Source organism: Acidovorax sp. GW821-FHT10E03, assembly GCF_059415205.1.
This window is the reverse complement of sequence record NZ_JBWKMU010000002.1, coordinates 452,623-565,091: the sequence shown is the minus strand read 5'-3', so window position 1 is coordinate 565,091 and position 112,469 is coordinate 452,623. Positions and strand designations below refer to the sequence as shown.

Annotated in this window: 105 protein-coding genes and 1 tRNA gene (2 of these 106 only partly in view); 66 read left to right on the top strand and 40 right to left on the bottom strand. The window is 67.3% G+C overall.

Annotated elements, in window-relative coordinates; genetic code table 11:
- Positions 1-922, top strand: the 3' portion of a protein-coding gene (locus AC07OD_RS05735) for a methyl-accepting chemotaxis protein (protein ID WP_494595568.1). Its footprint begins 860 nt before the window's first position; only the last 922 of its 1,782 coding nucleotides appear in the window; its start codon lies beyond the left edge, outside the window; it ends in the stop codon at positions 920-922.
- A 185-nt stretch (positions 923-1,107) separates the two neighbouring features.
- The gene (locus AC07OD_RS05730) at positions 1,108-1,317 is read left to right on the top strand and encodes a tautomerase family protein (protein WP_218295774.1); all 210 of its coding nucleotides are present in this window, start codon (positions 1,108-1,110) and stop codon (positions 1,315-1,317) included.
- Positions 1,318-1,333: 16 nt separating this feature from the next.
- Here the strand turns inward: AC07OD_RS05730 and recJ are convergent, their stop codons facing one another.
- Complete coding sequence (gene recJ / locus AC07OD_RS05725) at positions 1,334-3,136, bottom strand: single-stranded-DNA-specific exonuclease RecJ (protein WP_369643116.1); 1,803 nt, start codon at positions 3,134-3,136, stop codon at positions 1,334-1,336.
- Complete coding sequence (locus AC07OD_RS05720) at positions 3,133-4,089, bottom strand: phosphoglycerate mutase (protein WP_369643115.1); 957 nt, start codon at positions 4,087-4,089, stop codon at positions 3,133-3,135. The genes recJ and AC07OD_RS05720 overlap by 4 nt, the downstream gene beginning before the upstream one ends.
- Positions 4,090-4,169: 80 nt before the next feature.
- Here AC07OD_RS05720 and AC07OD_RS05715 point away from each other — a divergent pair, with 80 nt between their 5' ends.
- Positions 4,170-5,423: a lipoprotein-releasing ABC transporter permease subunit gene (locus tag AC07OD_RS05715; RefSeq protein ID WP_492808893.1), complete on the top strand. Its 1,254-nt coding sequence runs from the start codon at positions 4,170-4,172 to the stop codon at positions 5,421-5,423.
- 82 nt (positions 5,424-5,505) lie between these two features.
- On the top strand, positions 5,506-6,171 hold the full coding sequence (gene lolD / locus AC07OD_RS05710) for a lipoprotein-releasing ABC transporter ATP-binding protein LolD (RefSeq protein WP_494595600.1): 666 nt from the start codon (positions 5,506-5,508) through the stop codon (positions 6,169-6,171).
- Between the two features lie 82 nt (positions 6,172-6,253).
- Here lolD and AC07OD_RS05705 read toward each other — a convergent pair whose 3' ends face one another.
- From AC07OD_RS05705 to AC07OD_RS05685, 5 genes are all read right to left on the bottom strand, one after another.
- Positions 6,254-6,502 (bottom strand): PA2433 domain-containing protein, encoded by a 249-nt coding sequence (locus tag AC07OD_RS05705; protein ID WP_218295770.1) that lies wholly within the window; start codon positions 6,500-6,502, stop codon positions 6,254-6,256.
- Between the two features lie 115 nt (positions 6,503-6,617).
- Positions 6,618-7,664 (bottom strand): VWA domain-containing protein, encoded by a 1,047-nt coding sequence (locus AC07OD_RS05700; protein ID WP_218295769.1) that lies wholly within the window; start codon positions 7,662-7,664, stop codon positions 6,618-6,620.
- A 26-nt stretch (positions 7,665-7,690) separates the two neighbouring features.
- Complete coding sequence (locus tag AC07OD_RS05695) at positions 7,691-8,728, bottom strand: DUF58 domain-containing protein (RefSeq protein ID WP_494595565.1); 1,038 nt, start codon at positions 8,726-8,728, stop codon at positions 7,691-7,693.
- Entirely contained in the window at positions 8,709-9,704 is a 996-nt protein-coding gene (locus tag AC07OD_RS05690; RefSeq protein WP_218295767.1) for an AAA family ATPase, read from the bottom strand. The genes AC07OD_RS05695 and AC07OD_RS05690 overlap by 20 nt, the downstream gene beginning before the upstream one ends.
- Positions 9,705-9,825: 121 nt before the next feature.
- Positions 9,826-10,770, bottom strand: a complete 945-nt coding sequence (locus AC07OD_RS05685) for a S1C family serine protease (protein WP_492253722.1) — start codon at positions 10,768-10,770, stop codon at positions 9,826-9,828.
- A gap of 104 nt (positions 10,771-10,874) precedes the next feature.
- On the opposite strand from AC07OD_RS05685, the gene AC07OD_RS05680 reads away from it, so the two are divergent.
- From AC07OD_RS05680 to AC07OD_RS05640, 9 genes are all read left to right on the top strand, one after another.
- Positions 10,875-11,720: a TatD family hydrolase gene (locus tag AC07OD_RS05680; protein ID WP_494595562.1), complete on the top strand. Its 846-nt coding sequence runs from the start codon at positions 10,875-10,877 to the stop codon at positions 11,718-11,720.
- Between the two features lie 95 nt (positions 11,721-11,815).
- A complete protein-coding gene (locus AC07OD_RS05675; protein WP_494595560.1) occupies positions 11,816-12,388 on the top strand; it encodes a DNA-deoxyinosine glycosylase in 573 nt (190 codons plus the stop codon).
- A 9-nt stretch (positions 12,389-12,397) separates the two neighbouring features.
- The gene (locus AC07OD_RS05670) at positions 12,398-13,165 is read left to right on the top strand and encodes a class I SAM-dependent methyltransferase (RefSeq protein WP_494595558.1); all 768 of its coding nucleotides are present in this window, start codon (positions 12,398-12,400) and stop codon (positions 13,163-13,165) included.
- Positions 13,166-13,204: 39 nt separating this feature from the next.
- Positions 13,205-14,998, top strand: a complete 1,794-nt coding sequence (gene tfpB / locus AC07OD_RS05665; protein ID WP_218295763.1) for a type IV pilus assembly ATPase TfpB — start codon at positions 13,205-13,207, stop codon at positions 14,996-14,998.
- Between the two features lie 124 nt (positions 14,999-15,122).
- The gene (locus tag AC07OD_RS05660; protein WP_218339992.1) at positions 15,123-15,611 is read left to right on the top strand and encodes a tripartite tricarboxylate transporter TctB family protein; all 489 of its coding nucleotides are present in this window, start codon (positions 15,123-15,125) and stop codon (positions 15,609-15,611) included.
- A 15-nt stretch (positions 15,612-15,626) separates the two neighbouring features.
- Positions 15,627-17,138, top strand: coding sequence for a tripartite tricarboxylate transporter permease (locus AC07OD_RS05655; protein WP_218339994.1), 1,512 nt, complete (start codon positions 15,627-15,629; stop codon positions 17,136-17,138).
- A 120-nt stretch (positions 17,139-17,258) separates the two neighbouring features.
- Entirely contained in the window at positions 17,259-18,557 is a 1,299-nt protein-coding gene (locus tag AC07OD_RS05650; RefSeq protein WP_218295760.1) for a DUF3422 family protein, read from the top strand.
- 51 nt (positions 18,558-18,608) lie between these two features.
- Positions 18,609-20,231: a gamma-glutamyltransferase family protein gene (locus tag AC07OD_RS05645; protein ID WP_494595554.1), complete on the top strand. Its 1,623-nt coding sequence runs from the start codon at positions 18,609-18,611 to the stop codon at positions 20,229-20,231.
- Positions 20,231-21,178, top strand: a complete 948-nt coding sequence (locus AC07OD_RS05640) for a DMT family transporter (protein ID WP_218295758.1) — start codon at positions 20,231-20,233, stop codon at positions 21,176-21,178. The genes AC07OD_RS05645 and AC07OD_RS05640 overlap by 1 nt, the downstream gene beginning before the upstream one ends.
- A gap of 152 nt (positions 21,179-21,330) precedes the next feature.
- Here AC07OD_RS05640 and AC07OD_RS05635 read toward each other — a convergent pair whose 3' ends face one another.
- Together AC07OD_RS05635 and AC07OD_RS05630 are read right to left on the bottom strand one after the other, a co-directional pair.
- A complete protein-coding gene (locus AC07OD_RS05635; RefSeq protein ID WP_494595552.1) occupies positions 21,331-22,377 on the bottom strand; it encodes a M48 family metalloprotease in 1,047 nt (348 codons plus the stop codon).
- A gap of 11 nt (positions 22,378-22,388) precedes the next feature.
- Positions 22,389-23,000, bottom strand: a complete 612-nt coding sequence (locus AC07OD_RS05630; protein WP_218295756.1) for an SH3 domain-containing protein — start codon at positions 22,998-23,000, stop codon at positions 22,389-22,391.
- Between the two features lie 68 nt (positions 23,001-23,068).
- Here AC07OD_RS05630 and AC07OD_RS05625 point away from each other — a divergent pair, with 68 nt between their 5' ends.
- The 4 genes from AC07OD_RS05625 (at position 23,069) to AC07OD_RS05610 (ending at position 28,784) form a co-directional block, all read left to right on the top strand.
- Positions 23,069-23,899 carry an SDR family oxidoreductase gene (locus AC07OD_RS05625; protein ID WP_494595550.1) on the top strand — a complete coding sequence of 277 codons (831 nt, stop codon included), beginning with the start codon at positions 23,069-23,071 and terminating at the stop codon, positions 23,897-23,899.
- 397 nt (positions 23,900-24,296) lie between these two features.
- Complete coding sequence (locus AC07OD_RS05620) at positions 24,297-25,412, top strand: TRAP transporter substrate-binding protein (RefSeq protein WP_492910537.1); 1,116 nt, start codon at positions 24,297-24,299, stop codon at positions 25,410-25,412.
- Complete coding sequence (locus AC07OD_RS05615; RefSeq protein ID WP_255591084.1) at positions 25,409-28,120, top strand: bifunctional diguanylate cyclase/phosphodiesterase; 2,712 nt, start codon at positions 25,409-25,411, stop codon at positions 28,118-28,120. Before AC07OD_RS05620 ends, AC07OD_RS05615 begins: the two co-directional genes overlap by 4 nt.
- 70 nt (positions 28,121-28,190) lie before the next feature.
- Positions 28,191-28,784: a hypothetical protein gene (locus tag AC07OD_RS05610; protein WP_492245902.1), complete on the top strand. Its 594-nt coding sequence runs from the start codon at positions 28,191-28,193 to the stop codon at positions 28,782-28,784.
- Positions 28,785-28,800: 16 nt separating this feature from the next.
- Here AC07OD_RS05610 and AC07OD_RS05605 read toward each other — a convergent pair whose 3' ends face one another.
- On the bottom strand, positions 28,801-29,700 hold the full coding sequence (locus AC07OD_RS05605; RefSeq protein ID WP_218295753.1) for a DMT family transporter: 900 nt from the start codon (positions 29,698-29,700) through the stop codon (positions 28,801-28,803).
- Positions 29,701-29,914: 214 nt separating this feature from the next.
- Between AC07OD_RS05605 and AC07OD_RS05600 the strand changes: the two genes are divergently transcribed.
- Positions 29,915-30,898 (top strand): quinone oxidoreductase family protein, encoded by a 984-nt coding sequence (locus AC07OD_RS05600; protein WP_218295752.1) that lies wholly within the window; start codon positions 29,915-29,917, stop codon positions 30,896-30,898.
- The gene (locus tag AC07OD_RS05595; protein ID WP_218295751.1) at positions 30,895-31,728 is read left to right on the top strand and encodes an NUDIX hydrolase; all 834 of its coding nucleotides are present in this window, start codon (positions 30,895-30,897) and stop codon (positions 31,726-31,728) included. The genes AC07OD_RS05600 and AC07OD_RS05595 overlap by 4 nt, the downstream gene beginning before the upstream one ends.
- A 69-nt stretch (positions 31,729-31,797) precedes the next feature.
- Here AC07OD_RS05595 and AC07OD_RS05590 read toward each other — a convergent pair whose 3' ends face one another.
- From AC07OD_RS05590 to AC07OD_RS05575, 4 genes are all read right to left on the bottom strand, one after another.
- Complete coding sequence (locus AC07OD_RS05590) at positions 31,798-33,453, bottom strand: Na/Pi cotransporter family protein (RefSeq protein WP_218295750.1); 1,656 nt, start codon at positions 33,451-33,453, stop codon at positions 31,798-31,800.
- 408 nt (positions 33,454-33,861) lie between these two features.
- The gene (gene lspA / locus AC07OD_RS05585) at positions 33,862-34,389 is read right to left on the bottom strand and encodes a signal peptidase II (RefSeq protein WP_218340276.1); all 528 of its coding nucleotides are present in this window, start codon (positions 34,387-34,389) and stop codon (positions 33,862-33,864) included.
- Positions 34,389-37,262: an isoleucine--tRNA ligase gene (gene ileS / locus AC07OD_RS05580; protein WP_494595545.1), complete on the bottom strand. Its 2,874-nt coding sequence runs from the start codon at positions 37,260-37,262 to the stop codon at positions 34,389-34,391. Before ileS ends, lspA begins: the two co-directional genes overlap by 1 nt.
- Before the next feature lie 109 nt (positions 37,263-37,371).
- A complete protein-coding gene (locus AC07OD_RS05575; protein ID WP_492808864.1) occupies positions 37,372-38,430 on the bottom strand; it encodes a bifunctional riboflavin kinase/FAD synthetase in 1,059 nt (352 codons plus the stop codon).
- A gap of 168 nt (positions 38,431-38,598) precedes the next feature.
- Here AC07OD_RS05575 and AC07OD_RS05570 point away from each other — a divergent pair, with 168 nt between their 5' ends.
- The gene (locus AC07OD_RS05570; RefSeq protein ID WP_218295747.1) at positions 38,599-39,156 is read left to right on the top strand and encodes an HNH endonuclease; all 558 of its coding nucleotides are present in this window, start codon (positions 38,599-38,601) and stop codon (positions 39,154-39,156) included.
- Positions 39,157-39,210: 54 nt separating this feature from the next.
- Here AC07OD_RS05570 and AC07OD_RS05565 read toward each other — a convergent pair whose 3' ends face one another.
- The gene (locus AC07OD_RS05565; RefSeq protein WP_218340006.1) at positions 39,211-41,151 is read right to left on the bottom strand and encodes a sensor histidine kinase; all 1,941 of its coding nucleotides are present in this window, start codon (positions 41,149-41,151) and stop codon (positions 39,211-39,213) included.
- A gap of 234 nt (positions 41,152-41,385) precedes the next feature.
- Between AC07OD_RS05565 and AC07OD_RS05560 the strand changes: the two genes are divergently transcribed.
- From AC07OD_RS05560 to AC07OD_RS05550, 3 genes are all read left to right on the top strand, one after another.
- Entirely contained in the window at positions 41,386-42,069 is a 684-nt protein-coding gene (locus AC07OD_RS05560) for a response regulator transcription factor (protein ID WP_494595542.1), read from the top strand.
- 166 nt (positions 42,070-42,235) lie between these two features.
- Entirely contained in the window at positions 42,236-45,334 is a 3,099-nt protein-coding gene (locus tag AC07OD_RS05555; RefSeq protein ID WP_494595541.1) for an IPTL-CTERM sorting domain-containing protein, read from the top strand.
- Between the two features lie 86 nt (positions 45,335-45,420).
- Positions 45,421-45,954, top strand: a complete 534-nt coding sequence (locus AC07OD_RS05550; RefSeq protein WP_492253709.1) for a DUF3617 domain-containing protein — start codon at positions 45,421-45,423, stop codon at positions 45,952-45,954.
- A gap of 97 nt (positions 45,955-46,051) precedes the next feature.
- Here the strand turns inward: AC07OD_RS05550 and AC07OD_RS05545 are convergent, their stop codons facing one another.
- The 4 genes from AC07OD_RS05545 to AC07OD_RS05530 form a co-directional block, all read right to left on the bottom strand.
- Entirely contained in the window at positions 46,052-47,446 is a 1,395-nt protein-coding gene (locus AC07OD_RS05545) for an alpha/beta fold hydrolase (protein ID WP_369643094.1), read from the bottom strand.
- Between the two features lie 76 nt (positions 47,447-47,522).
- On the bottom strand, positions 47,523-48,638 hold the full coding sequence (locus AC07OD_RS05540; protein WP_494595539.1) for an acyl-CoA dehydrogenase family protein: 1,116 nt from the start codon (positions 48,636-48,638) through the stop codon (positions 47,523-47,525).
- 24 nt (positions 48,639-48,662) lie between these two features.
- A complete protein-coding gene (locus AC07OD_RS05535; protein ID WP_218295740.1) occupies positions 48,663-49,844 on the bottom strand; it encodes an acyl-CoA dehydrogenase family protein in 1,182 nt (393 codons plus the stop codon).
- A 46-nt stretch (positions 49,845-49,890) separates the two neighbouring features.
- Entirely contained in the window at positions 49,891-50,595 is a 705-nt protein-coding gene (locus AC07OD_RS05530; RefSeq protein ID WP_218295739.1) for a YceH family protein, read from the bottom strand.
- 39 nt (positions 50,596-50,634) lie between these two features.
- On the opposite strand from AC07OD_RS05530, the gene purN reads away from it, so the two are divergent.
- Positions 50,635-51,216 (top strand): phosphoribosylglycinamide formyltransferase, encoded by a 582-nt coding sequence (purN, locus tag AC07OD_RS05525; protein WP_218295738.1) that lies wholly within the window; start codon positions 50,635-50,637, stop codon positions 51,214-51,216.
- A gap of 40 nt (positions 51,217-51,256) precedes the next feature.
- Here purN and AC07OD_RS05520 read toward each other — a convergent pair whose 3' ends face one another.
- The 3 genes from AC07OD_RS05520 to AC07OD_RS05510 form a co-directional block, all read right to left on the bottom strand.
- On the bottom strand, positions 51,257-51,499 hold the full coding sequence (locus tag AC07OD_RS05520; protein WP_494595536.1) for a hypothetical protein: 243 nt from the start codon (positions 51,497-51,499) through the stop codon (positions 51,257-51,259).
- Positions 51,496-51,810: a hypothetical protein gene (locus AC07OD_RS05515; RefSeq protein ID WP_494595534.1), complete on the bottom strand. Its 315-nt coding sequence runs from the start codon at positions 51,808-51,810 to the stop codon at positions 51,496-51,498. The genes AC07OD_RS05520 and AC07OD_RS05515 overlap by 4 nt, the downstream gene beginning before the upstream one ends.
- Positions 51,811-52,101: 291 nt before the next feature.
- Positions 52,102-52,356 carry a DUF1653 domain-containing protein gene (locus tag AC07OD_RS05510; protein ID WP_218295736.1) on the bottom strand — a complete coding sequence of 85 codons (255 nt, stop codon included), beginning with the start codon at positions 52,354-52,356 and terminating at the stop codon, positions 52,102-52,104.
- A 45-nt stretch (positions 52,357-52,401) separates the two neighbouring features.
- Between AC07OD_RS05510 and AC07OD_RS05505 the strand changes: the two genes are divergently transcribed.
- The 3 genes from AC07OD_RS05505 (at position 52,402) to AC07OD_RS05495 (ending at position 56,981) form a co-directional block, all read left to right on the top strand.
- On the top strand, positions 52,402-54,255 hold the full coding sequence (locus AC07OD_RS05505) for a M48 family metallopeptidase (protein ID WP_494595532.1): 1,854 nt from the start codon (positions 52,402-52,404) through the stop codon (positions 54,253-54,255).
- Between the two features lie 105 nt (positions 54,256-54,360).
- On the top strand, positions 54,361-55,635 hold the full coding sequence (locus AC07OD_RS05500; RefSeq protein WP_494595530.1) for an RsmB/NOP family class I SAM-dependent RNA methyltransferase: 1,275 nt from the start codon (positions 54,361-54,363) through the stop codon (positions 55,633-55,635).
- A gap of 131 nt (positions 55,636-55,766) precedes the next feature.
- Positions 55,767-56,981 carry a DesA family fatty acid desaturase gene (locus tag AC07OD_RS05495; protein WP_494595528.1) on the top strand — a complete coding sequence of 405 codons (1,215 nt, stop codon included), beginning with the start codon at positions 55,767-55,769 and terminating at the stop codon, positions 56,979-56,981.
- Between the two features lie 92 nt (positions 56,982-57,073).
- On the opposite strand, the gene AC07OD_RS05490 is transcribed toward AC07OD_RS05495, so the two are convergent.
- Positions 57,074-57,484, bottom strand: coding sequence for a hypothetical protein (locus AC07OD_RS05490; RefSeq protein ID WP_494595526.1), 411 nt, complete (start codon positions 57,482-57,484; stop codon positions 57,074-57,076).
- A 239-nt stretch (positions 57,485-57,723) separates the two neighbouring features.
- On the opposite strand from AC07OD_RS05490, the gene AC07OD_RS05485 reads away from it, so the two are divergent.
- Positions 57,724-59,232, top strand: coding sequence for an aminotransferase-like domain-containing protein (locus AC07OD_RS05485; protein WP_369643087.1), 1,509 nt, complete (start codon positions 57,724-57,726; stop codon positions 59,230-59,232).
- A gap of 113 nt (positions 59,233-59,345) precedes the next feature.
- On the opposite strand, the gene rpmG is transcribed toward AC07OD_RS05485, so the two are convergent.
- The 3 genes from rpmG to trxB all read right to left on the bottom strand — a co-directional run bounded on the left by rpmG (position 59,346) and on the right by trxB (position 60,900).
- Positions 59,346-59,516 (bottom strand): 50S ribosomal protein L33, encoded by a 171-nt coding sequence (gene rpmG / locus AC07OD_RS05480; RefSeq protein WP_008904999.1) that lies wholly within the window; start codon positions 59,514-59,516, stop codon positions 59,346-59,348.
- A gap of 11 nt (positions 59,517-59,527) precedes the next feature.
- Positions 59,528-59,761: a 50S ribosomal protein L28 gene (gene rpmB, locus AC07OD_RS05475; RefSeq protein WP_007859763.1), complete on the bottom strand. Its 234-nt coding sequence runs from the start codon at positions 59,759-59,761 to the stop codon at positions 59,528-59,530.
- Positions 59,762-59,946: 185 nt separating this feature from the next.
- Entirely contained in the window at positions 59,947-60,900 is a 954-nt protein-coding gene (trxB, locus tag AC07OD_RS05470) for a thioredoxin-disulfide reductase (RefSeq protein ID WP_492808840.1), read from the bottom strand.
- Positions 60,901-61,085: 185 nt separating this feature from the next.
- On the opposite strand from trxB, the gene AC07OD_RS05465 reads away from it, so the two are divergent.
- The 3 genes from AC07OD_RS05465 to lolA all read left to right on the top strand — a co-directional run bounded on the left by AC07OD_RS05465 (position 61,086) and on the right by lolA (position 64,850).
- Complete coding sequence (locus AC07OD_RS05465) at positions 61,086-61,763, top strand: Crp/Fnr family transcriptional regulator (protein WP_369643086.1); 678 nt, start codon at positions 61,086-61,088, stop codon at positions 61,761-61,763.
- Positions 61,764-61,835: 72 nt separating this feature from the next.
- On the top strand, positions 61,836-64,169 hold the full coding sequence (locus AC07OD_RS05460; protein WP_218340019.1) for a DNA translocase FtsK: 2,334 nt from the start codon (positions 61,836-61,838) through the stop codon (positions 64,167-64,169).
- Positions 64,170-64,217: 48 nt separating this feature from the next.
- Positions 64,218-64,850, top strand: coding sequence for an outer membrane lipoprotein periplasmic chaperone LolA (gene lolA / locus AC07OD_RS05455; protein ID WP_492245888.1), 633 nt, complete (start codon positions 64,218-64,220; stop codon positions 64,848-64,850).
- Positions 64,851-64,982: 132 nt separating this feature from the next.
- Here lolA and AC07OD_RS05450 read toward each other — a convergent pair whose 3' ends face one another.
- Positions 64,983-65,339, bottom strand: a complete 357-nt coding sequence (locus tag AC07OD_RS05450) for a DUF1304 domain-containing protein (RefSeq protein ID WP_218295726.1) — start codon at positions 65,337-65,339, stop codon at positions 64,983-64,985.
- A 386-nt stretch (positions 65,340-65,725) separates the two neighbouring features.
- On the opposite strand from AC07OD_RS05450, the gene AC07OD_RS05445 reads away from it, so the two are divergent.
- From AC07OD_RS05445 to AC07OD_RS05410, 8 genes are all read left to right on the top strand, one after another.
- Positions 65,726-67,066, top strand: coding sequence for a replication-associated recombination protein A (locus AC07OD_RS05445; protein ID WP_218340021.1), 1,341 nt, complete (start codon positions 65,726-65,728; stop codon positions 67,064-67,066).
- Positions 67,067-67,380: 314 nt separating this feature from the next.
- The gene (locus AC07OD_RS05440) at positions 67,381-68,310 is read left to right on the top strand and encodes a branched-chain amino acid ABC transporter permease (protein ID WP_218295724.1); all 930 of its coding nucleotides are present in this window, start codon (positions 67,381-67,383) and stop codon (positions 68,308-68,310) included.
- A gap of 13 nt (positions 68,311-68,323) precedes the next feature.
- Positions 68,324-69,400, top strand: coding sequence for an ABC transporter permease subunit (locus AC07OD_RS05435; RefSeq protein WP_369643083.1), 1,077 nt, complete (start codon positions 68,324-68,326; stop codon positions 69,398-69,400).
- Between the two features lie 25 nt (positions 69,401-69,425).
- Positions 69,426-70,208: an ABC transporter ATP-binding protein gene (locus AC07OD_RS05430; RefSeq protein WP_218295722.1), complete on the top strand. Its 783-nt coding sequence runs from the start codon at positions 69,426-69,428 to the stop codon at positions 70,206-70,208.
- A 2-nt stretch (positions 70,209-70,210) separates the two neighbouring features.
- Positions 70,211-70,939: an ABC transporter ATP-binding protein gene (locus AC07OD_RS05425; RefSeq protein ID WP_218295721.1), complete on the top strand. Its 729-nt coding sequence runs from the start codon at positions 70,211-70,213 to the stop codon at positions 70,937-70,939.
- A gap of 225 nt (positions 70,940-71,164) precedes the next feature.
- On the top strand, positions 71,165-71,527 hold the full coding sequence (locus AC07OD_RS05420) for a DMT family protein (protein WP_218295720.1): 363 nt from the start codon (positions 71,165-71,167) through the stop codon (positions 71,525-71,527).
- A 116-nt stretch (positions 71,528-71,643) separates the two neighbouring features.
- Entirely contained in the window at positions 71,644-72,291 is a 648-nt protein-coding gene (locus tag AC07OD_RS05415; RefSeq protein WP_010463500.1) for a DUF47 domain-containing protein, read from the top strand.
- 19 nt (positions 72,292-72,310) lie between these two features.
- The gene (locus AC07OD_RS05410; RefSeq protein ID WP_218295719.1) at positions 72,311-73,321 is read left to right on the top strand and encodes an inorganic phosphate transporter; all 1,011 of its coding nucleotides are present in this window, start codon (positions 72,311-72,313) and stop codon (positions 73,319-73,321) included.
- Positions 73,322-73,435: 114 nt separating this feature from the next.
- Here AC07OD_RS05410 and AC07OD_RS05405 read toward each other — a convergent pair whose 3' ends face one another.
- Entirely contained in the window at positions 73,436-73,882 is a 447-nt protein-coding gene (locus AC07OD_RS05405; protein WP_218295718.1) for a TM2 domain-containing protein, read from the bottom strand.
- A gap of 90 nt (positions 73,883-73,972) precedes the next feature.
- Entirely contained in the window at positions 73,973-74,494 is a 522-nt protein-coding gene (locus tag AC07OD_RS05400; RefSeq protein WP_218340023.1) for a GNAT family N-acetyltransferase, read from the bottom strand.
- 146 nt (positions 74,495-74,640) lie between these two features.
- On the opposite strand from AC07OD_RS05400, the gene rpsP reads away from it, so the two are divergent.
- The 6 genes from rpsP to AC07OD_RS05370 all read left to right on the top strand — a co-directional run bounded on the left by rpsP (position 74,641) and on the right by AC07OD_RS05370 (position 78,805).
- On the top strand, positions 74,641-74,892 hold the full coding sequence (gene rpsP / locus AC07OD_RS05395; protein ID WP_008904984.1) for a 30S ribosomal protein S16: 252 nt from the start codon (positions 74,641-74,643) through the stop codon (positions 74,890-74,892).
- Positions 74,893-74,966: 74 nt separating this feature from the next.
- The gene (gene rimM, locus AC07OD_RS05390; RefSeq protein WP_492245886.1) at positions 74,967-75,536 is read left to right on the top strand and encodes a ribosome maturation factor RimM; all 570 of its coding nucleotides are present in this window, start codon (positions 74,967-74,969) and stop codon (positions 75,534-75,536) included.
- 28 nt (positions 75,537-75,564) lie between these two features.
- Entirely contained in the window at positions 75,565-76,323 is a 759-nt protein-coding gene (gene trmD / locus AC07OD_RS05385; RefSeq protein ID WP_494595516.1) for a tRNA (guanosine(37)-N1)-methyltransferase TrmD, read from the top strand.
- A 128-nt stretch (positions 76,324-76,451) separates the two neighbouring features.
- Positions 76,452-76,835 (top strand): 50S ribosomal protein L19, encoded by a 384-nt coding sequence (rplS, locus tag AC07OD_RS05380; protein WP_218295714.1) that lies wholly within the window; start codon positions 76,452-76,454, stop codon positions 76,833-76,835.
- An 81-nt stretch (positions 76,836-76,916) separates the two neighbouring features.
- Entirely contained in the window at positions 76,917-77,639 is a 723-nt protein-coding gene (locus tag AC07OD_RS05375) for a CoA pyrophosphatase (RefSeq protein ID WP_494595514.1), read from the top strand.
- A gap of 179 nt (positions 77,640-77,818) precedes the next feature.
- Positions 77,819-78,805 carry a CobD/CbiB family protein gene (locus AC07OD_RS05370; RefSeq protein ID WP_218295712.1) on the top strand — a complete coding sequence of 329 codons (987 nt, stop codon included), beginning with the start codon at positions 77,819-77,821 and terminating at the stop codon, positions 78,803-78,805.
- Positions 78,806-78,997: 192 nt separating this feature from the next.
- Here the strand turns inward: AC07OD_RS05370 and rsgA are convergent, their stop codons facing one another.
- The 3 genes from rsgA to AC07OD_RS05355 are packed head-to-tail and all read right to left on the bottom strand — an operon-like array spanning position 78,998 to position 81,623.
- A complete protein-coding gene (gene rsgA, locus AC07OD_RS05365; protein ID WP_218295711.1) occupies positions 78,998-79,942 on the bottom strand; it encodes a ribosome small subunit-dependent GTPase A in 945 nt (314 codons plus the stop codon).
- 38 nt (positions 79,943-79,980) lie between these two features.
- Positions 79,981-80,316: a 4a-hydroxytetrahydrobiopterin dehydratase gene (locus AC07OD_RS05360; protein ID WP_218295710.1), complete on the bottom strand. Its 336-nt coding sequence runs from the start codon at positions 80,314-80,316 to the stop codon at positions 79,981-79,983.
- On the bottom strand, positions 80,313-81,623 hold the full coding sequence (locus tag AC07OD_RS05355; protein ID WP_494595511.1) for a M48 family metallopeptidase: 1,311 nt from the start codon (positions 81,621-81,623) through the stop codon (positions 80,313-80,315). The genes AC07OD_RS05360 and AC07OD_RS05355 overlap by 4 nt, the downstream gene beginning before the upstream one ends.
- A 78-nt stretch (positions 81,624-81,701) precedes the next feature.
- Between AC07OD_RS05355 and orn the strand changes: the two genes are divergently transcribed.
- From orn to AC07OD_RS05340, 3 genes are all read left to right on the top strand, one after another.
- Complete coding sequence (orn, locus tag AC07OD_RS05350) at positions 81,702-82,280, top strand: oligoribonuclease (protein ID WP_492253696.1); 579 nt, start codon at positions 81,702-81,704, stop codon at positions 82,278-82,280.
- Between the two features lie 354 nt (positions 82,281-82,634).
- Positions 82,635-84,500 (top strand): DEAD/DEAH box helicase, encoded by a 1,866-nt coding sequence (locus AC07OD_RS05345; protein ID WP_218295707.1) that lies wholly within the window; start codon positions 82,635-82,637, stop codon positions 84,498-84,500.
- A gap of 178 nt (positions 84,501-84,678) precedes the next feature.
- Positions 84,679-86,106 carry a sensor domain-containing diguanylate cyclase gene (locus AC07OD_RS05340; protein ID WP_218295833.1) on the top strand — a complete coding sequence of 476 codons (1,428 nt, stop codon included), beginning with the start codon at positions 84,679-84,681 and terminating at the stop codon, positions 86,104-86,106.
- A 33-nt stretch (positions 86,107-86,139) separates the two neighbouring features.
- Here the strand turns inward: AC07OD_RS05340 and AC07OD_RS05335 are convergent, their stop codons facing one another.
- From AC07OD_RS05335 to bcsZ, 3 genes are all read right to left on the bottom strand, one after another.
- The gene (locus AC07OD_RS05335) at positions 86,140-87,270 is read right to left on the bottom strand and encodes an HD-GYP domain-containing protein (protein ID WP_218295706.1); all 1,131 of its coding nucleotides are present in this window, start codon (positions 87,268-87,270) and stop codon (positions 86,140-86,142) included.
- 114 nt (positions 87,271-87,384) lie between these two features.
- A complete protein-coding gene (locus AC07OD_RS05330) occupies positions 87,385-88,617 on the bottom strand; it encodes a multidrug effflux MFS transporter (RefSeq protein ID WP_218295705.1) in 1,233 nt (410 codons plus the stop codon).
- A gap of 69 nt (positions 88,618-88,686) precedes the next feature.
- Complete coding sequence (gene bcsZ, locus AC07OD_RS05325; RefSeq protein WP_494595508.1) at positions 88,687-89,856, bottom strand: cellulose synthase complex periplasmic endoglucanase BcsZ; 1,170 nt, start codon at positions 89,854-89,856, stop codon at positions 88,687-88,689.
- A 308-nt stretch (positions 89,857-90,164) separates the two neighbouring features.
- On the opposite strand from bcsZ, the gene AC07OD_RS05320 reads away from it, so the two are divergent.
- The 7 genes from AC07OD_RS05320 (at position 90,165) to AC07OD_RS05290 (ending at position 96,141) form a co-directional block, all read left to right on the top strand.
- Positions 90,165-90,722: a dTDP-4-dehydrorhamnose 3,5-epimerase family protein gene (locus AC07OD_RS05320; RefSeq protein WP_218295703.1), complete on the top strand. Its 558-nt coding sequence runs from the start codon at positions 90,165-90,167 to the stop codon at positions 90,720-90,722.
- Entirely contained in the window at positions 90,716-91,648 is a 933-nt protein-coding gene (locus AC07OD_RS05315) for a Gfo/Idh/MocA family protein (RefSeq protein ID WP_494595506.1), read from the top strand. The genes AC07OD_RS05320 and AC07OD_RS05315 overlap by 7 nt, the downstream gene beginning before the upstream one ends.
- A complete protein-coding gene (locus AC07OD_RS05310) occupies positions 91,645-92,505 on the top strand; it encodes a glycosyltransferase family 2 protein (protein ID WP_494595504.1) in 861 nt (286 codons plus the stop codon). The genes AC07OD_RS05315 and AC07OD_RS05310 overlap by 4 nt, the downstream gene beginning before the upstream one ends.
- A 780-nt stretch (positions 92,506-93,285) precedes the next feature.
- On the top strand, positions 93,286-94,041 hold the full coding sequence (locus tag AC07OD_RS05305; RefSeq protein ID WP_494595502.1) for a hypothetical protein: 756 nt from the start codon (positions 93,286-93,288) through the stop codon (positions 94,039-94,041).
- Positions 94,042-94,515: 474 nt separating this feature from the next.
- Entirely contained in the window at positions 94,516-95,208 is a 693-nt protein-coding gene (locus tag AC07OD_RS05300; protein WP_494595501.1) for an SGNH/GDSL hydrolase family protein, read from the top strand.
- 396 nt (positions 95,209-95,604) lie between these two features.
- Complete coding sequence (locus tag AC07OD_RS05295) at positions 95,605-95,799, top strand: hypothetical protein (protein ID WP_494595499.1); 195 nt, start codon at positions 95,605-95,607, stop codon at positions 95,797-95,799.
- 12 nt (positions 95,800-95,811) lie between these two features.
- Entirely contained in the window at positions 95,812-96,141 is a 330-nt protein-coding gene (locus AC07OD_RS05290) for a hypothetical protein (RefSeq protein ID WP_494595497.1), read from the top strand.
- A gap of 43 nt (positions 96,142-96,184) precedes the next feature.
- Here AC07OD_RS05290 and AC07OD_RS05285 read toward each other — a convergent pair.
- Together AC07OD_RS05285 and AC07OD_RS05280 are read right to left on the bottom strand one after the other, a co-directional pair.
- Positions 96,185-96,260: transfer RNA gene (locus AC07OD_RS05285), tRNA-Lys, on the bottom strand.
- 81 nt (positions 96,261-96,341) lie between these two features.
- Complete coding sequence (locus AC07OD_RS05280) at positions 96,342-97,226, bottom strand: NAD(P)-dependent oxidoreductase (protein WP_494595495.1); 885 nt, start codon at positions 97,224-97,226, stop codon at positions 96,342-96,344.
- A 129-nt stretch (positions 97,227-97,355) separates the two neighbouring features.
- Here AC07OD_RS05280 and AC07OD_RS05275 point away from each other — a divergent pair, with 129 nt between their 5' ends.
- The gene (locus AC07OD_RS05275; RefSeq protein ID WP_492253690.1) at positions 97,356-98,237 is read left to right on the top strand and encodes an alpha/beta hydrolase; all 882 of its coding nucleotides are present in this window, start codon (positions 97,356-97,358) and stop codon (positions 98,235-98,237) included.
- A 143-nt stretch (positions 98,238-98,380) separates the two neighbouring features.
- Here the strand turns inward: AC07OD_RS05275 and AC07OD_RS05270 are convergent, their stop codons facing one another.
- The gene (locus tag AC07OD_RS05270) at positions 98,381-99,358 is read right to left on the bottom strand and encodes a GMP reductase (protein WP_218340031.1); all 978 of its coding nucleotides are present in this window, start codon (positions 99,356-99,358) and stop codon (positions 98,381-98,383) included.
- Between the two features lie 213 nt (positions 99,359-99,571).
- On the bottom strand, positions 99,572-100,288 hold the full coding sequence (locus AC07OD_RS05265; protein WP_492253688.1) for a hypothetical protein: 717 nt from the start codon (positions 100,286-100,288) through the stop codon (positions 99,572-99,574).
- Positions 100,289-100,330: 42 nt separating this feature from the next.
- Here AC07OD_RS05265 and AC07OD_RS05260 point away from each other — a divergent pair, with 42 nt between their 5' ends.
- Together AC07OD_RS05260 and AC07OD_RS05255 are read left to right on the top strand one after the other, a co-directional pair.
- Positions 100,331-102,781, top strand: a complete 2,451-nt coding sequence (locus AC07OD_RS05260; RefSeq protein ID WP_494595492.1) for a UvrD-helicase domain-containing protein — start codon at positions 100,331-100,333, stop codon at positions 102,779-102,781.
- Positions 102,782-103,327 (top strand): P-loop nucleotide/nucleoside kinase family protein, encoded by a 546-nt coding sequence (locus AC07OD_RS05255; RefSeq protein WP_494595490.1) that lies wholly within the window; start codon positions 102,782-102,784, stop codon positions 103,325-103,327.
- On the opposite strand, the gene AC07OD_RS05250 is transcribed toward AC07OD_RS05255, so the two are convergent.
- Positions 103,324-103,917 carry a hypothetical protein gene (locus AC07OD_RS05250; RefSeq protein ID WP_494595488.1) on the bottom strand — a complete coding sequence of 198 codons (594 nt, stop codon included), beginning with the start codon at positions 103,915-103,917 and terminating at the stop codon, positions 103,324-103,326. The two genes, AC07OD_RS05255 and AC07OD_RS05250, sit on opposite strands and share 4 nt — an antisense overlap.
- A gap of 376 nt (positions 103,918-104,293) precedes the next feature.
- On the opposite strand from AC07OD_RS05250, the gene AC07OD_RS05245 reads away from it, so the two are divergent.
- The 8 genes from AC07OD_RS05245 to AC07OD_RS05210 form a co-directional block, all read left to right on the top strand.
- The gene (locus tag AC07OD_RS05245; RefSeq protein WP_494595486.1) at positions 104,294-104,653 is read left to right on the top strand and encodes a hypothetical protein; all 360 of its coding nucleotides are present in this window, start codon (positions 104,294-104,296) and stop codon (positions 104,651-104,653) included.
- A gap of 85 nt (positions 104,654-104,738) precedes the next feature.
- Positions 104,739-108,317 carry a beta strand repeat-containing protein gene (locus AC07OD_RS05240; RefSeq protein WP_494595485.1) on the top strand — a complete coding sequence of 1,193 codons (3,579 nt, stop codon included), beginning with the start codon at positions 104,739-104,741 and terminating at the stop codon, positions 108,315-108,317.
- Positions 108,318-108,381: 64 nt separating this feature from the next.
- A complete protein-coding gene (locus AC07OD_RS05235) occupies positions 108,382-108,840 on the top strand; it encodes a hypothetical protein (protein WP_218295691.1) in 459 nt (152 codons plus the stop codon).
- 71 nt (positions 108,841-108,911) lie between these two features.
- Positions 108,912-110,072: a CsgG/HfaB family protein gene (locus AC07OD_RS05230; protein WP_255591088.1), complete on the top strand. Its 1,161-nt coding sequence runs from the start codon at positions 108,912-108,914 to the stop codon at positions 110,070-110,072.
- Positions 110,069-110,869 carry an SEL1-like repeat protein gene (locus tag AC07OD_RS05225; protein WP_494595483.1) on the top strand — a complete coding sequence of 267 codons (801 nt, stop codon included), beginning with the start codon at positions 110,069-110,071 and terminating at the stop codon, positions 110,867-110,869. The genes AC07OD_RS05230 and AC07OD_RS05225 overlap by 4 nt, the downstream gene beginning before the upstream one ends.
- 17 nt (positions 110,870-110,886) lie before the next feature.
- Positions 110,887-111,318: a hypothetical protein gene (locus AC07OD_RS05220; protein WP_494595482.1), complete on the top strand. Its 432-nt coding sequence runs from the start codon at positions 110,887-110,889 to the stop codon at positions 111,316-111,318.
- A 99-nt stretch (positions 111,319-111,417) separates the two neighbouring features.
- Positions 111,418-112,017 carry a DUF4352 domain-containing protein gene (locus AC07OD_RS05215; protein ID WP_492253680.1) on the top strand — a complete coding sequence of 200 codons (600 nt, stop codon included), beginning with the start codon at positions 111,418-111,420 and terminating at the stop codon, positions 112,015-112,017.
- Positions 112,017-112,469, top strand: partial view of an OmpA family protein gene (locus tag AC07OD_RS05210; protein WP_492253679.1) — the 5' portion only. It continues 270 nt past the right edge of the window; 453 of the gene's 723 nt are visible here — the first part of the coding sequence; it begins with the start codon at positions 112,017-112,019; the stop codon falls past the right edge of the window. The genes AC07OD_RS05215 and AC07OD_RS05210 overlap by 1 nt, the downstream gene beginning before the upstream one ends.

The following is a 112,469-nucleotide window of genomic DNA, read 5'->3' as shown; positions in this document are numbered from 1 at the left end:
GTCGGCGCGCACGGAGCAGACGGCCTCCAACCTGGAAGAGACGGCGGCGAGCATGGAAGAGCTGACGGCCACGGTGAGCCAGTCGGCGGACACCGCGCGCCAGGCCAACCAGCTGGCCGGAACGGCCGCGCAGGCGGCGGCACGCGGTGGCGAAGTGGTGGGCCAGGTGGTCACCAGCATGCAGCAGATCACCGACAGCTCGCGCAAGATCAACGACATCATCGGCGTCATCGACGGCATTGCCTTCCAGACCAACATCCTGGCGCTGAATGCTGCGGTGGAGGCGGCCCGCGCGGGCGAGCAGGGCCGGGGCTTCGCGGTGGTGGCCAGCGAAGTGCGCAGCCTGGCCGGGCGCAGCGCCGAGGCGGCCAAGGAAATCAAGACCCTGATCAGCGCCTCGGTGCAGAACGTGGAATCGGGGTCGGCCCAGGTGGCGCAGGCGGGCCAGAGCATGGAGGAAATCGTGGCGAGCGTGCAGCGGGTGAGCGACCTCATTGGAGAGATCACGGCATCCTCGACAGAGCAGCGCGACGGTATCGCCCAGGTGAACCAGGCGGTGACGCACCTCGACCAGATGACACAGCAGAACGCGGCGCTGGTGGAGGAGTCCACGGCGGCGGCGGCCTCGATGCGCGACCAGGCGCAGAGGCTGGCCGAGGTGGTGTCGGTGTTCAACGTGGGCGCGGTCGCGGTGCGCGCGCCAGCAGCACCCCGCCCGACGCCCGCTGCCGCGCCCCGGCCGGCCGCGGCCAAGGTGGCCGCCACCCACCACCCGCGCGTGGCGGGGGCCAAACCCGCCGTTGCACGGCCTCCAGCACCGGCCCCGGCCCGGCTTGCGCCGCCCGCGGCCCCGGCGGCCCGGCCCGCGCCACCGCCGGCGGCGGCTTCCCGTGGCGGCGATGACGACTGGGAGAGCTTCTGACGGCCGCCACTGGGTTGGGCTGGTTGCTACTAAATAGATAGCTTCCAGCGCTTGCCAGCCGTGCGCGGGCGGCCCATTTCATCGCGCCGTCTACCGCCTTCTCCATCAAGGCGGCCCCGCTGCCTTGGTTCCTGTGGCGCCTTGTGCGCCGTTCGTTTCCGCGCACCCCCGAAAAGGACTTGCCCATGCCCCTCGTCAACATCCGCCTCGCCCGGCGCGACCTGCCCACCACGGCCGCGCAGAAGGCGGCGCTCATCGCCGGCGTCACCCAGCTGATGCAGCAGGTGCTGGACAAGCGGCCCGAGACCGTGACGGTCATCATTGACGAAGTGGACCCCGAAAACTGGGGCCAGGGCGGGGAGCCGGTGACGGTGATCCGCCAGCGCCGCCAGTGACCCGTGCGCGCAGTCCTCAGAGCTGCGCGCCCTCGACCAGGAACTGCACCTTGCGCTCGCCCTTCCACTCGTTCACATCGAGGCGGAAGGCCAGCAGCACGCGCGCGGGCAGTTGCTCGGTGTGGCCGAACCAGATGGCATCCACCGGGTTGCCCTGGTGCATGAGCTTGATCGACAGGTGGTTCTTGGACTCGCCCACCAGTCGCTGGCTCACGATCTGCACTTCTTCGCTGAACGTGGGGGGCGCAAAGCCCTGGCCCCAGACCTCGTGGTGCAGGGTGTCCACCATGTCGGCGCGGCAGTATTCGGGGGCCAGGGGGCCGTCGGTCTCGATGCGGCGGGTGAGGGTGGAGGCATCGAGCCACTCCTGCGCCACCTGGGCCAGGGCGCGCTCAAACACATCGAACGCTTCTTCGGCCACGGTGCAGCCCGCCGCCATGGCATGGCCGCCGAACTTCAGCAGCACGCCCGGGTGGCGCTTGGCCACCAGGTCGAGCGCATCGCGCAGGTGAAAGCCGGGGATGGAGCGGCCCGAGCCCTTGAGCTCGTGCTCCTTGCCCGGCGCGCTGCTGGCCGCGAACACGAAGGTGGGACGGTGCAGCTTGTCCTTGATGCGGCTGGCCACGATGCCCACCACGCCTTCGTGGAAGTCGGGGTCGAACACGCTGATGGCCGGGGGCGGCTCCTCGTCTTCCTGGAACAGGCTCTCGGCCATCAGCATGGCCTGGTCGCGCATCCCGCCCTCGATCTCGCGGCGCTCGCGGTTGATGCCGTCGAGCAGGCCCGCCAGCTCGGCGGCGCGGCCCGCGTCGTCGGTCAGCAGGCATTCGATGCCCAGCGTCATGTCGGCCAGGCGACCCGCGGCATTGATGCGCGGGCCCAGCGCAAAGCCAAAGTCGAACGTGGTGGCCACCGGGGCCTTGCGGCCTGCGGCATGGAACAGCGCGGCGATGCCTGTGGGCATCTGGCCCGCGCGGATGCGCTTCAGGCCCTGGGCGACCAGGCGGCGGTTGTTGGCGTCGAGCTTCACCACATCGGCCACGGTGCCCAGCGCCACGAGTGTGAGCAGCGGGTCGAGCTTGGGTTGCAAGGGCTGGTGCGCCCCCACGCTCCCCACTACGTGTGGTTCGCTGCCCCCCAGGGGGGCGCTCGCGCCTTGGGGCGGCCCGGCGGCGCTCGGCGCATCAAAGATTCCGCGCGCCCGCAGCTCGGCCCGCAGCGCCAGCAGCACGTAGAACATCACGCCCACACCGGCCATGGACTTGCTCTCGAACGTGCAGCCGGGCTGGTTGGGGTTGACGATGGCGTCGGCCGCCGGCAGTTCGGGCCCGGGAAGGTGGTGGTCGGTCACGAGCACCTGCAGGCCCAGCGCCTTGGCCTCGGCCACGCCGTCCACGCTGGCGATGCCGTTGTCCACGGTGATGAGCACGTCGGCGCCGCGCTCGGCCACGCGCCGGGCGATGGGGGGCGTGAGGCCGTAGCCGTCGGTCACGCGGTCGGGCACGAGGTAGTCCACGTGCTGCGCGCCCAGCAACCGCAGGCCGCGCACGCCCACGGCGCAGGCGGTGGCGCCGTCGCAGTCGTAGTCGGCCACGATGACAAGGCGCTTGTTTTGCGCCATGGCGTCGGCCAGCAGGCGGGCGGCGGTGTCAATGCCTTTCAAACCCGAGGGAGGGAGCAGGCGGCCCAGGCCGTCGTCCAGCTCGTCCTTGGCACGCACGCCGCGCGCGGCATACAGGCGGGCCAGCAGCGGGTGCACGCCGGCTTGCTCCAGCGCCCAGGCGGCGCGGGGGGGGATGTCTCTTGCTACTATTTTCATAGCTTCTCGCGCAGTTCTGCAAAGCGCTGGGGCCTGAAAAGGCTTTGAAAACGCTGGGCCAGCGTGCGGGGCGCGCTGTGGAAGGCCAGCGCATTGCGCTCCCCACACAGTGTCAGTTGCACCGGCACGCCGTCTTCGGCCTTGCGCAGAAGGCCGGCCACGGGGCCTGCGTCCAGCGCGGTCCAGGCGGCGGCCCAGGCGCGCCAGTCTTCATTCAGCGCCGCGCCGCGCAGGGTGGTGGGTACCGTCGGCGCAGTGGCGGCGGTGGGGGCGGGCACAGGCAGGGGGCCGGTGCCATGCACCCAGAACGAGTTGATCACCGGCAGCCCGCGCGCCGTGCGCTCGTCGTTGAAGGCGTGGGTGTAGAGCAGCATCTGCATCTCGCTGTGCAGGCGGTGCAGCGTGCGGGCCTCGCGCGCATCCGGCATCCAGGCGCGCACGTCGCGCAGCAGCACGCGTTCCAGCGAGGCGGTGGCAAGCAGGGCAAACAGCGGGCTGCGGGCCAGCCAGCGCGTGGGCTGGTCGTAGTGCAGGGTGATGCCGTCTTCGGCGAACCAGGGGGACACGATGGCCAGCAGCGCGCGCGATGCGGCCTCGTCCAGTCCCAGGAGTTCAGGGTCGCGCAGCGTGACGTGGTCGGTGCTGACCTGCCACTGGCAGGGCGTGACAAAGGCCCAGGCCGCTCCATCGGCGGGCTGGCCCTGCTGGTGGCGGTGCCACGCGGCCCAGGGGATGCGGCCGTCCTGCGCAGGCAGGCCCAGGGCGCGCGCCAGGGCGCGTTCGTGGGGGGCGGAGAAGGTTGTTTCCTCGCCGCTGTCACTCTGGGCGGGATGGGGGCTGAGCCGGGCCAGAAGCCGGTCCAGGTGGGGCAGGGCCAGGCGCTGCAGGGCTTGCTGGCATCCCGGGGAGGCGCTGGCGGCGTAGGGAATGAGCAAATGGGTGGTGTCCGACATGGGCCTATTGTCCGGGATGCCACAATCTGGCCGGCCTGTGGCGTGCATTCCGCACCCTGCAGTGCCTTCTTTCCTTATTCATGCAAATCCCCTACGAACTGGCCCTGGGCTGGCGCTACACGCGCGCGGGCCGCGCCACGCGGCGCAATGGCTTCATCTCGTTCATCTCGGGCGTGTCCATGCTGGGCATCGCGCTTGGGGTGGCGGCGCTCATCATCGTGCTGTCGGTGATGAACGGCTTTCAGAAGGAAGTGCGCGACCGCATGCTCAGCGTGGTCTCGCACATCGAGATTTTTGCGCCCCAGGGCGCGGCGCTGCCCGACCCGGCGCGCACGCTGGCCGAGGCCAGGCAGAACCCCAACGTGGTGGGCGCTGCGCCGTTCGTGGCGGCGCAGGCGCTGCTGGCGCGCGGCGAGGATATGAAGGGCGCGCTGGTGCGCGGCATCGACCCGGCGCTGGAAGGCGCGGTGACGGACCTGGCCGCCACCAACGAAAAAACGCTCAATCTGCTGGTGCCCGGCGAATTCCGCGTGGTGCTGGGCGGCGAGCTGGCCCGCGCTTTGGGCGTGCGCGCCGGCGATGTGGTCACCCTGATCGCCCCCGCGGGCCAGGTGACCCCGGCGGGCGTGGTGCCACGCCTCAAGCAGATGACGGTGGCGGGCACGTTTGATTCCGGCCACTACGAATACGACTCGGCGCTGGTGCTGCTGCACCATGAGGACGCCCAGCGCATCTTCCGCCTGGAAGGCCCCACGGGCGTGCGCCTGAAGCTCAAGGACCTGCACCAGGCGCGCGACGTGGCCCAGCAGCTGGCGGGGTCCTTAAGCGGCCAGCTGCTCATCCGCGACTGGACGCAGCAGAACCGCACCTGGTTCGCGGCCGTGCAGCTTGAAAAGCGCATGATGTTCATCATCCTCACGCTCATCGTGGCGGTGGCGGCGTTCAATCTGGTGTCCACCCTGGTGATGACGGTGACCGACAAGCGCGCCGACATCGCCATCCTGCGCACGCTGGGCGCCAGCCCGAAAAGCATCATGGGCATCTTCGTGGTGCAGGGCGCCATGGTGGGCGTGATCGGCACGGCCGTGGGCCTGCTGCTGGGGCTCTCCATCGCCTTCAACATCGACGTGATCGTGCCGGCCATCGAGAGGGCGCTGAACGCGAGTTTCCTGCCCAAGGACATTTACCTGATCAGCAAGATGCCCAGCGAGCCGCAGAGCAGCGACATCCTGCCCATCGGCATCATCTCGCTCGTGCTGGCCTTCGTGGCCACGCTCTACCCCAGCTGGCGTGCCAGCCGTGTGAATCCTGCCGAGGCCCTGCGCTATGAGTAATACGACCCCCACGCTCGGCACCGGCGTGTCCCCGCGGCCCTTCGAGGCGGCGCCCGCCGCCCACGCGGGCTTGAATGGCCCGATGGTTCTGGAGGCGCACGGCCTGACCAAGCGCTTCACCGAAGGGCGCCTGGACGTGACCGTGCTGCAGGGCGTGGACCTGCGGGTCCACGCGGGCGAGACGCTGGCCATCGTCGGCGCCTCGGGCTCGGGCAAGAGCACCTTGCTGCACCTGCTGGGCGGGCTGGATGCGCCCACCTCGGGCACCGTGCGCCTGAAGGGGGAGGCCATGTCGTCCCTCTCCGCCGAACGGCAGGGCCAGCTGCGCAACCAGCACCTGGGCTTCATCTATCAGTTCCACCACCTGCTGCCCGAGTTCAGCGCGCTGGACAATGTGGCCATGCCGCTGCGCATCCGCCGCATGCCGTACGAGCAGTGCCAGCACGAGGCCGCGAAGGTGCTGGCCGCCGTCGGGCTGAAGGAGCGCCTGCACCACCGTCCGGCCGAGCTGTCGGGGGGGGAGCGCCAGCGCGTGGCCATCGCCCGGGCGCTGGTCACCCGTCCGGCCTGCGTGCTGGCCGACGAGCCCACGGGCAATCTCGACCGCACCACGGCCGACGGCGTGTTTGAACTGATGATGCAGCTGGCGCGGGACCAGGGCACGGCGTTCGTGATGGTCACGCACGACGAATCCCTGGCCGTGCGCTGCAGCCGCGTGGTGAGGCTGGTGCTCGGCCACCTGACCTGATATCTGGCCCGGGCCCGGCGTTCTTCGCCTCGCCAGCCGGTGGCCGGCGGCCTGCGCGGGGTGCGAGGATGGCGGGGCGGGTCTAGATGCCGAGGATCTTCTTGGCTTGCGCCAGGGATTTCATCGAGTCGTCATGTTTGCCGGCCTTGTGCTGGGCCTCGCCCTCCGCGCGCAGCTGTTTGACCTTGGCGGCGTTGTCAGCCGTCAGCGCCGGATGGGTCGCCAGCTTGGCGTCGATGGCCTTCATCTCGTTGGGGCAGTTGTGGGCCAGCGCGGAGCCGGCGGCCATGGCGAGCAGCGCCACGGCTGCGATCTGGATCAGGAAGCGCATGAAATGTCTCCTCAGGTTCGAGCCATGATCCCCGGCACGGCGGCCATGGGCCGCTATCCGTGCATGCCCGCGGGCGTGGCTGCCTGCCTGCGGGCTCGCGCGTGGCGCCGGGGGCCTACATCACCCTCCCGTACCACCAGACCGAGAGTGCTGCTGCCAGCAGGGCCAGCACGGCGCCCGCCAGTGCCAGCAGGGCAGAGATCTCGGTTTCCTTCTTCTCCACCGTCAATCGCGAACTGAGCGTTTCGTAGACCTTCTTGAGGTCGGCCGCCGTGGCCGCGTGGAAGTACTCGGCGTTCGTGCGCGTGGCCACGGCCTTCAGGGTTTCTTCGTCGAGCCGCACGCGCATCGACCACCCTTCGAACCCTATCGTCTCGCCCTGCACGGTGCCCACGCCCACGGTGTACACGCGCACGCCGCGGTCCGCCGCCCACTTGGCGGCTTCAAGCGGGTCCACGCCCGTGGTGCGCTGCCCGTCGGTCAGCATGATGATGGCCGCCGAGGTGTAGGAGCCCGGCGCCACCGGGGTGAAGGGCTTGGCGGGGTCCTGCTTGTTGCCGATCTCGTCGATGGGCTTGGGACGCATCGCCTGGCGGCCCCCCAGCGCCGCGATGTCGATACCCGCATCCGGAAAAATGGTGGCCAGCGACAGCATGATGCCGTTGCCCGTGGCCGTGCCGCGCTGCAGCTGGAAGCTGTCGATGGCCTTGACCAGGTCTTCACGGCTTTGCGTGGGCAGCTGGGCCAGCTGCGCGCTGCCCGCGAACGCCACGATGCCCACGCGCACGTGGCGCGGCAGCTCGGCGATGAAGGCCTTGGCGGCATTCTGGGCGGCGGTGATCCGGTCGGGCTCCACGTCGGCGGCGCGCATGCTGCCCGACACGTCCATGGCCAGCATGATGGTCTGGTCCTGCGAGGGCAGGGTGATCACGGCCAGCGGGCGCGCGGCCGCCAGCAGCAGGGCGATCAGCGCCAGCAGGAAGAGGGCGGGCGGGATGTGGCGCCGCAGGCGCTGGCCGGGGCCCATGGCCTCGCGCACCAGCGACAGGCTGGAGTAGCTGAGCGCCGTCTTCTTGCGCCGGTGCAGCAGCCACCAGTACAGCAGCACCAGCAAGGGCGCGACCAGCAGCAGCCAGAGCAGGGTGGGCCAGAGAAAAACCATGGTGCGGTCCTTGGTGGCGTGGTGGTTCAGGCGGCGGTGGGCAGGGCCGCTTCCGAGGGCGCGGGGGCGGAGGGGGCGCGCGGCGCCCGCACGCGGCGCTGGCGCAGGTCCATGAAGCGCAGCAGTGCATCGACCAGGTCGTCGTCGGTGCACAGTTCCAGCGTGTCGGCGCCGGCGCGGGCCAGGCCCTCGCGCAGCGCGGCCTCGCGCTCGGCGGCCAGGCGGGCGAAGCGGCGGCGAAAGGCCGCGTCGTGCGTGTCCACCTGCAGCTGCTCGCCGCTTTCGGCGTCGCGCAGCGTGATGAGGCCGACGTCCGGCAGCGCGAGCTCCAGCGGGTCCAGCAGGCGCACGGCCACCACGTCGTGCCGCTGCGCCAGCTGGGCCAGGGGTTTCTCCCAGCCGGGCGCGCTGATGAAGTCCGACACCACGAACACGGTGGCGCGGCGGCGCAGGTTGGCAAGCCCCGCCTGCAGCAGCCGGTGCAGTTCGGTGGCGGCGCCGACGCCCTTCGCGCGTGTGGGCGTGGCCGCCTTTTCAGGGGCCAGCAGGCGGTGCACCAGGTGCAGCACATGGGCGCGGCTGCTGCGCGGCGGCAGCACGGCGTCCACCGCGCGTTCGGCCTGGCCGCTGGCGCCGCCGTACAGCATGGCGCCCACGCGGTTGCCGTGGCGGGTGAGCAGGCGCGAGAGCACGGCCACGAAACCCGTGAGGATGTCTCGCTTGGTATGGCCTTCGGGGCCGAAGCTGATGGAGGGGCTCAGATCCAGCAGGAACCAGGCGGTCATTTCGCGGTCTTCGGTGAACACGCGCACGTGCGGCGTGTTCAGCCGCGCGGTCACGTTCCAGTCGATGTGGCGCACGTCGTCGTGCGGCTGGTATTCGCGCAGGTCGGCCAGGTCCAGCCCGGTGCCGCGCATCAGGGTGCGGTAGTCACCCTGCAGCAGGCCGTCGAGCCGGCGGATGACCTTCCACTCCAGCTCGCGCAGCAGGCGGTCGGCCTGCCCCGGCAGGGTGGGCAGGACGTGGACCGTGGCGCCGGGGGGGTCAGGCGGCTTTTTGCTCATGGTGCAGCGGGCGCGCGGGCGCCGGTATCTTGGCCATGATGCGCTGGATGAGCGCGTCGGCGTCCAGGCCTTCGGAGAGCGCCTCGTACGACAGGGCGACGCGGTGGCGCAGCACGTCGGCCGCCAGGGCGGTCATGTCCTCGGGCAGCACGTAGTTGCGCCCGCGCAGCATGGCCAGGGCCTGGGCGCCCTCGGCCAGGGCAATGGTGGCGCGCGGGCTTGCGCCGCAGCTGATGTAGCCGGCCAGGTCCTTGAGGCCATGCCGCGCGGGCTCGCGGGTGGCGGCCACCAGCTTCACGGCATATTGCAGCATCGACGGGTCTACATACACCGTGCGGCATTCGGCCTGCAGCGCCGCCAGCTGCGCGGTGGTGGCCACGGGCAGCACCTGCACGGGCAGGTCCAGCGCGCGCTGGGCGATCACGAACTCTTCTTCCTCGGTGGGGTAGCCCAGCAGCACCTTCATCATGAAGCGGTCCACCTGGGCCTCGGGCAGCGCGTAGGTGCCCTCGGTCTCGATGGGGTTCTGCGTGGCCATCACCAGGAAGGGCTCGGGCACCTTGTGGGTCTCGCCCGCGATCGTGACCTGGCGTTCCTGCATCACCTCCAGCAGCGCGCTCTGCACCTTGGCGGGCGCGCGGTTGATCTCGTCGGCCAGCAGCAGATGGGTGAACACGGGGCCCAGCGCGGTGCTGAATTCGCCGGTCTTCTGGTTGTACATGCGTGTGCCCACCAGGTCGGCGGGCACCAGGTCGGGCGTGAACTGGATGCGCTTGAAGCTGCCCTGGATGGTGCTGGCCAGCGTCTTCACGGTGAGCGTCTTGGCCAGTCCCGGCACGCCTTCGACCAGCAGGTGGCCCTGGGCGAGCATGGCCACCATCACGCGTTCGAGAAAGCGGTCCTGGCCCACCACCACGCGCTTGACTTCGTAGAGCACCTGTTCCATCAGGGTGGCGGTGTTCGTTGTGGCTTCCATGGCTTTCCTTCCTTGTCAGGGTTCAACGATGCTGCGAGCCGTACGCGGCCTACGCCACAGGGTGCGTTCCCCTCCCGAAGGAGAGGGGGAAGGCGCGAAGCGACTCAGGGGGTATTGCATGCTAGAACGGCGGCATGCCCACGGCCGAGGCCGCGTTCTCGATGGGCACCGCGAAGCCGATGCCGATGAAGGTGCGCGCCGGGGTGGGGTTGAGGATGGCGGTGACGATGCCCACGACCTCGCCGTCGAGCGTGACCAGCGGCCCGCCGGAGTTGCCCGGGTTGGCTGCGGCGTCGAACTGGATCAGGTTGCTGAGCTGGCGCTTGCCCTCGGGCGAGGTGAATTCGCGTTTGAGGCCCGACACCACGCCGGCCGAGGCGGAGGGGCCGATGCCGAAGGGAAACCCCACGGCCACCACATGGTCGCCGGGGCGCAGGTCCTGGGTGGAGCGCAGCGGGGCGGCGAACAGGTCGTCGGGCACCTTGTGGGCCTGCAACACGGCCAGATCGTTTTCGGGCTGTGCGCCGGTGATGCTGGCCGTGGTCTCCAGGCCGTCATGGAAGGTGATGGCGATGCGGTCGGAGCCCGCCACCACGTGCAGGTTGGTCAGGATGATGCCCTTGTCGACGATGACCACGCCGGTGCCCACGCCACGCTCGACTTCCTCCTTGCCATTCTTGCCGCGGCCGTAGCCCACGACACGCACCACCGAGGGCGAAATCGCTTCCGCCGCGCGCGCAGCGGCGGAGGGCGGGGTGGTGGTCTCCAGCGTGCGCAGCACGGCGGCATCGATGTCTTCCTGGGTGATCCTGCGGGGGGCGGGGCCCTGGTGCAGCCACAGGCTGGCGATGAGCAGGGCGCCAAGCAGCGCGATCATGGTCCACAGGCCGCGCACGTGGCGCCGGGACAGCATCGTGCCGCCCGTGGTGGCGGCAGGCGCAGGAGACGGAGGCGCAAGGGGGGCGGCTCCATCGGCATCGGCCGTGGGTGCGGGGAGCGTGGCCGCCGCTTGCGCCGGGGGGCGGCGGGCAGGGCGGGAGCTGCTGTAGAGGGCGGGCCGGGGCATCCTAGTCACCTTTTCTACTGCGCCGGGGAAAAGCGCATGGTTTTCACGTTAGCACGTATCGCGGCCGGATGCACATCCAAGGTTTCGTCAGGCATCATGGCCGGATGACCGCCTGGATCGATACGCACTGCCACCTGGATGCCCCGGAGTTCGACCCCGACCGCGACGCGGTCCGCCAGGAGGCGCGTGCACGCGGCGTCGCGCATTGCGTGATCCCGGCCGTCGAGCGCGGCAACTGGGGCACCGTGCGGGAACTGGCGCACCGGCATGGGGACAGCTATGCGCTTGGCATCCACCCCCTGTGCACGGGGCGCGCCGACGACGGGGACCTGGATCTCCTGGCGCAGGAGCTGGAGCAGCACCACGCGGACCCGCGCCTTGCCGCCATCGGCGAGATCGGTCTGGACTATTTCGTGGGCGGCCTGGACCCCGTCCGGCAGGAGCGGTTCTACCGCGCGCAGCTCCAGCTGGCGCGCCGGTTCGATCTGCCCGTGATCCTGCATGTGCGGCGTTCCGCCGACAGGCTGCTCAAGGGCTTGCGGGAGCTGCCCGTGCAGGGCGGCATCGCCCATGCCTTCAACGGCAGCCTGCAGCAGGCGCAGGCCTTCATCGGGCTGGGGTTCAAGCTGGGTTTCGGCGGCGCGATGACCTACGACCGGGCGCTGCAGCTGCGCCGCCTGGCGGCCGAGCTGCCCGGGGATGCACTGGTGCTGGAGACCGATGCGCCCGACATCCCGCCCCACTGGCTGTACACCACGGCGGCGCAGCGCGCCGAAGGCCGGCCCCAGGGCCGCAACGCGCCGGCAGAGCTGCCGCGCATCGCCCAGGCGCTGGCGCAGCTGCGGGGCCAGTCCGCGCGGATGCTCGCGCGGGCCACCACCGCGAATGCCAGCGCGGCGCTGCCCCGGATCGCGGCGCTGGTGCCGCTGGAAGCTCCAAATGAGGAGTAATTTTGGAGGTTTCGGCTGTGTGGTGCACGGTTTGCAGCTATCTTTTTTTGTGAACGCGCACAGGGGCTGGCGCGGTTTCAGTCCAGAATCGACGCATGCCTGACGTCCATGCACCTGGTTCCATGCCCGTGCCCGCCACCACCCGGTGGCAGGGGCTGCCGCCCGTCGCTGGCGAAGGGACGGTGGTGCTGATCCTGGGCAGCTTTCCGGGCGCGGCCTCGCTGCGGGCGCGCCAGTACTATGCCCATCCGCAGAACCATTTCTGGAAGATTCTGCAGGCCCTCTGGCCAGGGCACCCCCTGCCGCCCGCAGGGAGCGGCGATCCCTACGCGCAGCGCTGCGAATGGCTGCTGGCGCGGGGGCTGGGGCTGTGGGATGTCTATGAAAGCTGCGAGCGGGAAGGCAGCCTGGACACCAGCATCCGCAACGCGAAGGTCAACGACTTTGCGCGCCTGCACGGGCGCTGCCCCCGGCTGGCGGCCGTGGCCCACAACGGTGCCGAAAGCTACCGGCATGCCCCGGCGGTGCTGCGAAGCCTGGGGCCGATGCGCCTGCCGCCGGTCGATGCCGTGCGCCTGCCCTCCACCAGCCCGGCCAACGCCTCCTGGAGCTTTGAACGTAAATTGGCCGCCTGGGCGGAGCTGATGGCCGCCCACGGACTGCTTTGACTGCCTGGAATGACCCGAAAAAAGAACACCACCCCCCGCGAACTGCCCGAAGTCAGCGTCTCCGACGATGGCGAGGTGCGGCACCTGCACCTGGGCACGCCCTGGATCCAGGGCTCCATGCGCGTGGCCGAGCCCTTCGAGCTGGAGCTGGAATACGTGCAGCGCATGATGGCCTGGCTGCTGTTCGCCGAGCCCTCCCAGGTGTCCAAGGGGCATGCCATGCAGCTGGGGCTGGGGGCGGGCGCCATCACCAAGTTCTGCCACAAGAAGCTGCGCATCTGCACCACGGCCATCGAGCTCAACCCCCAGGTGCTGGCGGTGTGCCGGCAGTGGTTCAAGCTGCCGCCCGACGGGCCCAAGCTGCGCGTGGTGCTGGCCGATGCCGCGCAGGAGATCAGGAACCCCATGTGGCTGGGCACGGTGGATGCGCTGGCCGTGGACCTGTATGACCACGAGGCGGCCGCGCCCGTGCTCGACAGCCCGGATTTCTACGCGGACTGCCGCGCGCTGCTGACCGATACCGGCAGCATGACCGTCAACCTGTTTGGCCGGGCCTCGAGCTACGGCCGCAGCCTGCAGAGCATGGCGACCGCTTTCGGCGAAGAGGCGCTCTGGTCGTTCAAGCCCACGCGCGAGGGCAACACCGTGGTGCTCGCGCAGCGCACGCCCACCCGCCCCAAGCGCACCGAACTGGCCGCGCGGGCCGAGGCCATCCAGGCCCGCTGGGATCTGCCCACCGCCAAGTGGCTGCGGGCCTTCAAGCCGGTGGTGGCCTGACCACCGCCGGCCCATGGCTTCATTCTGGAAAGGTTCTCGATGAAAACATCCCTTGTTTCTCCGGATGGCGTGGCGGTCCGGCCCTATGCGGGGCCGGTGGACTGGCGCCGGGTGGTGCAGTGGCTCAGCGATGACCAGGTGATCTCCCCGGAAGAGGCGCAGCGCACCATCGCGCGCTGCTCGCAGGCCGAAAGCTCGCAGCATGCGCTGGTGCGCCTGGCCAACGTGGCCATGGAGCGCGCCAGCGATGGCAAGCCGCTGGACATCGAGACCCTGTCCGAGTACCTGGCCAAGCGGGCAGGACTGCCCTACCTGCGCATCGATCCGCTCAAGGTGGACGTGGGGCGCGTGGCCGACACCATGAGCGCCACCTATGCCGAGCGCCACAAGGTGCTGCCCGTGCAGGTGACCCCCAAGGAAGTGGTGGTGGCCACCTCGGAGCCCTTCATTGACGACTGGGTCGCGGAGGTGGAGCGGCAGTCGCGGCGGACCGTGCGCCGCGTGGTGGCCAGCCCGCTGGACATCCATCGGTTCACGGCGGAGTTCTTCGCGCTGGCCAAGTCGGTGCGCGCCGCCCAGAAGGCGGGGGGCAATTCCGGGGGCAGCAGCTTCGAGCAGCTGGTCGAGCTGGGCAAGAGCAACAAGCAGCTCGACGCCAATGACCAGGGCGTGGTCAAGGTCGTGGACTGGCTCTGGCAGTACGCGTTCGACCAGCGCGCCAGCGACATCCACCTGGAGCCGCGGCGCGACCAGGGGGTGATCCGTTTTCGCATCGACGGCGTGCTGCACCCCGTCTACCAGATGCCCATGGGGGTGCACAACGCCATGGTCTCGCGCATCAAGCTGCTCGGGCGCATCGACGTGGTGGAAAAGCGCCGCCCGCAGGACGGCCGCATCAAGACGCGCAACCAGCGCGGCGACGAGGTGGAAATGCGGCTGTCCACCCTGCCCACGGCGTTCGGCGAGAAGATGGTCATGCGGATCTTCGACCCGGACAACGCCGTCAAGGACCTCGATGCCCTGGGTTTTGCCCAGCACGACGCCGCCCGCTGGGAAGGGCTGGTCAAGCGCCCGCACGGCATCATCCTGGTGACCGGGCCCACCGGCTCGGGCAAGACCACCACGCTGTATTCCACGCTCAAGCGGGTGGCGACCGAGGAGGTCAACGTCAGCACGGTGGAAGACCCCATCGAAATGATCGAGCCCAGCTTCAACCAGACGCAGGTGCAGCCGCAGCTCGACTTCAACTTCGCCGAAGGCCTGCGCGCCCTGATGCGCCAGGACCCGGACATCATCATGGTGGGTGAAATCCGCGACCTGGAGACGGCCGAGATGGCCATCCAGGCGGCGCTCACGGGCCACCTGGTGTTCTCGACCCTGCACACCAACGATGCCCCGTCCGCCATCACCCGGATGATGGAGCTGGGCGTGCCGCCCTACCTCCTGAACGCCACCCTGCTCGGGGTGCTGGCGCAGCGCTTGGTGCGCACCCTGTGCAGGCAGTGCAAGCAGAAGGACGATGCGGCGGACCGCGAGACCCTGATGGCGGTGGTCAAGCCCTGGAAGCTCAGCGGCGGCTACCAGCCGTACAAGCCCGTGGGCTGCGTGGACTGCCGCATGAGCGGCTTTCGCGGCCGCATGGGCCTGTATGAGCTGCTCACGGTGAGCGAGGCGCTCAAGGAAAAGATCAACCAGGCACCCTCCATCGACATGCTGCGCCGCCAGGCCGTGCAGGACGGCATGCGGCCGTTGCGCCTGGCGGGCGCCTTGCGGGTGGCCGAAGGCCTGACCACGCTGGACGAGGTGATCACCGCGACGCCACCCCTGGAGTGAAGTCCGCCGCGCGGGCGGGGTCTGGGCGGCCAGTCGTTACCGGATGTAGGTGGAATCCACATCCGCGCGCGCTCTGGTTGCCCCCACAATCGCGCAGTCGAGATTTCCGCCAAGGAGACAATTCGTGAAAATCAAAAGTCAAAAAGACTTCTTTGCCGGCCTCATGTTCATGGGTGTCGGTGTGGCGTTCGCGTGGGGTGCAACCACGTACAACGTCGGTAACGGTGCCCGCATGGGCCCGGGCTACTTCCCGCTGCTGCTGGGGATCCTGCTGGCCATCATCGGCAGCGCGATCACCTTCAAGGCCACCACGGTGGAAACCCAGGATGGCGACAAGATCGGAAAGTGGGCCTGGAAGCCGCTGTTCTTCATCCTGGCCGCCAACTTCGCGTTCGGCATCCTGCTGGGCGGCCTGCCGAGCCTGGGCATTCCGGCCATGGGCCTCATCGTGGGCATCTACGCGCTGACCTTCATCTCCAGCCTGGCTGGCAATGAGTTCAACGCCAAGGCGGTGTTCGTGCTGGCCACGGTCTTGGCTGTCGGCAGTTACGTGGCATTCGTCTGGGCGCTCAAGCTGCAGTTCCCTGTGTGGCCGAGTTTCATCACAGGTTGAGCAGGAGCACCGACCATGGATTTGATTAACAACCTCTCGCTCGGTTTTGGCGTGGCCTTCACGTTCCAGAACCTGATCTACTGTTTCATCGGCTGCCTGCTGGGCACGCTGATCGGCGTGCTGCCCGGCATCGGCCCCGTGGCCACCATTGCCATGCTGCTGCCCGCCACCTATGCACTGCCTCCCGTGGCTGCGCTGATCATGCTGGCCGGCATCTACTACGGCGCCCAGTACGGCGGCTCCACCACCGCCATCCTGGTGAACCTGCCGGGTGAATCGTCCTCGGTGGTGACCGTGATCGATGGCTACCAGATGGCGCGCAAGGGCCGAGCGGGGCCGGCGCTTGCGGCGGCCGGGCTGGGCTCGTTCTTCGCCGGCTGCGTGGGCACGCTTATCCTGGCGGCCTTCGCGCCCCCGCTGACCGAAGTGGCCTTCAAGTTCGGCCCCGCCGAATACTTCTCGCTGATGGTGCTGGGCCTGATCGGTGCCGTGGTGCTGGCCTCGGGTTCGCTGCTCAAGGCCGTGGCCATGATCGTGCTGGGCCTGCTGATGGGCCTGGTGGGTACCGACGTGAACTCGGGCGTGGCCCGCTTCAGCTTCGACATCCCTGAACTGACCGACGGCATCGGCTTCGTGACCATCGCCATGGGCGTGTTCGGCTACGGCGAAATCATTGCCAACCTCTCGCGCCCCGATGACGAGCGCGAAGTGTTCACTGCCAAGGTCGAGGGCCTGTTCCCCACCAAGGAAGACTTCAAGCGCATGATTCCTGCCGTGCTGCGCGGCACGGCACTGGGCGCGGCGCTGGGCATCCTGCCCGGTGGCGGTGCGCTGCTGGCGGCGTTTGCGGCCTACACGGTCGAGAAGAAGACCAAGCTCAAGCCCGGTGAAGTCCCCTTCGGCCAAGGCAACATCCGTGGCGTGGCGGCTCCCGAGTCGGCCAACAACGCCGGTTCGCAGACCTCCTTCATCCCGCTGCTGACGCTCGGTATCCCTCCCAACGCCGTGATGGCGCTGATGGTGGGCGCGATGACCATCCACAACATCCAGCCTGGTCCCCAGGTGATGACCAGCAACCCCGAACTGTTCTGGGGCCTGATCGCTTCGATGTGGATCGGCAACGCCATGCTGGTGATCCTGAACCTGCCCCTGATCGGCATCTGGATCAAGCTGCTGACCGTGCCGTACCGCTGGCTGTACCCCTCCATCGTGCTGTTCTGCGCGGTGGGCGTGTATTCCACCAACAACAACACCTTCGACATCTGGATGGTGGGTGCATTCGGCCTGATCGGCTACATCTTCCACAAGCTGGGCACGGAACCCGCACCCTTGCTGCTCGGGTTCATCCTGGGCCCGATGATGGAAGAGAACCTGCGCCGTGCGCTGCTGCTGTCGCGTGGCGACTGGAGCGTGTTCGTCACGCGTCCGCTGTCGGCCGGCCTGCTCGCTGCCGCTGCGCTGCTGCTCGTCATCGTGCTGCTGCCTTCGGTGAAGAACAAGCGCGAGGAAGCGTTCGTGGAAGACTGATCGCACCTCTTTTTCCATCCGACTCCAGAACAGCGGCACCTTCGGGTGCCGTTGTTTTTTGGAGAGCCCGGGGGCCTGCGCATCCTCGGCGCCAGTGGACAATCGCGGGCAGAGGTCCGCATGTCCACTCCATTCCATCTGCCGCAGCATCCTCACCGGGCGATGCTGCACAACGAAATCCACGCCCGCCCGCCCGAGGCCATGACGGCCCCCCTGGCCATCGCGCACATCGTGATGCTGGCCGATGCGGCCGGGCGCGAAGCGAGCCGGGCCCATGTCGCCGCCCTCCTGCGCGACCACCACATGGCCCTGCCCGATGCGCACACCACCCACCTGCGCATGGACCTGGGCGCCTACCGCATGCGGTGGGAGCTGCACACCGAGTTCGTCTCCTGGACTTTCATGGTGCCCGCGACGGCGGATGCCTTCGGCGAGCGGGAGCCCGCCAGCGCGGTGGATGCCGTGCCCCGCGAGTGGCTGGCGGCCCTGCCCGGGCAATGCCTGTGCAGCCTGAATCTCTGGGTGCTGCCCACGCACACCTTTGGCTCGGGCTCGCTGGTCAAGCACGTGCTGCACGAGGACACGCTGGTGGCCTCCACCGTGGCCGACGGGCATGGCGAGGTCTACACCGACTTCGCCATCCATGCCGACGGTTTCTCGCGCATGGTGCTGCTCGCGGGGGGCATGACGCAGCGCCGCCTGGGGCGGCTGGTGCAGCGCCTGCTCGAAATCGAGACCTACCGCATGGCGGCCCTGCTGGGCCTGCCCGCGGCGCGCGAGGCGGCCAGCGTGCTGGCGTTCGCCGAGCGTGAGCTGGCCGAGCTGGCCGACGCCATCCGCACCGCCAACCGCGATGCCGAGCCCGTGCTGCTGGACCGCCTGACCCGGCTGGCCGGGCAGGTGGAAAGCCAGTACGCCGCCACGCACTCGCGTTTCTCGGCCAGCAGCGCCTACTTCGAGCTGCTGGACCGCCGCATCGAGGACATCGCCGAATCGCGCCTGGCGGGCATGCAGACCATCCGCGAGTTCATGGACCGGCGCCTCACGCCCGCGCGCAGCACCTGCGAGTGGGCGACCCGCCGGCAGGATGCGCTGTCGCAGCGCGTCTCGCGCATGAGCAACCTTCTGCGCACCCGGGTGGAGATCGAGCAGCAGCAAAGCAGCCAGGCGCTGCTGACCACCATGAACCACCGCCAGGACCTGCAGCTCCAGATGCAGTCCACGGTGGAAGGCCTCTCGGTGGCGGCGATCACGTACTACATCGTTGGCCTGGTGAGCTACCTGGCCAAGGGAGCGCAGAAGCTGGGCTGGCCGCTTTCCCCCGAGACGACGGCCGCCATTGCGATTCCGGTGGTGGCCGTGGGCGTCTGGTGGTCTCTGCGAAGGCTGCACCACAAGGTGTTCCGCAAGCGCCATTGAAGCCGCGTAAGGGGCGGGGCGCAGCCGCCGGCAGCGGCAGATAATGGCCCGATGCCGTTCAGCTACACCTCTTCCTATGCCAGCACCCGCCTGCCGGTGTTTGCGCGCAATGTCGTTTCCACGTCCCACCCGCTGGCTGCCCAGGCGGGCTTGCGCATGCTGCAGCAGGGCGGCAATGCCGTCGATGCGGCCGTGGCGGCGGCCGCTGCCATGACGATCTGCGAGCCCGTGAGCAATGGCCTGGGCAGCGATGCGTTCTGCATCCTCTGGGACGGGCAGGCCTTGCAGGGGCTCAACGCCTCGGGCCGCGCGCCCGCTGCCTGGACGCCCGGGTACTTTCACAGCCGCTATGGCAGGGGGCAGGCGACGCCGCCCCGGCGCGGCATGGATGCCGTCACCGTGCCGGGCGCCGTCAGCGCCTGGGTGGCCCTGTCCGAGCGCTTTGGCAAGCTGCCTTTTGCCGACCTGATGGAGCCCGCCGCCGAGATCGCCGAGCGCGGCTACCTGGTGCCGGTGGTGGTGCAGCAGAAATGGGCCGCCGCCGTGCCCGAGCTGCAGTCGCAGCCAGGGTTTGCGCGGAGCTTCATGCCCTGGGGGCGCGCGCCGCGGGTGGGTGAGCTGTTCCAGTTCGCGGCGGCTGCGCGTGCCTTGCGCGCCATCGGCGCCACGCGGGGGCAGGCGTTCTACACGGGCGAAATCGCCCAGGCGCTGGTGGCCTTCTCGCAGGCCCAGGGCGGCAGCCTGGCGCTGGCGGATCTGGAGGCGCACCGGCCCGAATGGGTCACCCCCATGGCCCGCAACTACCGGGGCCACACGCTGCACGAGATTCCGCCCAACGGGCAGGGCATCGCCGCCCTCATCGCGCTGGGCATCCTCGACCAGTTCGATCTGGCGGGCCTGCCCGTGGATGGCACTGCGTCCCAGCACCTGCAGATCGAGGCGATGAAACTCGCGTTCGCCGATGTGTACCGCTACGTGGCCGAGCCATCGTCCATGGAGGTGACACCCGCCCAAATGCTCGATGACGCGTACCTGGCATCCCGTGCCAAACTGATCGACATGAACCAGGCGCAGGATTTCGGGGCGGGCAATCCGGCCAAGGGCGGCACGATCTACCTGACCGCGGCCGACGAGAACGGCATGATGGTGAGCTTCATCCAGAGCAACTACATGGGCTTTGGCTCGGGTTGCGTGGAGCCCACGTTCGGCATCAGTCTGCAGAACCGGGGCCAGGCGTTCAGCACCGACCCCGATGGCCCCAATTCCGCCAATCTGGTGGCGCCGGGCAAGCGGCCGTTTCATACCATCATCCCCGCCTTCCTGACACAAAACGGCCAGCCCGTGATGAGCTACGGCGTGATGGGGGCCAACATGCAGCCCCAGGGCCACCTGCAGACCCTGGTGCGCATGCTGGACTATGGCCAGAACCCGCAGGCGGCCTGTGATGCGCCGCGCTGGCGCTTCAACGAAGGGCTGTCGATCAACGTCGAGGCCGCCATGCCCGCCGCCACGGTGCAGGGGCTGCTCGGCCTGGGGCACCAGATGGAGGTGCTGCAGGACTCCTACCAGGACTTCGGTGCCGGCCAGTTCATCTGGCGCATGGGCGACCCCAAGGTGCAGGGCTACCTGGCCGCCAGCGATCCGCGCCGCGATGGCCAGGTGGCCGGCTATTGATGAGATTTGAGAAAAAAGTGCCTCCAGCCCAATCAGTACAAGCGCTAGCAGCTAGAAAAAATGTAGCAACCGGCCTGTTGCTCGCCCTGCTGGGCTCCATCGCCTTCAGCGGCAAGGCCATCATCGTCAAGCTCGCGTACCGCTACGGAGTGGACGCGGTCACGCTCATCATGTACCGCATGCTGTTTGCGCTGCCCATCTTCGCCGTGATGGCCTGGTGGGCCAGCCGGGGCAAGCCGCCCCTGTCGCGCAAGGACTGGCTGGGCGTGCTGGGCCTGGGGCTCACGGGCTACTACCTGGCGAGCTTTCTGGACTTCGCGGGGCTGGCCTACATCAGCGCCAGCCTGGAGCGCCTCATCCTGTACCTGAACCCCACGCTGGTGGTGATGCTCGGCTGGGTGCTGTACCGGCGCGGCATCCACTGGGGCCAGGCCGTGGGCATGCTGATCAGCTACTGCGGCGTGGTGCTGGTGTTCGGCCACGAGGCCAACCTGCAGGGCGCCGATGCGGCCTGGGGCACCCTGCTGGTGTTCCTGAGCGCGGTGAGCTATGCCATCTACCTGGTCTACAGCGGCGAGCTGGTGCGGCGCCTGGGGTCGTTGCGGCTGGTGGGGCTGGCCACCACGGTGGCGTGCCTGTGCTGCCTGCTGCAGTTCGTGGTGCTGCGGCCCTTCAGCGCGGCCGTGGTGGCGCCCGAGGTGATCTGGCTGTCGGTGCTCAACGCCACGCTGTGCACGGCCGCGCCCGTGCTCATGGTGATGATGGCGATCGAGCGCGTGGGCGCCGGCATGACCGCGCAGACCGGCATGGTGGGGCCGCTGTCCACCATCCTCATGGGTGTCTGGATCCTGGGCGAACCCTTCACGGTGTGGGTGGCCGCGGGCACGGCGCTGGTCATCGCCGGCATTTTCGTGTTCACGCAGCTCGCGCGCCGCCAGCAGGCCTGATGAAGGCCCTTGCCGTGGTGCTCCGAATGCCACGCCATACGGCCGGGGGGGAGGGGCGCTGTCGGGCATGAAAAAGGGCAGCGCGCGCTGCCCTTTTTTCTTGTTGTCCCGCCGCGCGGGCACACCTTTTGGGCGCCCCGGACCTCGCTCCGCTACGAGGTCTTTTTCCGCGCAGGCGGCGCGGGCTTGCGGGCGGGCGCCGCCGCCGGATTCACCGCGCCTGGCGCCGCGGCGGCGGGGCCAGAGGCCGCCGAAGGCTGGGGGTTGAGGCGCTGCGCCACCGTGACGGGCGCCACGCCCATGAAGCCATCCAGGTTCTTGCCCATGGCCAGCTCCAGCTGCTCCAGCCGTGCCTGGGCGGGCGGATGGGTGGCCAGGGCCAGCGTGAACATGGGGTTGTCGGGCGCGGCCGTGCGCAGCTGCTGCAGCACCGCCACCAGCCCATACGGATCGAAGCCCGCGCGCGTGGCCAGGGCCACGCCGGTGCGGTCCGCGTCGTACTCGTCGGCCTGGTCCAGGCCGCGCGCATACAGGTTGCGGCCCAGCGCGAGGAACTGCGAGGCCACCAGGTTCCCCACGGCGTTGGTCTTGATCTGCGACGCCACCAGCTGCGTGAACATGCCGGACTGTGCGGTCTTGCGCATGGCGTGCAGGTGGTGCCTGGCGGTGACGTGCGTGATTTCGTGGGCGAGGATGCCCGCCAGTTCGGCCTCGTCCGCGCAGCGGTCGATCAGGCCCTTGGTCACGAACACGTAGCCCCCCGGCGCGGCGAATGCGTTGTACCCGGGATCGTCCAGCACGACGAAGGTCCAGGGAAGCTGGGGGCGCTCGGACTGCAGGCTGATCCAGCGCCCGAGGTTGTTCACATAGCGCTGCAGGGCCATGTCCGGGTGCAGCGGTTTGCTGCCCAGCAGCACGGCGGCGAGCTGGCGGCCGATTTCAATCTCTTTCGGCTCGTCGATGCTCTCCACCGAGCGCGTGAGCAGGCTGATGAGGTCGTCGCCCCGGGCGGCATTGCCGCCGCCGCCGGTGACGGCGCCCAGCAGGCCGCCACCGCTGCTGCTGGTGCCTCCACCGAGCGAGTTGAGCAGGTTCATCACGTTCTGGGCATGGCCGCAGACCGGCACCAGGGTGAGCGCCAGGGCGGCGCACGCAGCGGCCAGCGGCCGCGTGCAGGCAGGGGAAAAGGGCAGTCGCATGGCGGCTTTCCTCAGTTGGGGCTGAAGTTGGGGTCGGAAGGATTTGCCGAGGAGCCCGTCGCTCCCGGGCTGCCGCTGGACGACGGACGCTGGGGCGCCGCCAGTGGCGGCACGGCGCGTGGCTGCAGGGAGGCGGTGGTCGCGAACTGGCGTGCCTGGTCCGCATTCACCCGCAGGCCCTCCGCCTGGCCGACGGCGGCCGGGTTGGGCTGCGCGTTGGCGATGTCTTCGGCGCCCAGGCCGCGGATGCCCACGGTGGATGTGGCCGTGGTCGTGGGGCCGCTGTTGCCGCCGAACAGACCGCCCAGGCCCCGCAGGCCGCTCGTGGCCGCGTTGCTGGAAGGCGCGGCCGAGCCCGACTGCGGACCCAGGTCGAACATGTGCACCCAGCCCGTCGCGCCCTGCGGCGTGCTCACCCGGGTCCAGGGGCCCTTGCGCTCGTTGCTGCGGGTGACCACGGTGTTGGCCTCCAGGGGCGCCACGCTCGCACCAGTGTCGGCGGGGGTGTCGCGCAGTTGCGTGGCGCGCTTGACCACGGCGGACTCCTGCGCTTGCGCGCCCAGGGGCGCCAATGCGGCCAATGCCAGCCAGGCGGCAAGGGCTCCGCGGTGCAGCCAGTTCATCTTGCAACTCTCCACGTATGATGGTTTTCAAAGGCCGCAGGGTGCAGCCGTCAGAACCGGAGATTGTTATGGATTTGGGTATCGCAGGCAAATGGGCGCTGGTGTGCGGCGCGAGCAAGGGCCTGGGCTATGGCTGTGCGCTGGCCCTGGTGCGCGAGGGCGTCAATGTGGTCATCAACGCCCGCAATGCGGACGCCCTCGATCAGGCTGCTACTCAATTGATAGCTGAAGCCGCACAAAATTCTAGCGCTAGCGGGCAGAATCAGCCAAAGCCACGGGTGCTGGCCGTGGCCGCCGACATCACCACCGCCGCCGGACGGGAGGCCGTGTTCTCCGTGGCCGGCGGGCCAGGGCGTGACTTCGACATCGTGGTGACCAATGCCGGCGGCCCCCCCACGGGCGACTTCCGCGAGTGGGACCGGGACGCATGGATCAAGGCCGTGGACGCCAACATGCTCACCCCCATCGAACTGATCAAGGCCACGGTGGACGGCATGGCCGCACGGGGCTTTGGCCGCGTCGTCAATATTACTTCCAGCGCCGTGAAGGCGCCCATCGACATCCTGGGCCTGTCCAACGGCGCGCGCAGCGGGCTCACCGGCTTCGTGGCCGGCGTCTCGCGCAGCAAGATCGCCGCGCGCGGCGTGACCATCAACAACCTGCTGCCCGGCAAGTTCGACACCGACCGGCTCGCCGCCACCGTGAACGCGGCCGCCAGCAAGGCCGGCAAGAGCGTGGACGACGTGCGCAGCGCCCAGCAGGCGCAGATTCCGGCCGGGCGCTACGGCACGGCCCAGGAGTTCGGAGCCATCTGCGCGTTCTTGTGCAGCCAGCAGGCGGGCTACATGACGGGGCAGAACGTGCTGGCGGACGGCGGCGCGTACCCGGGCACTTTCTGACCTTCTGATCCGGGCGGCGGCGCAGGCGCCTGCCTGAGCCTGCGCGTCGAAAACGCTGCTGGCGCGCCCGGGGCTGCGTGCTGGGGAGGCGGCGCGGGGTGCTTTCCGGCCACCCGCGGGCGGTGGGTTCTTGTGCGCGCGGCAGGTTCTGCGGTGGTACCTCGTGGCATTTTGCCGACAGCTTTTCCTCCGGGTGGAAAAACTTGGTGAAGAATGGGGCCCCCAGTCCTCCAACCCGAAAGCACCGGAACATGACACTGCGCACTCCCCTCCCGGGCAGCGTTGCGAATCCATGCGGTATCCGCCGATACCGCTGTGGGTTTCGCCGCGCCCAGGGCGCGAAGGCGCTCCGTTCATGGCCTCGCTCCGCGTGCGGGCTGCAGTACCAGAACCCCCCATGCAGCCCATGCCCGCTCTGAGGTTTCGCCTTCGCCGCCGCGCCGCGGTGCTGCTGTGCGCGGCATGCGCGGCGCTGGGCGGCCTGCCCCAGGCCATGAGCCAGACGGCCGCGCCCCCGGCGACGGCCGCCGCAGCGCCCTACAAGTTGCGCATCGTGGGCGGCCTGGCGGGCATCAACCAGTACACCCGCCAGGAGGAGCCGTTCTGGACGAAGGAGCTGCTGCGCATGAGCGGCGGACGGTTCGACGCCGAGATCGTGCCCTTTGACCGGGCCGGCGTGCCCGGCGCCGAGATGCTGCGCCTGCTGCAGCTGGGCGTGGTGCCTTTCGGCACGACGCTCATGAGCTCATTCACGGCCCAGTACCCCGAGTACACCGCGCCCGACCTGGCCGGCCTCAATCCCGACATCGCCACGCTCAAGTCCACGCTGGCGGCATTCCGGCCCTACCTGGAGAAGGTCCTGCGCGACCAGCATGGCGTGGAGGCCCTGGCGGTGTACGTGTACCCCGCCCAGGTGGTGTTCTGCAAGAAGCCGCTGCGCGCGCTGGCCGACCTGGCGGGGCGCCGCACCCGGGTGTCCTCCTCCACGCAGGCCGATTTCGTCGGGGCGCTGGGCGGCGTGCCGGTGCTCACCGGTTTCGCGCAGATCGTGCCCAGCCTCACCGCGGGCAACACGGAATGCGCGATCACCGGCACCATGTCGGGCAACACCCTGGGCCTGCCCGCGATCACCTCGCACATGCATGCGCTGCCCGTGACCTGGGGGCTGGCCATCTTCGGCGCCAACCAGGCCGCCTGGGAGGCGCTGCCGCCCGACCTGCGTGCGCTGCTGCGGCGCGAGCTGCCCAGGCTGGAGGCCGCCATCTGGGAAGAGTCCGAGCGCGAGACCTCCGATGGCATGGCCTGCAACCGTGGCGCCCCTGCCTGCGTGGGGGGCCGCAAGGGCAGCATGGTGGTGGTGCCGGTGTCGTCGCAGGACGAGCGCAACCGGCACGAGATCCTCGCCTCCACCGTGCTGCCGCGCTGGGTGCAGCGCTGCGGGGTGCGTTGCGCCCAGGTGTGGAACCAGACGATCGGCCCCGTCCGCGGCCTGGCGGCGGCCCCCGCGAAATGAGTGAGTCCAACACCCCGCTGCGGATCAAGGCCTTCGTATGGGCCGGGGCGGCGGTGTTCATGGCGGCGGTGGTGCTGGTCTCCGCCGCGCTGGCATGGAACGCCCGCAAGGTGGCGCTGGACGACAACGAAGCCCAGGCCACGCGCTTCGTGGCGGGCGCCGAGGCGGCGCTCAACCGGTCCCTGCTGGCGGTGGATGTGCTGCTGGCCAGCATGGATGAACTGCTCGGGCTGTCCGGCGCCATGCGCGACTGGATCGATCCCGAGCTGGCCAGCCAGCGGCTGCGCAGCTCGGCGCGGCAGAACCTGATGGTGCGCTACGTGGCCCTGCTGGACGCCAACGGCAAGTCGATGGCGTCCTCCGACGCCGCCGGCAGCGCGCTGCCAGTGCAGTTGCCGCCCGGTTTCCTGGCGACGGTGCTGGAGCAGCCCGTCTCAACCCTCATGATCAGCCCGCCGGTGGTGAGCTTCGCCACGTCCGAGCGCGTGCTGTACTTCGCTCGCCACCTGCGCATGGCCGACAGCGCCCGCGTGGTCGCGGTGGCGGAGGTGCCCGTCGGCGCGCTCAGTTCGGTGCTGGTGCAGGGGGTGGACATCAGCGGCCTGCAGGTCACGCTGGAGCGCGCGGGAGGGCTGCTGCTGCTGAGCGTGCCCAACCGCGAGGAGTCCATCACGCCCACGCTCAGTCCGCCGCTCCACGAACTCGCGGAAAAGGGCCAGGAATGGAAAGCGCCGGCCCGCCTCAGCGGGGAGCCCGCGCTGGTGGTCTACCGGCCCATCCTGTACCAGGACCTGCGCATTTCCGCGAGCATCCCGCTGCGCGATGCGCTGGCGGGCTGGCGCGAGCAGCGCAACGCCATCGCGCTCACGGGGCTGCTGTTCGTCGCCATGATCGCCGCGGCCGGCAATCTGGCGCTGCGCTACCTGGACCGCATCTCCCAGGCGCGCATCGCGATCGCGCAGTCCAAGGCCACGCTGGACCAGGCGCTGGAGTCGATGGTGAGCGGCTTCCTGCTGCTCGACGGCGAGTACCGCGTGGTGCAGTGGAACAGCCGGTTCGAGGAGATATTTCCGTGGCTGCGCAGCGTGATCGCGCCGACGGTGCCGTTCCGGCGCGTGATGGAGGAAACCTCCCGCCACCACCTGCCGCGCGCCAGCGAGGACGAGCGCATGCGCTGGGTGGAGCTGCGCCTGCTCAAGCAAAAGCAGCACCAGGAGCCCCATGAACAGGTGCTGCCCAATGGCCGCACGATCCAGATCACCGAACGGCCCACGCCCGAAGGGGGGCTGGTCATCACGTACCACGATGTGACCGCCCTGCGCCGGGCCAGTGCCGAGATCGAAAGCCTGGCCTTCTACGACCCGCTCACCAACCTGCCCAACCGCCGGCTGCTCATGGACCGCATGCAGCAGGTCATCGCGGCCAGCCTGCGCAGCGGGCAGTACGGCGCGCTGCTCTTCCTGGACCTCGACCACTTCAAGACCCTGAACGACACCCTGGGCCACGAAGTGGGCGACCTGCTGCTGCGCCAGGTCGCCGAGCGGCTCAAGACCTGTGTGCGGCGGGAGGACACCGTGGCGCGCCTGGGCGGGGACGAGTTCGTCGTCATGCTGCACGAGCTGTCGCAGCACAGCGAGGAGGCGGCTGCCCATGCCCGGCGCGTGGGCGAAAAAATCCTGCGCACGCTCAACGCGCCGTACTCGCTGGGGGGGCACACCCACCACAGCACGCCCAGCATCGGCGCCACGCTGATGGGAGGAGCGCTGCAGCCCTCGGTCGATCTGCTCAAGCAGGCCGACATCGCCATGTACCAGGTCAAGTCGCAGGGGCGCAACGCGCTGTGCTTCTTCGATCCGCAGATGCAGATCGCCATCAGCGTGCGCGCCCAGCTGGAAGGGGACCTGCAGGCGGCGCTGACGGCACGGCAGTTCGTGCTGCACTACCAGCCCCAGTTCCACCTGGACGGCCGCATCGTGGGCGCCGAGGCGCTCATCCGCTGGATCCATCCCGACCGCGGGCTGATCGCCCCGGGTGATTTCATTGGCGTGGCGGAAGAAAGCGAACTCATCGTGCCGATGGGCCACTGGGTGCTGCGCACCGCCTGCGAGCAGCTGGCGGCGTGGCAGAACGATGCCCGCTACCGGCATGTGCAGCTGTCGGTCAACGTGAGCGCCCGCCAGTTCCGCCAGCGCGATTTCGTGGCCCGTGTCGTCGAGGTGCTGCGGGAAACCGGCGCGCGGCCCCACCTGCTCAAGCTGGAACTCACCGAGTCGCTGGTGCTGGACAACGTGGACGACACCGTCGCCAAGATGGGCCTGCTCAAGACCAAGGGCGTGCGCTTCTCCGTGGACGATTTCGGCACGGGCTACTCGTCGCTCGCCTACCTCACGCGCCTGCCTCTGGACCAGCTCAAGATCGACCAGTCCTTCGTGCACAACCTGGGCGTGCGGCACACCGACGACGTGATCGTGCAGACCATCATCGGCATGGCCCGCAACCTGGAGCTCGATGTGATCGCCGAAGGCGTGGAAACCCCGGCGCAGAAGACCTTGCTGGCGGACTATGGCTGCCAGCTCTTCCAGGGCTACCTGCTCGGGATGCCCGGGCCCGTGGCCGACCTGGAAGTCCTGCTGCAGAACGCCGCCGAGGCCACCCAGGCCGCCCAGGCCGCCACCTCGCCCCCGGCCGCCGGCGGCGCGGCGGACTGAGCCGCCAGTCGCCGGCCGCATGGTGTTCCTTCCGTTCGCTCTTTCCATTGTGCTGATGGCGAGGTCCGATATGCACCCTTCTCCGCACACCCGACCCGCCGCCAGCGCCACGGCGCGCGGGCGCCTGGCTGCATGGGCCACCCTGGCATGTGCCGCAGCCGCTGCCTGCACCCTGGCCGCCGCCGAGCCCGTCGCCGTCCAGACCCCCAGCGGGACGCTGCGGCTGCAGGCGCCGGCGGGCTACACCGCGCTCACCGACGAGGAGCTGCAGACCAAGTTCGGCCGGCACGGGCGCAGGCCGCTGGCCGCCTGGGGCAACGCCCGGCGCAGCAGCACCGTGGCCGTGACCTGGTCGCGCATGGCGCAAAAACCGCTCACGCCCGATGCCTTGCCCGCGTTCATGTCCGCCATGGAAACAACCTTGCCCAGGCTCACCCCGGGCCTGGTGATGCGCGACGCCTCGCTGGTCACCATTGGCGGGCGTGCCTGGGTGCGCATGGACAGCACCGCGCCGGCCGCCGATACCGACGTCCGCAACCTCATGTACCTCACGGACCTGAACGGCCACATGGTGGGCGTGAACTACAACGCCACCGTGGCGGACTTCCCGGCGCAAGAACCGGGTTTTGGGTCCTCTGCCGGCACCTTGCGGGTGCAGGAGTAGGGCCGCCGCAGCGGCGCTATCGGCGAGAGGACACCACGATCCCGCCCACGATCAGCGCGAACGCGATGCCATGAAAGAGCTGGGGCGTCTCCCCCAGGAACGCGGCCGACAGGATGCCGGCGAACAGGGGCGTCAGGTTCACGAAGAAGCCCGCCACGGCGGGCCCCGCGCGCTGCACGCCCACGCCCCAGAAGCGGTAGGCCAGCACCGCGGGCCCCACCGCGATGAATGCCAGCGCGGCCGCCAGCGGCCAGCCCCATGCGACGTGCGAGCGGCCCGAGGCCCATTCCGCCCCGGCGAAACTGCCCGACCATGCGAGCCCGAACACCATCTGCGCCATCAGGAACGCTGCCCAGTCGCCGCGGATGCGGGTGGGCTCGGTGGTGCGCGACAGCAGCCAGCTGTAGAACGCCCATGAAATCGTGGCAAGGAGCATGAACAGGTCGCCCGGCACGAGCCGGAAGGCCATCAGCTGCGCCCATTCGCCACGGCTGAGCACCAGCAGCACGCCGCAGATCGACAGCAGCGCCCCCAGCAGCTGCCGCCGCGTGACGCCTGCGCCGAAGAACAGCGCGCCCACGCCCAGCATCCACACCGGCATGCTGGAGCCCACCAGGGTCACGTTGATGGGCGTGGAGGTCTGCAGGGCCATGTACTGGAACGCGTTGTACAGCCCGATGCCCAGCAGCCCCAGCAGCGCATAGCGGCGCCAGTGCGGCCACAGCGGGCTGTCCTTGCGCAGCACACCGTGCGCGAGGGGCAGCAGGATGCCGAAGGCCAGCACCCAGCGGATGAAATTGAGGGTGAGGGGCGGGATCAGGTCGTGCACCAGCCGCCCCACCACGGCATTGCCGGCCCAGAGCATCGGCGGTACCACCAGCAACGCCGCCGTGCCGGGCGTGAGTTTTTGTGTCATGGGGCTGGACTGTAACGGCGCGCGTGCCGCCCCGCTGCGCGCGGCCACAAGGCCCCAGGGCGGCGCGGCCGTCCACACGCCCACCCGCCATCGCCCAGGGCCTTCTCATCGCGGCGTGGCGGTGCCCGCCGGCAAGTAGCCCGGCCTGCGGCAGGCTCGCGGGATTCGTGGCAGGATGGCCGCCGTTTGTCTCACCGTTACAGGAGCGTTAGCCATGAGCCTTGCCGTCCAGATCCGCCAGCACGGTGGTCCCGAAGAACTCCACATCGTTGACGTCGCCGTGGGCGAGCCCGGCCCCGGCGAGATCCGCATCCGCCACCACGCCATCGGCCTGAATTTCATCGACGTGTACCACCGCACGGGCCTGTACCCGCTCGGCATGCCCGCGGGCATCGGCATGGAGGCCGCCGGTGTGGTCGAGGCCGTGGGCGAAGGTGTCACGCACCTGAAGGTGGGCGACCGCGCGGCCTACGCGAGCCAGCCGCCCGGCAGCTACTGCGAGCAGCGCGTGATGCCCGCCAGGTGCGTGTGCCGGCTGCCCGACGCGATCAGCTTCGAAACCGGCGCGGCCATGATGCTCAAGGGCCTGACCGCGCAGTACCTGCTCAAGAAGACGCTGCCCGTGCAAGGCCTGCAGGCCGGCGACCACGTGCTGTTCCACGCCGCCGCCGGCGGGGTGGGGCTGATCGCCACGCAGTGGGCCAGGGCGCTCGGGCTCTCCCTCATCGCCACGGCGGGCTCGGACGCCAAGTGCCAGCTCGCGCTGGCCAATGGCGCGGCCCATGCGATCAACTACAACACCGAGGACTTCGCGGCCCGCGTGAAAGAGATCACCGCCGGCCAGGGCGTGAAGGTGGTGTACGACTCGGTGGGCAAGGACACGTGGGACAAGTCCCTCGACTGCCTGCGCCCCTTTGGCCTCATGGCCAGCTTTGGGAATGCATCGGGCCCCGTGCCGCCGTTCGCTCCGGGCGCGCTGGGCGCCAAGGGCTCGCTGTACGTCACGCGCCAGACACTGTTCACCCACATCGCCACGCGCGAGAGCACGCAGGCCATGGCGGACGATCTGTTCAGCGTGGTGGCCAGCGGGCAGGTCGTGATTCACATCGACCAGCGCTACCCGCTCGCGCAGGTGCAGCAGGCGCACCGCGACCTCGAGGCGCGCAAGACCACCGGCTCCACCATCCTCACGCTGTGAGCGCGGCGCACGGCAGCACGCCGTTCGGGCACTGGCTGGCGGGCGCCCGGCAGGCCGCGCGGCAGCCCGCCGCCCAGTCCCGCCAGGCCTTGCTGGCGGCCGGGCAGGTGGTGGGCTCGGTGGCCGAAGGGTTCTTGGAGCAGATTGGTGCCTCGCGCGCCATCGACAAGCGCTTCGAGCTATCAAAAACAGAGCATCAGGGGGCACCCGCCTGGCACCTGCAATCGCCCCCGGGAGGGGCCACCGAGGCGCTCAACGCCCTGGCGGCGGTGCTGCGGGGCGCCGGCCGGTGCGGCCCCTGGCGCAATGAGCAACTGGCCGTGTGTAATCCGCAGGGCGACGTGGTGGCCACCGTGGAGCGCGGCGCCGTGCGCGTGCTGGGCATCGCCACGCGGGCCGTGCACCTGGTGGGGCTGGCCCCGGACGGCCGCATGTGGGTGCAAAAGCGGGCGCTGACCAAGCCCAACAACCCGGGCCTGTGGGATACGCTGATGGGCGGCATGGTGGCGGCCGCCGACACCCTGCCGCAGGCGCTGGCGCGCGAGACCTGGGAGGAGGCCGGGCTGCGCATCGAAGCCCTGGCGGGCGTGGCGCACGGCGGCCACGTGCTGTTCAGCCGGCCCAGCCGCGAGGGCGGGGGCGTGGGCTTCATGGTGGAGCGCATCGACTGGTTCCGCGCCCAGGTGCCCGACGGCCTGGAGCCCTGCAACCAGGACGGGGAGGTCGAGCGGTTTGATCTGCTTTCCCTCGACAGCCTGCGCGAACAGGTGGCGCAAGGGGCGTTCACCCTGGAAGCCGGACTGGTGATCGCGGGCTTTCTGGGCGCCTGACGCGGCGGCCCTTGCGGGCGCTGCCCCCTGTGCCCGGGCGGCGGGCCGCCGTGGGCGCAAGCCGCCGCCTCAGGCCTGGTCCACCATGGCCCTCAGGCGGCTGGGCGCCAGCGCGCCCGCCGACTCCAGGATCGGGTAGGCCACCGAGCACAGCAGCGAGTTGATGCGCTTGAGCTCGCTGATCAGGTCGATGTGCAGCGAGCTGGTCTCGATGCTCTGCACCGTGTTGTCGGACAGGCGCGCCAGGTGGGTGGCCGAATACGCGTGCTCCAGGTCGCGGAAGCGGGCCTTCTCCTCCAGCAGCTTCTGCGCATCGCGCACGCTGCCGTTGAGGAACACGCTCATCGCCAGGCGCAGGTTGTCGATCAGGCGCGCGTGCAGCTCGTTGATCTCTTCCATGCCGGCCTCGGAGAACTGGCGGCCCTTCTTGATCTTCTTGTCCTCGATGTCGATCAGCACGCGCTCGATGATGTCGCCGATCTGCTCCATGTTGATCGTGAAGCTGATGATGTCGGCCCAGCGGCGGCCCTCGCGCTCATCCAGCGCCTCGCGCGAGATCTTGGTCATGTAGTACTTGATGGCCGAGTACAGGCCGTCCACCTCGTCGTCGAGCTTGCGCAGGTCCTGTGCGAGCTTGAGGTCGTCCGTGCGGATCACCTTGTGCAGGCCCAGCAGCATGGACTCGACCACGTCGGCCTGGTGCAGGGCCTCGCGCGCGGCGCAGGAGATGGCCAGCGAGGGCGTGGCCAGGGCGGAAGGGTCCAGGTGCTGGGGGCGCGTGCCCGCCGCGGCCTGGGTCTTCTCCTGCGGCAGCAGGCGCTGCACCGCGCGGGCCACCGTGCCGGTCAGGCCGATGCAGATGATGCCCACCACCATGTTGAACGCCAGATGGAACAGCACCACCAGCGTCGCGATTTCCGGCACGTAGGGCCGCACGTGCTGCAGCCACAGCCCCGTGAGCGGCGTCATGATGACCACGCCGATGATCTTGAAGATCAGGTTGCCCAGCGGCACCTGCCGCGTCTGCACGTCGGCCTTGAGCGTGGTCAGCACCGCCAGCACGCCGCTGCCCAGGTTGGCGCCCAGCACCAGGCCCAGCGCCACGTCGGGCGGGATGCCGCCCGAGCCCGCCAGGGCCGCGGTGAGCAGCACCGTGGCCAGGCTGGAATAGGCCACGATGGCGAGCACCGAGCCCGTGAAAATCTCGAGCAGCAGGTCGCTGGTGAGCGCGGAGAGCAGCGTGCGCACGGTGGGCGACTGGGTCAGCACGGTGGTGGACTCGGTGATCAGGCGCAGCGCCAGTAGCATCAGGCCCAGGCCGATCAGCACCCGGCCCACGCGGCCGGCCGCCGTGTCCTTGCGCGAGATGAACAGCACCACCCCCGCGAAGATGAACAGCGGCGAGAGCCAGGACAGGTCCATGGAGAACACCACGGCCATCACGCTGGTGCCCACGTCGGCGCCCAGCATCACGGCCAGCGCGGCGGGCAGGCCCACCAGGCCCTGGCCCACGAAGGACGACACGATCAGCGCCGTGGCGGTGCTCGACTGCACCACGGCGGTCACCCCGATGCCCGACAGCACGGCCGTGAACCTGTTGCTGACGCTGTGCGCGATCAGCTGGCGCAGGTTGGCGCCGAATACGCGCAGGATGCCGGTGCGCACCAGGTGGGTGCCCCAGATCAGCAGCGACACCGCTGCCAGGAGATTCAAGAGATGCTTCATGGAAAACCGTTGTTTCTTCTTCTTGTGACGTGCGCAAACGCGGCGCCTGGCCCACGGCGGACGCAGGGCACATCATGCGCCCATGGCCAGGGTGGCGTGTTCACTTTTGTGCCCGGAGGCCAGGGCAGACGGGTCTGCGGTGCCGGGCGGCGCGGCTTCCGGGGCGGGGCGGGCGCGGGCAAGGCACCCCTCCGTCATTTGTCACAAAACTGACATATAAGCATACTCCCGATTCCATAGCATGGATAGCAGTCCGGGTTTTGCCGGGCGGGGCACGGCGTGTGGCGCCTGCCGCACGGGCACTACACAGGTGGGGCAGGCCCCTGCCGGTGAACCCGCTCCCCGCCTTTCGCCTGGCAAAAGGCCCGCGCGCGGCGGGCCTGGGATGCAGGGGGCGGGGGTGTTGCTTCAGCGCGCGCGCCGCGCTCTGAGCAGCTCATCCAGGATCAGGCAGGCGGCCCCCACGCTGATGGCCGTGTCCGCCAGGTTGAAGGCCGGGAAATGGCCGCCGTGGAAGATCCCGGCGAGGAAATTCCAGTGGAAATCCAGGAAGTCCACGACGTAGCCGTGCATCAGCCGGTCCACCACGTTGCCCACCGCGCCCCCCAGGATGCTGGACAGCGCGAAGCTGAACAGCCTCTGGCCCGGGTGCGCACGCAGTTGCCACACGATGAAGATCGTGGCCGCCACGCCGATGCCGGTGAACAGCCAGCGCTGCCATCCGCCCGCATCGCGCAGGAAGGAGAACGCCGCGCCGGTGTTGTGCGCCCGCACGATGTTGAAGAAGCTGGTGATGAACGTGGCATCGCCCAGCTGGTAGTTCTGGATGATCCAGGTCTTGGTGATCTGGTCGGCCACCAGAAGCACCACGGCCCAGGCCAGCCAGGGCCACATGCCCGCGCCGGAGCGCCCCGCCAGTGCCGCGCCGCGCGCCATCACGCGTGCGCCCGGCTTTCGCCGTCCCCGTAGAGGTTGCTGGTGCAGCGGCCGCAGATGGTGGGGTGCGCGGCATCCTGCCCCACGTCGGGGCGATAGTGCCAGCAGCGCTCGCATTTGGCATCGGAACTGGGCTTGACGCTGATCTGCAGTGCGCTACCAGCTACCAATTCAATAGCAGAGGTGATGAAGATGAACTTCAGGTCGTCGCCCAGGCTGGCCAGCAGCGCATGGTCTTCGGGCGCGGCCGTGAGGGTGACCACGGCCTGCAGCGAAGAGCCCACCTGGCCGGCGGCGCGCAGCGCCTCGATCTCCTTGTTCACCGCATCGCGGATCTCGCGCAGGCGCCCCCACTTGGCCAGCAGGCCCTCGTCGGCCCCGGCGATGGAGCCATAGGTTTCCACGAAGATGGAGTCGGACTGGCCGAACACCTTCCAGGCCTCTTCGGCCGTGAAGGACAGGAACGGCGCCATCCAGCGCAGCATGGCATGCGTGATCTGGTAGAGCGCGGTCTGCGCGCTGCGGCGCGCCAGGCTCTTGGGCGCGGTGGTGTACAGGCGGTCCTTGAGCACGTCCAGATAGAACCCGCCCAGGTCTTCCGAGCAGTACAGCTGCAGCTTGGCGACCACGGGGTGGAACTCGTACACCTTGTAGTGCGCCAGCACCTCGGCCTGGAACTCGGATGCGCGGGTGAGCGCGTAACGGTCGATCTCCAGCATCTGGTCGAACGGCACGGCGTCCTTGGCCGGGTCGAAGTCGCTCACGTTGGCCAGCAGGAAGCGCAGCGTGTTGCGGATGCGGCGGTAGGCATCCACCACACGGGCCAGGATCTTTTCGTCCCCCGCGATGTCGCCGGAGTAGTCGCTGGCGGCCACCCACAGGCGAATGATCTCGGCGCCCAGCTTCTTGTTGATCTCCTGCGGATCGATGCCGTTGCCCAGCGACTTGCTCATCTTGCGGCCCTGGCTGTCCACGGTGAAGCCGTGGGTCAGCAGGCCCCGGTAGGGCGCGCGGCCTTCCAGCGCCGATGCCAAGAGCAGGGAGCTGTGGAACCAGCCGCGGTGCTGGTCGTGGCCTTCCAGGTACAGGTCGGCCTCGGGGCCCGTGTCGTGGTGCACGTCGGGGTGCGTGCCTCGCAGCACATGGCTGAACGTGGAGCCCGAGTCGAACCACACCTCCAGGATGTCGGTGCTCTTGGTGTAGCAGGCCGCGTCCTCGGCGCCCAGGATTTCCTCGGGCGTCACGCGGCTCCAGGCCTCGATGCCGCCCTTTTCCACGATGTCGGCCGCCTGGTCCATGATTTCCATGGTGCGCGGGTGCAGTTCGCCCGAATCCTTGTGCAGGAAGAACGGGATGGGCACACCCCAGCTGCGCTGGCGCGAGATGCACCAGTCGGGCCGCCCGGCGATCATGTCGTGCAGGCGGGTCTTGCCGTTCTCGGGGTAGAAGCTGGTGTGCTCGATGGCGTCCAGCGCGATCTGGCGCAGCGTCTTGGCGGGCTTCATGCCGGGCTGGGTGAAGACGCCTTCGCCTTCGTCCATGCGGATGAACCATTGCGCGGCCGCGCGGTAGATCACCGGCGTCTTGTGGCGCCAGCAGTGGGGGTAGCTGTGCGTGATCTCCTTGGTGGCCATCAGGCGGCCGGCATCGCGCAGTGCTTCGATGATGACGGGCACGGCCTTCCAGATGTGCTGGCCGCCGAACAGCGGGAAGTCCGGCGCATAGGTACCGTTGCCCTGCACGGGGTTCAGGATGTCGTCCAGCGCCAGGCCGTGGGACACGCAGGAGTTGAAATCCTCCAGCCCGTAGGCGGGCGAGGAGTGCACGATACCGGTGCCATCGTCGGCCGTGGCGTAGTCGGCCAGGTACACGGGCGACAGGCGCTGGTAGCCTTGGCTGCCGTCCTCGCTCTTCACGTCGTACAGCGGGTGCTCGAACTCCAGCCCGCCGAGATTCTTGCCCAGGGTGGTGGCCAGCACGCTGCCTGTGAGGCCATAGCGCTCCAGGCACGAGGCCACCAGCGGCTCGGCCACCAGCAGGATGCGTTCGCCGGTGTCCACCAGCGCGTAGCTGATCTCGGGGTTCAGGTTCAGCGCCTGGTTGGCGGGGATGGTCCAAGAGGTGGTGGTCCAGATCACCACGAAGGCGTCCTTCGCCAGCGCGGGCAGGCCGAAGGCAGCCGCCAGCCTGGCGGGCTCGTGCGCCTTGAACGCCACGTCCAGCGTGGTGCTCTTCTTGTCCTGATATTCGATCTCGAACTCGGCCAGCGACGAACCGCAGTCAAAACACCAGTACACGGGCTTGAGGCCCCGGTACACGAAACCACGCTCCATCACACGCTTGAACGCGCGGATTTCGCCCGCCTCGTTGGCGGGATTCATGGTCTTGTAGGGGTTGTCCCATTCGCCCAGCACACCCAGGCGCTTGAAGTCCACCATCTGCTGCGCGATCTGCTCGGTGGCAAACGCACGGCTCTTGGCCTGCATGTCGTCGCGGCTCAGGTTGCGGCCGTGTTTCTTCTCGATGGCATTCTCGATCGGCAGGCCGTGGCAGTCCCAGCCGGGCACGTACAGCGCGTCGAAGCCTTCGAGCTGGCGCGCCTTGGTGATCATGTCCTTCAGGATCTTGTTGACCGCGTGGCCCATGTGGATCTGGCCGTTGGCGTAGGGTGGGCCGTCGTGCAGGATGAACTTGGGCGAACCGCAGCGTGCGTCGCGCAGGCGCTTGTACAGGCCCTTGTCTTCCCATTCCTTCACCCAGCCCGGCTCGCGCTTGGGCAGGTCGCCGCGCATGGGGAAGGGGGTGTCGGGCAGGTTCAGGGTGCTGCGGTAGTCCGTGGCGGTGGATTCGGTGGTACTGGCGTTGTCGGACATGAGGGAGCCTTAAAACGGGGCATTCCGGGGCAGGCCCGGAGAAAACGGGAAAAGAGGAGGCGTGAAGAGGTGTCGGGCCTGCCGGGCAGGCGCTGCGCAGGCAGCCCCCTCAAATTCGGTCGCGCGTGGTCTGGCGCCGGGTCTCGGTGTGATTGGGTGCCTGGGCCGACGCGAAGTAGGCGCGCGCATCCGCACAGTCCTTGGCGATGCCCGCCGTCAGGGCAGCCAGACCGTCGTACTTGAGCTCGTCGTGCAGTTTGTGCAGCAGTTCCACGCGCACGATTTTACCGTACGCCCCTTCGGCCCCCAGCTCGGCGGGCCATTGCAGGCAATGTGTCTCCAGCAGCACCCGCCCGCCGTTGACGTCGTCGGGGTCGAGCGAAGGGCGCACGCCCAGGTTGGCCACGCCCTGCAGCGGGGCATCGCCCTCGCGCCCCAGGCCGTGCACCAGCACGGCGAAGATGCCGCTGGCGGCGGGCTTCCAGTGGGCAAAGCGCAGGTTCAGCGTGCGAAAGCCGTCGCCCGCGCCCTCGTCCGTGGCGCCCAGCTCGCGCCCGAGCTTGCGGCCGTGCACCACGTGGCCCGAGATGGTGTAGGGCCGTCCCAGCAGGCGCGCGGCCGCGTCCATGTCGCCCTGGGCCAGCGCTTGCCGCACGGCGGAGCTGGAGACGCGCAAACCGTGCACCTCGTAGCTGTTCATGCGCGCCACGTCAAAGCCTCGGGCCTGGCCGGCCGCGTCCAGCATGGCGTAGTCGCCCGCGCGCTGGCGCCCGAACCGGAAGTCATCGCCCACCAGCACGTAGCGGGCGCCCAGCCCCTGCACCAGCACCTGGTCGATGAAGGCCTCGGGCGACTGCGCGGCCAGCGCCGCGTCGAAAGGCAGCACCACCGTCTGCTGCACGCCGCAGCGCGCCAGCTCCGTGAGCTTGTCGCGCAGCGTGCCGACGCGCGCGGGCGCCAGCTCGGGCTTGTGCAGCGCCCCGGCAAAGTAGTCGCGCGGATGGGGCTCGAAGGTCAGCACGCAGCTGTCCACTTGCCGGTGGGCGGCCTCGCTGTTGAGCAGGGCGAGCATGGCCTGGTGGCCCCGGTGCACGCCATCGAAATTACCGATGGTCAGCGCGCACGAGCGGGCGATGCCAGGATGGTGGAATCCGCGAAAGATCTTCATCGGTTTGTTATCTTTTTGATAGCAGCATGCGCAGGTGCATCAAGCGCAAGACGCCAATTTGTCATGAAAACGGAGTATATTGTGACCCACGGACGGCCCGGTACGGGGCTGCCCGCGAGACATCAGCGTTCCGAATCCTTGTGTACTTACCGTTCCAGGAGGCGTGTTTTGAAGGTCTTGAAGCTGTCGGCCCAAGGGCTGCCCCAATCGTGGATTTCGCTCGAGCAGGCGGTGATTCATTACGCCGCCGGTGAGGTGCGCTGGGAATCCGGCGGCCAGATCGCCCGGTTCCGCGGCGGGCACAACGCCGTGACGGGTGAACAGTCGGTGATTGCCGTCAACAGCATCATCGGCACCAAGGGCGTGCCCACGATCAACCCGTTCGACCTCAAGCCCGGCCTGACCAACAGCAAGCTCTTCATCCGCGACCGCAATGTGTGCGCCTACTGCGGCGGGCATTTCCACGAAGACAACCTCACGCGCGAGCACATCGTGCCCTTCGCGCGCAACGGGCAGGACCACTGGATGAACGTGGTCACGGCCTGCCGTCCCTGCAACCACCGCAAGGGGCCGCGCACCCCCGAACAGGCGCATATGCCACTGCTGTACGCGCCCTACGTGCCCAGCCTGTGGGAGGACTTCATCCTGCGCAACCGGCGGATCCTGGCCGACCAGATGGAGTTCCTGATGGCGCACGTGCCCAAGTCCTCGCGCCTGCTGGCCTGAGAACCAGCTCCAGGTCTTTGCGGGGGCCGCCCGGGCGCGGCTCGCCTGCGGGGGTCAGGTTGCCCAGGATGATTCGCCCCGGGCCCGGACCTGCCGCTGGTGGTGGGCGCTGCCGGAGGCCATGGGCTGTGTGGCCAGGGTCAGCGTGAAGCAGGTCCCCTCGCCCAGCCGCGATTCCACGGTGATGTCGCCCCCGTGCAGCCGTGCGATGCGGCGGGTCACCCACAGGCCCAGGCCGAAACCCTTGCTTTGGTCGGTGCGGTCTCCGCGTTCGAAGCGCTGGAAGATGCGGTTCATGACCTCCAGCGACATGCCCGAGCCTTCGTCCGCCACGGAAATCTCCAGCAGCCCGGATTCGCCCTTGCGCGCCGCAATGAAGATTTCCCCTGCGGATGCGTACTTCACCGCGTTGTCCACGAGGTTGGACAGCGCGATGCGCACCAGTGTCCCGTCGCAGACCCACTCCGGCGGAGCGAGGTCGGTGAAGAGGCGAAGGTGATGGCGTGGAGACCAGTGGACCAGCTGCGCCGCATGCTCCAGAAGGTCGGCCGTGTTGACCGGCGACGCCTGGAGAGAGAAACCCGCCGTGTCCATCCGTTCGCTGATCAGGCAGCTGTCCACCAGCGAGGCGAGGCGCCGGCAGGCGCGCCGTATCTGCGCTGCCCGGTCCTTCTGCGCGTTGATATCCGCGGAGGGGAAGGCCTGCTGTTCCGCGGCAGCGCTGTCCACCACCGCGAGCGGGGTCCGGAACTCGTGGCTGATCATGTGGAAGAACTGCCGCTGCTCCAGCCGCAGGGCGCGTTCGTTTTCCAGGGCCTGGCCCAGGGCGTCCTGCGCCTGCGACAGCTCCGCCGTGCGCTGTCCGATGCGCTCTTCGAGCGACTGCTCGGACTGGGCCAGCCGTTCGATGGCCAGGTCCTTGGTGCGCTGGATGTCGCGGTAGCGCAGGACCATGCCCACGAAGACGGCGCACGCGATCATCGCGGTAAAGAGGATCACCTCCCATTGCCACAGTGCCGTCGCATCGATGTTCCAGTGCAGCGCGCCGGTCATGATGATGGCGATGGGCACTCCGGCCATCGCGTGCAGGCCATAGGCCGAGAGCAGCAGCGCGTGCAGGGCCCGCCGCTCGCGCGTGCGCAGGGCGAGCACGCACAGGACGATGGCGATCACGTCGCTGGCCAGCAGGGACAGCAGGTTGACCCATGCCACGGACCCGTAGAAGCCCAGCGGAACGCTGGCCATGCCCGCCAGGTTCAGGGCGGCGAGCGCCATCAGCCACCTGCCGGTGCGGCGGTGGCGGCCGGTGTTCGCCAGCTGCTCCCTGATCTGCCAGGCCAGCGTGGCCGCCAGGGCAAATGCACCGATCCCGACCGAATGGCTGGCCCACAGCGTCCACGGCGCAGGAACCCAGAGGCTGGAGTAGCCGCGCACGTTGAAGATGTGGATGACGCTGACGGAGCCCAGAACCGCGAGGGCAAAGAGCGCGCGGGTGCGAAAGATGGCCGCCGCGGCCCAGATGCCCAGCAGCAAGGCCGCCACGGCGCCAAAGTGCAGGCCCATGCCGCGTTCCGCATCCGCCAGGCTGGCGCCCAGCGCCTGCGCGCCGAGCACGCTGCCCTGGAACTGCATGGCGCTGCTGGTCTGGATGCGGATGAGCGCCATGGCACCGGGTGCCAGGCGAAACAGGTGCTGGCGGACGCCGGCTTTCCGGGGGGCCGGCACATGGTCGCCGCTCTCCTGTGCGGACCAGTCCCCCGTGGCGCTGCGCTGGTAGAGCGTGACCGTGTCGAGATAGGTGGGCTGCGCCAGCAGCCACAGTGCCCCGGGTTCGGCATCCGGGGGCAGGGACGGCACCTGGAAACGCAGCCACACCGGATGGCCGAGGTAGCCCGCATTCAACGAATGGTGCAGCCGCGACGACCCTTCGCCGACGGGTGCCGCGGCCGCATCGCCCGGCCCCATCCGGCCGAGCGGATCGTCGATCCGGTCCATGGGGATGTCCCATCCCAGCTGGAAGCGGAAATCCGGCGGCAGCTCGCCCGCGCGCGCCAGCACGCAGGAGAAAAACAGGAGAAGGCACGCGGCAAGCGCCCTGGCGTGCCACGGCACCGCCGTGCGGCGCCTGGGGCTTGTGAGTATTCGTGAGTATTCGTGCATGGCTCGGTGCAAAAGGCACTGACACAATAGTACGTATCAAACTGTTTCGCACCCCAATTGACCGTCTCAATGTCCGCTCAACCCACCATCGCAGTCGTCGAAGACGACGAGGACATCCGCAGCAATGTATGCAGCTATCTGGCGCGCTCGGGCCTGCAGTCCTGGGGGGCCGAGTCGGCGGAGGATTTCTACGTGCGCCTGCTGCGCGCGCGCGCCGATCTCGTGGTCGTGGATATCGGCCTGCCTGGCGAGGATGGGCTGAGCCTGCTCACCCGCCTGGCGGCGCAAGGGGTGCCCACCGTGCTGATGACGGCGCGCGCAGACCTGGACAGCCGGATCGAAGGGCTGGAGGCTGGCGCGCTGCAGTATTTCGTCAAGCCCGTCGACATGCAGGAGCTGGTGGCCGGCATCCGTTCGCAGCTGCGCAACAAGCGGCTGCAGGGCGGCGGGGATGCGCTGGCGGCGGTGCCGTGGCAACTGGACAGCGTGGGCGGCGCGCTGCGGGCCCCCAACCAGCAGGTCGTCTCGCTGACCACGCGAGAGCTGGAGCTGCTGTCCTGCCTGCTGGAGAACCCCGGCGTGGTCGTGAGCAAGCAGGCGCTCGCGCAGGCCGTGGGCGGACGCAATCTCGACGATGACTTCCACCGCATCGAATCGGCACTGACCCGGCTGCGCCGCAAGACGCTGGACGACACCGGCCTGGCCCTGCCGGTCAGGGCGGTCTTTGGAAAAGGGCTCGTGTTCGCACCATGAGCTGACCCCCCTGGCGCAAGCCCGCTGACCGGGTGCCCCGAGCCTCGGTCCACCACCACCCCACCCATTTCATGGTTGCGCATGCCGTCCCGGCAGGGCGCAGCCTGGGCCGAACTCGGCCCGCAGGTTTCGACGACAGAGATCTGATTCAAGAGGAGACGGCAAATTGACCACTGAGATTTTCCTGGGCGGGCTGCGCGGCAGCATGTCCCGCTTCCTGCGCCGCCTGGCGCTGCTGTGGCTGGGGGGGCTCGCCCTGCTCGCCGCCGCAGGCTCCGCGCACGCGGCGTTCGTGAATGGCGGCTTCGAGAGCGACCTGGACAGCTGGAACATCCGGCACCTGCGTGTGCCCGGTGCCGGCATTGCGCTGGCCAACTTCCCGCCCGGCTCGGAGAGTGATCTGGGGCTGACGCCCAACACCACCTCCACGCCCGCGCCGACCGATGCCGTGGGCAATGACTCCGACATCAACGTCAGTGGGCAAGTGCGTTTCCCGCTCTATGGGGCCAAGAGCGCGCGCGTCAACTACCTGGGCGCCCAGAACCGCGCCGCCGCCATCGACCAGACGGCCGTGATGACGCTGGCCGACGTGGACCCGGCGGACGGCAAGGCGCACGTGCGTTTCGCCATCGCCCCGGTGCTGCAGAACCCCGGACACTCCGGGCACGAGCAGCCCTACTTCTTTGTCGAGGTGTACAACGTCACCAAGAACAAGCAGCTGTTCTACACGTTCAACTTTTCGGGCCAGTCCGGCGTGCCCTGGCAGACCGTGGGGGGCTTCCAGTACACCAACTGGCAGACCATCGATATCGCGCCCGGGGAGGGCGTGCTGGATGTGGGCGATCAGGTCAAGGTCACCGTGATCGCGGCGGGCTGCAGCCAGAGCGGGCACTCGGGCCACATCTACGTGGATTCGGGGGCCGGCCTGACCAACCTGCCGGGCCCCGGCATCAAGGCCGATGCGCCGGAGTACGCGGCTGCCAACGGCAGCGTGGACTACACCTACTCGTACTCGAACCAGGGTGACGTACCCCTCACGAGCACCGTGGTGACCATCGTGTCCCCGCAAGACAACACGCCGGGAACACCCAGGAATCTGCGCATCGATCCGGGCTCCGTGCCCGCCGCGTGCACGACCAGCGTGTCCGGCACCGCGGGCAACGAGATCGATAGCATCTCCTGCCCCCTGGGAACCCTGAACCCGGGCAGCAGCGGCACGCTCCAGCTGTCGTTCGTGGCGCCGGCGCTCACCACCGGCCCCATCAACCACGGCAACTATTCCATCGTGGGCGATGCGATATCGCCGTTGCTCGGGCCGCTGGTCCAGAGCCAGATCACCACGGACCCCCTGGTAGACCTGAGCGTGGCCCTGTCCGACGGACAGAACGCCGTGATCTGGGGGCAGGCCCTCACCTACGCCATGACGGTGACCAACCTCGGCCCGACCGCGGTGCCGGCTGGCGCCATGGTCCAGGAGCTGGCCCCGGCATCGCTGACCGGCATCGCATGGACCTGCGCGGCATCGGGCGGGGCCGTGTGCCCGCTGGCCTCGGGCACGGGGCCCGTGAGCCAGACCCTGCCGGACCCGGTGCCGGTCGGTGGAACGCTCACCTACACCATCGCGGCCCAGGCCGACCCGTCCGCCAGCGGCGCAGGCACGATCCGGCACACGGCCACGGTGACGGCACCGGCTGGCGTGCGGGACCGTGAAAGCTCCAACAACACGGCCACCGACTCCGATCCCGTGGGGGCGGGGCTGTTCAACCTGCAGGTTCACACGATCGGCACGGGCACGGTCACTTCGGTGCCCTTGGGCATCTCCTGCGGAGCCAGCTGCGCCTCCGACCAGCCTGGCGGCGCCGAGGTCATCCTCTACGCCACGGCGCCGGCCGGCTCCATCTTCACGGGCTGGAGCGGCGGCGGCTGCTCGGGCGCGGCCACCAGCTGCACCGTGTCCATGGATGCTTCCAAGACCGTGACCGCGAGCTTCACCATCCCCCTGGATGTGACGCCCGTGGTGGGCGCCAACGGCTCCGTGACCCCTGCCGTGACGCAGCCTGTCGCACCGGGCGGCACCACCTCGTTCATGGTCATGCCGAATGCGGGCTACGCACCGGTCATCACCGACAACTGCGCCGCCGGCGGCGCACAGACTGGCGGCGCGCTGGTGGGCAGCACCTACACGACCAACGCGATTGCCCAAAACTGCGTGGTCAACTTCAGCTTCGTGAACTCCGGCGTGGCCACGGTCACGCCGTCGGTGGGCACCGGCGGCGCCATCACGCCGAATGCGCCGAAGACGGTGCTGAACGGGGGCTCCGTGTCCTACGTGGTGACGCCGACCACCGGCTACACCAGCGCCCCGCCCACGGGCTCCTGCCCCGCAGGCACCTGGTCCGGCACCACCTACACCATTGCCCCGGTGCCTGCCGACTGCACGGTGAACTTCGGTTTCCTGGCGCCCGTGGCGGTGACGGCTTCCGTGGCATCCGGAAGCGGCAGCGTCACGCCTGCGTCGCAATCGGTGGCAGTGGGGGGCACGGCCGTCGTCACGCTCACGCCGGGCGCCGGCCAGCGCGCCACCCTGGCGGCAGGCAGCACCTGCACGGGCGGCAGCTTCAATGCCGACAGCACGGTGTTCACCGTCCCGGGCGTGGCGGCAGCCTGTTCCGTGTCGTTCGCCTTCGTTCCGAACCCGGTGGTGACGGCCTCCGTGCTTTCTGGCAGCGGTACCGTCAGTCCCGGTGCGCAGTCCGTGCCACCCGGCGCCAGCGCGGTGGTCACGCTGTCTCCCGCCGCGGGTTTGCATGCGACGCTGCATGGCTCCAGCACCTGCACGGGCGGCAGCTTCAATGCCGACAGCACGGTGTACACCGTCCCCGGCGTGGCGGCCAACTGCTCCGCGGTATTTGCCTTCGTGCCGAACCCGGTGGTGGCGGCCTCCGTCCTTTCCGGCGGCGGAACCGTCAGCCCTGCGACGCAGTCCGTCATGCCGGGGGCGAACGCGGTGATCGTGCTGTCGCCTGCCAAGGGCATGCGCGCTGCATGGGATGCCTCCAGCACCTGCGGTGGCGGCAGCTTCAACGCGAACTTCACCACCTACACCATCCCGTCCGTGGCGGCGGACTGCGCGGCCGTGTTCCGGTTCGCACCCGCCCCGGTGGACGCCAATGCCATTCCCACGCTGTCGGAGTGGGGCATGGTCCTCCTGTCGGCCCTGCTCGCCGCCATGGTGTGGATGCACCGCCGCCGGCTGGGCCGCTGATGCGCTGACAGATAGACAGATACGGCAACCGGGATGCGCCAGGCCCCCCGCGGAGCCTGGCGCTCCACTGTTACCCCCCTGAATCCATGAAACCTCTCGTTGTAGCCGCCTCTTTGTCCCTCTCGCTGGGCCTGCCGCTGGCCCAGGCCGACACCCTACCGGCGCGCAAGCCGGGCCTGTGGGAGGTCTCCATCACCGCTGCCGGCCAGTCGGTGATGCGCCAGCAGAAGGTGCTGCAGTGCACGACGCCCCAGGTGGACGCGGTGACCCTGCTTGCCGTGGTTCCGGGGCAGGAGCATTGCCATGAAACACGCGTGAAGAAGGGAGAGAACGGCACCCGGTTCGACGTCCAGACGGTGTGTTTCGTGCACGACAACCGGGTCACCGCGCGCATCCAGCTGTCGGGCGACTTCCAGGAGTCCTACCAAGGGCAGTTCGAGGTGTCCTATTCCCAGCCCGTTCCCCACGGCAACGCCGGCGTGACGCAGTTCAGCGGGCGCCGCCTGGGAGACTGCAGGCCGGGCATGAAGCCCTCGGACATGGTGTTGCCCAACGGCGTGACCGTCAACATCGTCGACAGCCTCAAGCAGCGCGAAGGCCATGGGGGGCACTCGCACTGAGGCCCGTGCGTGCTTTCCCTCTCAGGACAAAAAAACAACCCCACGGGCGCTTGCCGCCCGTGGGGTTTTTTCATGCATGCCGCTGCCGGCGCCTTGCTTACTGGCTGATTTCCAGCATCACCACATGCCCTTGCGCCGCCGGCCAGGTCTGGCCCGTTACCCGTTCGCCATTGAATTCGGCCGCGATGCTGCGCACGCCGCCAGCGGGCTTGACCTTGGCGGATGCCACGCCCGCTCCGGGGGGCACGCCAGCGGGCGGGGCGCCGTCCAGCAGCATCCTGTCGCGCGCCGGGTCCAGGTAGCCGCGGGGGCGGGCCAGGGTGATGATGCTGTCCGCGCCCTTGTCCGCGTCGGCCATGCGTTCAGGGCGCAGGTGGATCAGGTCGCTGCCGCGCGGGAAGCCGCTGCGGTAGATGTGGGTGGTGGCATAGCCGGGCGCGGTGATCACGAACTCGATGGGCGAGCCGGTGGGGACGGCGAGCGGGCCCCACTGGCCATCCGCGCCCACGGCCTTGCGCAGCAAGGCGCCGCCGGTGCGGGCGCCGGTGGCGGGGTCGGTCGTGTACACCTCCAGCTGCGCCCCCGGCAGGGGCAGGTTGTTGCTGAAATTGCCGGTCCTGGGGTCGGTGGAATCCACGCCCAGGCCGGTGACCTTGCCATTCAGCACCACGGCCTTCTCAGCGGCGATCTCGGTGCGTGCCGGGGCCTTGCCGGTGATGAAGCGGTAGGTGGCCTCGAACGCGGCGGGTGAATAGGATGTCTCGCGGTGGTCGATGCGCGGGATGACCACGTTGGTGGCGCCCTTGAGCTCGGGGCCCGCGGCCGTGACGTTGGTGGCCGTGCCCTTGGCGCCGATCCACACGCCGTCGGGCTGGGCGAACTTGTCGTTGTTGTCCGAGCGGATGGTCAGCCATTTCACCGGGCCGCTCACCTCGTCCCCTGCGGCGTTCTTGGGGGCATTCAGGGCCTTGAGGAACGGGCCGGTGCCCGAGAACTCGTTGCCTTCCCGAAAGCCTGGAACCGCCCACACGCCGTGGTTGGGCGTACCGCCGAGGATGGCGTGGCTCACGGTCTGGTCGCCGCCGCCGTTGTAGACGTAGTTGCGGATGGCATTGCCGCCGCGCGAGTTGCCCACCAGCACGACCTGCCGGGCGCCGGTGGCCTGGAGCACCTTGTCCACCTCGGCCTTCAGGTAGGCCATGTGCTCCGCCGCCGAGGTGCGGCCGGGCTGGGGCTTGCCGTCCTCGTCGCGCGAGAGCGGGTAGGGCACGTCGATGGCGTGCAGGCGTTCGCGCGGCCAGCCGTTCGACTCGAACCGCCACACGGTGGTCTGCCACAGCGCGGCGGTGTCGCCGTTGCCATGCACGAAGACGATGGGCGGCGCCTCCGCCAGGCTGGGGCTGCGGGTGGCGCAGCCCGCCAGGGCCAGGCTGGCGGCGGCAGCGGCGGCCACCAGAAGGGAGCGGCGTGGCAGCAAGTGCGTGTTGTTCATGGGGGGGCTCCAGAAAGAAAAAATGCCCGTGGACCGGTGGGCCCACGAGCATTGCATGGTTGCGTGACAGTCCTCTTCAGGCAAACACGCCTGCGGTGTCCTGCATGCGGCTCGACACCTCGCCCAGGTGGTGCAGCGTGTCGCCAAAGGTCATTTCCAGCTGCGTGAGTTTCTTGAAGTAGTGGCTGCCGATGTATTCGTCGGTCACGCCGATGCCGCCGTGCAGCTGCACCGATTGCTGGCCCACGAAGCGCATCGATTGGCCCAGCTGCACCTTGGCGCGCGCCATGGCGGCGCGGCGTTCGGCGGCGGGGGCGCCCAGCTTGAGGCTGGCGTAGTAGCTCATCGAACGGGCCAGCTCCAGCTGCATCTTCATGTCGGCCACGCGGTGGCGCAGCGCCTGGAAGCTGGCGATGAACACACCGAACTGCTTGCGCTGGTTCATGTATTCGACGGTCAGCGACACCGTCTTGTCCATCACGCCCACGGCCTCGGCGCAGGTGGCGGCGATGCCGGTGTCCACGGCCAGCTCCAGCGCGGCCAGGCCGTCGGTGGTGATGAGCGTGGCGGGGGCGTTGGCCAGCTGCACTTCCGCCGCGCGGCTGCCGTCCTGCGTGACGTAGCCCCGCGTGGTCACGCCAGCGGCCGAACGTTCCACGAGGAAGAGGGCGATCTTGCCGTCCAGCTGCGCCGGCACGATGAAGGCATCGACCTGGTCGCCAGCGGCTACTATGCTTTTTGTAGCTGTTACCGCATGTCCTGATTGCGCTTGAGTGGCTTTTGCTTCACAAACGTCCAGGCGGTAGCGCGCCTTGCGCTCCTGGTAGGCCAGTACCACCATCGCCTCGCCGCTGGCCACGCGGGGCAGCCAGGCGGCTCGCACGGCGGCAGTGCCGTATTGCGACAGCACGCTGCTGGCGATGAAGGCCTGGGCGATGGGCTCGAGCACCATGCCGCGGCCCAGTTCCTCGGCCACCACCATGGCGTCGATGGCGCCCTGGCCCATGCCGTCGTGGGCTTCGGGCACGGTGAGTGCGGTCAGGCCCAGCTCGGCCAGCTCGCCCCACGCGGCGCGGTCGAAGCCGCCAGCGGCCACGGCGGCGCGGCGGCGCTCGAAGGTGTAGCCCTTGTCCACCCACTTGCGCACCGCATCGCGCAGTTGTTCCTGGTCGTCAGAAAAATCGAAATCCATGTTCTTGTCTCCTGGAACTTGGGTTCAGCCGAGGACGGTCTGAGCCACGATGTTGCGTTGGACTTCATTGCTGCCGCCGTAGATCGTGGTCTTGCGCAGGTTGAAGTAGGTGGACGCCAGCGGCGCGTTGGCGGTGACGCCGCCAGGGAAGTCGCCTTGCCAGCCCGCTTCCATCGCTTCTTCGATGAAGGGCAGGCTGAACGGGCCGGCGGCCAGCATCATCAGTTCGGCGTAGCGCTGCTGGATCTCGCTGCCCTTGATCTTGAGCAGGCCGGCGATGTCGAGCGAGTTCTTGCCCGATTTTTCCGCCGAGAGCACGCGCAGCACCAGCATTTCGAGGGCCACGACGTCCACTTCCAGCAAGGCGATCTGGTCGCGGAAGCGCTGGTCGTCCCACATGCCCTCGGTCTTGGCGATGCGCTTCAGGCGCTCCAGCTCGCGCTTGCTGCGGTTCACGTCGGCGATGTTGGTGCGCTCGTGGGAGAGCAGGTGCTTGGCGTAGGTCCAGCCCTTGTTCTCTTCGCCGATCAGGTTCTCGGCGGGCACTTCGACGTTGTCGAAGAACACCTCGTTGACCTCGCACTCGCCGTCCAGCAGCTTGATGGGGCGCACGGTCACGCCCTTGGACTTCATGTCCAGCAGCAGGAAGGAGATGCCCGTCTGGGGCTTGCCCTCGGTGCTGGTGCGCACCAGGTTGAACATCCAGTCGCCGTGCTGGCCGAGCGTGGTCCAGGTCTTCTGGCCGTTGACGATGTACTTGTCGCCCACGCGCTCGGCGCGGGTCTTGACCGAGGCCAGGTCCGAGCCCGAGCCCGGTTCGCTGTAGCCCTGGCTCCACCAGACTTCGCCGCTGGCGATGCCGGGCAAGAAGCGCTTTTGCTGCTCGGCATTGCCGAAGGCCATGATCACCGGGGCCACCATCACGGGGCCGAAGGGGATGATGCGCGGCGCGCCGGCGAGCGCGCACTCTTCTTCGAACAGGTGCTTTTGCACGGCGGTCCAGCCAGGGCCGCCGAATTCCTTGGGCCAGCCGAAGCCGAGCCAGCCCTTCTTGCCCAGAATCTTGGCCCAGCCCTGCATGTCTGCACGGGTCAGGCGCAAGGCGTTGTGGACCTTGTGGGAAATTTCCTGGGGTAGGTTGGCGTGGACCCATGCGCGAACTTCTTCGCGGAAGGCCTGTTCTTCGGGGGTGAATGCGAGATCCATGCGGCTTGTCTCCTGAGAAGTCCTGTTTGTAGCACGGTCGTTCGTTTTATTCCTGTCCGGGTGGCGACATTCCATCCGGCGCGGGGGCGATGCCCAGTTCGGCGCACAGCCGTTCCACGGTGGCGCGCAGGCCCGCCACCTGGGCTTCCAGCGCCTCCACCCGCGCCTGCAGTGCGGCCGGCGTGCCGCCACCGCCGCTGCCCGGGGCGGGAACGGCGGCGCTATGGGTATCGACCGGCCCGCACAGCAGGTGTGCCCACCGCTGCTCGCGCGCGCCGGGCGCGCGGGGCAGCAGCACCACCAGCGGGCCGCCTTTTTCGGCGCTGCGCTCCTGCAGCTCGTCGAGGAAGGCCTCCACCGAGGAGATGTCGGCGAACCGGTACCAGCGCTCGGCGTTGATGCGCAGCTCGCCCGCCGTCTGCGGCCCGCGCAGCATCAACAGGCCCAGCAGCACGGCCGACTGCTCGGGCACGCCCACGCCGCGCTGGAAATTGTGCTCCCAGCGCGTGGTGCGGTTGCCGGTGGTCTCGAAGGCCAGCGTGAGGAGCTTGAGCGAGTCCAAGGCCTCCTGGGCGTCGGCGTCGCTCAGGTGCATCACCGGGTCGCGGCTGGTCTTCTGGTTGCAGCCCGTGAGCAGGCCGTTGAGCGACATGGGGTAGCTGTCGGGCACGGTGCGGGCTTTTTCCATCAGCGTGGCCAACACGCGGGCCTCGTTCGGGGTCAGGGGGCGGGTTGCGGGGTCGAATGGCATGGCAGGGATAATCCGGGGTTGAGCGTCGCAGTGCAATTTATGAAGAACATCGTGATTTTGATCTCCGGCAGCGGCTCCAACATGGCCGCCATCGTGCGGACCGCGCAGCAGGAGAACTGGGAGCAGCGCCATGGCGCCCGTGTGGCCGCCGTGGTCAGCAACAAGCCGGAGGCCGCCGGCCTGGCCTTCGCGCGCGAGCAGGGCATCGCCGCCGAGGCGCTGGACCACAGGGCGTTCGCGAGCCGCGAGGCATTTGACACCGCACTGGCCGCCACCATCGACCGCCACGCCCCGGCGCTGGTGGTGCTGGCCGGGTTCATGCGCATCCTCACGCCCGGCTTCGTGGCGCACTATGCGGGGCGGCTGATCAACATCCACCCCTCTTTGCTGCCGGCTTTCACGGGGCTGCACACGCACCAGCGCGCCATCGACGCGGGCTGCAGGTTTGCGGGGGTGACGGTGCACCAGGTGACGGCGGAGCTGGACGTCGGGCCCATCCTGGACCAGGCGGTGGTGCCAGTCCTGCCGGGCGACACGGCAGACACCCTGGCTGCCCGCGTGCTCACGCAGGAACACGTGATCTACCCCCGCGCCGTGCGGGCGCTGGTGCGGGCCCTGTAGCGCACCCGCCGTTGCGCGGGGATGCGCCGTGGTGAGCGGGCTAGAGGGTGCTGACCACCTCGGCCGAGTGGCCCTGCAGCACCTCCTTGACCCTGGCCGCCTGCTCCGCGCTGGTGGGGTGGGCGACCACTGCCCAGTGGTTGTGGCGCAACGCCGAGCGCACCTTAGTGATGAGCAGGACGTGGTCGGGCCGCATCGACAGGAGCCCCCCGCCCAGCATGCCGAACGTGGTGCCAAAACCCACCAGGGCGATGAAGGCCAGCAGGGGGCTGCTCACGATCATGGGGTGGCCTGCGTTGTAGAACCATGCAAAGAGCGCCAGGCCTGCCACGGCCCCGGCGGCGCCCACCACGATGTGGGTCTGGAAGAAGGTGCGGCAATGCCGCGCGGTTCCGGCTCGAGCGAGCGCGCGAACAGGTCGCGGCGCGATGCGCGCGCATCCTGCGGGCCCAGCAGCCGGACCTGTCCGGCCTGCAGGCCGCCGATGCGCAGCATCTGCGCCATGGAGGTCTCGGCCTGGCTTTGCTGGGCAAACAGGCCGGCGACCTTGGTGAGTGAGCGTTCTCCGAACAGCCCTTGGAGTAGATAGCCCATGGGAACCTCCTGGGATCAAGCCGGGCCCTCCGTGCCCGGCGGTGGGGGTGGGAGGAATGCTGCAGGGAGCTGGCAGCCTCCCACCGGATGCCAGGGCATGCGGGCCCAGAGCCCACGGTAGGCCGCATCTGGCCCGGGCGCTGTAGGACGCGGCGGGCCGTCGGGGTAGGTGCCCTGCGTTCGGGGGCATGTCGCCCTGCGCGGCCAGAAACCCGTGGCGCCAGCGCAACGCGTTCCAGCTGGCCGATACCGCCTTCGCGCGTGCCGTGCCGTGGCGTGGCCGGACCGGGTTCAGCCGGGACCGGCCTCGTCGCCGCATTTCTCGAACCGGGGCCGCTCCACGCCATCGATGAGCACCTGCTCCTCGAACATGGCGGCGGGGCGCACCCACAGCCCCCGCTGGCCATAGAGTGCGCGGTACAGCGTCATGGGCTCCAGGGTCTCGCTGTGGCGCACGGTGTCGATCACCTCGTAGAGCATGCCCTTGTAGTGGCGGTACAGGCCCGGCGGGGTGCGGATGAGCGCGGGGAGGTCGTTGTCGTTCATGGTTAGGATGGCGGCTGAAAATCAACCAAGAGTGGGGGGACGCCAGTGGATCAGGCAGATTTTGTGCACATGGTGCGCATGAGCGAGCATGCCAGTGCCGACAACAGCCGAGCGTACCGCCGCAGCGTGGCCGCGTTCGCGGCGCTGGGCTATGCGTGGGTGCTCGGCTGCCTGGCCCTGGCCGTGGGCATCCTGGCGTGGGTGGTGCCGCAGCTCCTGCACGGTCGCTTTCGTTTTGCCATGGTGTGGCTGCTGCTGGGGGCTGGCGGCCTGCTGTGGGTGAGCCTGCGGGCCCTGTGGGTGCGCTTTGACGCACCCGCCGGCGTGGAGATCACGGTGCTGGAAGCGCCCGAACTGTTCGAGGCGCTCGACCGCATCCGCCGCAAGATCAAGGGCCCGCCCATCCACAAGGTCACGCTGAACGACGAGTTCAACGCGAGCATCCAGCAGCTGCCCCGCTTTGGCCTGCTGGGGGGCGCGGTCAACCATCTGAGCATCGGGCTGCCCCTGCTCATGGCACTGGATCGGCCGCGTTTCCTGGCCGTGCTGGCGCATGAATACGGGCATCTGCGCGGCGACCATGGCCGGTTTGCGGCGTGGATCTACCGCACGCGGCTGTCCTGGATGCGCCTGAACCACAGCCTGGCGGACGACGAAGGCCCGGTGGCCGCCGCCACGCAGGCCTTCATGCGGTGGTACTTTCCGCGCTTTTCTGCCAAGACCTTCGCGCTGGCGCGCCAGGACGAGTACGAGGCCGATCGCATCGCGGGCAAGCTGCTGGGCCGAGAGGTGGCGGCCGCCGCGCTGGCTGAAATCGAGATTCGTGGCGCGTGGCTGCAGGCGGAATTCTGGGGAAACCACTGGTGCGAGGCTGCGGGCAACCCGCTTCCCGTGGGCCCCTATCGCGCCATGCGCCGCTGCCTGGCGAAAGCCCCCGACCCGGCGTTCGCCAACGACGCGCTGCGCCAGGCGCTCAAGCGCCTGAGCAGCGTGGACGACACCCACCCTGGCCTGCGCGACCGCATCGAGGCGCTGGACGCAACGCCCACGCTGCCGGACTGGTCGCGCGGCAACGCGCTGGCCCTGCTGGGCACGGAGGCCAGGCGCTGGGTGGCCCACTTCGACAAGCAGTGGTGCCGCGACAACGCCACGGAGTGGAAGCAGCACCATGCGTGGCTGCGGCGCGTGCGCGCACGTGCCGAGGCCCTGGGTGCATCGACCGCCCAGAGCAGCGCCGCCGACCTGGTGGAGCTGGCGCGCCTCCAGCGCCATCTGGACCCCCGTGCCGATGTGCGTGCCCTCTACGAGCTGGCGCTGGAACGCAGCCCCGAATACCCCGCCGCCCTGCGCGGGCTGGTGCCTTGCCTGCCCGACGATGACCGCGAGGGCAAGCTCCAGCTGCTGCACCGGGTGTGGGAGGCGGGCAGCAGCGACCGCTACTGGGCGGCACGCACCGCCCTGGCCGAGCTGGAGACACCCCGCCTGGGTCTGGACCACGATGCCGCCGCCTTCAAGCAGTGGCGCAAGCGGCTGGAGCGCGCCCAGGAGTCGGAGGAGCGGGCCTGGGAAGAGCTGTCGGGCACCTCGTTCTTCAGCCAGATCGTGCGGCACGACCTGAGCTCCTTCGAGCTGGCCGAGCTGCAATCGGAGCTGGCCCGTTGTGCGCCCCTCGCCCGTTGCTGGCTGGTGCGCAAGAACCTGCGCGAGCATCCGCAGCGTCGTGCGTACCTGGTGTTCCTGGAGCTGCCAGGCATGGACGACGAAAGCCGCTACCACCTGTGCCGCGCCCTGGAGCGCAATCTGAGCCTTCCGGGCCCCGCGCTGGTGCTGTGGGCGGGCGAATCTCCTTCGCTCAAGGAAATCGAGCGCCATGCGTTCGATCCGATCTATGCCCGTTGATGGCCAACTTTTTGCTCGTCCCTTTCTCGTCTGCACGGTAAGTTGCACACGGCGTACCCCTCCGGGGGGTGACGGGAAGCAGCTCAGGGGGTGGACAATACGGGGATGCATCCCAAAGTTCTTCTCGACGCCTGCGCCGAACTGGTCAGGCTCACCCTCACGTTTGAACACCCCGCCGACGCGGTGGTGTCACGGTTCTTCCGCGACAACCGGGGCCTGGGGCCCCGCGAGCGGGCCACGCTGGCCGAAACGGTCTACACCGTGCTGCGCAAGAAGCTGCTGTTCGACCACATGGCGCCCTCCGGCTCGGGCCCCAAGGAACGCCGCCTGGCCATCCTGGGCTTCTACGGCCCGCGCGATTTCCTCAAGAGCGCACTGACCGACCAGGAGAAGAACTGGCTCGACCAGTGCGACGCCGTCACGGTCGATGACCTGATGGAGCGCCACCGCCACAACCTGCCCGAATGGCTCGTCAAGCCCTTGAAGGACCAGCTGGGCGAAGGCTTCTGGCCGCTGGTGGAAAGCCTGGCCCAGAGCGCGCCGCTGGATTTGCGCGTCAACGCGCTCAAGGACAAGCGCGCCGATGTGCAACAGGAGCTCGCCAAGGCCGGCATCAAGGCCATCCCCACGCCGTATTCGCCCTGGGGCCTGCGCATTGACGACAAGCCCGCGCTGACCAAGCTCGATGCGTTCACGCGCGGCGCCATCGAGGTGCAGGACGAGGGCTCGCAGCTGCTGGCCCTGCTGCTTGACGCCAAGCGCGGCGAGATGGTGGTGGATTTCTGTGCCGGGGCGGGCGGCAAGACGCTGGCCATCGGCGCGGGCATGCGCAGCACGGGGCGCCTCTATGCGTTCGACGTGTCGGCGCATCGCCTGGATGCGCTGAAGCCGCGCCTGGCACGCAGCGGCCTGTCGAACGTGCACCCCGCCGCCATCGCCCATGAGCGCGATGACCGGGTCAAGCGGCTGGCGGGCAAGATCGACCGCGTGCTGGTGGACGCCCCCTGTTCGGGCCTGGGCACCTTGCGCCGCAATCCCGACCTCAAATGGCGCCAGTCGCCCAAGGCCGTCGAGGAGCTGGTGGCCAAGCAGACCGCCATCCTGGACAGCGCGGCGCGCCTACTCAAGCCCGGCGGGCGCCTCGTGTATGCCACCTGCAGCATCCTGCCGCAGGAAAACGAGGCCATCGCGGACGCGTTCAGCGCCTCGCACCCTGATTTCGAACTGCTCGACGCCGGCGAACTGCTGGAGCAGCTCAAGGTCGAGGGCGCCAAGGGCCTGTGCAGCGGCGGCGAGACAGGCAGTGGTTTTCTGCGCCTGTGGCCCCACCGGCACCAGACGGACGGCTTTTTCGCCGCCATCTGGTCCAAAAAGAGCTGAGTTACCGCTCTAAAGTTTCTAAATACGCGTAAATACTGTGGATACCCCTGAACTCTGCACGGGGTACTCCCTCTAAAATCAGGTACCTGCTCCGCTGGCGAGCGGGTTCTCTGTAGTAAGGCTTCCCGAATATGCTGTTACCCGATTGGGCTGTGCTGAACGCCGCCATTGACTGGCTCGGCCATGGTTTGTGGAACCTGGCCTGGTGGCAGATCATCCTGTACACCCTGGCGACGACCCACATCACCATCGCGGCGGTCACGATTTTCCTGCACCGCGCCCAGGCGCACCGCGCATTGGATTTGCATGCCATCCCCTCGCACTTCTTCCGCTTCTGGCTGTGGATCGGCACGGGCATGGTCACCAAGGAATGGGTGGCGATCCACCGCAAGCACCACGCCAAGTGCGAAACGGTGGACGACCCGCACAGTCCCCAGACACGGGGCCTCGATACCGTGATGTGGCGTGGTGCCGAGCTGTACCGCGCCGAGTCGAAGAACATGGAGACCATGAAGAAGTTCGGCCACGGCACGCCGGATGACTGGATGGAGCGCAACGTCTATACCCGCTACGGCTGGCAGGGCGTGGGCCTCATGCTGATCCTGAACCTCGCCCTGTTCGGTGCCCTGGGCGCTGCCGTGTGGGCGGTTCAGATGCTTTGGATTCCCTTCTGGGCGGCGGGCGTGGTCAATGGCGTGGGCCACTACTGGGGCTACCGCAACTTCGAGGCGCAGGATGCCAGCACCAACCTGTCGCCCTGGGGGATCATCATTGGCGGCGAGGAACTGCACAACAACCACCATACCTACCCCACCTCGGCCAAGTTCTCGGTCAAGCCCTATGAGTTCGATATCGGCTGGGTCTACATCAGTTTGATGAAGAAGATCGGCTGGGCCACCGTCAAGAAGGTTCCACCCAAGCTGCAGCTGGGCGATGTGAAGCCCGTCGCGGACGAAAAGACGCTGGAAGCCCTCATCGCCAACCGCTACGAGGTGATGGCCGGTTATGCGCGCGGTGTGCGCCAGGCCTGCAAGGAGGAGATTGCCGCATTGCAGGCGCGCCAGGTCGATGCGTCGGTGCTCAAGGCCGCCAAGCGCTGGCTTCACCGCGATGCGGAGAAGGTGCCTGCCGTGGCCCTGCCGCAACTGGCCCAGGCGCGCGCCGCGCACCCGGCCCTCGACAAGATGGTGACCATGCGGGAAGAATTGCGCCAGCTGTGGCTCAATACCTCGCACTCCCGCGAGCAGTTGACGGCCGATCTGCAGGCATGGTGCCGCCGCGCCGAGGAAAGCGGCATTGCGGCGCTGCGCGAGTTCTCGCTGCGGTTGCGTGCGGCCCAGGCCTAGAGGCGGCCGGCCGCCTGCCGCGGCGCCCGGATACGAAGGAAAAAGGCCTTGCCGTCCGGCAAGGCCTTTTTCTTTTCTGCCGCCTTGCCGCTTCACCGTGCGGCGTGCAAGGCGCCGCCAAGTGTCCCCTCCTTGCGGGCCTTCCCGCCCGCCGAGAAAGCCCTGCGCAGGCGTCTCCAGGCTTTCTCGCCCAGTCCGGGCACGGGTGTGCCTTCCACGATCCTGACTTCCGCCGGGCCCTGCGTGGCGCTGCCAAGCTGCACCCAGGTGGCCTGGCGGTGCTCCACCACCCACGGCAGGTGGTCGCCCGCCTTCAACCGCGCCAATGGTGGCGAGTGCAGCGCGTGCCCGAGAGAGCGGGGCGCAAGGCGGATGGCCACGTCCCCCCGGGTCGCGTGCACCCGGCTGCCGGGTGCGAGGCAGGCCCAAAGGCTCTGGCCGGGCGCGATATGCAGGGTGAGGAAAGGGGTGGGGATGGCGGTGGGCTGGGGGCGCGGTTTCATGGTGCGGGTCCTCCGGGGACAAAAGGCTGTAGCGAGGGTTTGAGCGTAGGAAATGCCGCCCCGCCGCAACAGGTACACGCTCCCCCGTGAGGAGGTAGAACAGCAACGATAGCGGGCATGCTGTTATGGTTGCTTCTGCCCTTTCCTGTATCTGTACCCGTGGATGGCGTTCAGGCACCATCCACAGACCGGCTGCGGCGCCCATCCCATGGCGCAGCGGCACCCTTCGTTCTCCAGCCATGCCACGCTCCTCCGACACCCGGGAACCTCCCCTCTACCGCCAACTGGCGGGCTTGTACGAGCAGGCGATCGCCGCGGGCAGCCTTAAGCCCGGCATGCGCATGCCGTCCGTGCGCGAACTGTGCCAGCGCCATCAGGTGAGCCTGACCACGGCGCTGCAGGTGCTGCGCCACCTCGAATCCCAGGGGTGCGTGGAGGCGCGCGAGCGCGTGGGCTACTTCGTGCGCGAGCTGGGCGGCGTGGCGCTCCCGGAGGCGCGCGAACCCGAGGTGCATGAACCGCTGGCCAGCGACCCCCAAGCCTTTGCGGGTATCAATGAGCGCATTTCGGTCTTTCTGGACAAGGCCCGCCGTGCAGGCCCCCTGCCGCTGGACCTGGGCAGCGCGATGCCGGCGCCCAGCCTGTTCGATGCGAAGGCGCTCAACCGGCTTGCCCATGGCCTGCTGCGGGAGCAGCCGGACATCCTGGTGTATGGCCCTTCGGCACCCACGACGCATCCCGAGTTCCAGCAGGCCATGGCGCGGCATGCGCTCACCTTTGGCGTGTGCGTGGCCCCGGCGGACATCGGCGCCACCCACGGAAACTCCGAGGCGGTGAATCTGGCGCTGGATGCGGTGGCCGGGCCGGGCGACGTGATTGCGGTCGAATCCCCCACCTTCTTCGGCATCCTGCAGGCCATCGAGGTGCGCGGGCTGCGCGCGCTGGAGATTCCCTGCAGCCCCCACACCGGCATATCGCTGGAGGCGCTGGAACTGGCCGCGCGCAACGAGCCGCGGCTCAAGGGCGTGGTGGTGGTTCCTCATCTGCAGATGCCGCAGGGCAGCGTGATGCCCGACGCGCACAAGGAGCGCCTGGTGGCGCTGTGCGTGGAGCATGGCCTGGCCCTCATCGAGGACGATATCTACCGCGAATTCGTGGAGTCGCCGCATGTGCTGCGCCCCGCCAAGGCCTGGGACCGGCCGGGCGATGCGGGGCAGGTGATCTATTGCGCCTCGCTCAGCAAGAGCTTCGCCCCCGGCCTGCGCCAGGGATGGATGAGCGCGGGGCGCTGGCAGGCCCGGGTGCAGATGCTCAAGTTCGCCCGCACGCGCAACATGCAGACGTGGTCGCAGCTGCTGGCCGCGCGCAGCGTGGATTCCCCGGCCTATGAACGCCACATGCGCCGCATGCGTGTGCAGCTGCGCCTGCAGCGGGAGCAGTCCGCGCGGGCCGTGGCCCGCTACTTTCCGACCGGCACGCGACTGAGCCTGCCTCCGGGAGGTTTGAGCCTGTGGCTGGAGCTGCCGGCCGGCATTTCGTCCACGCTGCTGTACGACCAGGCGCTGCAAAACGGCATCCGCATCGCCCCCGGGCCCATGTTCACCAACACGGGGCGCTATGAACATTTCCTGCGCCTGAGCTGCGGCATGCCCTTCACCGCGCAGGTGGAGGAGGGCTACCGCACGCTGGGTGCCTTGATGGCGGACCAGCTGGCCGTGCGGGCGCCCGCCTCGCGCAAGGTTGCCTAGGGGGCCGCAAGCGCTGCCCTGCGCACGGCTCTGGGCAGGCGCAGGCGGAAACAGGCATAAAAAAACCGCCCGGGGTCCGGGCGGTTCTTTGGGGAGGAAACGAGGCTGAACGATTACTTCAGCTTCATTTCCTTGTATTCCACATGCTTGCGAGCTTTTGGATCAAATTTCATGATCAGCATTTTCTCGGGCATGGTCTTCTTGTTCTTGGTCGTGGTGTAGAAGTGGCCGGTACCCGCAGTGGATTCCAGCTTGATCTTGTCGCGTCCGCCTTTGCTTGCCATGGTGCTTCTCCTTAAGCCTGACCACGTGCGCGCAGGTCTGCGAGCACCGAGTCGATACCGTTCTTGTCGATCAAACGCAGGGCAGCGCTCGAAACACGCAGGCGAACCCAGCGGTTTTCGGTCTCGACCCAGAAACGGCGGTATTGCAGGTTCGGCAGGAACCGGCGCTTGGTTTTGTTGTTGGCGTGGGAAACATTGTTTCCGACCATGGGCTTCTTGCCCGTTACGTCGCAGACGCGTGCCATGAGGACACTCCGATACTTTTAACGGCCGTTCGCTGGGCCCTGGGGTTGTTTCCCAGGGTTGGCTTGCGGCCTCACCTCGCCAGAATAAAGGGTGGCGGTAACCCGATTTGCCTGTTTCGAAAGGACCGCAAAAGCGGGCCGAATTCAGCAAAGCCGCAGATTATAGCCTGATGCCCAGTTTTTGATCAACTCTCCTGTTCCAGGAAGCGCTGGGCGTCCAGCGCGGCCATGCAGCCCGTGCCGGCGCTGGTGATGGCCTGGCGGTACACGTGGTCCTGCACGTCGCCTGCGGCGAAGACGCCCGGCACGCTGGTCTGGGTGGCAAAACCCTTGAGGCCGCCCTGGGTGATGATGTAGCCGTTTTCCATCTCCAGCTGGCCCTGGAAGATCTCGGTGTTGGGCGCATGCCCGATGGCGATGAAGCAGCCTTGCAGCTGGATGTCTTGCGTGCTGCCGTCCTTGGTGCTCTTGATGCGGATGCCGGTCACGCCGGTGTTGTCACCCAGCACTTCGTCGAGCGTGTGGAACAGCTTGAGCTCGATCTTGCCCGCCGCGACCTTCTCGTTGAGCTTGTCCACCAGGATGGGCTCGGCCTTGAACTTGTCCCGGCGGTGCACCAGGGTGACCTTGCGGGCGATGTTCGACAGGTACAGCGCTTCTTCCACCGCCGTATTGCCACCGCCGATCACGCAGACGTCCTGCTCGCGGTAGAAGAAACCGTCGCAGGTCGCGCAGCCGGACACGCCCTTGCCCATGAAGGCCTCTTCCGAAGGCAGGCCCAGGTACTTGGCGGAGGCGCCCGTGGCCAGGATCAGCGCGTCGCAGGTGTAGGTGCCGCTGTCGCCGGTGAGCGTGAAGGGGCGCTGGCTGAAATCGACCTTGTTGATATGGTCGAAGATCACCTGGGTCTTGAAGCGCTCGGCGTGCTCCAGGAAGCGCTGCATCAGCTCGGGGCCTTGCACGCCGTGCACGTCGGCGGGCCAGTTGTCCACCTCGGTCGTGGTCATCAGCTGGCCGCCCTGGGCCATGCCGGTGATGAGCACCGGATTCAGGTTGGCCCGTGCGGCATAGACGGCCGCCGTGTAGCCCGCGGGGCCGGAGCCAAGAATCAGAACTTTCGCGTGTTGGGTGGTGGACATGGTAAAAGCCTGTGTTTTGCGCCCGCTACATGGGGCGCTGTTGGGAAAGCTGGGGCTGAGCCGCCGAGTATCAACCGGCGGCCGTGGGTGCAAGCGGCCCCTTTTTCAATCACGGCGATTGTAAGAACCCATTGATGACCCGTTGCGACTCCGGTTGGGTCGCGCACCTGAGAGGAGAAGTTTTCATGTCGACGATGTTGTCCAACCTGGACCTGCTGCGCCGGGTTCCGCTGTTCTCGCTGCTGACGGTGACGCAGGCCGAGGTGATCAGTGGCGCGGTGATCAAGCGCCGCTTCAAGCGGGGCGAGGCGCTGGTGGAGCAGGGGCAGAAGTCCAATGCGCTGTTCATCCTGCTCACGGGACGCGCCCGGGTGATGACCTCCGACAGCCGGGGGCGCGAGGTGATCCTGGCCACGCTCTCGCAGGGCGACTACCTGGGCGAGATGAGCATCATCGACAACGAACCCCATTCGGCCACGGTGCGTGCCGAGGTGCAGACCGACGTGCTCATGCTCGGCCGCGCCGAGTTCGCCCGCTGCCTGACCGAGAACGCCTCGATGTCGCTGGTCGTGATGCGCGGCCTGGTCAAGCGCCTGCGCCATGCCGACCGCAAGATCGAGTCGCTGGCGCTGCTGGACGTGTACGGCCGGGTGGCCCATGCGCTGCTGGACTTCGCGCTGCCGGATGCCCAGGGCCAGCTCGTGATCAAGGACAAGATCTCGCGCCAGGACCTGGCCAAGATGGTGGGCGCCTCGCGCGAGATGGTCAGCCGCGTGATGAAGGACCTGGAAGAGCGTGGCTTCGTCGAGGTCTTGCCCAGCGGCGCCACCCTGCTCAAGGACCGGCTGAACGCCCTGGGTTGACGGCGCCGCGGTGTGGCTGCCTTTCGGCACACACCCCCTGCGGTGCTTGGGGTAAGCTCGCCCGGCACGCATATGACCTATTCCCTCAATACCCTGAATGCATCGGCGGCGGCCAAGTCGCCGCCCCGCACGGGCGCTGCCCGTTTTGGCCATGAAATCGGCCTCATGGTGGGGCTGCTGGCCCTGGTTTTCTGGCTTCTGGCCCTGTTCAGCTATTCGGCGCAGGATGCCGCCTGGTCCACCTCGGGCGCCCGGGGCGGACGCATGGTCGCCAACTGGGCGGGCCGGTTCGGCGCGTGGCTGGCCGATGGCAGCTACTTCGCGCTGGGGTTTTCGGTGTGGTGGTGCGTGGCGGCCGGCGTGCGCGCCTGGCTTTCGTCGCTGGCGCGCTGGATGCGTGGCGGAGAGTCCGTTGCGGGGGCCGCCGGCCCGATGCGGCGGCGGGCACTTTTCTGGGCCGGCCTGGTGGTGCTGATGTGCTCCAGCACCGCGCTGGAATGGTCGCGCCTGTACCGGTTTGAATCCTTCCTGCCCGGGCATGCCGGTGGCGTGCTGGGCTACATCATGGGGCCCGCCAGCGTGAAGTGGCTGGGCTTCACGGGCTCGGGCCTGCTGGCCATCGTGCTGGCGGTGCTGGGCGCGGCGCTGGTGTTCCGCTTCTCGTGGGGCCACGTCGCGGAGTTCGTGGGCGGCCGTATCGACGCGCTGGTGCAGTCGCGCCTGGCACAGCGCGAGGTGGCCAAGGACGTGGCCGTGGGCCGCAAGGCCGCGCGCGAGCGCGAGGTGGTGGTGCTGGAGGAGCGCACCGAGAGCGAGGTGCACCATCCCGAGCCCATCCAGATCATCGAACCCGTGCTGGTGGAGGTGCCGCAGAGCACCCGCGTGGTGAAGGAGCGCCAGAAGCCCCTGTTCACCGAGATGCCCGACAGCAAGCTGCCGCTGGTGGACCTGCTCGACGGCCCGCTGCAGCGCCAGGAGACGGTGGCGCCCGAGACGCTGGAGATGACCAGCCGCCTCATCGAGAAGAAGCTCAAGGATTTCGGCGTGGAGGTGCGCGTGGTCGCGGCCATGCCCGGTCCGGTGATCACGCGCTACGAAATCGAGCCCGCCACGGGCGTGAAGGGCTCGCAGATCGTGGGCCTGGCCAAGGACTTGGCGCGTTCGCTCAGCCTGGTGTCCATCCGCGTGGTGGAGACCATCCCGGGCAAGAACTACATGGCGCTGGAGCTGCCCAACGCCAAGCGCCAGTCCATCCGCCTGTCCGAGATCCTCGGCTCGCAGGTCTACCACGAGGCCAAGAGCATGCTCACCATGGGCCTGGGCAAGGACATCGTGGGCAACCCGGTGGTGGCAGACCTCGCCAAGATGCCGCACGTGCTGGTGGCTGGTACCACGGGCTCGGGCAAGTCGGTGGGGATCAACGCCATGATCCTCTCGCTGCTGTACAAGGCCGAGGCGCGCGATGTGCGCCTGTTGATGATCGACCCCAAGATGCTGGAAATGTCGGTCTACGAAGGCATTCCGCACCTGCTGGCGCCGGTGGTCACCGACATGAAGCAGGCGGCGCACGGCCTGAACTGGTGCGTGGCCGAGATGGAGCGCCGCTACAAGCTCATGTCCAAGCTGGGCGTGCGCAACCTGGCGGGCTACAACGTCAAGATCGACGAAGCCAAGGCGCGCGAGGAGTTCATCTACAACCCCTTCAGCCTGACGCCCGAGGAGCCCGAGCCCCTGCAGCGCCTGCCGCACATCGTGGTCATCATCGACGAGCTGGCCGACCTGATGATGGTGGTGGGCAAGAAGATCGAGGAGCTGATCGCCCGCCTGGCGCAGAAGGCGCGGGCGGCCGGCATCCATCTGATTTTGGCCACACAGCGGCCCAGCGTGGATGTGATCACCGGCCTGATCAAGGCCAATATCCCGACCCGCATCGCGTTCTCGGTGGGCTCCAAGATCGACAGCCGCACCATCCTGGACCAGATGGGCGCAGAAGCCCTGCTGGGCATGGGCGACATGCTCTACATGGCGAGCGGCACCGGCCTGCCGATCCGGGTGCATGGCGCCTTCGTGTCGGACGAGGAAGTACACCGTGTCGTCAGCTACCTCAAGGAACAAGGGGAGCCGGACTACATAGACGGCGTGCTCGAAGGCGGAACTGTGGATGGCGAGGGTGATCTGTCAGGGGAGGGCGGCGGCGACGGGGGTGAGAAGGACCCCATGTACGACCAGGCCGTCGAAGTCGTGCTCAAGGACCGCAAGGCGAGCATCTCGTACGTGCAGCGCAAGCTGCGCATTGGCTACAACCGCTCTGCGCGTTTGCTGGAAGACATGGAAAAGGCGGGCCTCGTCAGTGGCCTGACCACCAGCGGCCAGCGCGAGGTTTTGGTGCCGGCGCGCAGCGAGTGACCCGGGCGGGGCGCCAAGCCCGGCCCATGCCCCTTACAGGAGTTTTTGTTGAAAAAGATCGCCACTGCAATTTTGATAGCTGCCAGCGCGACACTGGCAAGCGCTGATGGCCTGAAAAGCCTTGAATCCTTCATGAAGGGCACGCAGACCGGCCGGGCGGACTTCAGCCAGACGGTGACCTCGCCGCCCAAGGACGGGCAGACAGCGCGCACCAAGACTTCCAGCGGCAGCTTTGAGTTCCAGCGCCCCGGGCGCTTCAAGTTCGTCTACAAGAAACCTTTCGAGCAGACCATCGTGGCCGACGGCCAGACCCTGTGGCTCTACGACGTGGACCTGAACCAGGTCACCCAGCGCGCGCAGGCGCAGGCCCTGGGCACCACCCCGGCGGCGCTGCTGGCCTCGGCGCCCGATCTGTCGGCGCTGAAGGCCGAATTCACGCTGGAGTCCGCACCGGATCAGGATGGCCTGCAGTGGGTGCTCGCCAGCCCCAAGGCCAAGGACGGCCAGCTCAGGAGCGTGCGCGTGGGCTTTGCCGGCGAGCAGCTCGCGGCGCTGGACATCCTGGACAGTTTCGGCCAGCGCTCGCTGATCCGTTTTACCGGCATGCAGGCCAATGCCGCGCTGCCCGCCGGCACGTTCCAGTTCAAGCCCCCGGCCGGGGCGGACGTGGTCAAGCAGTAACGTTCTGCGGCGGCCGGTTGCCGGTGCCTGAATTGCCGGCCTGCTATTGAATGGATAGCTATTGGCGCTTTCTGGCAGGACGCCAGCGGCCGCAAGGGACCGCAAGGGTGGCGCTGGCTGCCCGGGCGCGGCTCACCCCAGCAGCAGCAAGGCAAGGCCGATGGCGGCCGGCACGGACTGGATGAACAGGATCTTGCGGCTGGCCGTGGCCGCCCCATACAGGCCGGCGACCAGCACGCACAGCAGGAAGAACACCTTCACGCCCAGGCCGGCGTCTCCCAGCGTCAGCCCCCAGAACAGGCCTGCCGCCAGGAATCCGTTGTAGAGCCCCTGGTTCGCCGCCAGCACCTTGGTCGCGGCGGCCTGCTCGCGGGATTGGCCAAAGGCGCGCCGTCCGGCGGGCTTTTCCCAGAGGAACATCTCCAGCACCAGGATGTACACGTGCAGGAGGCCGATCAGACCGACGACGATATTGGCGGCAAGGGACATGAAAACTCCATGGGGTGGTGGCAGGCAGGGGCCGCAGGTGCGGTGCGAGGGCACCACGGTAATCCATTTCAGGCCGCGGGTGTTACCCGGCACAGTCACCTGGGCGCGCCAGGTGGTGGGCGTGCCTCCCCTTGCGCGCGCGGCGAACAAAGAAGGAGTGCTGCCGGCGGCCTGGTTCCCGACGGTGCCCTTGCCGGAGCGCGGCGGCCGGTTGTGTTGGAATGGCGGCATGAAGACCGTTTTCCGCCTGCGCACCCGGGCCGCGCAGCCAGCCGATCCTTGCGTTCCTGGCGCCCTGTCGCGCCAACTGCCCTCTCTGCATGCCCTCGCCACCGGGCCGCGCGCCCCGGCCGCCCGTTGTGGCGCCCGCGCCGCGGGGGGCTGAGATGGCCGCCCGCAACGCCCCCCCAGAAACCTCGCAGGCGCTCCACCGCCCCCTGGCCGAGCGCCTGCGGCCCCGCACGCTGGGCGAGGTGATCGGCCAGCAGCATGTGCTGGGCCCGGGCATGCCGCTGCGGCTCGCGTTCGAGTCGGGCCGCCCGCACAGCTGCATCCTCTGGGGGCCGCCCGGCGTGGGCAAGACCACCATCGCGCGCCTGATGGCCGATGCGTTCGATGCGCAGTTCATCAGCATCAGCGCCGTGCTGGGCGGGGTCAAGGACATCCGCGAGGCCGTGGAACGCGCCGAGGCAGCGCGCGACGGGCTGATGCAGCAGCGCACCATCGTCTTCGTCGACGAGGTGCACCGCTTCAACAAGAGCCAGCAGGATGCCTTCCTGCCGCATGTGGAGAGCGGGCTGTTCACCTTCATCGGCGCGACCACCGAAAACCCCTCATTCGAGGTGAACTCCGCGCTGCTGTCGCGCGCCGCCGTCTATGTGCTGCAGCCGCTGTCCGAGCAGGATTTGAAGCAGATTGTGGCCCTGGCCCAGGCGGAACAGGCGCTTCCAGCTATTGAAGATGTAGCAATCGAGCGCCTGGTGGCCTACGCCGACGGCGATGCCCGCCGCCTGCTCAATACGCTCGAAACCCTGGCGATGGCGGCGGCCCAGGAGAAGCTGCCCGAGATCACCGATGCCTGGCTGCTCAAGGTGCTGGGCGAGCGCATGCGCCGCTACGACAAGGGCGGCGAGCAGTTCTACGACACCATCAGCGCGCTGCACAAGTCGGTGCGGGGCTCCGACCCCGACGCCGCGCTGTACTGGCTGGTGCGCATGCTCGACGGTGGTGCCGATCCGCGCTACATGGCCCGCCGCCTGGTGCGCATGGCCAGCGAGGACATCGGCCTGGCCGACCCGCGCGCGCTGCGCCTGGCGCTGGATGCGACCGAGGTGTACGAGCGCCTGGGCAGCCCCGAGGGCGAACTGGCCCTGGCCGAATGCGTGGTGTACCTGGCCGTCGCGCCCAAGTCGAACGCGGTCTACAAGGCCTACAACGCGGCCCGCGCCTGGGTGAAGAAGGACGGGACCCGCCCCGTGCCCATGCACCTGCGCAATGCACCAACCCAGCTCATGAAGCAGCTGGACTACGGCAAGGGCTACCGCTACGCGCACGACGAGGAGGGCGGCTTCGCGGCGGGCGAGAACTACCTGCCCGAAGGCATGCCGGAGCCCGGTTTCTACGCGCCGGTGGAGCGCGGGCTCGAAATCAAGATCGCACAGAAGTTGCGTGAACTGCGGGACCGCAATGTGTCGGCCGATTCCGGGGACGGGCAGGGCGGCACCTGATCGGCCGGCAGGGGCGGGGGCGCGCCCCCTTCATGCCGATTTGGCATGAATTGGGTAATAAGTTCGCACATCAATTTTCCTGCTTGCATCATGTGCGCTTATGAATTGCGTTGCCCGCTGATGTGGCCCCAACCCGAGGGAAAACCCCGCCCGGCTTGGCGGGGGCCGCTTGTGACTACTCGCTACAATCCCGTCCACAAACCCGCACAGCTGCACTTCTGGCGGGTTTTTTGCTAGATGGCAGTCGGGCCCACAAGGCTGTACCGATTCCGGTGCCAAAGCGGTGGGTACGTTACAAACGAAGGACTTCTCTTATGGACATTTTGCTGCAACAGATCATCAACGGTCTGGTACTCGGCAGCATGTACGCCTTGATAGCCTTGGGCTACACCATGGTGTACGGCATTATTCAGCTGATCAATTTCGCCCACGGCGAGGTGCTGATGATCGGGGCTCTGACCAGTTGGAGCTGCATAGGAATGATGCAGGCCGCGATGCCGGGCGCGCCTGGCTGGCTGATCCTGCTGCTGGCGACCCTCATTGCCTGCGTGGTCGCCGCGACGCTCAATTTCGTGATCGAGAAGGTGGCCTACCGGCCCCTGCGCAACAGTCCGCGCCTGGCACCCCTGATCACCGCCATCGGCATGTCGATCCTGCTGCAGACGCTGGCGATGATCATCTGGAAGCCCAACTACAAGCCCTATCCCACGATGCTGCCTAGCACGCCGTTCCAGGTCGGCGGCGCCTTCATCACCCCCACGCAGATACTGATCCTGGGCGTGACGGCCGTGGCCCTCGCTTCCCTCGTGTACCTGGTGAACCACACCAACCTGGGCCGCGCCATGCGCGCCACGGCCGAGAACCCCCGCGTGGCCTCGCTCATGGGCGTCAAGCCCGACATGGTGATCTCCGCCACCTTCATCATCGGCGCCATCCTGGCGGCCGTGGCCGGCATCATGTATGCCTCCAACTACGGCACGGCGCAGCACACCATGGGCTTCCTGCCCGGGCTCAAGGCCTTCACGGCAGCCGTGTTCGGCGGCATCGGCAACCTGGCCGGCGCGGTGGTCGGCGGCATCCTGCTGGGCCTCATCGAAGCCATCGGCTCGGGCTACATCGGCACGCTCACGGGCGGCCTGCTGGGCAGCCACTACACCGACATCTTTGCGTTCATCGTGCTCATCATCATCCTGACGCTGCGCCCCTCGGGCCTGCTGGGTGAGCGTGTGGCGGATCGCGCCTGAGGAGCCTAGGACCATGAAGAACACCAAAACCAACTGGATCATCGGCGCCGTCGCGCTGCTGGTGCTGCCACTGATCCTGCAATCCTTCGGCAACGCCTGGGTGCGCATCGCCGACCTGGCCCTGCTGTATGTGCTGCTGGCCCTGGGCCTGAACATCGTGGTGGGCTACGCCGGCCTGCTGGACCTGGGCTACGTGGCGTTCTACGCCGTGGGCGCCTACCTGTTTGCCTTGATGGCTTCGCCGCACCTCGCGGACAACTTTGCGGCCTTTGCCGCCATGTTCCCCACCGGCCTGCACACCTCGCTGTGGCTGGTCATACCGTTGGCGGCATTGCTCGCGGCGTTCTTCGGGGCGCTGTTGGGAGCCCCCACGCTCAAGCTGCGGGGCGACTACCTGGCCATCGTCACGCTGGGCTTCGGCGAAATCATCCGGATCTTCCTGAACAACCTGGACCACCCCGTCAACCTGACCAACGGCCCCAAGGGCCTGGGCCAGATCGACTCGGTCAAGGTCTTTGGCCTGGACCTGGGCAAGCGGCTGGAGCTGTTCGGCTTCGACATCAACTCGGTCACGCTGTACTACTACCTGTTCCTGATCCTGGTGGTGATCTCCATCGTGATCTGCTACCGCCTGCAGGATTCGCGCATCGGCCGCGCCTGGATGGCCATCCGCGAGGATGAGATCGCCGCCAAGGCCATGGGCATCAACACCCGCAACATGAAGCTGCTGGCCTTCGGCATGGGCGCTTCGTTCGGCGGCGTGTCGGGTGCGATGTTCGGTGCGTTCCAGGGCTTCGTGTCGCCCGAGTCGTTCAGCCTGATGGAGTCGGTCATGATCGTCGCCATGGTGGTGCTGGGCGGCATCGGCCACATCCCTGGCGTGATCCTGGGGGCCGTGCTGCTGTCGGCCCTGCCCGAGGTGCTGCGCTACGTCGCCGGTCCGCTGCAGGCCATGACGGACGGCCGCCTGGACTCCGCCATCCTGCGCCAGCTGCTGATCGCGCTGGCCATGATCGTCATCATGCTGATTCGCCCCCGCGGCCTGTGGCCCTCGCCTGAGCACGGCAAGAGCCTGACGCAGAAGACCTGAAGCAGAACACCACCGAAAGTTAGCAATGACAGAGAAATCCAATGAAGTGGTGCTGAAGGTCGCCGGCATTTCCAAGCGCTTTGGCGGCCTGCAGGCCCTGTCCGACGTCGGGATCACCATCCAGCGCGGCCAGGTCTATGGCCTGATCGGCCCCAACGGAGCGGGCAAGACCACGTTCTTCAATGTGATCACGGGCCTGTACACCCCCGACAGCGGCACGTTCGAGCTGGCCGGCAAGGCCTACGAGCCCACCGCCGTGCACGAAGTGGCCAAGGCAGGCATCGCCCGCACCTTCCAGAACATTCGCCTGTTCGCCGAGATGACGGCGCTGGAGAACGTGATGGTCGGCCGCCACATCCGGACCAAGTCCGGGTTGCTCGGCGCCGTGCTGCGCACCAAGGGCTTCAAGGAAGAAGAAGCCGCCATCGCCAAGCGCGCGCAGGAGCTGCTTGACTACGTGGGCATCGGCAAGTTCGCCGACTACAAGGCGCGCACCCTGAGCTACGGTGACCAGCGCCGCCTGGAAATCGCCCGCGCCCTGGCCACCGACCCGCAGCTGATCGCCCTGGACGAGCCCGCCGCCGGCATGAACGCCACCGAGAAGGTGCTGCTGCGCGAGCTGATCGACCGCATCCGCAACGACAACCGCACCATCCTGCTCATCGAGCACGACGTGAAGCTGGTGATGGGCCTGTGCGACCGCGTGACGGTGCTTGACTACGGCAAGCAGATCGCCGAAGGCAACCCCGCCGAAGTGCAGAAGAACGAAAAAGTGATTGAGGCCTATCTGGGCACCGGAGGACATTGAGAATGGCCGAAAAATCCAACAAGGTACTGCTGCAGGTCAAGGGCCTGAAAGTGGCCTACGGCGGTATCCAGGCCGTCAAGGGCGTGGACTTCGAAGTGCGCGAAGGCGAGCTGGTCTCGCTGATCGGCTCCAACGGCGCCGGCAAGACCACCACCATGAAGGCCATCACCGGCACCCTGGGCATGAACGATGGCGACATCCTGTACCTGGGCGAAAGCATCAAGGGCAAGGGCGCCTGGGACCTGGTGAAGAAGGGTCTGGTGATGGTGCCCGAGGGCCGTGGCGTGTTCGCGCGCATGACCATCACCGAGAACCTGCAGATGGGCGCCTACACGCGCAGGGACAAGGCGGGCATCCTGGCCGACATCGAGAAGATGTTCACCATCTTCCCGCGCCTGCGCGAGCGCAAGGACCAGCTGGCCGGCACCATGTCGGGCGGCGAGCAGCAGATGCTGGCCATGGGCCGCGCGCTGATGAGCCAGCCCAAGGTGCTGCTGCTGGACGAGCCCTCCATGGGCCTGTCGCCCATCATGGTGGACAAGATCTTCGAGGTGGTGCGCGACGTGTACGCCCTGGGCGTGACCATCCTGCTGGTGGAGCAGAACGCGAGCCGCGCGCTGGCCATTGCCGACCGCGGCTACGTGATGGAGTCGGGCCTCATCACGATGACGGGCCCCGGCCAGGAACTGCTGAGCGACCCCAAGGTGCGGGCGGCCTACCTGGGCGAATAACCCGCCTGCCGCGCATTGGGCGCCGTGGGCGCCACCGGAAAAAAGGCACTGCCCAGCCGCAGTGCCTTTTTTCATGGCGGCACGAACCGCCGCCGGCAGGAAGGCATCTGTGCTTTATCTGCTATATATTTAGTAGCAAAAAGGGATGGTGCGTCACGCGCCATGGGCTTGTTTTGTCCATAATCTGGCCCCTTGCCGTCTTTCTGCCGTCCACGCTGCACCGCCATGAACGCCCTGCAATCCCTGCCGATCTCGCTCCAGACCGTCCTGCTCCTGGTCGCCAGCAATGTCTTCATGACCTTTGCCTGGTACGGGCACCTCAAGAACCTGGCCACGTCGCCCTGGTACACCGCCGCGCTGGTGAGCTGGGGCATCGCCCTGTTCGAGTACCTGCTGCAGGTGCCGGCCAACCGCATCGGCTTCACGCAGTTCAACGTGGGCCAGCTCAAGATCATGCAGGAGGTGATCACGCTGGCCGTGTTCGTGCCGTTCGCGGTGTTCTACATGGGCCAGCCGCTGAAGTGGGACTACCTGTGGGCGGGCCTGTGCCTGGTGGGTGCGGTGTACTTCATCTTCCGAAGCGCCTGAGCCCGCCCGCCCCCCGGCGGGGCGGACGGTTAAACTCCCCGGGTCACGGAACAGTCATGTTTCTGTCATGACGCCGTCCCTCTTTTCAGAAATCCGATCCCCCTCCAGGAGCCCCCATGCTGTTTGCCAAGCTGTTGCCACGCGAAGGCAATTTTTTTGAAATGTTCAACCAGCATGCGGACCGCATCGTGGAAGCGGCCCGCGCTTTTTCGCAACTGGTGGCCAATTACAACGACCCGCACCTGCGCGACAAGTACAACCAGGACGTGGACAACGCCGAGCGTGCCGCCGACCGCGTGACGCACGAGGTGAACAAGGCCATCCACAAGACCTTCATCACCCCCATCGACCGTGAGCAGATCCACACGCTCATCAACACCATGGACGATGTGGCCGACCTGATCCAGGATTCCGCCGAAACGATGGCGCTCTACGACGTGCGCCACATGACCGAGGAGATCACGCGCCTCACGGACCTGAGCCTCAAGTGCTGCGAACGCCTGCGCGACGCCGTCAAGCTGCTCGACAAGATCGCCGACCCGGCCGTGGCCGAGGCCGCGCTCAAGACCTGCGAGGAGATCGACAAGCTCGAGTCCGACGCCGACCGCGTGATGCGCAGCGCCATGAGCAAGCTCTTTCGCGAGGAGCCCGATGTGCGCGAGGTGATCAAGCTCAAGGCGATCTACGAGCTGCTCGAGACGATCACCGACAAGTGCGAGGACGTGGCCAACTGCATCGAGGGCATCGTCCTCGAGAACTCCTGATCCCCGCGGGCTGACCAGCATGGAAACCGTACAAACGGCCCTCTGGGTTGTGGTCCTGCTCGTGGCGCTGGCGATCCTGTTCGACTTCATGAACGGGTTCCACGACGCCGCCAACTCCATTGCCACGGTGGTCTCCACCGGCGTGCTCAAGCCCGCGCAGGCGGTGCTGTTCGCGGCATTCTTCAACTTCGTGGCGATCTTCGTCTTTCACCTGAGCGTGGCCGCCACGGTGGGCAAGGGCATCGTGCAGCCCGGTGTGGTGGATACGCACGTGGTGTTTGGCGCCCTGGTGGGCGCCATCACCTGGAACGTGATCACCTGGTACTACGGCATTCCCAGCAGTTCCTCGCATGCGCTCATCGGCGGCATCGTGGGCGCGGTGATCGCCAAGGCGGGCGCCAGTGCGCTGATCTCCGCCGGCATCCTCAAGACCGTGGCGTTCATCTTCGTCTCGCCGCTGCTGGGCTTCACCCTGGGCTCGATCATGATGGTGGCGGTGGCCTGGATCTTCCGGCGAACGCGGCCGAGCAAGGTGGACAAATGGTTCCGCCGGCTGCAGCTGGTGTCTGCGGGCGCTTACAGCCTGGGCCACGGCGGCAACGATGCGCAAAAGACCATCGGCATCATCTGGCTGCTGCTGATTGCGACGGGGTATTCTTCGGCGTCCGACGCATCACCACCGACCTGGGCCATCGTGAGCTGCTATGTGGCCATCGGCCTGGGCACCATGTTCGGCGGCTGGCGCATCGTCAAGACCATGGGCCAGAAGATCACCAAGCTCAAGCCCGTGGGCGGCTTCTGCGCGGAGACGGGTGGGGCGATGACGCTGTTTCTTGCGACCACGCTGGGCATCCCGGTCTCGACCACGCACACCATCACGGGTGCGATTGTCGGCGTGGGCTCCACCCAGCGCGCCAGCGCTGTGCGCTGGGGTGTGGCGGGCAACATCGTCTGGGCCTGGATACTGACCATCCCGGCCAGCGCGTTCGTCGCGGCCGTGGCGTACTGGATCAGCCTGCAGATGTTCTGAGCCTGGAATCCTTGATTTGCTATTAGATATGTAGCTAACAAGGCAATTCAGATAAGCGCTAACGCCCCAATTGAATGCAAATTCAATGGGGCGTTTGTCCTGGTGCCAGCGGGATCACTGCGAGATCTTGCGGGCTTCCTCGATCTGGTACTCGAAATACCGTTGAAAGCTGAACGCGAGGCTGGCCATCAGCACGGCGGTGCCGACCATCAGCGAGACCACGATGGCGCCGATGGTGATCCATTGCGTCCTGCCGGCCGGGGCGTCGGGTGCGGCGGCTGGGTTGTAGCGCGCGTTCCACGCCTCGGGTGTTTTCAGCGCGAACAGGATGGCCTGCAATGCGCAGCCGGCGATCGTGAAGCCCAGCAGGGGAATCAGCATCCAACTGTAGTGGTCGTCCTGGCCGAGCTGCTGCACGCGCTGGATGCCGTAGATGCCCAGCGCCGTGGGAATCGGCAGCAGCCAGCCGAGCAGGTCGCCCAGGCCGTGAAGATAAAAGCGGTGCAGGCCCAGAGGGCCGCCGAGGAAGGCCAGCCAGGCGGCCAGGGTCTTGTTCTTCATCGCCGGGCCGTCCCGGGAAAAAATGCGGCTGCCTCGGGGGCCGTGGTCACACGAAGCGGGAGAGCGTGGGGGGTATGTTCCATGCCCCGATTATTCAGGCGAACTGGTATCGCCCGCACCCAGGGTCTTTTCCATGAGCACGATGTCGCGCCAGGCGCCGAATTTCCAGCCCACCGAGCGCATGACGCCCACGTCGGTGAACCCCAGCGACCGGTGCACGCCGATCGAGCCCAGGTTGGCCGAATCGCCAATCACCGCCAGCAACTTGCGCACCCCGGCCGCCTCGGCCTGGACAGCCAGCTCGGCGAGCAGCTTGCGGCCCACGCCCATGCCGCGGGCGTCGTCGGCCACGTAGATCGAGTCCTCGGCCGAAAAGCGGTAGGCCGGGCGTGGCTTGAACCAGTTGGCATAGGCAAAGCCCATCACCCGCCCGTCCTTTTCGGCCACGATGTACGGCAGATTGCGCGCCAGCACGTCGGCCCGGCGGCCCGCCATGTCGGTTTCGGTGGGCGGATCGATCTCGAAAGTGCCTGTCCCGGTCAGGACGTGGTGGGCATAAATGGCGGTGATGGCCGCGATATCTTCGTCGCGGCTGGGGCGGATGGTAGGCATTTGCGGGGAAGTGGATATAATCGTGGGCTTTGCAGCGTGTCGCTGGCCGGGTGGCCATGTCGCGTGTCTCAAGCGTTGCGAATATGGTTGCGAACACTGTGGCTCAAGGCAAATGTTGCCGGAGTTCACCACCCGAAGGATAAATCATGGTCGTCATTCGACTCTCCCGCGGCGGCTCCAAGGGCCGTCCTTTCTTCAATATCGTCGTTGCTGACAAGCGCGTGCGCCGTGACGGCCGCTTCATCGAGCGCATCGGCTTCTACAACCCCACCGCCAAGGAATCCGAAGAAGGCCTGCGCATCGTGCAAGACCGTCTGACGTACTGGAAGAGCGTGGGCGCCCAGTCCTCGCCTACCGTGGACCGCCTGATCAAGCAAGCCGCCAAGAAGGCTGCTTAAAGCTCCCTGAAAAGGGCGGGTTCCGTCGGCTTGCCGCGCGGAACCCGCCCTTTTCCTATTCTGGAATCACCACCATGGCCGCCACCCTGACCCTCGAACCCGCCGAGCTGCCCCCCGATGCCATCGAAGTGGGCCGCATCGCCGACGCCTGGGGGGTCAAGGGCTGGTTCAAGGTGCTGCCCCACAGCAGCAGCCCCGAGGCACTGTTTTCCTCCAAGCGCTGGTACCTGCAGCCGTCCGAGCGCGGGGCCAGGACGTTCACCGGGACCGTGTTGCTGCCCATCCGGCAGGCCAAGGACCATTCCGACACCGTGGTGGCCTGGGCGCAGGGCATTGACGACCGCAATGCCGCGGAGGCCTTGCGCGGCGCGCGCATCTTCGTGCCGCGATCGAGCTTTCCGTCCACCACGGACGACGAGTACTACTGGGTCGACCTGATCGGCCTTGTGGTCGTCAACCGCGAAGGCGTGGCGCTCGGCGAGGTGCGGGAGCTCATGTCCACCGGTCCGCAGACGGTGCTGGTGCTGGCCTACGAGCAGGACGGCAAGGCGCTGGAGCGCATGATTCCCTTTGTCTCGGCCTTCGTCGACAAGGTGGACCTGCCGGAAAAGCGCATCACGGTGGACTGGCAGCCTGACTACTGATCGGCCTTGACGGACCGCGCCGCGCACCATGCGCTTTGACCTCATCACCCTGTTTCCCGAGCTGTTCGCGCCCTTCCTGGCCAGCGGCGTGACCCGGCGCGCCTACGCCAGCGGCCAGGTCGATGTGCGCCTGTGGAACCCGCGGGACCATGCCGACGGCAACTACCGCCGTGTGGACGACCGCCCCTTTGGCGGCGGCCCGGGCATGGTGATGATGGCGGAGCCCCTCGCGCGGTGCCTCTCGGCCATCCGGGCCGAGCGCGGCGAGCTCCAGGGCAGCCAGGCGCCGCTGGTCCTTTTTTCGCCCATTGGCGAGTCGCTCAACCATGCGGCCGTGGAGCGCTGGTCGGCCAGCGCGGGGGCCATCCTGCTGTGCGGGCGCTATGAGGGCATCGACCAGCGATTCATCGACGCCCATGTCGATGTGCAGATGAGCCTGGGCGACTTCGTGCTGTCAGGGGGCGAAATCGCAGCCATGGCCTTGCTGGACGCCGTGGCGCGCCTGCAGCACGGCGTGCTCAATGACGAGGGTAGCCACCAGCTCGACAGCTTCAATCCGGCGCTCGATGGCCTGCTGGACTGCCCCCACTACACGCGCCCCGAGGAATGGGCAGGGCAGCAGGTGCCGGCCGCGCTGATGTCCGGCCACCACGCGCACATCGAGCGCTGGCGGCGCGACCAGCGCCTGGCCATCACGGCCCGGCACCGGCCCGACCTCATCGACGCCGCGCGAAAGGCGGGGCGGCTGGCGCCCGCTGACGAGGCAGTATTGGCCAAGCTCGCCTGAATTGCTATAATCAAAGGCTTTTCGATCCTCTGGCCGGCCGTTTTGACAGGGAGTTCTCCCGCGAAACACTGAGACGTCAATCCCGACGCAGCCATTTTTGGCGCGGACAAGATCGCTAGGAAACTCACATGAACCTGATCCAGACCCTGGAAGCGGAAGAAATCGCCCGCTTGAACAAGACCATCCCCGAATTCGCCCCTGGTGACACCGTCATCGTGAGCGTGAACGTGGTGGAAGGTACTCGCAAGCGCGTGCAGGCCTACGAAGGCGTGGTGATCGCCAAGCGCAATCGCGGCCTGAACAGCGGCTTCACCGTGCGCAAGATCTCCAGCGGCGAAGGCGTGGAACGTACGTTCCAGACCTACAGCCCGCTGATCGCCAGCATCGAAGTCAAGCGCCGTGGCGACGTGCGCCGTGCCAAGCTGTACTACCTGCGTGACCGCAGCGGCAAGTCGGCACGTATCAAGGAAAAGCTGCCTTCGCGCGTCAAGGTTGCTGCCACCGCCGCATAAGGCGCGGGCTCGTCCTGACAAGGCCGCTACAGCATCTGCCTGTAGCGGCTTTTTGTTTTCTGGTCCGTTGAACCCCCTTTCGTGAACCCATCTTCCATCCCTGCCGTTTCGTCGGTCATTGCGCCGCTGTCGAGCCTGCCCGACTTCGACCCCCGCCTCGTGCCGGTGGTGGGGGTGGATGCGCACCTGCCCGCGGTGCCGGCGGCCGCGCAGACGCCGCAGGCGCTGCGCGCGCGCTTCGAGCACCCGCCCCGCTGGGAGCCCGAGGTGCTGCTGGAGAAGAAGTTCATGAACCGCGAGCCGGCCCACGCGTCGGTCCTGCTCGCCATCGTGCTGCGCGAAGAGCCCATGGTGCTGCTGACCGAGCGCACGGCCCATCTGTCCACACATTCGGGGCAGGTGGCCTTTCCAGGAGGGCGGGCAGACGCTGGCGATGCTTCCCCCGCCGACACGGCCTTGCGCGAAGCGCAGGAAGAGGTGGGGCTCGGCCGCGAGTTCGTGGAAGTGCTCGGAACCCTGCCGACCTATGTCACGGGGTCGTCCTTCATCATCACCCCCGTGGTGGCGCTGGTGCGGCCCGACTGTGTCCTGCAGCCCAATCCCTACGAGGTGGCGGACCTCTTCGAGGTGCCGCTGGATTTCCTGCTGAACCCCGCCAACCACCGGCGCCATGTGTTCGACCGCGATGGCGTGCACCGCGAGTGGTTCTCGATGCCCTACCAGGATGGTGGCAAGAACCACTACATCTGGGGTGCCACGGCGGGCATGCTGCGCAACTTCTACCGCTTCATGATGGCCGAGTGAGGCCTCCCCGGCCGGGGGGCTGTCCCCGGTGCGGCGGGCGGACCTTGCGCGGGAGGGCAGGCCTGGGTCGCGCTAGTTCCGCGGGCTGCGGGTGTGTCGCGCTGTTCATGGTGGATGTATCGCTGAGGTTCGGCGCAAACACGCGCTCCTGCGGCTTGGCGCCAGTATCATTGCCCCCCATGAGTTTCTTCGCCATCCTGTTCGCTCTGCTGATCGAGCAGGCCCGCCCGCTGGCACGCAGCAATCCCATCCATGCAGGTCTGCGTGCGTGGGCCTTGTCCGTCAGCCGCAATTTCGATGCGGGCAAGCCGCACCATGGCTGGGTGGCCTGGGGCCTCGCAGTCGTCGTGCCCGCGCTCCTCACGCTGGCCATCCACTGGCTGTTGCTGTGGGGCCTGGGCTGGCCCTTCGCGGTGCTCTGGAGCGTGGCGGTGCTCTACATCACCCTGGGCTTTCGGCAGTTCAGCCACCATTTCACTGGCATCCGCGATGCGCTGGAAGAGGGCGATGAAGATGGCGCCCGGGAGCGCCTGGCCCACTGGCAGCAGGTGGACGTGGGTGCGCTTCCACGCAGCGAGATCGTGCGCCACGTGATCGAGTACTCGGTGCTGGCGGCCCACCGGCATGTGTTCGGGGTGCTGGCCTGGTTCTCGGTGCTGGCCGCGCTGGGCCTGGGGCCCACGGGTGCCGTGCTGTACCGGCTGGCCGAATTCGTATCGCGCTACTGGCACTACAAGCAGCGCACGGGCGCCCAGCCCGCCAGTGCCTCGCTGCAGCAGGCTTCTGCCCAGGCGTGGACGGCCATCGACTGGCTTCCGGCCCGGCTCACCGCGCTGAGCTTTGCCGTGGTGGGCAGCTTTGAGGAAGCCATCGAGGGCTGGCGATTCCATGCGCAGCGTTTTCCCAACGACAACGACGGCGTGGTGCTGGCGGCGACCGCGGGCGCGATCAATGTGCGCCTGGGGGGCGAGGCGCTGAAGGCGCGCACCGAGCTGCATGCGCCGCAGGGCCTGGAGATCGACGCCGACATGGGCGACAGCGATTCCACGCCGGGCCGGGAGCCCGAGGTGGGCCACCTGCGCAGCGTGGTGGGGCTGGTGTGGCGCTCGGTGGTGGTGTGGATGCTGCTGCTGGCGCTGCTCACGCTGGCGCGTTTGCTGGGGTAGCTGGAAATCCCCCTAGTAGCCTTCGGCGCCTTCCCCCGGAGGGGGCGCACCCGATGGCCATGCAAAGCCAGTTCCACGGGTGCGCTGGCGTGGTGCATGCCATGCGGAGGGCGGTTCGCGTCGATGCCCTCGTATCTCTGGCTCCGACCCGGTCGTCGGCGCTGCGCATGCATCGATACCGATCAACACCGATCAATACCGCGTATGGCTCAGCTCTTCGAATAAATCGCTATATATTTTGTAGCGTGTAGGGCTGATCCCGCCTGCGGAAGGGCCCAGTTTCACTGCGTCCAGCACGCCGCAGCCCGGCTCATGCAGGTGGGTGCAGTTGTAGAACTTGCAGTGGGTCGCGTGTTGGGCGATGTCGGGCATGCAGGCGGCCAGCTGCATCGGGGCGATGTGGTGCAGCCCGAATTCCTGGAAACCCGGCGAATCGATGAGGGCCGTGGTGCGGGCCTTGTCCATCCAGTACCAGTGGGTGCTGGTGGTGGTGTGCTTGCCTGAGTTGAGGGCCTGCGAAATTTCGCCGGTCAGCACCGAGGCGCCCGGCACCAGCAGATTGATGAGGGTGCTCTTGCCCGAGCCCGAGGGCCCCAGCACCAGCGTGGTCTTGCCCTGCAGGTGCTCCATCAGCAGCGCGCGGTCCACATCGCTCGATAGCGCCAGGGACAGCGGCAGCACGCCGTAGTGCTTGCCAGAGCCCATGTGGCGGTAGGGGAGCAGGCGCTCCCAGGCCCGGGCGAAGGGCTCCACCAGGTCGCTCTTGTTGAGCGCGATGAGGGGCGTGATGCCTTCGGCCTCGGCGGCGATCAGCGCGCGGGAGAGCTGGCTTTCCGAGAACACGGGTTCCGCCGCGATGAGGATCAGCACCTGGTCGAGGTTGGCCGCAAACGATTTGGTGCGGATCTCGTCCTGGCGGTAAAAGAGGTTGCGCCGTTCCTGGACCTTTTCGATGGTGCCCTCTTCGCCCTGGCCAGGCGGTGGGGCCTGCCACAGCACGTGGTCACCCACCACGGCCTGGCTCTTCTTGCCGCGCGGATGGCAGATGCGGCGTTCGCCGTCGGGCGTCTCCACCATGCAGTGGCGCCCATGGCTGGCCACCACGGTGCCTTCCATGAGCGCGCTGCGTTCAGCCATGGGATGTTGTGTTGGTGGTGGTGCGCGGCGTCATGGGGTCACGCCACCAGGGCATCGAACTGGGTCGCGCATTCGAAATCGGTGGACGAGATGCCGTGCACGTCGTGCGTGTTCAGCCGCACCACGCAGCGGTTGTAGTGCACCGACAGGTCGGGGTGGTGGTCCTGCGCGTTGGCGATGAAGGCCAGTGCATTCACGAACGAGATGGTTTCGTAGTAGTTCGCGAACCGGTAGGTCTTCTCGATGGCTACGTCGGCGCCATCTCCGGTCAGGCTCCAGCCTTCGAGTTTGGCCAGGTTTGCTACAACTTCAGTAGCTGTCAGCGCACGGCGGGTCTGCGTGGACCAGTCTTTTTTCTTCAGCATAGTCGTCATGGGTGGGCGGGGGCGTGCATGCGCGCCAGCCGCTCGGTGGCGGGTGGGTGCGAGTAGTAGAACTTCACGTACACCGGGTCGGGGGTGAGCGTGGAGGCATTGTCTTCGTAGAGCTTGAGCAGGGCCGAAGAGAGGTCGGCGCCACTGGCCTGGGCAACGGCATAGGCATCGGCCTGGAACTCGTGGCGGCGCGATTGCCGGGAGAACACGGGCGAGATGAATAAGGTGAACACCGGCACCACCAGCATGAACAGCAGCAACGCCAGCGCATCGTTCGGCGCGGCGGCCATTGCCGGGTCGAAGGAGATGTTGGGGCGCACTCCCAGGCCTGTGTAGAACCAAACCTGGGTGGAGAGCCAGCCGAGCAACGCGAATCCGGCCAGGCTCAGCGCGAACATGGCCACGATGCGCTGGATGAGGTGGCGATGCCGGAAGTGCCCGAGCTCATGGGCCAGTACCGCCTCCACCTCGCCCGGCGATAGCTGGCGCAGCAGCGTGTCGTAGAACACCACGCGCTTGGCGGCGCCAAAGCCCGTGAAGTAGGCGTTGGCATGGGCGCTGCGGCGGCTGCCGTCCATCACGAACAGCCCCTTGGCCGAGAAGCCGCAGCGCTGCATGAGGGCCGTCACGCGGGTCTTGAGGGATTCGTCCTCGAGTGGCTGGAATTTGTTGAACAGCGGTGCGATGAAGGTGGGGTAGACCACCATCAGCAGCAGGTTGAACCCCATCCAGAAGCACCAGGCCCACAGCCACCACAGCGGGCCGGCAGCGCCCATGATCCACAGGATCAGCGCGGCGATCGGAAGGCCGATGGCCGCACCGACCAGCAAGCCCTTGGCGGCATCCGCAAGCCACAGGCGCCAGGTCATCTTGTTGAAACCGAAGCGCTCCTCCACCACGAAGGTCTGGTACAGCGACAGGGGCAGGTCGATCAGCCCGCTGATCGCCGCAAACGCCGCCAGCAGCGCCAACTGCTGCCACATGCCGCCTCCGAGTGCGTCCAGCAGGAGCTGATTCAGGGCGTCCAGGCCGCCCAGCAGCGTCCACCCCAGCAGCACGGCGGCGCCCAGCGCCATCTCCAGCAGGCCCAGGCGCCCCTTGGCGATGGTGTAGTCGGCGGCCTTCTGGTGGGCTGCCAGCGCAATGCGCTCGGCAAACGGCGCCGGCACCGCGCCACGGTGGCGGGCCACGTGTCGCATCTGGCGTGTGGCCAGCCAGAGCTTGAGGGCCAGGCCCAGCAGGAGTGCCGCCGCGAAGGCGAACGTCAGCACCGAGGAAGGAGAGAGGGCGTCGGAGGAGGTGGGCATGGTGGTGGGGGGAGTTTAATGGGGAAGCCCCTGGGACTGTGGTGCAAGGGCTGCGGGCCATCGGCGACAATGCGCGCCATGCCAGAAGCCAACCATCCCACTCCCCACGCGCTTGCCAAGTCCGACCAGAACCTCGTCTGGCTCGACTGCGAAATGACCGGCCTGGAGCCCGATACCGACCGTCTGCTCGAAATCGCCGTCATCGTGACCGGCCCCAGCCTGGAGCCGCGCATCGAAGGCCCGGTGTTTGCGATCCACCAGCCTGACGAACTCCTCAACAAGATGGATGCCTGGAACAAGGGCACCCATGGCCGCAGCGGCCTGATCGACAAGGTCAAGGCCTCCACCGTGACCGAAGCGCAGGCCGAGCAGCAGATCATTGCCTTTCTGAGCCAGTATGTTCCCAAGGGCACGGCACCCATGTGCGGCAACAGCATCGGGCAGGACCGGCGCTTTCTGGTGCGCTACATGCCCAAGCTGGAGCGGTTCTTTCACTACCGCAATGTGGACGTGAGCACCCTCAAGGAGCTGGCCAAGCGCTGGAAACCCGAGGCCTACACGAGCTTCAAGAAGGCCCAGAAGCACACGGCCCTGGCCGACGTGCATGAGTCCATCGACGAGTTGGCGCACTACCGCAGGCATCTGCTGTCGGTGTGACCCGTTGCGCGCGGCCGGGCCGGGCTGCACCTGTGCGAGACCGGCTTGCGATCCCTTCGAGACCGTGGTCGCGCTGAGGCATGAAGCGTGCTGCAAGGTGAAGGGGCTTGCGGGGAAACCCCTATTCATGCCATAATCAGCGGCTGCGCAGGAAACGGTTCCTCGCAGATTGTGCATCTCCCCTCACACACCGGGCTTGCCAGCCGACTGCTTCGTGCAGTGCAGGACTAGCGAACAACGCCCACCAGCATCCGCCCAGAGCAATGCAGGTTTCGTTTGATGGTTGATGTTTTTTAACCATTGACGAAGCCACTCGCAGGCTGCGCCTGCGATCGTCTTCGTGAGAGAAAAATCATGACCGACACCTCTTTGGTGCAGGGCGAATTCGCGCCTGCAGAAACTTCCTTTGCTGCCGACCTTTCCGTGCAGCCTTCCCCCCTGGACGCCGTGGTGGCCGCCGCTGAAGGCGATGCCGCCGTCACCGCCGAACCCAATGGCTTCGTCGAACTGGGCCTGGCGCCCGAACTGGTGCAAGCCGTGGCTGACCTGGGCTACACCCAGCCCACCAGCGTGCAGCTCAAGGCCATTCCCCTGGCCATGGGCGGTGGCAACGACTCCACCAAGTTCATCGACCTGATGGTCTCGAGCCAGACCGGCTCCGGCAAGACCGCCGCCTTCCTGCTGCCCGTGCTGCACACGCTGATCAACCAGCAAGCCGCCGCCGAAGCCGAGGAACGCGCCGCTTTCGAGCGCGCCGTGGCCGAAGCCGCTGCGCGTGGCGAACCCGCTCCCAAGCGTGCCAAGCGCAAGGACCCCACCAGCTCGCGCAACTTCAAGGCCGCCACCCCGGGCGCCCTGATCCTGTGCCCCACGCGTGAACTGGCCCAGCAGGTGGCGCACGACGCCATCGACTTGGTCAAGCACTGCCGTGGTCTGCGCGTGGCCAACGTGGTGGGCGGCATGCCCTACCAGTTGCAGATCGCCAAGCTGCAGAACGCCGACCTCGTGGTCGCCACCCCCGGCCGCCTGCTGGACCTGCAGCGCTCGATGCAGATCAAGCTCGACAAGGTGCAGTTCCTGGTCGTCGACGAAGCCGACCGCATGCTGGACCTGGGCTTCTCGGACGACCTGGCCGAACTGAACCAGCTGACCGCCCAGCGCAAGCAGACCATGATGTTCAGCGCCACGTTCGCGCCGCGCATCCAGCAACTGGCGATGCGCGTGATGCACGACGGCGGTTCGTCGGTGCAGAAGGTGACCATCGATTCTCCGCAAGAGAAGCACGCCAACATCAAGCAGATGCTGTACTGGGCCGACAACGCCCAGCACAAGCGCAAGCTGCTGGACCACTGGCTGCGCGACACCACGATCAATCAGGCCATCGTTTTCGCCAGCACCCAGGTGGAGTGCGATGGTTTGGCCAACGACCTGCAGCAGGAAGGATTCTCGGCCGTGGCGCTGCACGGCGCGCTGAGCCAGGGCCTGCGCAACCGCCGCTTGATGGCGTTGCGTGCCGGCCAGGTGCAGATCCTGGTGGCCACCGATGTGGCTGCGCGCGGCATCGACGTGCCCACGATCACCCACGTGTTCAACTTCGGCCTGCCCATGAAGGCCGAGGACTACACCCACCGCATCGGCCGCACCGGCCGTGCGGGCCGCGATGGCCTGGCCATCACGTTTGCCGAGTTCCGCGACCGCCGCAAGATCTACGACATTGAGTCGTACAGCCGCCAGCAGTTCAAGGCCGATGTGATTCCCGGCATGGAGCCTTCGCAACGTGCTCCCCAGGCACCGCGCGGTGGTGACTTTGGTGGCCGTGGCCGCCCCGGTGGCGGTTACGACCGCGACAGCCGTGACCGCAAGTTCGGCGGCCCCGCACGTGGCAACAACGACCGCGGCGGATTTGGTGGTGGCTTTGGCGGCGGATTCGCCGGCCGCGACAGCCAGCGTGCAGCCCCTGCCCGTGGCGGCGAGGGTGGTGGTTTTGGTGCCCGTGATGACCGGGGCTTCGCTCCCCGCCGCGACGGTGACGGCTATGGCCGCAAGCCCGGTTTCGGTGATGCAGGCCGGGGTGGTTTTGCCCCCCGAGGCGACGCTGGCGCGCCCCGTGGCGACTTCGCACCCCGCAAGCCCGGCTTCGCCAAGCCCGCAGGCGGTGGAGGCGGCAAGCCCTTCGTGGCCCATGATGCGCGCAAGCGCCCTGCGCGCCCCGCGCGCTGATTCGGCCGCCCCCGTCGTTTCGACGCGAGCCGTGAAAGGCTGGCACCGCAAGGTGCCAGCCTTTTTTTGTTGCCGCCACCTGCCGGGCGCGAGAATATCGAGAGCGGCTCGACAATAATCCTTCCGGGAGGAATCTGCAGTGTCGTCTTCGTTATCGTCGGGTGCGGACTTTGAGCACATGTTCGAGCTGGCCCCTGTGTCCCTCTGGCTGGAGGACTACAGCGCACTCAAGCAGATTCTGGACGGCTGGCGCGCCACCGGAGTCACGGATATCCGTGCCCACCTCGCGCAAGACCCGGCACGGGTGCGGCAATGCAGTGCCGCGCTCCAGGTTCTGAAGGTGAACCGCCGCACGCTGGAGCTGTTCGCTGCCCCGAGCCAGCAGGTGCTCGAGGCGAATCTGGACAAGGTCTTCAGGGATGACATGCACGATGCGGTCTCCCATGAGCTGGCGGCGCTTTGGTCGGGGCAGCTGGAGTTTTCGAACCAGACCGTGAACTACGCGCTCGACGGCCGGCGGCTCGATGTGCAGATCCGCGCGCGCATCCTGCCAGGGTATGAGGACGACTGGAGCCGCGTCCTGCTCTCGCTGGAAGACATCACGGCCCAGATGCGGGGCGCGCGCCAGCTGCGGCGCAGCGAACAATATGCCCGGGATCTGTTCGAGCATTCGCCCGTCTCCCTGTGGGTGGAGGATTTCAGCGCCGTGAAGAACCTGCTCGATGGCGTGCGCGCGCAAGGCATCGACGACTTCAAGACCTTCATCACGGTGCATCCCGAGTTCGTCACGCGCTGCATGCAGGAGATCCGGGTGGTGGATGTCAACCAGCAGACCTTGCGCATGTTCGGAGCATCCAGCAAGGAGATGCTGCTCAACAACATCGGCCGGGTGTTCCGGGGGGAAATGCACGAGTCTTTCGCCGACCAGTTGCTGGATCTGTGGGAGGGCAAGACCTTTCAGCAGCGCGAAGTCGTCAACTACGCCCTGTCGGGCGACGCGGTGCACATCCACATGCAGTTCTCGGTGCTGGCGGACCATTTGGCGGACTGGGGGCTGGTGCTGCTCTCGCTGGTGGACATCACCGCGCGCAAGAAGGCCGAGGCTTACCTGGAGTACCTGGGCAAACATGACGTGCTGACCCAGCTTCGCAACCGGGCCTTCTATGCCGAGGAGCTCAACCGGGTCACGCGCAAGGGGCCCTGGCCCTTGTCCATCATTGCGATCGATCTGAACGGGCTCAAGGCCGTGAACGATGAGCAAGGCCATGCCGCGGGCGATTCGATGCTGCGAAGGGTGGGTGAAGTGCTGGCCAAGGCGGTGGATCCGCCGGCATGCGCCGCGCGCATTGGCGGCGACGAGTTCACCGTGTTGCTGCCGGGCATGGATGAGCGCAGTGCCTTTGCGTTGCAGGACCGCATCCTCTCGATGCTGGACCTGAACAACCAGTTCTATCCGGGGCAGCCGATCAGCCTGGCCATGGGGGTCGCGTCGTGTCGATCCGGCGATCAGGTGGAGGCGACGATCAACCGCGCCGACCAGGCCATGTATGCCGAAAAGAACCGCTACTACCAGGACAATGGCCTGGACAGGCGGCACGCCAGCTAGCCGCACCGCGCAAACGCCCGCCCCTGGCTGGATTCAGCCCGTGTGCACCGCGTAGCCGTACAGCCGCTCGGGAGGCACTCTGGCCAGCAGGCTGCGATCCGTGGCCGGGCCCGTGATGGCGTAGGCGGCCTGTGACGTGTCGCGCTGCAGGGTGCTGGTCACGCTCTTGCCTTGGGAGTCCGTCACGGCGGCCACAAGCGGGGTGCGTGCTTCGGCCCCCCGCCGCATCACGACCCCCATTTCTCCGGACGCGAGTTTTACGAAGTCGCCAGGTGGATAGATGCCCAGCACCTTGATGGTCGCCGTGGAGAAGGGGCCCCCCTTGTCATCCCTGAACATCAGCCGGGCGGCGTCCTGGATGGAGAGCGGCTGCCGCAGCTGCCGGGGGCTGATGCGTGCCATGAACAGGTCCGCCATGCGCAATACCTGCGCAGTGTCGCTCACCGATGAGATGCCGTGTGGATAGCCGCTGCCATCCGGCTGCTCGTGGTGTTGCATCACCGCGGCGATCCATTCGGCGTCGGTAACGCCGGCTTTCTCCAGCAGCGCGGCACTCAGGGCAGGGTGTGCGCGGATCTGGGTGCGTTGCCGGTCCAGGGCCGGATAGTCCTGCGCGGCCATCTGGCCCTGCAGCTCGGCGATGCTGGCGTTCATCGTCAGCGCCGCCAGTGCGATCTGCCGGATGCGCACGGCGGCCCAGCCGAGCTGCCGCGCCATCAATATGCCCAGCAGCGCTGTGTAGACCGCATGGCTGTATCCGTAGCGCAGATGCTTTGCATGGTCCTGCCGCACGGCCATGAACAGGCCGATGTCGGGGTCCGCGTCGGCAAGCTCCAGTATCTCGTCCGCCAGCGCTTGGATCGCATCCAGGCTGTCGGAGGTTTCACCCAGGTGCGGCAGCGCCGATTCCAGTGCGTCAATGGCCAGCGCCCAGCGGGTATAGATGCTTTCCGGTGGTTTTGCCGCAGGGGCCGCCAGCGCCTGCACCGCCTTGAATTCTTCGATATCGACAAACATGCCGCGCTCGAGCAGCGCTTCCAGCTGGCTGTCGTTGCGGATCACGTGCCCACGGGCGAGCAGCAGGGTGCAGTCCTGGTTGCGCACATTCCAAGGCAGCGGCACGCCCACCCGTACCTTGGATTCAACCAGTTTCAGCAGCTGCATGGTCGTCCTCCAGTGCCTGAGCCTCCTCGTCCGCTGCGCGAGCACACGGGTTCTGTCGAGAATGAAATTTCGCCCCATTGTTGCAGCATGCGTGGGGTTCCACAAACAGGCGGGTCAGCCTGGCGTGGCGGTCCGTCCAATATCGGGCCAGCGATGGTGCAGGTAGATCCATGCGGCCATGCCCACGCACATCATCAACAGCGAGGCCAGTGCCAGCAAGACGGTGGAATGCATCACCAGCGGCACCACGACCCCTGCCACCAGGCCATTGGCGGTGGAGCCTACAAACGCCTGCATGGACGAGGCCATGCCGCGGCGCTCGGGGTGAAGGTCCAGCACCAGCAAGGTGACCACGGGCACCATCAGGGCCCAGCCAAACGCGAAGACCGCGATCGGCGCGAGTGCCCACGCCGCATGCACCGGGAACAGCAGATTGGCCCCCAGGTTGAGGATGGCCACGGTGAACATGATCACGAAGCCATGGCGTATCTGCCGCTTCGGCGCGATCTTGCCGGCCAGGCGGCCGCTGAGCCAGGCGCCGCCCATGATGCCGGAGATGGTGAGGACGAAGAACCAGAAGAACTGCGTGGGCGCCAGCGCCAGGTGCTCGCCCAGGAAGGCCGGCGCCGCCAGCACATACAGGAACATGCCGTTGAAGGGCACGCCGCTGGCCAGCGCCAGCAGCACGAAGCGTGGGCTGGACCCCAGCTGCCAGTAGCCGCGCATCAGGTGGGGCACGTTGAAGGGCTGGCGCAGCTCGGGCTGCAGGGTTTCGGGCAGCAGGCGGAAGTTGGCGATCCACAGGACCACGCCGACCAGCGTCAGGAACCAGAAGATGCTGTGCCAGCCCGTGTGCACGAACAGCCAGCCGCCCACGATGGGGGCGATGGCCGGGGCCACGCCAAAGTAGATCGTCACCTGGCTCATCACCTGCTGCGCGCGTGCCGGGGGGAACATGTCGCGGATGACCGCGCGCGACACCACGATGCCGGCGCCCGTCGATAGCCCTTGCAGCGCCCTGAATGCAATGAGCTGGCCGATGCTTTGCGACAGCGCGCAGCCCGCGGAGGCCAGCGTGAACATCGCGATGCCGCACAGCACCACGGGGCGCCGGCCAAAGCTGTCCGCCAGTGCGCCATGGAAGAGGTTCATGAACGCAAAACCGAAGAGATAGGCCGACAGGGTCTGCTGCATCTCCACGGGGGTGGCGCCCAGTGCCTGCGCAATGCCGGTGAACGCGGGGATGTAGGTGTCGATGGAGAAAGGCCCCAGCATGCCCAGCACGGCGAGGAGGACGGCCAGGGCCCATTGGGGAGCGCGCCAGAGCGTGTGGGCGTTAGGGTTCATGGATGAATTTCGAAGGGCGGTGGAAGGGGGCGTCGTGGGATGGAGGGCGGTGGGGCTGCCGCGGGATCGTCAGGGCCTGGGCCGCCTGGGCAGGAGCTGGCCCCCGGGCGAAAACCGGTACCAGCCCTCCATCCACCCCAGCCCGAAGAGTGAGAGGGTCTGTTCATAGTAGGCCGTGGTGCGCACGGGGCTTGCTGCCAGGCGGTTGCGTTGCGCTTGCAGCGCGGCGCTGTCTCCTTGCGCCTGCAGGAAGGGCAGCATCGCGGCAGAGAAGCCCGACGGGCCTGCCCCGGATGCTTGTCCACTCCGTACATTGATGGATTCGGGGGGGTGCCCCTGTTCCCGCACGTAGCGGGCCATGGGAGCCAGTGCCGACAGCAGCGCCTTGCGGCCGCTGGCGGCCGGGTGCAGCATGCCGGCCCACAGGTAGACGCGGATCGCGTTGTAGGTGCCCTGGCCTTTTTCCTTGCCCTTTTCGTCGATGAGAAAGCCCTGCCGCGCGTCGTAGATGGCCCAGTCCGGGGCATAGCCTTGGGGGGATGCGCCCACGATGACCTTCTCGGAGCTTTGTACCAGCTGCTTCCAGGCGGTCTGCGGGTACAGCGCGCCGAGCCGTTGCATTGCCTGCAAAGGCAGGTAGCTGGGGTTGAGCTTCCATCGGTCGCCGGCTTCCACAAAGCCGCGTGGCGCGGGCAGCAGGCACAGGCCCAGGCCTGGCAGGTCGGCTGTTTCTTCGGCAATGATGCGTGCGGCCAGCCGGGCTCCCAGTGCGTGGTAGCGCGGCACTTGCCACAAGCGGGCCGCCTCACCCAAGGCATAGGCAATCCAGAGGTCCGCGTCCGATGCGGCGTTGCTGTCGAGGATGCCCCAGGTACCGTCAGGCCGGCGGCCCCATAGCCACGCGGGCAAGCGGGCGCCGAGGTCGCCGCCGCTCAGGTTGTTTTCAGTCCAGCGCAGGAGGACATCGAACCCCTTGCGGTCATTGGCCACCAGGGCAAAGAAAATCCCGTATGCCTGGCCTTCGGAGTAGGTACGCCCGCCTTCGCCATCGTCGGAGATCACACGGCCTTCGTCGCTGACGAATTGCGCCTTGAAGCGGTCCCATGCGGGCCACTGGCCGCCGCTGGCCAGGCCCGCGGAGGGACGTGCCTGTCCGTTGGCGCCCCGGAACGCCGTGGGTGCGAGGAAACCCAGCCCCGTGAGCAGGGCCGTCCGCCGTAAGAGCAATGCAGCAGTCATGTCGGGAGAGTTTTCGTTTCGCATACTGTGGTGGAGCGCCTTCTTCTTTCCGCCGTCCTGTCAATGCAGCGCATTGGAGGCACCCGGGGAAGCACGGGTTGCCACGGGCCTGGACAGCGTGGCGGGCGCAAGGGTTGCCTATACTAGCCAAGGAAATCCCGGGCGGGTTCTGGCGGCATTGTTTGCATGCAGGTGCCGTGCCCTTTGGGTGCAAGGCCTGAAGTGCTACAAAATGCAGAGTGCCCTGACCCCAGAAATATAGCCACAAGGCCTTTTCGTGGCCAATTCGCTCAAAGTCGTGGATCAAAATGGAACAACATCTATTGGGCCGGGTTGAAGACATCCCGGGAGTCCAGGTCAGGCGACTGCATCCCAGAAAAGACGAGCGCGGAACGCTGACGGAAGTCTTCCGCAACGAGTGGCACCCGGGCAGCCTGCCGTTGCAATGGAACCATGTCAAATCCCGGCCCAACGTCTTGCGGGGGGTTCATGTGCATGTGCGGCACACCGACCATTTGCTGGTGCTGACGGGCACCATGCTGCTGGGCCTGATCGACCTGCGCGAGGGCACCGACCATTTCCGGCAGAGCACGGTGATCGAGCTGACCGGTGCCGAGCCCACCATGGTCAGCATTCCTACGGGGGTCGCGCACGGCTTTTACTTTCCGGAAGCTGCGGACATGCTGTACAGCGTCACCCACTACTGGGATCCCGTGACGGATGAGCTTGGCTGCCGCTGGGATGACCCTGGCCTGGGGCTGGACTGGCCGGTCAGTGCCCCGGTACTGTCCCCAAGGGATCAGGCCGCAACGTCCCTCGACGGATTGCTGGAGGAGCTGCGCGGCAGCAAGGACAAATCATGGTGAGGATAGGACTTCTGGGGTGTGGCCGCTGGGGGCGATTGATTCTGCGTGATCTCAAGCAACTGGGGGCCTACGTGGCGGTGCTGGCGGTGGGAGAGGCCAGCCGGGCCCGTGCATGCGAAGGCAATGCCGACGTGGTGGCATCCTCCCTGGAAGATCTCCCTGAGGTCGACGGGTATGTGGTGGCCGTGCCCACCGCCCAGCACGCCGCCTTCCTTCGCCAACTGGTGCCCTCCGGCAAACCGGTGTTCTGCGAAAAACCGTTCACGTCCAGCGCTGCGGAGGCAAAGGCCATCGCCCAGCTGGCGGGTGACCGGATCTTCATCATGGACAAGTGGCGCTATCACGGGGGCGTGCTCGCACTGGCCGCGCTGGCGCGGTCCGGAGAGCTGGGCCCGGTGCTGGGACTGAAGACCACCCGCCTCGGATGGGGCAATCCCCATGCAGATGTGAGCGCGGACTGGATTCTGCTTCCACATGATCTCAGTATCGCCATCGAAATCCTGGGCGACTTGCCCGAGCCCGCCGCGGCCTGGGCGGAAACCAGCGCAGAGGGTCTGGTCGCGCTCTCGGGCGTGCTGGGTCTGAAGGATCGCAGTCACCCGTGGATGCAGTTTGAAATCGGCGTGCGCTCTCCTTCCCACCGGCGGACCATCGAACTGCGCTGTCGTGACGGCATTGCATCGCTCAGCGACGCCTACGACGCCCATGTCGCCGTGCAGCGCACGTCGAGTTGCCTCTCCGACGGACCCGTGCCCGGCACCGAGCTGCGTTCCGTGGACACCGCCATGCCCCTTTTGCGGGAACTGACGGCGTTCCTGGACTATCTTTGCCATCGTGGTCCACCCCCCAAGAGCAGCGCGGCGGAGGGCTTGATGGTGGTGGAGCGCATCGCGTCGCTGCGGGCGCTGGCAGGACTGCCCGAATGAGCGACCCGCTTTTCACGGTCGTGATTCCAACCCACGACCACGCGGACACGCTGTGGCATTCGGTCGCCAGTGTGCAGTGGCAGACCTGCCAGAGCTTTGAAGTGTTCATTGTGGGTGACGGTGCGCCTGAGCGCACCCGCTCCATTGCCCAGTCCTTGGCGGAGCGCGATCCCCGGATTCGCTACTTTGACAACCCCAAGGGGGCGCGGCACGGCGAAGCGCACAGGCACCGGGCCTTGCAGGAGGCGGGAGGCCGTTTTGTCGCCTACCAATCCGATGACGACCTGTGGCTTCCAGACCATCTTGACATCCTGGCGGCGGCACTTGAAGACCATGACCTGGTCCACACCATGCAGATCGACGTATCGCCGGCAGGCGAGACCGCGACATGGCCTTTTGATGCTTTCGAGGATGATCTCCAAATCGACCGCATGCGGAAATCGGCTGGTGGCTTTGGCTTGGCGTCGGGCGCGCACACGCTTCGGGCCTACCGCGCTCTGCCGTTGGGGTGGAGCCCGGCACCCCTTGGCATCCACACAGATATTCACTTTTGGTTGCAGGTGCTTGAACAAGTGGGGGGGCGATACTCGTCGGTGAAGTGGCCGACCGTCCTTCATTTCTCATCGGTCACGCGCAAAACGCTGTCCAATGCTGAAAGAGTGGCCGAATTGGAAGAATGGTGGAAACGCATGCAAACTGCCGAGCAACGGTTGATGTTGCTGAAAAAGGTGTTGTTTCCGGTAAATTTCTATTGCTACGCACAACCCAAGCTACGAGCAGAAATCGAATCACTCAGGGCCAGCCTGTCTTGGCGGATCACGGCACCTTTGCGCGCGCTTGCGCGGCGAATGAAGTAGTACCGACGGAAAGTTGTTGGTTTTCTAACATGGCATGGTCAGCCAGGAAGCTATTTAAATTCGACATTCCACCGTATCTCTCGCCCCACGCGCCGGCTCGACTGGATGCAGTTTCCGGTCAATCGACAAAGAGCTTGCAGCACTGCCGGGTAATAAATGCGATGGTGGATAGGCTACTGCAAGCCTCGGTCGCCGTGCTCATGGAATCTGTGGAACTTCAAGGGGCTTCGTATCAATGCCTTGCACGGTGTCGGATTGCAGCCCAAGTCCCAATCTGAGATGAGCGCTAGAGCGGTGCTGTTCGAGATGGTCCGGTGATTCGAGCGCGACAATGACGGCTTCTTGAGGCAAGCCTCGATCTCCGGTGAGAGGTCAGTAGCCCATGGGGGGGGCCTCGCCCCCATCCAAAGTACGACCCCGGCGCACTCGAATTCAAGAGGGGCGCTGCATGTGCCGGACTATCGTTCCCCGGTGCCCAAAGTCGAGCCCCAAAGGCCATTATTTGCGCGCGCAAATCTTGGCGAGCCCGTGGAGATGCGAGAAACCCATCCACGGATGGCTCTTCGTTGGGCGCCACGGTTCCGTTCCGTTCGCCAGAGCCATCTCAGCCAAGAGCAAGCCGCGCGTAGCCGATGGACTGCACTCAGCCTTTTAAACCGTTGATAGGCATCAGGGTTTTGATTGATATATGCTGGGCGCCCCGGACATGTATGCAAGCAGGTCTGGGATTTGGCCGAAAGTTGAGTGTATCGATATTCTTTTTCAATATAGGAGTTTTCAATGTGGTCTAAGAAAGCATTGGTCACGGCATTTGCTCTGTCCGGGGCTGTTGTGGGAGCATCCGCTGCTTCTGACAACGGGATCCTTTCCGCAACCGGGGGGACGGCGGGGTTCGATTTTTTCTATCCAAGTGGATTCACAAAGCCAATTCCAACTCCTGGAGCGGCACCTATAAAACTTCAAAGTCGCTTCACATGGGGATCGCCCACTAGCCCAATGAGCGATCATGCAATTGTGGCTTATGTGCAAGGCGCGAATCCCGCGTATATGAACTCTGCACCTATCGGTTTTAAGAGCCCCTTATGGACCTATGGAGCAGGAGCATTTGTCGCCGCGAACGGACTTAATCTGGAGTTATGGTTTAATCCAACGACTGCCACGAACGGCAGCGCGTATGTGTGGAATGCTGCTAATTTGTGTGGGCAGGCGGTGAATACGGCGCCAATAAGTGTATGTGTTGGAAGTACTTATTCGGCTGGCGGCGCGTATGTTGAGCCACTCCCCGCTGATTGGAGTTTCGTGCCTGGTGATCATTACTGGGTGAAAATATCTCTTGCGCCAACCACCGGAGACTGGTTGAATCTTTATGCGGAGTTGATCCACGAAAGTTCAACCTCGGTTAAGGTCGTGCAGCGAGCCCAAATTGGGCTTCAAAAATCTGCTTTCCTGCCTCTGAGCTCTTCCGCCTCCGGGACTTTTGCGCGGGCGCCCGGATCAGGCGCCAACATCACATGGTTTGGTTATGACTATTTCTAGGTGGCCTTTATTCGCACGGCTATCTGATCCTATTCGCTCCTGAAATCCTTGGAAAGGCTCGCACTGCTCGGGCCTCTTTGTTCAGGTTGTTGGTGCAGCTGGTCGTCTTCTGTTGGTGGATGGCGTGTTGCGGCGGTCCATGCGAGACGTATGAGTGACCAGGGTTTTGCAACAGGCGTCAACATCGAATGCTGCATCCTGGGTAATGTGCTCAATCGCGCCATGCAGGGAGGCGAGAGGTGGCGCTGTGTGCGGGTCAGGACATGTTGCGTCAGTTGAATTGCGACGGTGAGATTGACCTGGTCGTTGTGGATGGATGGGGTGGTTAGGAAAATGCCTTGGCGCTCATCGTGGATGGAGTGCTATTGGAAGTAAAAAGAAAGAGATTGTAAAAAATCCAGGATAGTGCATTTTTTTCACTACGATCACACTCGGTCTATAGGGATTGCTATTTGATTATCGAGAGGATTGAATATGAAGAGAATGTCTGGTGCATTTTTTGCGGTTAACTTTGCTATTGCTGCACTTTTGAGCTCAGGTAGTGCTTTTTCTTATGAACGCCAACAAGTTGGCAGTCCTGCTCAGTGCTCTATTGAGTTCAATGGGGATAGCATCTTGCATGGATTTGGGTATGATTCTGGAGGGACTCTATATACAACCCCTGCGACCTGGCTTAGAAATTATGGTTATACGGTGAATCCAAATAATGCTATAAATGGGCAGAGTACATTTCAGTTGGCTCGAAACGGTGGATTTTATGGTGTCCCGCATAGCTTAATCGTTGTAATTCAAACGGGCATAAATGATCTCAGAAAAGAGTATGAGGTTGGCCCTTTTGGTACGCCTACGGTGCAAGGGGTGAAACAGGATTATCGTCAAATGGTTGACTATGTCAGGTCGATCAATAGAATTCCGGTCATTTCTGGAATTACTGACTTGCAATATCCGCAAGTTCTTCAGTATTTCACTCAAAGTCAATATGACACGGTAGTGGCGATTCAGCAGGCGGTTCGTGAGGTTGCTGTTGAAAAGAATGTTCACTATGCAAGCTTTGACACGAATCCTCTTGGGTGGACAGACACAGTTCACCTTGATCAGGCAAGTAGTAATGGCATTGCTGAAAATCTTCGGTATGTGGCGGCCTATATTTGCATGTTGCCTTACTAAGAATGCCGTACATAGTGCGGACGGCGAAGGGGCCGAGCACGGAGTGCGATAGCACTCTGGCCAGTGCGTTTGGCTAAAACGGTACTCGCGGCACGATGACATCGGGGGGTGGGCTTATCTCGTTGGGAGAATTGGAGGTTGGATTTAACGCGGTGGTGCCTGTTGTCGTACTCGCTGCCACAGCGGCGCTGCATCCTTGAAGTACAGTGCGCGGAGCCGCGATGGCTGGGGTGGGCTCGAGTTGGCCTTGTATTGGGAAGTCGCCAAATACCCAATCGACTCAGGATGTCCAACCGGATGAACCTCCATGGGCACGCCCGACTTACCTTTGCCCGCCGAATCGAGATGCTCAAGCAGATGGCGCAGGGAGGCTGGGGTGCCGTGTGAGCGGCCACCATGTATGGCCTGACTGCACCAACAGCCAGGAAGTGGCTCGGTCACTACCGGGCCGGTGGCGAAGTCGCCTTGGCCGATGGGCGCAAAGCTCCTGGTGACTTGCTGCATTTCGACACCAAGGAGCTCGGGTGCATGGTGCGGCCCAGCCACCGCGTCACCGGCAATCGAAAAGACGCTATTGACGGTGCAAGCTGAGAGGCGCTGTTCGTGGCCATCGATGGCCACGCGAAGCTGGTGTTCACCGCCATTCACCCGCACGAAAAGCAGGTACATGCGGGACCATTTCTGCGCAATGCGATGACCTGCTACGTCCGATTGGGCATCACCGTGAAGCGCCTGCTGACGGACACAGGGTTGGCGTTCTGCTCGCGTGACTTCCGAGCGGCATGCGTCGACCTGGGTATCAAGCACGGCTTCACGCGGCCCTGCCGGCCGCAGACCAATGGCAAAGCCATGGCTCCGGGTCGACCGCCTCAAGCCACAAAGTGGATGATGGAATGCGTTGATCTACCCGGCTCCCGTGTTGGGAATGAATGAAAAAAGCCGCTACAACTTGATAGCTGTAGCGGCTTTTTTAGTTTGGTGGGTCCTGAGTGACTCGAACACTCGACCTACGGATTAAGAGTCCGCTGCTCTACCAACTGAGCTAAGAACCCAAACTTGTTAATCTGTCTGCATTGCTGCAGAGCCTCGAATTATGCACCAATTTTCTGCGAGTTGGCAAGCGCCGCAAAAAATTATTGCATCGCATTGCGGCTTGCGAGTTCCACAAAAAGGCCGCTGTGGTCCAGTTCACCCAGGCCATGCTCGACGCCTTCGGCATAGAGGGTCTCGAAGAGGGTCGTGATGGGGGCATCGAAGCCGATCTCGCCGGCGGTGGCCAGGGCGTTGCGCATGTCCTTGAGCTGCACCGCCATGCGGCCGCGGGGGGCAAAGTCGCGCTCCACCATGCGCTGGCCGTGCAGTTGCAGGATGCGGCTGTCGGCGAAGCCTCCCTGGATGGCCTCGCGCACCTTGGCCATGTCGGCCCCGCCCTTGGCGGCGAACAGCAGCGCCTCCGCCACCGCCCCAATGGTGATGCCCACGATCATCTGGTTGGCCAGCTTGGTGAGCTGGCCAGCGCCATGCGGTCCGACGTGGGTGGCGCGGCCGCAGGCGGCGAAGAGAGGCTGGGCCCGCGCAAAATCCTCGGGGCGACCGCCGACCAGGATGGCGAGCGTGCCGTTTTCCGCACCCACGGTTCCGCCAGACACCGGCGCATCCAGGTGGGACAGCCCCATTTCGCCCAGGCGAGCGGCATGGTCCCGGGCCTCGCGGGGCTGGATGGAGGCCATGTCGATGAACAGCGCGCCCTTGCGCATGGCCTTGGCCGCGCCGGCCTCGAACAGCACCTGGCCGACCACGGGGCCGTTTTCAAGCAGGCTGACCACCACGTCGGCGTTCTGGACGGCATCGGCGACCAGGGAATGCACGGTGATGCCGGATGCAGCCAGGGGCTCCGCCTTGGCGCGGGTGCGGTTCCATGCGTGCACCTGATGTCCAGCGTCCTTCAGGCGCCGCGCGATGGGCAGGCCCATCATTCCGATGCCGAGGACTGCAATGCGAAGCGGTGTGGTGGTCATGGCGTCATTCACCCAGGAAGGTTGTCTCTCTGTGCATCATGTGCCTTTTTGGTGCGTCACCCTGTCACGGAGCTTGCAGCATGGTCGGATTGGAATGATGATGCCGCACCGTCACAGGAGACTTCATCCATGAGCCTGCCCCTGCACGACCCCGCCTGGCTCGAGCGCATGTACAACAACCGCGCGCTGGTGCCCGACCACATGGCCTATCTGCAGCGCTGGGCCGACGATTCCGCCCGGGTGCGGGCGAGCCACCCGTGCGTGCTGGACGTGGCGTACGGTACCGGGACGGGAGAGGCGCTGGATATTTTCCCGTCCGCACGTGCCTCGGATGACGGTGTTCCCGTGCTGGTGTTCGTGCACGGCGGGTACTGGCGCTCGCTGGACAAGTCCGATCATTCGTTCATTGCCCCGTCCTTCACGCAGGCCGGTTTCTGTGTGGTGGTGGTGAACTACGCGCTGTGTCCCGGCACGCCGGAGGCGCCGGTCACCATTCCCCATATCGTGCGGCAGATGGAGAAGGCACTGGAATGGGTGTGGCGCCACATCGCCAGCCACGGCGGGGACCCCCGGCGCATCACGGTGGCCGGGCACTCGGCGGGAGGGCAGCTGGCCGCCATGCTGCTTACCAGCGTGTGGCCCCTGGTCGGCCAGGGGCTGCCCGATGGGCTGGTGCGCAATGCGCTGTCGATTTCCGGGATCCACGATCTGGAGCCCATCATGCACACCCCCATGTACCAGTCGGTGCTGAACCTGACGGAGCAGCAGGTCCTTCAGTGCAGCCCCGCGCGGCTCCTGGAGCCGCCGGCGGGCACGCTCTACTGCGTGGTGGGGGCCGATGAAAGTACGGAGTTCCTGCGGCAGAACCAGCTCATGCAGGACGCCTGGGGTAGCCATTTCGTCCCCCGCAGCCAGGCACTGCCGGGCCTGCACCATTTCAGCATCGTGGATTGCCTGGCCAGGCCGGGGCATGACCTGCACCACATGGCGCAAAACCTGCTGCGCGCCTGAAGTGGGGGCAATCCCCTGCGGCGCTGCCCGTGTTTCCCGCCCCTCGGGCTTCGCGCTGGGGTGGCGCCCGCTGGCCTGGGCTGCGCCATCTGCATGTGCCGTGGCGGCGCAAGGGGCCGGCGCTGCCGTGCCGGCCGCCCGTGCTACATCAGCAGGTGCTCGCCTGCGTTGTCGCCGCCCAGGATCACGTAGTTCACCTTGCGGATGTCCATCAGCTTCTTGCCGCCCGCGTAGCTGATGGAGCTTTGCACGTCCTGCTCCATTTCGATCAGGGTGCTGGCCAGCTTTCCCTTGACGGGCTCCAGGATGCGCTTGCCTTCGACGTGCTTGTACTCGCCCTTGTTGAAGTCGCTCGCGGAACCGTAGTATTCCTTGTACAGCGCGCCGTCCACCTCGACGGTCTGGCCCGGCGATTCCTCATGCCCCGCAAACAGCGAGCCGATCATCACCATGCTGGCGCCAAAGCGGATGCTCTTGGCGATGTCTCCGTGGCTGCGGATGCCCCCGTCGGCGATGATGGGCTTGGTGGCCACGCGCGCGCACCACTTGAGCGCCGAGAGCTGCCAGCCGCCCGTGCCAAAACCCGTCTTGAGCTTGGTGATGCACACCTTGCCCGGGCCCACGCCGACCTTGGTGGCATCGGCCCCCCAGTTTTCCAGGTCGATCACCGCTTCGGGCGTGGCCACGTTGCCGGCGATCACGAAGGCCTTGGGCAGGTGCTGCTTGAGGTAGCCGATCATGTTCCGCACGCTGTCGGCATGGCCGTGCGCGATGTCGATGGTGATGTATTCGGGGGTGAGCCCCAGTGCCACCAGCTGGTCCACGGTGTCGTAGTCGGGCTGCTTCACGCCCAGCGAGATCGAGGCGTAGCAGCCCTGGGCGTGCATGTCCTTGACGAACTGGACATTGTCCAGATCGAAGCGGTGCATGACATAGAAGTAGCCGTTCTGTGCCATCCAGGTGCAGATCTTTTCATCCACCACCGTCTTCATGTTGGAGGGCACCACTGGCAGCCGGAACGAGCGTCCGCCCAGTTCCACGCTGGCGTCGCATTCCGAGCGGCTGTCCACCCGGCACTTGCGCGGCAGCAAGAGAACGTTGTCGTAGTCGAAGATTTCCATGAGATTCCAAGCTCCATAAAGGGACGCAGCCAAACAATTTCAGCGGCGGTGGGCGCTTGGCTTGGGACCGGCTTTGTGGGCGGGGCCGTTCAGGCCGCTCCGAACCCCGCGGTGCGCGGGCACAAAAAAACCGGACGCCAAGAAACTTGGGCCCGGTGATTGATTCTACCCGCCTGTCCGTTCCACCCTATAACGATGGTGGTATTACCGGTATCACCGGCAGGTGGATTGCGCCGCGGCGATGACCGTCCCCCGGGCATCCTGCACCCAGCCCACCATGCGCAGCCGCTCGGCCTGCGCCCCTTCGGGGATGCGCATGGACCGTGTTTCCATCCATTTCGATGGCCCCAATCCCGACACCGGCCGCTGGCCGGGCTTGCCCCATGCGCCGTGGAGCATGTTCCTGACGATATTCCGGGGCACGGCCGTGCCGTCGGTTCCCGCTGGCACGGCCTCCACGAGCAGCAGGTAGAACTCCAGGGGGCCAGGCGCGGCGGTCCGGCCTGGGGTGAACGCGATCGCCGTGCCCAGGTAGTCGTTGAACGGCATGCCGTGGGCCACCCGCAGTCCGGCAGGCCGGGCTGCCTGTACCGCAGCGGTGTGCACGTCGGTGGCCCGGGGCGGCTTGCGGCCCAGCGCCTCCAGCCGGACCAGGGCGTCGCGGGCGGCAGCGGCGGCCAGCGGTGCATCCTCGCCCGCCGCGCCGGGCACGATCCAGTCCAGCACCGCCGTGCCGGCGCCGGCGGTCGGCGCGGGGGTTGCGCGGTCCGTCCAGCAGGCCTCGCAGTCCGCGCTGAGGAAGCGCTCGAAGAGGGCGGTGGGCCGTGGGGTGCCGTCGCTGCTGCAGCTGGCCTGGGCCCAGGTGGCCGCGGGTGCATGGGCGAGTACAAGGGCCACGAGGCTGGCCAGGGTGCGGGCAGTGTTTTTCATAAAAGAATGGGAGGGCGGCGGGGCGCTTTCTACAATGGCTGGATGTTCCCACAAGACCCGTTCCCGGGGGGGCCAGATGTGCTGGCGCCCACCTCCCTTGATGCGCCCTCGGCTGCGTCGCCCCTCCTGGCCCATCTGAACCCCGAGCAGCTCGCCGCCGTCACCCTGCCGGCGGGGCATGCGCTCATCCTGGCGGGCGCTGGCTCGGGCAAGACGCGGGTGCTCACCACGCGCATCGCCTGGCTGCTGCAAAACGGCTACGCCACGCCCGGCGGCATCCTGGCCGTCACCTTCACCAACAAGGCCGCCAAGGAAATGGTGGCGCGCCTGTCGGCCATGCTGCCGGTGAACGTGCGCGGCATGTGGATCGGCACCTTCCACGGCCTGTGCAACCGGCTGCTGCGGGCGCACCACAAGGCGGCCGGCCTGCCGCAGTCGTTCCAGATCCTGGACACGCAGGACCAGCTTTCGGCCATCAAGCGCCTGTGCAAGCAGCACAACGTGGACGACGAGCGCTTTCCGCCCAAGCAGCTGTCGTACTTCATCGCCGGCTGCAAGGAAGAGGGCATGCGCCCCGGCGACGTGCCCACGCACGACAGCGACGCCCGCAAGAAGGTCGAGATTTACCAACTGTACGAAGAACAATGCCAGCGCGAAGGCGTGGTGGACTTTGGCGAGCTGATGCTGCGCAGCTACGAGCTGCTGCGCGACAACGACCCGATCCGCGAGCACTACCAGCGCCGCTTCGCGCACATCCTGGTGGACGAATTCCAGGACACCAACAAGCTGCAGTACGCCTGGCTCAAGCAGCTGGCGGGCAACGACGTGGGCGGGCGCTTCGAGGCGCGCGGCAGCGTGATCGCCGTGGGCGACGACGACCAGAGCATCTACGCCTTTCGCGGGGCGCGGGTGGGCAACATGGCCGACTTCGTGCGCGAGTTCGATGTCCAGCAGCAGATCAAGCTCGAACAGAACTACCGCAGCTACAGCAACATCCTCGACTCGGCCAATACGCTCATCAGCCACAACAGCCGGCGCCTGGGCAAGAACCTGCGCACCACGCAGGGGCCCGGCGAGCCCGTGCGCGTTTACGAGGCCAGCACCGACCTGGCCGAGGCGCAGTGGATGGTCGACGAGATCAAGCAGCTGGTGCGCAGCGACGGCTTCGAGCGCAAGGAGATCGCCGTGCTCTACCGCAGCAATGCGCAAAGCCGGGTGATCGAATCGGCGCTGTTCAACGCCAGCGTGCCCTACCGCGTGTACGGCGGCCTGCGCTTCTTCGAGCGCGCCGAAATCAAGCACGCGCTTGCCTACCTGCGCCTCTTGGAGAACCCGCACGACGACACGAGCTTCCTGCGCGTGGTCAACTTTCCGCCGCGCGGCATCGGGGCGCGCAGCATCGAGGTGCTGCAGGACGCGGCGCGCGCCGCCGGCTGCTCGCTGCACGATGGCGTGAGCGCCGTGCCCGGCAAGGCGGGCGCCAACCTCGGCGCCTTCGTCGCCATGGTGGACGTGCTGCGCGAGCAGACGCAGGGCCTGAACCTGCGCGGCATCATCGAGCAGGTGCTCGAATCCTCGGGGCTGGTGGAGCACTACCGCACCGAGAAGGAAGGCGCCGACCGCATCGAGAACCTGGAAGAACTGGTCAACGCGGCCGAGAGCTTCGTCACGCAGGAGGGGTTTGGCCGCGATGCCGTGGCCCTGCCGCTGGACGAGCATGGCACGCCGCTCACGCAGAGCACGGTCAGCCAGGGGCTGGATCCCGATGCCCCGGTCGTCGACGAACCGCTCCAGCCCGTGCCGGGCATCGTGGACGCGGACACCGGCGAAACCCTCTCGCCCCTGGCCGCCTTCCTCACGCACGCCGCGCTGGAAGCGGGCGACAACCAGGCCCAGGCCGGGCAGGACGCGGTACAGCTGATGACCGTGCACGCCAGCAAGGGCCTGGAGTTCGATGGCGTGTTCATCGGCGGAATGGAAGAGGGCCTGTTCCCGCACGAAAACTCCGCCAGCGAGCGCGATGGACTGGAGGAAGAGCGCCGCCTGATGTACGTGGCCATCACCCGCGCGAGGAAGCGCCTGTACCTGAGCCATTCGCAGACGCGCATGCTGCACGGCCAGACGCGCTACAACATCAAGAGCCGCTTTTTTGACGAACTGCCCGAGGGCGCGCTCAAGTGGATCACGCCCAAGCAGCAGGGGTTTGGCTCCTTTGCTCCTAATTCAGGAGCTTCTGGCGCTTATGGGTCAAACGCTAGAGGCTCATTTGGCTTCAAGTCCGAGACCTTCGCCAGCCCGCCGGTGCCCGTGCAGAAGACCGCGCCCGCCCACGGCTTGCGGGTGGGCATCGCGGTGTTCCACACCAAGTTCGGCGAAGGCAAGGTGCTGGCCATCGAAGGCACGGGCGACGACGCGCGCGCGCAGGTCAATTTTCCGCGCCATGGCACCAAGTGGCTGGCGCTGTCGGTGGCCAAGCTCACGGTGGTGGACTGATTGAAATCATCGCCCGCCGCTCCCGCGCTGGTGGTGCTCGGCGGGCTGCCGGGCGTGGGCAAGAGCACGATCGCCCGCGCGTTGCTGGGGCAGTGGCCAGCGGTGTACCTGCGCATCGACACCATCGAGCAGGCGCTGCGGGATTGCGGCGCGCTGGGGGGCAGTGGCGTGGGGGCCGCGGGCTATGTGGTGGCATATGCCCTGGCGCGTACCCATCTTTCGCAAGGACTGTCCGTTCTGGCGGACTGCGTGAACCCCTGGGCCGAGACGCGCGCGTCCTGGCACCGCGTGGCCCTGGACGCGCAGGCGCCGATGCTGGCTGTGGAGATGGTCTGCGGGGATCCCGCCGAGCACCGCCGGCGGGTCGAGCAGCGGGTGAGCGACGTACCCGGTCTCGTGCCGCCCCTCTGGGATGCCGTGTGCCGGCACGACTACGTGCCCTGGGCGGCGGACAACAACCAGCTGGTGGTCGACACCGCCCACCACAGCCCGGGCGAAGCGTCCAGGCACATCCTGGCCGCACTGCGCGAACTCACGGCCGGCTAGGCGGGGAGGCAGCGCGCCGTGGTGTCCGGCAGCGCCAGCTTTTCAGCGTATAGCCCGCTGCGCTCGGGCGAGATCAGCGCCCCCAGGCCCTGCATCACCGTGACCTCGGCCCCGGCCTGCTGGTCCCGGTAGCACTTGCCCAGCAGTTCCAGGGTCGCCTCCAGCGCACCCGCCTGCTGTGCCGAGGTTTTCCGGAGGGTTTCGGCCTGCTGCCTGAGCCAGCCTTCATAGGCCTCCAGGCTGGCCTGCGGCAGCTTGGCGCGCTCGGCCTCGGGGATCATGCTGCCGTACAGCCCCAGGAGGCTTTGGGTCCCCGGCTGCCCCATCACCAGCACCGCGTCGTAGCGGGCCTCATACGAGCCCTGGCGGTAGATCACCTGGTGGATCTGATAGCGCAGCTTGCCCTTGTCGCCCCCGAGCGTGCGGATCAGGTCGCGCGCAGCGGCGCTGTGGCGGTCGCTGGCGAACTGCGTCTCCAGGGCCGCCGAAATCTGCGCATCGCTGGGATAGGTGATGGCTGCGGGCGAGCAGGCCGCCAGGGCGCCCACGGCCCCCATATACAAAAAGCCACGAAAGATAATTGATTTCATATTTGTGACAATAAAGCAGGAGATTCCATTCATTTTCTTGAAAGTATGGATTTCTGAATGTTATTGCGGGTTTCATGATGATTTGAAGTGTAAAGACTTGTTGGTTTTTACGGTGGATTATGGAAGTACGGCGGCATCGTTCAAATGTGGGAATGCACCCGCTGGCGGAGTAAGTGCTTGTCCTACATGCCAAAACCCCGTGCGGCTCAGAGCGCGGATCCTGGGAGGTACGACCTGTGGATAACTCGGAAAATGCCAGCCCGGGCCGGGCCTACATTTCTTTACGGTGTGGACGGGTGCGCGCCTCAAGAATTCGTTCGCAGGCCGCAAGCGGCTGCTTCGTCAATTAATTTCAACCCTTCGAAGGATTATTGATATGCGCAAACTTGCCATTACCGCCGTCGCAGCACTCGCATTTACCTGCAGCGCAGCTTTCGCCCAGAGCGGCAACGTCGCGATTCCCGGCCTGATCTCGGGCAAGGGCTCCGCCGGCTCCGAAGTGACCAACAGCCGCATCACCGTCACCAACAACAAGGCCACCAACGTCATCGCTGGCGGCGGCAAGGCCGGCATCAAGGTGGCCGAGATCTCGATGGAAGGCGTGGCCAACGTCAACAGCGTCAACATCACCGGCTCCAAGATCCGCAACTCGGACATCACCGTGAGCGGCAACGAAGCCACCGACATCAAGGCCATCGGCGGCACGGCCAACGTGAACAGCGTCAACATCAACTGACCGGCGTGCCGCGGGTCCGTCCGGCAGCCGCCGGCCGGACCGCAAGCCGTCCGACCATCCTGTCCATCCAGAAAAGGGGCTGTGAGTGCACACAACGCGCAAGACGCAACGCCATGAAGCCGCGGCGCTCTGGCTGCTCGGTCTTTCCGTGGCCCTGGCGCCGCTGCGCGGTCAGGCGCAGGAGTCCATGCTCGCCGGGGTGGGCTGGCACAAGAACAGTGCCGGCACGCAGGTGGACGCGGGCAGCCAGATCCAGGTGCTCGGCAACCGCTCCACGGGACCGGTGATCTCCACCGGCGGCAAGGGCTCCGCCCTGGCCAATGTTGGCATGCGCGTGGACCTGGCGGGCACCGCGCAGGCCAACGGCATCGGCTTGGCAGCGATGGATGTGCGCCAGTCCCAGGTGCAGGTGCTGGGCAACCAGGTGACGGGCTTCGTGCACGCCCTGGGCGGTGCCGCCACCGCCAACATGGTGCTGGCGGCCAGCGCCACGGGTACGAAGCAGCTCACGGCGAGCCGCCTGATCGTGCAGGGCAACCGCGCGGCCGACGTCGCGGCCTTCGGCGCCAAGTCCGAGGTGCTGCTGGGCACCGGTTCGCTGCAGATGCCCGGCCGCGCCACGGCCAACAGCGTGCTGCTGGATGCGACCGACGTGCGCAATTCCGAGGTGGCGCTGGTCGGCAACGAGGCCCGTGGCGTCACCTCCATCGGCGGATCAGCGCTCGCCAATGCGCTCACCGCGGCCCGGTCCACCCTGGAGGACACCCGCATCCTGCACACCGGCAACCGCGCGCAGGACGTGCGCGCAGGCGGCGGCAGCGCCGGCGTGGGGCGCGGCACCATTGCCCAGGTGGATCTGACGGGGGTGGCGGCGGCCAACGCGGTCACCCTGGCGTCGAGTGAGCTCAAGGGCGCGCAACTGGTCCTGGCGGGCAATGAAGCGGCCCAGGTCATCGCGACGGGCGGCAGCGCTCTGGCCAACAGCATCAGCTTTTCCGACCACAAGCTCGCCGGTTCGGCGGGCTACCAGGCGGGCGTTTCGGGCAATACCGCACGCAACGTGCAGGCCTGGGGCGGTGAAGGATCCATTCTCGGCGGGGCGCTGGCCGACGTGCGAGTGTCCGCCTCGGCCCTGGCCAACACCATCTCCGTGACCCGGGGCGAACTGGCCGAGGGGCCCGTGCACCGCCTCAGCGGCAACCAGGCGCGCGATGTGGTCGCGACCGGGGGCGGGGCGGCGGCCAACAGCCTGTGGCTGGACAACGCGACCGTGCGGGCTGGCACCGTGCTGATGGCGGGCAACGTGGCCGACCAGGTGCGCACGGCCGCAGGCTCGGGCACCATTGGCGGTGGCCTCGTCGGCGCCCTGGAGCGCAATGGCCGCGCACTGGCCAACACCGTGGTGGCGGACCACCAGTCCACGCTGGAGCGCGCCGCCGTCACCGTCAGCGGGAACCACGGCCAGTCCATCACGGGCTCGGGCGGGTTGGCCGCGGCCAACACGCTGATGGTGAGCGAGGGCCGCGTGCAGGACACCGCCCTGACCCTGGCGGGCAACAGCGCCGACGGGGTGCGGTCCACCGGCTATGCGGCGCAGGCGGGCGGGGGGCTTCTGTTTTCGGCCAGCCAGCAGTCGGCCGCGCTGGCGAACACGCTGGCGGTCACGGGGTCGCAGCTTGATGCGCAGACGCTGACGCTGGCGGGCAACACCGCATCGCGGCTGACGGCACGCGGAGGCGCGCTGCTGGCCAACAGCATTGCATTGGAAAACGGCGCGGGCGCGCCCTCGCGCCTGTCGGCGGCGGGTGTGCTGAGTGGCAACACGGCCAGCGACATGAGCACCGCGGCGGATTCGGTCTCCGGCGCGGGGGGGCTGGCCGGGCGCGAGAGCCGCGCGCGGGCCGCCGCCAATGCCCTGGTGCTGCACGACGATGCGCTGGTGGATGCATCGTCGCCCTGGCTGATCGCCGGGAACTCCGCGCGCGGCGTGCACGCGCCCGGAGGCACCGCCCTGGTCAATGTGCTGGCGGCCTACCGTGGCGCGCGGGTGCAGGGCAGCCCGGTGGTCATCGCGGGCAACACGGGCGAGGACATCCGCGCCGCCGGCAGTGGCGCGCAGGCACTGGGCGTGGGCACCAAGTCCAATGGCGTGCTGGCGGCCAACGGGCTGTACATGGATGGCTCGGGCGCCACGGCGCTGGCCCGCAGCACCCTGCAGGTGGTGGGCAATACGGCCCGGCAGCTGAACGCGGACGGTGGCCGCATCAACGCCAATGCGCTGTCGGTCAACGCCCAGGGCCGCGTGGAGGCCAGCACGCTGACGCTCGCGGGCAACACGGCGGCCGACGTGCGCAGCGAAGGGCGCGAGGGCACGGTGGGCGGCTTTGCCGCGTTTGGCAGGGGCGTGGGGCAGGCCAATGCCAACGCCATCCAGGTGCTGGGGGACATGCGCGCGGCCAGCCTGCAGCTGATGGGCAACACGGCGGGGCGTGTGTTCGCCACCGAGGGCCTGGCGGCGGCCAACAGTTTTTCGCAGGGCTCCGGTGGCCGCGTGGACGGGGTCCAGGCGCTGGTGGCCGCCAACACGGCGGTGTCCACCCAGGCCGAGCAGGGCAGCACGGCGCTGGCCAACAGCGTGCAGGCCGACGGGACGCTGCAGGGCAGCGCGGTGCAGGTGGTGGCCAACCAGGGCAGCGCCCGCGCCGCCGGCCGGGACGGGCTGGCCAACAGCGTGCGCACGCAGGGCCGTGGGCGCGTGGCCGGCTCGTCGGTCACCGTGACCGCCAACCAGGGCTCGGGCGAGCAGGGGGTGGCCAACAGCGTGGACATCGCGGGCACGCTGCAGGGCGGCAGCATCACCATCCTGGGCAACCAGGGCTCGGCGCGGGATGGCGGGGCGATCAACAGCGTGGTGGGCGATGGCCGCATCTCGGGCAGCCAGATCACCATCATCGGCAACGCGGGGTCGGCCAGCGGCGGGCTGGCCAACAGCGTGCGCGGCGGGGGGAGCATCACGGCGTCGAGCATCACCATCCTGGGCAACCAGGCCAGTGCGCAGGGTGCCAGCAGCAAGGTCAACAGCGTCACGGGATCAGGCTCCATCAAGGGCAGCCAGATCCTGATCGCGGGCAACACGGGCCGGGCCAGCGGCGGCGGCCTTGTCAACGGTGTGAACAACAGCGGCAGCATGGCGGGCGCGCAGGTCGTGGTGACCGGCAACCAGGGCAATGCCACGGGCGGCGGCACCGTCAACAGCGTGGACAACCGGGGCCAGCTCTCGGGCCGGGTGCTGATCGCGGGCAACCGGGGCAGCGCCACGCTGGGCGGCACGGTCAACTCGCTGGTGAACCACGGCGTGATGGCGGGCACGGTCGTGATCGCCGGCAACCAGGGCCATGCGGCCGTGGGCGGCGTGTCCAACTCGGTGGTCAACCAGGGGGTGATCACCGGCGCGGTGACCATCGTCGGAAACATGTCGGCGGCCGCGGCGGGCATGACCTCTGGCAGCGTGCGCAATGTGGGCGGGGCCATCACCGGCGTGGTCGGCGTGGCGGGCAACACCCCGTTTGCCGCCAATCCCGGCTACACGTACGCCATCCCCTCCACGGGCGTGGTGAACCAGTCCGTCACGGTGCTGCCGGCCGTGAACCTGCTCAGCATGTAGGGCGGCGCTGCCTGGCGGGTGCGCAGCGGCGCGTTTTTGGTTTTCAGTGGATGAAGGAGTCGCAATGAAAAATCTGGACGAAAACTCCCATCGGCGCACGCTGCGCGCCCTGGGCCTTTGGTGCGGGGCAGGGGCACTGGCGCTGATGGGCGCCGGCGCGCAGGCCCAGCTGGTGAACTACGGAGAACAGCTGGGTGCCTATAAGGACATGGCGCAAAGCGGTGTGCGGCTCAACGACGGGGTCTATCCGTCGGTGAGTGCCAAGGCCCGCGTGAACCGCGCCATCTCGCAGAACACGCTGGTGGACCAGAGCGCGCTGGTGCAGCCCGACGGCACGCTGAAGCTGCCCGACGGGCAAAAGAACATCGTGATCCGTTCCACGTATTCCGATGTGCAGCGCGCGCCCGACGGCACGCTGCGCATCGCCAGCCCCGTGATCCAGGGCAACGTGAACGGCAACGTGACGCTGTACGTGGAAGGCAAGGGCGTGGAAAACATCACCGTCCTCAACTCCGGCCGCTGACGGCCGCGGGCCTTCTGCCTTGCAGCCCCGGGAGAGCGGGGCTTTTGATACCACCACCACAACAAAGAACCATGACGAAAAGAACATTGCGATGGGGAGCGCTGGCGCTGGCAGTGGCCACGCTCGCTGGCTGTGCATCCACGGAAAACGCCCTCAAGGACGCCAATACGCTGCTGCAAGAGCGCGAGGCCGACAAGCTGCTGCCGGTCACCAACCTGAGCCCCTACGCGCTGGCGCTCGGCCGCTTCGGGCGCATGCTCGATGTCTACAAGGAAGGCGATCCCGTCATCTACATGCAGACGCGCAGCATCCTGGATGCCACCAACCTCTCCAGCCCGCTCGTGGGGGCGGAGATTCCCGGCGACATCACCGAGATGGTGCGCACGGCCGTCAACCGCATCGGTGCGCGCGTGGTCTATGTGCCCTACCACCCGGACTACCTGGTGTCGCAGGCCCAGCTGGGCGCCAAGTTTGGCGTGACCATGCCGGACTTCCTGATCACGGGGGCGCTCACGGAGTTCGACCGTGCCATCGCGGGCGCGGGGCGCGTGAATTCGGCGGGCATCGAGTTCGGCAAGGGCAACGGCAAGACCACGCTGGGAGGCGACATCAAGCGCACGGCCATTTATTCGGCACTGGCGCTGGACCTGAACCTCGTGAGTTTCTCCACGCAGCAGATGGTGCCCCAGGTGCAGGCCTCCAACGTGGTCAAGGTGCTCAACTTCAGCTCCGAGGACAACGCCAGCCTGGGCTTTTACGGCGATGCCTTCGGCTTCAAGCTGGAAGGCAAGTACCTGCAGGGGCGCCATTCGGCCATCCGCACGCTGGTGGACCTGAGCGTGCTGGAGCTGATCGGCAAGGCCACCAACACGCCGTACTGGCGCTGCATTCCCAACGGCACGCCGGACCCCGTGGTGGTGGAGAACATGCGCGCGGCCTACAACGGGCTGACGCCCGAGCTCAAGCTGGGGCTGATCCAGGTGACGCTGCGCAAGTACGGCGAGCCGCTGCAGGTGACGCAGAAATACGACGACGAGACCCGGCAGGCGCTGGAGAAGGTGTATGCGCAGCGGTACCCCTCCCTGGGCGCCGTGGACGTGATGACCTGGCAGGGTTTTGAGCCCCTGTTCTTTGGTGTGCCCATGGCCTGGGACACGGCGCAGGCACCCGCGTTGGCCGGTGCGGCGCCAGCGCCCGGCGGCACCCCGGCGGGCACGAAGGCTGGCACATGATGCGTGGCGCCCGCATGTTCTACCGCTGCGCGCCCTGGGTGGTGGGGGCTGCCCTGCATGCGCCCGCCTTCGCGCAGCTGCCGCCGGCCGCTCCGCCGGCGCCTGCACCCGCGCCGGCACAGCAGGCGGCGGCCCCCGGGGCCACGGCGGGTGCGCGTTTCCTCGAAGCGTGCAACGAGGCGCTGGAGCGCGGCGTGGCCGAGCTGGGCTGCCAGGGGCCGATCTACCGCAACGAGCTCGAGCGCCTGAAGCGCGAAGCCCTGAACACGCAGAACCCGCAGCTGCTTTCGTTCGTGGGCGATGCGTACCAGAACCCCCGGTCCGGCCTGGGCGACATGGGCCAGGCCTACCGCTGGTACCTGCTGGCCGCCGTGCGCGGCGATCCGCGCGCGATGCAGCGCCTGACGGAGATGAACCGCAAGGGCCAGGGCGTCCCCAAGGACAACGTGCGGGCCCTGGGCTATGCACGCCTGCTGGAGCGCATGAGCCAGCCCGACACCGGCACCCACCGCAATGTGGTGTCGGTGATCAACGAACTGGGCGCGGAAATGGCCGTGGAAGAAGTGGCCCTGGCCGAGCGCTTCGCGTCGGAACTGGAGGCGCGCATCCAGCGGCAGGCCGCGGGGGAGGGCTCCGACAAAGGCGGTGACCCGCGGCCCGCGGCGGCGGGGGCCGTTCGGCCGGGTTCGGTCCTGCCGGGCATGTCGGCCGTGCCCCGCCCGGCCTCGGGTGCGCCGGCTCCGGCTGCGGTGCCTGGGGGCAGCTTGCCTGGAACGCCCGGAAAGGCACCGCCCTGATGCGAGGTTTTCCCACCATGAACGGCACATCATTGTTCGCGCTGCTGTTGCTGCTGGCGTGTGCCACGGTCCGGGCCGCAGGCCCGGTGGGGCCCGTGGGTCCGGTCGGCCCCGTGGGGCCCATCGGGCCCGAGCGCGCCGGGCCGCTGGACCCGCCTCGCCAGGGCCGCGCGAACCCCGTGCCACGGCCTGCCGCGCCAGTGCAACCTGCCAGCGGCGCGGGCGCGGGCAACCGCATCGAGGTCTCGGGCAATACCGCGTCCGGCACACGTTGCGCCGCGGATGGCTCGGCCTCCGTCAACAGCGTGGACGTATCGGGCGCGCGCCTGGAGGGCCGCACGGTCATCGTGCAGGGCCGCAATGCGAATGACGTGCGCACCGGCGATTGCCCGCAGCCCCCGAAGGCAGGGGGGGCGGCGGGCCAGACCAACAGCATCCGCATTCGCTGATGCGTGGCGCCCGACCCGCCGTTGCGCAGACCCTCCTCGCAAACCGCGCCACGGCAACCACCATGGACAGTGATTGATGAACCAGGAGCACCAGACACCATGAATTCAACGACTCCCGTGTGGACTCCATCGCGCAGGGGGGCGGCCCTGGCCGTGGCCGCTGCCGCCGTTGTGCTGGCAGCGTGCAAGGAGCGCGCGCCGGAGCCGCAGGTGGCTGCAGCGACCGCGCCCGTGCCCGCCGCGGGCCCCGCACCCACTGCACCTGCAACCCAGGCAGCGCCAGCACCGGCACCGGCGGCCGTGCCAGCCGCCGCCACGCCCAAGAAGGTCCCCATGTCCATCCAGGGCGTGGCCGCCGCGGGCGTCACGGTGCGCGTCAAGGCGGTCGAGATCGGCGCGGACGCGACGGTGCTCGACGTGAGCATCTCGTTCGCCAACCGCATCACCGACACCACCATGCTGGCCCTGGCCGACACCTACCTGCAGGATGAGAGCGGTGCCCGCCTGCACATCAAGCGGCCCGACAACAACCGTGACATCACCATCCGCGAGGGCGAGACGCTGGACGGCCAGCTCGTGTTCATGGGCGCCGTGGCGCCCTCGGCGCGCAAGCTCAAGCTCGTGTTCAACGATGGCAACCAGGGCGACAACATCGTGGCGCCGGGGCTGGTCGTCGACCTGCCGCTGCAGGGCGGCTGATGCGGCATCCGGGCTTGGCGGCCGCCGGGGCGCACGCCGTCGCGCCGGCCTGCGCCCTGCTGGTAGCGCTGGCGGCTTGCGGGCCGGCACATGCGCTGGAGGTCGTGCGCAGCGGCCGGGCGCTGGGCGCCGTGCCCACGCGGCTGGTGCCCGCATCGGGCGCGCCATCGACCACGCTGCGCGCGCAGGAGCCCGCGGGCGGGCTGGTGGGACGGCGGCAGGACACCACGCTGCAGCGCAGCGCAGGGCCGCAAACGATTCTGCGCGAGGCCGAGGTGCCCAGGGAGCGGCTGGAGCAGACGCGCGCCCTGCTGGCGGAGCTCAAGGCCCGGCCCACGCCCGAGCAGGCCATCTCCATCGACCTGCCGGCGGACGTGCTGTTCGATTTCGACAAATCCGACCTGCGCGCGGACGCGGCGTCCTCGCTGGACAAGGCGGCGGAACTCATCAAG

Coding starts and splice junctions, on each gene's coding strand:
- AC07OD_RS05260 (WP_494595492.1), top strand. CDS start 100,331: ATGTTCCCACAAGACCCGTTCCCGGGGGGGCCAGATGTGCTGGCGCCC.
- AC07OD_RS05330 (WP_218295705.1), bottom strand. CDS start 88,617: ATGAACCCTAACGCCCACACGCTCTGGCGCGCTCCCCAATGGGCCCTG.
- AC07OD_RS05270 (WP_218340031.1), bottom strand. CDS start 99,358: ATGGAAATCTTCGACTACGACAACGTTCTCTTGCTGCCGCGCAAGTGC.
- lolD (WP_494595600.1), top strand. CDS start 5,506: ATGGTTCTGGAGGCGCACGGCCTGACCAAGCGCTTCACCGAAGGGCGC.
- AC07OD_RS05405 (WP_218295718.1), bottom strand. CDS start 73,882: ATGAAGAACAAGACCCTGGCCGCCTGGCTGGCCTTCCTCGGCGGCCCT.
- AC07OD_RS05545 (WP_369643094.1), bottom strand. CDS start 47,446: ATGAACAACACGCACTTGCTGCCACGCCGCTCCCTTCTGGTGGCCGCC.
- AC07OD_RS05620 (WP_492910537.1), top strand. CDS start 24,297: ATGCAGCCCATGCCCGCTCTGAGGTTTCGCCTTCGCCGCCGCGCCGCG.
- AC07OD_RS05590 (WP_218295750.1), bottom strand. CDS start 33,453: ATGAAGCATCTCTTGAATCTCCTGGCAGCGGTGTCGCTGCTGATCTGG.
- rsgA (WP_218295711.1), bottom strand. CDS start 79,942: ATGGCTGAACGCAGCGCGCTCATGGAAGGCACCGTGGTGGCCAGCCAT.
- AC07OD_RS05485 (WP_369643087.1), top strand. CDS start 57,724: ATGCCACGCTCCTCCGACACCCGGGAACCTCCCCTCTACCGCCAACTG.
- AC07OD_RS05435 (WP_369643083.1), top strand. CDS start 68,324: ATGAAGAACACCAAAACCAACTGGATCATCGGCGCCGTCGCGCTGCTG.
- AC07OD_RS05445 (WP_218340021.1), top strand. CDS start 65,726: ATGGCCGCCCGCAACGCCCCCCCAGAAACCTCGCAGGCGCTCCACCGC.
- AC07OD_RS05550 (WP_492253709.1), top strand. CDS start 45,421: ATGAAACCTCTCGTTGTAGCCGCCTCTTTGTCCCTCTCGCTGGGCCTG.
- trmD (WP_494595516.1), top strand. CDS start 75,565: ATGCGCTTTGACCTCATCACCCTGTTTCCCGAGCTGTTCGCGCCCTTC.
- bcsZ (WP_494595508.1), bottom strand. CDS start 89,856: ATGACTGCTGCATTGCTCTTACGGCGGACGGCCCTGCTCACGGGGCTG.
- AC07OD_RS05695 (WP_494595565.1), bottom strand. CDS start 8,728: ATGAGCAAAAAGCCGCCTGACCCCCCCGGCGCCACGGTCCACGTCCTG.
- recJ (WP_369643116.1), bottom strand. CDS start 3,136: ATGAAAATAGTAGCAAGAGACATCCCCCCCCGCGCCGCCTGGGCGCTG.
- AC07OD_RS05250 (WP_494595488.1), bottom strand. CDS start 103,917: ATGAAATCAATTATCTTTCGTGGCTTTTTGTATATGGGGGCCGTGGGC.
- AC07OD_RS05440 (WP_218295724.1), top strand. CDS start 67,381: ATGGACATTTTGCTGCAACAGATCATCAACGGTCTGGTACTCGGCAGC.
- AC07OD_RS05320 (WP_218295703.1), top strand. CDS start 90,165: ATGGAACAACATCTATTGGGCCGGGTTGAAGACATCCCGGGAGTCCAG.
- AC07OD_RS05685 (WP_492253722.1), bottom strand. CDS start 10,770: ATGCCCCGGCCCGCCCTCTACAGCAGCTCCCGCCCTGCCCGCCGCCCC.
- AC07OD_RS05645 (WP_494595554.1), top strand. CDS start 18,609: ATGCCGTTCAGCTACACCTCTTCCTATGCCAGCACCCGCCTGCCGGTG.
- AC07OD_RS05560 (WP_494595542.1), top strand. CDS start 41,386: ATGTCCGCTCAACCCACCATCGCAGTCGTCGAAGACGACGAGGACATC.
- AC07OD_RS05360 (WP_218295710.1), bottom strand. CDS start 80,316: ATGACGACTATGCTGAAGAAAAAAGACTGGTCCACGCAGACCCGCCGT.
- AC07OD_RS05400 (WP_218340023.1), bottom strand. CDS start 74,494: ATGCCTACCATCCGCCCCAGCCGCGACGAAGATATCGCGGCCATCACC.
- AC07OD_RS05515 (WP_494595534.1), bottom strand. CDS start 51,810: ATGGGCTATCTACTCCAAGGGCTGTTCGGAGAACGCTCACTCACCAAG.
- AC07OD_RS05225 (WP_494595483.1), top strand. CDS start 110,069: ATGATGCGTGGCGCCCGCATGTTCTACCGCTGCGCGCCCTGGGTGGTG.
- AC07OD_RS05490 (WP_494595526.1), bottom strand. CDS start 57,484: ATGAAACCGCGCCCCCAGCCCACCGCCATCCCCACCCCTTTCCTCACC.
- AC07OD_RS05265 (WP_492253688.1), bottom strand. CDS start 100,288: ATGAAAAACACTGCCCGCACCCTGGCCAGCCTCGTGGCCCTTGTACTC.
- AC07OD_RS05675 (WP_494595560.1), top strand. CDS start 11,816: ATGCCTGACGTCCATGCACCTGGTTCCATGCCCGTGCCCGCCACCACC.
- AC07OD_RS05355 (WP_494595511.1), bottom strand. CDS start 81,623: ATGCCCACCTCCTCCGACGCCCTCTCTCCTTCCTCGGTGCTGACGTTC.
- AC07OD_RS05530 (WP_218295739.1), bottom strand. CDS start 50,595: ATGCCATTCGACCCCGCAACCCGCCCCCTGACCCCGAACGAGGCCCGC.
- AC07OD_RS05430 (WP_218295722.1), top strand. CDS start 69,426: ATGACAGAGAAATCCAATGAAGTGGTGCTGAAGGTCGCCGGCATTTCC.
- AC07OD_RS05415 (WP_010463500.1), top strand. CDS start 71,644: ATGCTGTTTGCCAAGCTGTTGCCACGCGAAGGCAATTTTTTTGAAATG.
- AC07OD_RS05300 (WP_494595501.1), top strand. CDS start 94,516: ATGAAGAGAATGTCTGGTGCATTTTTTGCGGTTAACTTTGCTATTGCT.
- AC07OD_RS05335 (WP_218295706.1), bottom strand. CDS start 87,270: ATGCAGCTGCTGAAACTGGTTGAATCCAAGGTACGGGTGGGCGTGCCG.
- trxB (WP_492808840.1), bottom strand. CDS start 60,900: ATGTCCACCACCCAACACGCGAAAGTTCTGATTCTTGGCTCCGGCCCC.
- AC07OD_RS05410 (WP_218295719.1), top strand. CDS start 72,311: ATGGAAACCGTACAAACGGCCCTCTGGGTTGTGGTCCTGCTCGTGGCG.
- AC07OD_RS05615 (WP_255591084.1), top strand. CDS start 25,409: ATGAGTGAGTCCAACACCCCGCTGCGGATCAAGGCCTTCGTATGGGCC.
- rpsP (WP_008904984.1), top strand. CDS start 74,641: ATGGTCGTCATTCGACTCTCCCGCGGCGGCTCCAAGGGCCGTCCTTTC.
- AC07OD_RS05635 (WP_494595552.1), bottom strand. CDS start 22,377: ATGCGACTGCCCTTTTCCCCTGCCTGCACGCGGCCGCTGGCCGCTGCG.
- AC07OD_RS05460 (WP_218340019.1), top strand. CDS start 61,836: ATGACCTATTCCCTCAATACCCTGAATGCATCGGCGGCGGCCAAGTCG.
- AC07OD_RS05510 (WP_218295736.1), bottom strand. CDS start 52,356: ATGAACGACAACGACCTCCCCGCGCTCATCCGCACCCCGCCGGGCCTG.
- AC07OD_RS05280 (WP_494595495.1), bottom strand. CDS start 97,226: ATGACCACCACACCGCTTCGCATTGCAGTCCTCGGCATCGGAATGATG.
- AC07OD_RS05315 (WP_494595506.1), top strand. CDS start 90,716: ATGGTGAGGATAGGACTTCTGGGGTGTGGCCGCTGGGGGCGATTGATT.
- AC07OD_RS05535 (WP_218295740.1), bottom strand. CDS start 49,844: ATGGATCTCGCATTCACCCCCGAAGAACAGGCCTTCCGCGAAGAAGTT.
- AC07OD_RS05235 (WP_218295691.1), top strand. CDS start 108,382: ATGAAAAATCTGGACGAAAACTCCCATCGGCGCACGCTGCGCGCCCTG.
- AC07OD_RS05690 (WP_218295767.1), bottom strand. CDS start 9,704: ATGGAAGCCACAACGAACACCGCCACCCTGATGGAACAGGTGCTCTAC.
- AC07OD_RS05305 (WP_494595502.1), top strand. CDS start 93,286: ATGTGGTCTAAGAAAGCATTGGTCACGGCATTTGCTCTGTCCGGGGCT.
- AC07OD_RS05230 (WP_255591088.1), top strand. CDS start 108,912: ATGACGAAAAGAACATTGCGATGGGGAGCGCTGGCGCTGGCAGTGGCC.
- AC07OD_RS05520 (WP_494595536.1), bottom strand. CDS start 51,499: ATGATCGTGAGCAGCCCCCTGCTGGCCTTCATCGCCCTGGTGGGTTTT.
- ileS (WP_494595545.1), bottom strand. CDS start 37,262: ATGTCCGACAACGCCAGTACCACCGAATCCACCGCCACGGACTACCGC.
- AC07OD_RS05295 (WP_494595499.1), top strand. CDS start 95,605: ATGTATGGCCTGACTGCACCAACAGCCAGGAAGTGGCTCGGTCACTAC.
- AC07OD_RS05495 (WP_494595528.1), top strand. CDS start 55,767: ATGCTGTTACCCGATTGGGCTGTGCTGAACGCCGCCATTGACTGGCTC.
- AC07OD_RS05425 (WP_218295721.1), top strand. CDS start 70,211: ATGGCCGAAAAATCCAACAAGGTACTGCTGCAGGTCAAGGGCCTGAAA.
- AC07OD_RS05500 (WP_494595530.1), top strand. CDS start 54,361: ATGCATCCCAAAGTTCTTCTCGACGCCTGCGCCGAACTGGTCAGGCTC.
- AC07OD_RS05370 (WP_218295712.1), top strand. CDS start 77,819: ATGAGTTTCTTCGCCATCCTGTTCGCTCTGCTGATCGAGCAGGCCCGC.
- AC07OD_RS05630 (WP_218295756.1), bottom strand. CDS start 23,000: ATGAACTGGCTGCACCGCGGAGCCCTTGCCGCCTGGCTGGCATTGGCC.
- AC07OD_RS05640 (WP_218295758.1), top strand. CDS start 20,231: ATGAGATTTGAGAAAAAAGTGCCTCCAGCCCAATCAGTACAAGCGCTA.
- AC07OD_RS05600 (WP_218295752.1), top strand. CDS start 29,915: ATGAGCCTTGCCGTCCAGATCCGCCAGCACGGTGGTCCCGAAGAACTC.
- purN (WP_218295738.1), top strand. CDS start 50,635: ATGAAGAACATCGTGATTTTGATCTCCGGCAGCGGCTCCAACATGGCC.
- rplS (WP_218295714.1), top strand. CDS start 76,452: ATGAACCTGATCCAGACCCTGGAAGCGGAAGAAATCGCCCGCTTGAAC.
- AC07OD_RS05215 (WP_492253680.1), top strand. CDS start 111,418: ATGAATTCAACGACTCCCGTGTGGACTCCATCGCGCAGGGGGGCGGCC.
- AC07OD_RS05540 (WP_494595539.1), bottom strand. CDS start 48,638: ATGGATTTCGATTTTTCTGACGACCAGGAACAACTGCGCGATGCGGTG.
- AC07OD_RS05245 (WP_494595486.1), top strand. CDS start 104,294: ATGCGCAAACTTGCCATTACCGCCGTCGCAGCACTCGCATTTACCTGC.
- AC07OD_RS05680 (WP_494595562.1), top strand. CDS start 10,875: ATGACCGCCTGGATCGATACGCACTGCCACCTGGATGCCCCGGAGTTC.
- AC07OD_RS05565 (WP_218340006.1), bottom strand. CDS start 41,151: ATGGACCGGATCGACGATCCGCTCGGCCGGATGGGGCCGGGCGATGCG.
- AC07OD_RS05650 (WP_218295760.1), top strand. CDS start 17,259: ATGTCCACTCCATTCCATCTGCCGCAGCATCCTCACCGGGCGATGCTG.
- AC07OD_RS05310 (WP_494595504.1), top strand. CDS start 91,645: ATGAGCGACCCGCTTTTCACGGTCGTGATTCCAACCCACGACCACGCG.
- AC07OD_RS05465 (WP_369643086.1), top strand. CDS start 61,086: ATGTCGACGATGTTGTCCAACCTGGACCTGCTGCGCCGGGTTCCGCTG.
- AC07OD_RS05450 (WP_218295726.1), bottom strand. CDS start 65,339: ATGTCCCTTGCCGCCAATATCGTCGTCGGTCTGATCGGCCTCCTGCAC.
- AC07OD_RS05730 (WP_218295774.1), top strand. CDS start 1,108: ATGCCCCTCGTCAACATCCGCCTCGCCCGGCGCGACCTGCCCACCACG.
- AC07OD_RS05715 (WP_492808893.1), top strand. CDS start 4,170: ATGCAAATCCCCTACGAACTGGCCCTGGGCTGGCGCTACACGCGCGCG.
- AC07OD_RS05610 (WP_492245902.1), top strand. CDS start 28,191: ATGCACCCTTCTCCGCACACCCGACCCGCCGCCAGCGCCACGGCGCGC.
- orn (WP_492253696.1), top strand. CDS start 81,702: ATGCCAGAAGCCAACCATCCCACTCCCCACGCGCTTGCCAAGTCCGAC.
- lspA (WP_218340276.1), bottom strand. CDS start 34,389: ATGGCGCGCGGCGCGGCACTGGCGGGGCGCTCCGGCGCGGGCATGTGG.
- tfpB (WP_218295763.1), top strand. CDS start 13,205: ATGAAAACATCCCTTGTTTCTCCGGATGGCGTGGCGGTCCGGCCCTAT.
- AC07OD_RS05670 (WP_494595558.1), top strand. CDS start 12,398: ATGACCCGAAAAAAGAACACCACCCCCCGCGAACTGCCCGAAGTCAGC.
- AC07OD_RS05220 (WP_494595482.1), top strand. CDS start 110,887: ATGAACGGCACATCATTGTTCGCGCTGCTGTTGCTGCTGGCGTGTGCC.
- AC07OD_RS05655 (WP_218339994.1), top strand. CDS start 15,627: ATGGATTTGATTAACAACCTCTCGCTCGGTTTTGGCGTGGCCTTCACG.
- rpmB (WP_007859763.1), bottom strand. CDS start 59,761: ATGGCACGCGTCTGCGACGTAACGGGCAAGAAGCCCATGGTCGGAAAC.
- rimM (WP_492245886.1), top strand. CDS start 74,967: ATGGCCGCCACCCTGACCCTCGAACCCGCCGAGCTGCCCCCCGATGCC.
- AC07OD_RS05700 (WP_218295769.1), bottom strand. CDS start 7,664: ATGGTTTTTCTCTGGCCCACCCTGCTCTGGCTGCTGCTGGTCGCGCCC.
- AC07OD_RS05625 (WP_494595550.1), top strand. CDS start 23,069: ATGGATTTGGGTATCGCAGGCAAATGGGCGCTGGTGTGCGGCGCGAGC.
- AC07OD_RS05720 (WP_369643115.1), bottom strand. CDS start 4,089: ATGTCGGACACCACCCATTTGCTCATTCCCTACGCCGCCAGCGCCTCC.
- AC07OD_RS05420 (WP_218295720.1), top strand. CDS start 71,165: ATGAACGCCCTGCAATCCCTGCCGATCTCGCTCCAGACCGTCCTGCTC.
- AC07OD_RS05705 (WP_218295770.1), bottom strand. CDS start 6,502: ATGCGCTTCCTGATCCAGATCGCAGCCGTGGCGCTGCTCGCCATGGCC.
- AC07OD_RS05345 (WP_218295707.1), top strand. CDS start 82,635: ATGACCGACACCTCTTTGGTGCAGGGCGAATTCGCGCCTGCAGAAACT.
- AC07OD_RS05340 (WP_218295833.1), top strand. CDS start 84,679: ATGTTCGAGCTGGCCCCTGTGTCCCTCTGGCTGGAGGACTACAGCGCA.
- rpmG (WP_008904999.1), bottom strand. CDS start 59,516: ATGGCAAGCAAAGGCGGACGCGACAAGATCAAGCTGGAATCCACTGCG.
- AC07OD_RS05275 (WP_492253690.1), top strand. CDS start 97,356: ATGAGCCTGCCCCTGCACGACCCCGCCTGGCTCGAGCGCATGTACAAC.
- AC07OD_RS05605 (WP_218295753.1), bottom strand. CDS start 29,700: ATGACACAAAAACTCACGCCCGGCACGGCGGCGTTGCTGGTGGTACCG.
- AC07OD_RS05575 (WP_492808864.1), bottom strand. CDS start 38,430: ATGAAGATCTTTCGCGGATTCCACCATCCTGGCATCGCCCGCTCGTGC.